90 protein-coding genes, 5 tRNA genes and 1 pseudogene are annotated in these 96,291 nt (G+C 66.2%); 50 read left to right on the top strand and 46 right to left on the bottom strand.

Annotation, left to right across the window (positions count from 1 at the left end; translation table 11 throughout):
• Positions 1–355: 355 nt before the first annotated feature.
• Together ACVOMC_RS14400 and ACVOMC_RS14405 are read left to right on the top strand one after the other, a co-directional pair.
• Positions 356–431: transfer RNA gene (locus tag ACVOMC_RS14400), tRNA-Ala, on the top strand.
• A 221-nt stretch (positions 432–652) separates the two neighbouring features.
• Positions 653–728, top strand: a tRNA-Phe gene (locus ACVOMC_RS14405).
• A 95-nt stretch (positions 729–823) separates the two neighbouring features.
• Here the strand turns inward: ACVOMC_RS14405 and ACVOMC_RS14410 are convergent.
• Complete coding sequence (locus tag ACVOMC_RS14410; protein ID WP_481524492.1) at positions 824–1,078, bottom strand: helix-turn-helix transcriptional regulator; 255 nt, start codon at positions 1,076–1,078, stop codon at positions 824–826.
• Between the two features lie 2,040 nt (positions 1,079–3,118).
• Between ACVOMC_RS14410 and ACVOMC_RS14415 the strand changes: the two genes are divergently transcribed.
• The 3 genes from ACVOMC_RS14415 (at position 3,119) to ACVOMC_RS14425 (ending at position 4,591) form a co-directional block, all read left to right on the top strand.
• The gene (locus tag ACVOMC_RS14415; protein ID WP_481524493.1) at positions 3,119–3,508 is read left to right on the top strand and encodes a hypothetical protein; all 390 of its coding nucleotides are present in this window, start codon (positions 3,119–3,121) and stop codon (positions 3,506–3,508) included.
• A gap of 94 nt (positions 3,509–3,602) precedes the next feature.
• Positions 3,603–3,926, top strand: a complete 324-nt coding sequence (locus ACVOMC_RS14420; RefSeq protein WP_481524494.1) for a hypothetical protein — start codon at positions 3,603–3,605, stop codon at positions 3,924–3,926.
• Positions 3,927–4,063: 137 nt separating this feature from the next.
• Positions 4,064–4,591: a hypothetical protein gene (locus tag ACVOMC_RS14425; RefSeq protein ID WP_481524495.1), complete on the top strand. Its 528-nt coding sequence runs from the start codon at positions 4,064–4,066 to the stop codon at positions 4,589–4,591.
• Positions 4,592–4,696: 105 nt separating this feature from the next.
• Here the strand turns inward: ACVOMC_RS14425 and ACVOMC_RS14430 are convergent, their stop codons facing one another.
• The 6 genes from ACVOMC_RS14430 to ACVOMC_RS14455 all read right to left on the bottom strand — a co-directional run bounded on the left by ACVOMC_RS14430 (position 4,697) and on the right by ACVOMC_RS14455 (position 7,492).
• Positions 4,697–4,954, bottom strand: a complete 258-nt coding sequence (locus ACVOMC_RS14430; protein WP_481524496.1) for a KilA-N domain-containing protein — start codon at positions 4,952–4,954, stop codon at positions 4,697–4,699.
• 18 nt (positions 4,955–4,972) lie between these two features.
• Positions 4,973–5,101, bottom strand: a complete 129-nt coding sequence (locus tag ACVOMC_RS14435) for a hypothetical protein (RefSeq protein WP_481524497.1) — start codon at positions 5,099–5,101, stop codon at positions 4,973–4,975.
• A 72-nt stretch (positions 5,102–5,173) separates the two neighbouring features.
• A complete protein-coding gene (locus ACVOMC_RS14440) occupies positions 5,174–5,317 on the bottom strand; it encodes a hypothetical protein (protein ID WP_481524498.1) in 144 nt (47 codons plus the stop codon).
• Between the two features lie 38 nt (positions 5,318–5,355).
• The gene (locus tag ACVOMC_RS14445) at positions 5,356–5,529 is read right to left on the bottom strand and encodes a hypothetical protein (RefSeq protein ID WP_481524499.1); all 174 of its coding nucleotides are present in this window, start codon (positions 5,527–5,529) and stop codon (positions 5,356–5,358) included.
• 59 nt (positions 5,530–5,588) lie between these two features.
• Positions 5,589–5,744, bottom strand: a complete 156-nt coding sequence (locus ACVOMC_RS14450) for a hypothetical protein (protein WP_481524500.1) — start codon at positions 5,742–5,744, stop codon at positions 5,589–5,591.
• Between the two features lie 395 nt (positions 5,745–6,139).
• Positions 6,140–7,492 carry a site-specific integrase gene (locus ACVOMC_RS14455; RefSeq protein WP_481524501.1) on the bottom strand — a complete coding sequence of 451 codons (1,353 nt, stop codon included), beginning with the start codon at positions 7,490–7,492 and terminating at the stop codon, positions 6,140–6,142.
• Between the two features lie 156 nt (positions 7,493–7,648).
• Here ACVOMC_RS14455 and ACVOMC_RS14460 point away from each other — a divergent pair.
• Positions 7,649–7,721: transfer RNA gene (locus ACVOMC_RS14460), tRNA-Ser, on the top strand.
• Positions 7,722–7,894: 173 nt separating this feature from the next.
• On the opposite strand, the gene ACVOMC_RS14465 is transcribed toward ACVOMC_RS14460, so the two are convergent.
• Together ACVOMC_RS14465 and rnd are read right to left on the bottom strand one after the other, a co-directional pair.
• The gene (locus ACVOMC_RS14465; protein WP_481524502.1) at positions 7,895–9,661 is read right to left on the bottom strand and encodes an SLC13 family permease; all 1,767 of its coding nucleotides are present in this window, start codon (positions 9,659–9,661) and stop codon (positions 7,895–7,897) included.
• A gap of 145 nt (positions 9,662–9,806) precedes the next feature.
• Entirely contained in the window at positions 9,807–10,889 is a 1,083-nt protein-coding gene (rnd, locus tag ACVOMC_RS14470; RefSeq protein ID WP_481524503.1) for a ribonuclease D, read from the bottom strand.
• A gap of 93 nt (positions 10,890–10,982) precedes the next feature.
• On the opposite strand from rnd, the gene ACVOMC_RS14475 reads away from it, so the two are divergent.
• Positions 10,983–12,869 carry an SUMF1/EgtB/PvdO family nonheme iron enzyme gene (locus ACVOMC_RS14475; RefSeq protein ID WP_481524504.1) on the top strand — a complete coding sequence of 629 codons (1,887 nt, stop codon included), beginning with the start codon at positions 10,983–10,985 and terminating at the stop codon, positions 12,867–12,869.
• A 66-nt stretch (positions 12,870–12,935) separates the two neighbouring features.
• On the top strand, positions 12,936–13,850 hold the full coding sequence (locus tag ACVOMC_RS14480) for a M48 family metallopeptidase (RefSeq protein WP_481524505.1): 915 nt from the start codon (positions 12,936–12,938) through the stop codon (positions 13,848–13,850).
• A gap of 77 nt (positions 13,851–13,927) precedes the next feature.
• Here the strand turns inward: ACVOMC_RS14480 and xseA are convergent, their stop codons facing one another.
• Both xseA and queG read right to left on the bottom strand, forming a co-directional pair.
• The gene (gene xseA, locus ACVOMC_RS14485; protein ID WP_481524506.1) at positions 13,928–15,274 is read right to left on the bottom strand and encodes an exodeoxyribonuclease VII large subunit; all 1,347 of its coding nucleotides are present in this window, start codon (positions 15,272–15,274) and stop codon (positions 13,928–13,930) included.
• Positions 15,275–15,333: 59 nt separating this feature from the next.
• Positions 15,334–16,422 (bottom strand): tRNA epoxyqueuosine(34) reductase QueG, encoded by a 1,089-nt coding sequence (queG, locus tag ACVOMC_RS14490; protein ID WP_481524507.1) that lies wholly within the window; start codon positions 16,420–16,422, stop codon positions 15,334–15,336.
• 23 nt (positions 16,423–16,445) lie between these two features.
• On the opposite strand from queG, the gene ACVOMC_RS14495 reads away from it, so the two are divergent.
• The 6 genes from ACVOMC_RS14495 (at position 16,446) to ACVOMC_RS14520 (ending at position 24,012) form a co-directional block, all read left to right on the top strand.
• The gene (locus ACVOMC_RS14495) at positions 16,446–17,918 is read left to right on the top strand and encodes an NAD(P)H-hydrate dehydratase (RefSeq protein WP_481524508.1); all 1,473 of its coding nucleotides are present in this window, start codon (positions 16,446–16,448) and stop codon (positions 17,916–17,918) included.
• An 8-nt stretch (positions 17,919–17,926) separates the two neighbouring features.
• The gene (gene tsaE / locus ACVOMC_RS14500) at positions 17,927–18,406 is read left to right on the top strand and encodes a tRNA (adenosine(37)-N6)-threonylcarbamoyltransferase complex ATPase subunit type 1 TsaE (RefSeq protein WP_481524509.1); all 480 of its coding nucleotides are present in this window, start codon (positions 17,927–17,929) and stop codon (positions 18,404–18,406) included.
• Positions 18,407–18,485: 79 nt separating this feature from the next.
• Positions 18,486–20,051, top strand: coding sequence for an N-acetylmuramoyl-L-alanine amidase (locus tag ACVOMC_RS14505; protein WP_481524510.1), 1,566 nt, complete (start codon positions 18,486–18,488; stop codon positions 20,049–20,051).
• A gap of 204 nt (positions 20,052–20,255) precedes the next feature.
• Complete coding sequence (gene mutL, locus ACVOMC_RS14510) at positions 20,256–22,118, top strand: DNA mismatch repair endonuclease MutL (protein WP_481524511.1); 1,863 nt, start codon at positions 20,256–20,258, stop codon at positions 22,116–22,118.
• 2 nt (positions 22,119–22,120) lie between these two features.
• Positions 22,121–23,062: a DUF1684 domain-containing protein gene (locus ACVOMC_RS14515; protein WP_481524512.1), complete on the top strand. Its 942-nt coding sequence runs from the start codon at positions 22,121–22,123 to the stop codon at positions 23,060–23,062.
• Positions 23,059–24,012 (top strand): TraB/GumN family protein, encoded by a 954-nt coding sequence (locus ACVOMC_RS14520; protein WP_481524513.1) that lies wholly within the window; start codon positions 23,059–23,061, stop codon positions 24,010–24,012. Before ACVOMC_RS14515 ends, ACVOMC_RS14520 begins: the two co-directional genes overlap by 4 nt.
• Before the next feature lie 58 nt (positions 24,013–24,070).
• On the opposite strand, the gene phaR is transcribed toward ACVOMC_RS14520, so the two are convergent.
• The 3 genes from phaR to gluQRS form a co-directional block, all read right to left on the bottom strand.
• Positions 24,071–24,589: a polyhydroxyalkanoate synthesis repressor PhaR gene (phaR, locus tag ACVOMC_RS14525; protein ID WP_481524514.1), complete on the bottom strand. Its 519-nt coding sequence runs from the start codon at positions 24,587–24,589 to the stop codon at positions 24,071–24,073.
• 146 nt (positions 24,590–24,735) lie between these two features.
• Positions 24,736–25,476: a beta-ketoacyl-ACP reductase gene (gene phbB / locus ACVOMC_RS14530; RefSeq protein WP_054658988.1), complete on the bottom strand. Its 741-nt coding sequence runs from the start codon at positions 25,474–25,476 to the stop codon at positions 24,736–24,738.
• Between the two features lie 56 nt (positions 25,477–25,532).
• Positions 25,533–26,420 (bottom strand): tRNA glutamyl-Q(34) synthetase GluQRS, encoded by an 888-nt coding sequence (gene gluQRS, locus ACVOMC_RS14535; RefSeq protein ID WP_481524515.1) that lies wholly within the window; start codon positions 26,418–26,420, stop codon positions 25,533–25,535.
• Positions 26,421–26,512: 92 nt separating this feature from the next.
• Between gluQRS and htpX the strand changes: the two genes are divergently transcribed.
• Positions 26,513–27,379 carry a protease HtpX gene (gene htpX, locus ACVOMC_RS14540; protein ID WP_481524516.1) on the top strand — a complete coding sequence of 289 codons (867 nt, stop codon included), beginning with the start codon at positions 26,513–26,515 and terminating at the stop codon, positions 27,377–27,379.
• A 209-nt stretch (positions 27,380–27,588) separates the two neighbouring features.
• On the opposite strand, the gene ACVOMC_RS14545 is transcribed toward htpX, so the two are convergent.
• Entirely contained in the window at positions 27,589–28,416 is an 828-nt protein-coding gene (locus ACVOMC_RS14545; protein WP_054658991.1) for an inositol monophosphatase family protein, read from the bottom strand.
• 118 nt (positions 28,417–28,534) lie between these two features.
• On the opposite strand from ACVOMC_RS14545, the gene ACVOMC_RS14550 reads away from it, so the two are divergent.
• The 3 genes from ACVOMC_RS14550 to ACVOMC_RS14560 are packed head-to-tail and all read left to right on the top strand — an operon-like array spanning position 28,535 to position 32,425.
• On the top strand, positions 28,535–29,305 hold the full coding sequence (locus ACVOMC_RS14550) for an RNA methyltransferase (RefSeq protein WP_481524517.1): 771 nt from the start codon (positions 28,535–28,537) through the stop codon (positions 29,303–29,305).
• 52 nt (positions 29,306–29,357) lie between these two features.
• Entirely contained in the window at positions 29,358–30,284 is a 927-nt protein-coding gene (locus tag ACVOMC_RS14555; RefSeq protein ID WP_481524518.1) for a phosphate/phosphite/phosphonate ABC transporter substrate-binding protein, read from the top strand.
• Positions 30,281–32,425 (top strand): putative bifunctional diguanylate cyclase/phosphodiesterase, encoded by a 2,145-nt coding sequence (locus ACVOMC_RS14560; RefSeq protein WP_481524519.1) that lies wholly within the window; start codon positions 30,281–30,283, stop codon positions 32,423–32,425. The genes ACVOMC_RS14555 and ACVOMC_RS14560 overlap by 4 nt, the downstream gene beginning before the upstream one ends.
• A 1-nt stretch (position 32,426) precedes the next feature.
• Here the strand turns inward: ACVOMC_RS14560 and epmB are convergent, their stop codons facing one another.
• On the bottom strand, positions 32,427–33,455 hold the full coding sequence (epmB, locus tag ACVOMC_RS14565; RefSeq protein ID WP_481524520.1) for an EF-P beta-lysylation protein EpmB: 1,029 nt from the start codon (positions 33,453–33,455) through the stop codon (positions 32,427–32,429).
• 100 nt (positions 33,456–33,555) lie between these two features.
• Between epmB and efp the strand changes: the two genes are divergently transcribed.
• The 5 genes from efp to ACVOMC_RS14590 all read left to right on the top strand — a co-directional run bounded on the left by efp (position 33,556) and on the right by ACVOMC_RS14590 (position 37,735).
• Complete coding sequence (gene efp, locus ACVOMC_RS14570) at positions 33,556–34,122, top strand: elongation factor P (protein WP_054658693.1); 567 nt, start codon at positions 33,556–33,558, stop codon at positions 34,120–34,122.
• A 112-nt stretch (positions 34,123–34,234) separates the two neighbouring features.
• Positions 34,235–35,578, top strand: a complete 1,344-nt coding sequence (locus ACVOMC_RS14575) for a TRZ/ATZ family hydrolase (protein ID WP_481524521.1) — start codon at positions 34,235–34,237, stop codon at positions 35,576–35,578.
• Positions 35,579–35,621: 43 nt separating this feature from the next.
• Positions 35,622–36,344: a bifunctional 2-polyprenyl-6-hydroxyphenol methylase/3-demethylubiquinol 3-O-methyltransferase UbiG gene (gene ubiG, locus ACVOMC_RS14580; RefSeq protein ID WP_481524522.1), complete on the top strand. Its 723-nt coding sequence runs from the start codon at positions 35,622–35,624 to the stop codon at positions 36,342–36,344.
• Positions 36,341–37,030 (top strand): phosphoglycolate phosphatase, encoded by a 690-nt coding sequence (locus ACVOMC_RS14585; RefSeq protein ID WP_481524523.1) that lies wholly within the window; start codon positions 36,341–36,343, stop codon positions 37,028–37,030. The genes ubiG and ACVOMC_RS14585 overlap by 4 nt, the downstream gene beginning before the upstream one ends.
• 21 nt (positions 37,031–37,051) lie before the next feature.
• Complete coding sequence (locus ACVOMC_RS14590) at positions 37,052–37,735, top strand: isoprenoid biosynthesis enzyme family protein (RefSeq protein ID WP_057505972.1); 684 nt, start codon at positions 37,052–37,054, stop codon at positions 37,733–37,735.
• A 108-nt stretch (positions 37,736–37,843) separates the two neighbouring features.
• Here ACVOMC_RS14590 and ACVOMC_RS14595 read toward each other — a convergent pair whose 3' ends face one another.
• From ACVOMC_RS14595 to yidD, 3 genes are read right to left on the bottom strand one after another with little or no spacing between them, the layout of a single operon-like run.
• On the bottom strand, positions 37,844–38,695 hold the full coding sequence (locus ACVOMC_RS14595) for a M23 family metallopeptidase (RefSeq protein WP_481524524.1): 852 nt from the start codon (positions 38,693–38,695) through the stop codon (positions 37,844–37,846).
• Positions 38,695–40,041, bottom strand: a complete 1,347-nt coding sequence (locus ACVOMC_RS14600; protein ID WP_481524525.1) for a dihydroorotase — start codon at positions 40,039–40,041, stop codon at positions 38,695–38,697. The genes ACVOMC_RS14595 and ACVOMC_RS14600 overlap by 1 nt, the downstream gene beginning before the upstream one ends.
• A gap of 1 nt (position 40,042) precedes the next feature.
• Positions 40,043–40,297, bottom strand: a complete 255-nt coding sequence (gene yidD, locus ACVOMC_RS14605; RefSeq protein ID WP_481524526.1) for a membrane protein insertion efficiency factor YidD — start codon at positions 40,295–40,297, stop codon at positions 40,043–40,045.
• A gap of 277 nt (positions 40,298–40,574) precedes the next feature.
• On the opposite strand from yidD, the gene dksA reads away from it, so the two are divergent.
• Together dksA and ACVOMC_RS14615 are read left to right on the top strand one after the other, a co-directional pair.
• A complete protein-coding gene (dksA, locus tag ACVOMC_RS14610; RefSeq protein WP_481524527.1) occupies positions 40,575–41,726 on the top strand; it encodes an RNA polymerase-binding protein DksA in 1,152 nt (383 codons plus the stop codon).
• Between the two features lie 69 nt (positions 41,727–41,795).
• Complete coding sequence (locus ACVOMC_RS14615; RefSeq protein ID WP_481524528.1) at positions 41,796–42,254, top strand: nucleoside deaminase; 459 nt, start codon at positions 41,796–41,798, stop codon at positions 42,252–42,254.
• 3 nt (positions 42,255–42,257) lie between these two features.
• Here ACVOMC_RS14615 and ACVOMC_RS14620 read toward each other — a convergent pair whose 3' ends face one another.
• The 3 genes from ACVOMC_RS14620 to cysS are packed head-to-tail and all read right to left on the bottom strand — an operon-like array spanning position 42,258 to position 45,343.
• Positions 42,258–43,499 (bottom strand): MFS transporter, encoded by a 1,242-nt coding sequence (locus ACVOMC_RS14620; protein WP_481524529.1) that lies wholly within the window; start codon positions 43,497–43,499, stop codon positions 42,258–42,260.
• A complete protein-coding gene (locus tag ACVOMC_RS14625) occupies positions 43,496–43,936 on the bottom strand; it encodes a SufE family protein (protein WP_481524530.1) in 441 nt (146 codons plus the stop codon). The genes ACVOMC_RS14620 and ACVOMC_RS14625 overlap by 4 nt, the downstream gene beginning before the upstream one ends.
• Positions 43,937–43,975: 39 nt before the next feature.
• On the bottom strand, positions 43,976–45,343 hold the full coding sequence (gene cysS, locus ACVOMC_RS14630) for a cysteine--tRNA ligase (RefSeq protein WP_481524531.1): 1,368 nt from the start codon (positions 45,341–45,343) through the stop codon (positions 43,976–43,978).
• Between the two features lie 163 nt (positions 45,344–45,506).
• Here cysS and ACVOMC_RS14635 point away from each other — a divergent pair, with 163 nt between their 5' ends.
• The 11 genes and pseudogenes from ACVOMC_RS14635 to ACVOMC_RS14685 all read left to right on the top strand — a co-directional run bounded on the left by ACVOMC_RS14635 (position 45,507) and on the right by ACVOMC_RS14685 (position 56,939).
• A complete protein-coding gene (locus ACVOMC_RS14635; RefSeq protein ID WP_481524532.1) occupies positions 45,507–46,073 on the top strand; it encodes a hypothetical protein in 567 nt (188 codons plus the stop codon).
• A 303-nt stretch (positions 46,074–46,376) separates the two neighbouring features.
• A complete protein-coding gene (locus ACVOMC_RS14640; protein WP_054657561.1) occupies positions 46,377–47,384 on the top strand; it encodes an N-acetylornithine carbamoyltransferase in 1,008 nt (335 codons plus the stop codon).
• A gap of 73 nt (positions 47,385–47,457) precedes the next feature.
• A pseudogene (locus ACVOMC_RS14645) lies at positions 47,458–48,651 on the top strand (argininosuccinate synthase); the annotation flags it as partial.
• Between the two features lie 96 nt (positions 48,652–48,747).
• Complete coding sequence (locus ACVOMC_RS14650; protein ID WP_481524533.1) at positions 48,748–49,845, top strand: acetylornithine deacetylase; 1,098 nt, start codon at positions 48,748–48,750, stop codon at positions 49,843–49,845.
• Positions 49,846–49,912: 67 nt separating this feature from the next.
• Positions 49,913–51,241, top strand: a complete 1,329-nt coding sequence (locus ACVOMC_RS14655) for an acetylglutamate kinase (protein WP_481524534.1) — start codon at positions 49,913–49,915, stop codon at positions 51,239–51,241.
• Positions 51,242–51,244: 3 nt separating this feature from the next.
• Positions 51,245–51,853 (top strand): GNAT family N-acetyltransferase, encoded by a 609-nt coding sequence (locus ACVOMC_RS14660; protein ID WP_481524535.1) that lies wholly within the window; start codon positions 51,245–51,247, stop codon positions 51,851–51,853.
• Positions 51,850–52,803: an N-acetyl-gamma-glutamyl-phosphate reductase gene (gene argC / locus ACVOMC_RS14665; RefSeq protein ID WP_481524536.1), complete on the top strand. Its 954-nt coding sequence runs from the start codon at positions 51,850–51,852 to the stop codon at positions 52,801–52,803. Before ACVOMC_RS14660 ends, argC begins: the two co-directional genes overlap by 4 nt.
• Positions 52,804–52,832: 29 nt before the next feature.
• Positions 52,833–54,131 (top strand): argininosuccinate lyase, encoded by a 1,299-nt coding sequence (locus ACVOMC_RS14670; RefSeq protein WP_481524537.1) that lies wholly within the window; start codon positions 52,833–52,835, stop codon positions 54,129–54,131.
• 101 nt (positions 54,132–54,232) lie between these two features.
• Complete coding sequence (locus ACVOMC_RS14675) at positions 54,233–54,496, top strand: YciI family protein (RefSeq protein WP_481524567.1); 264 nt, start codon at positions 54,233–54,235, stop codon at positions 54,494–54,496.
• A gap of 4 nt (positions 54,497–54,500) precedes the next feature.
• The gene (proB, locus tag ACVOMC_RS14680; RefSeq protein ID WP_481524538.1) at positions 54,501–55,649 is read left to right on the top strand and encodes a glutamate 5-kinase; all 1,149 of its coding nucleotides are present in this window, start codon (positions 54,501–54,503) and stop codon (positions 55,647–55,649) included.
• A gap of 33 nt (positions 55,650–55,682) precedes the next feature.
• Positions 55,683–56,939 (top strand): glutamate-5-semialdehyde dehydrogenase, encoded by a 1,257-nt coding sequence (locus ACVOMC_RS14685; RefSeq protein ID WP_481524539.1) that lies wholly within the window; start codon positions 55,683–55,685, stop codon positions 56,937–56,939.
• A gap of 54 nt (positions 56,940–56,993) precedes the next feature.
• On the opposite strand, the gene ACVOMC_RS14690 is transcribed toward ACVOMC_RS14685, so the two are convergent.
• From ACVOMC_RS14690 to ACVOMC_RS14715, 6 genes are all read right to left on the bottom strand, one after another.
• The gene (locus ACVOMC_RS14690; protein ID WP_481524540.1) at positions 56,994–58,202 is read right to left on the bottom strand and encodes a CynX/NimT family MFS transporter; all 1,209 of its coding nucleotides are present in this window, start codon (positions 58,200–58,202) and stop codon (positions 56,994–56,996) included.
• Positions 58,203–58,290: 88 nt separating this feature from the next.
• Positions 58,291–58,367, bottom strand: a tRNA-Pro gene (locus ACVOMC_RS14695).
• Between the two features lie 160 nt (positions 58,368–58,527).
• Positions 58,528–58,604 (bottom strand) — tRNA-Pro (locus tag ACVOMC_RS14700).
• Between the two features lie 60 nt (positions 58,605–58,664).
• Entirely contained in the window at positions 58,665–58,775 is a 111-nt protein-coding gene (cydX, locus tag ACVOMC_RS14705) for a cytochrome bd-I oxidase subunit CydX (RefSeq protein WP_054659029.1), read from the bottom strand.
• Between the two features lie 31 nt (positions 58,776–58,806).
• Positions 58,807–59,958 (bottom strand): cytochrome d ubiquinol oxidase subunit II, encoded by a 1,152-nt coding sequence (cydB, locus tag ACVOMC_RS14710; protein ID WP_481524541.1) that lies wholly within the window; start codon positions 59,956–59,958, stop codon positions 58,807–58,809.
• 15 nt (positions 59,959–59,973) lie between these two features.
• Positions 59,974–61,560, bottom strand: a complete 1,587-nt coding sequence (locus tag ACVOMC_RS14715) for a cytochrome ubiquinol oxidase subunit I (RefSeq protein WP_057505978.1) — start codon at positions 61,558–61,560, stop codon at positions 59,974–59,976.
• A 202-nt stretch (positions 61,561–61,762) separates the two neighbouring features.
• Here ACVOMC_RS14715 and cydD point away from each other — a divergent pair, with 202 nt between their 5' ends.
• Together cydD and cydC are read left to right on the top strand one after the other, a co-directional pair.
• On the top strand, positions 61,763–63,478 hold the full coding sequence (gene cydD, locus ACVOMC_RS14720; RefSeq protein WP_481524542.1) for a thiol reductant ABC exporter subunit CydD: 1,716 nt from the start codon (positions 61,763–61,765) through the stop codon (positions 63,476–63,478).
• Positions 63,475–65,163: a thiol reductant ABC exporter subunit CydC gene (gene cydC / locus ACVOMC_RS14725; RefSeq protein ID WP_481524543.1), complete on the top strand. Its 1,689-nt coding sequence runs from the start codon at positions 63,475–63,477 to the stop codon at positions 65,161–65,163. Before cydD ends, cydC begins: the two co-directional genes overlap by 4 nt.
• On the opposite strand, the gene ACVOMC_RS14730 is transcribed toward cydC, so the two are convergent.
• From ACVOMC_RS14730 to ccmA, 14 genes are all read right to left on the bottom strand, one after another.
• Positions 65,044–65,484, bottom strand: coding sequence for a hypothetical protein (locus ACVOMC_RS14730; protein WP_481524544.1), 441 nt, complete (start codon positions 65,482–65,484; stop codon positions 65,044–65,046). The genes cydC and ACVOMC_RS14730 overlap by 120 nt on opposite strands.
• A gap of 88 nt (positions 65,485–65,572) precedes the next feature.
• A complete protein-coding gene (locus ACVOMC_RS14735; protein ID WP_481524545.1) occupies positions 65,573–66,172 on the bottom strand; it encodes a DUF1294 domain-containing protein in 600 nt (199 codons plus the stop codon).
• Between the two features lie 63 nt (positions 66,173–66,235).
• Positions 66,236–67,093 (bottom strand): DNA ligase, encoded by an 858-nt coding sequence (locus ACVOMC_RS14740; RefSeq protein WP_481524546.1) that lies wholly within the window; start codon positions 67,091–67,093, stop codon positions 66,236–66,238.
• Positions 67,094–67,202: 109 nt separating this feature from the next.
• Entirely contained in the window at positions 67,203–68,333 is a 1,131-nt protein-coding gene (gene metX / locus ACVOMC_RS14745; protein ID WP_481524547.1) for a homoserine O-acetyltransferase MetX, read from the bottom strand.
• A gap of 56 nt (positions 68,334–68,389) precedes the next feature.
• Positions 68,390–69,433: a tetratricopeptide repeat protein gene (locus tag ACVOMC_RS14750; protein WP_481524548.1), complete on the bottom strand. Its 1,044-nt coding sequence runs from the start codon at positions 69,431–69,433 to the stop codon at positions 68,390–68,392.
• Positions 69,427–69,882 carry a cytochrome c-type biogenesis protein gene (locus ACVOMC_RS14755; protein ID WP_481524549.1) on the bottom strand — a complete coding sequence of 152 codons (456 nt, stop codon included), beginning with the start codon at positions 69,880–69,882 and terminating at the stop codon, positions 69,427–69,429. Before ACVOMC_RS14755 ends, ACVOMC_RS14750 begins: the two co-directional genes overlap by 7 nt.
• Positions 69,879–70,508 (bottom strand): DsbE family thiol:disulfide interchange protein, encoded by a 630-nt coding sequence (locus tag ACVOMC_RS14760; protein WP_481524550.1) that lies wholly within the window; start codon positions 70,506–70,508, stop codon positions 69,879–69,881. Before ACVOMC_RS14760 ends, ACVOMC_RS14755 begins: the two co-directional genes overlap by 4 nt.
• On the bottom strand, positions 70,508–72,442 hold the full coding sequence (locus ACVOMC_RS14765) for a heme lyase CcmF/NrfE family subunit (protein ID WP_481524551.1): 1,935 nt from the start codon (positions 72,440–72,442) through the stop codon (positions 70,508–70,510). The genes ACVOMC_RS14760 and ACVOMC_RS14765 overlap by 1 nt, the downstream gene beginning before the upstream one ends.
• Entirely contained in the window at positions 72,443–72,913 is a 471-nt protein-coding gene (gene ccmE / locus ACVOMC_RS14770) for a cytochrome c maturation protein CcmE (protein WP_481524552.1), read from the bottom strand.
• Complete coding sequence (ccmD, locus tag ACVOMC_RS14775; RefSeq protein ID WP_481524553.1) at positions 72,910–73,086, bottom strand: heme exporter protein CcmD; 177 nt, start codon at positions 73,084–73,086, stop codon at positions 72,910–72,912. The genes ccmE and ccmD overlap by 4 nt, the downstream gene beginning before the upstream one ends.
• Entirely contained in the window at positions 73,083–73,835 is a 753-nt protein-coding gene (ccmC, locus tag ACVOMC_RS14780) for a heme ABC transporter permease CcmC (protein ID WP_481524554.1), read from the bottom strand. Before ccmC ends, ccmD begins: the two co-directional genes overlap by 4 nt.
• Positions 73,836–74,000: 165 nt before the next feature.
• Entirely contained in the window at positions 74,001–74,597 is a 597-nt protein-coding gene (locus ACVOMC_RS14785; protein ID WP_481524555.1) for a TetR/AcrR family transcriptional regulator, read from the bottom strand.
• A gap of 145 nt (positions 74,598–74,742) precedes the next feature.
• The gene (ccmB, locus tag ACVOMC_RS14790) at positions 74,743–75,438 is read right to left on the bottom strand and encodes a heme exporter protein CcmB (protein ID WP_481524556.1); all 696 of its coding nucleotides are present in this window, start codon (positions 75,436–75,438) and stop codon (positions 74,743–74,745) included.
• Positions 75,435–76,091, bottom strand: a complete 657-nt coding sequence (gene ccmA, locus ACVOMC_RS14795; RefSeq protein WP_481524557.1) for a heme ABC exporter ATP-binding protein CcmA — start codon at positions 76,089–76,091, stop codon at positions 75,435–75,437. Before ccmA ends, ccmB begins: the two co-directional genes overlap by 4 nt.
• A gap of 176 nt (positions 76,092–76,267) precedes the next feature.
• Here ccmA and ACVOMC_RS14800 point away from each other — a divergent pair, with 176 nt between their 5' ends.
• The 3 genes from ACVOMC_RS14800 (at position 76,268) to ACVOMC_RS14810 (ending at position 78,774) form a co-directional block, all read left to right on the top strand.
• On the top strand, positions 76,268–77,416 hold the full coding sequence (locus ACVOMC_RS14800; protein ID WP_481524558.1) for a pyridoxal phosphate-dependent aminotransferase: 1,149 nt from the start codon (positions 76,268–76,270) through the stop codon (positions 77,414–77,416).
• A 17-nt stretch (positions 77,417–77,433) separates the two neighbouring features.
• Positions 77,434–78,249: an amidohydrolase gene (locus tag ACVOMC_RS14805; protein WP_481524559.1), complete on the top strand. Its 816-nt coding sequence runs from the start codon at positions 77,434–77,436 to the stop codon at positions 78,247–78,249.
• A gap of 90 nt (positions 78,250–78,339) precedes the next feature.
• Entirely contained in the window at positions 78,340–78,774 is a 435-nt protein-coding gene (locus ACVOMC_RS14810; protein WP_054660014.1) for a hypothetical protein, read from the top strand.
• Between the two features lie 95 nt (positions 78,775–78,869).
• On the opposite strand, the gene rluB is transcribed toward ACVOMC_RS14810, so the two are convergent.
• The 3 genes from rluB to ACVOMC_RS14825 are packed head-to-tail and all read right to left on the bottom strand — an operon-like array spanning position 78,870 to position 82,273.
• On the bottom strand, positions 78,870–80,510 hold the full coding sequence (gene rluB / locus ACVOMC_RS14815) for a 23S rRNA pseudouridine(2605) synthase RluB (RefSeq protein ID WP_057505986.1): 1,641 nt from the start codon (positions 80,508–80,510) through the stop codon (positions 78,870–78,872).
• Complete coding sequence (scpB, locus tag ACVOMC_RS14820; protein ID WP_054657607.1) at positions 80,503–81,354, bottom strand: SMC-Scp complex subunit ScpB; 852 nt, start codon at positions 81,352–81,354, stop codon at positions 80,503–80,505. The genes rluB and scpB overlap by 8 nt, the downstream gene beginning before the upstream one ends.
• Before the next feature lie 16 nt (positions 81,355–81,370).
• Positions 81,371–82,273 (bottom strand): segregation and condensation protein A, encoded by a 903-nt coding sequence (locus tag ACVOMC_RS14825; RefSeq protein ID WP_481524560.1) that lies wholly within the window; start codon positions 82,271–82,273, stop codon positions 81,371–81,373.
• Between the two features lie 350 nt (positions 82,274–82,623).
• Between ACVOMC_RS14825 and ACVOMC_RS14830 the strand changes: the two genes are divergently transcribed.
• The 9 genes from ACVOMC_RS14830 to ACVOMC_RS14870 all read left to right on the top strand — a co-directional run bounded on the left by ACVOMC_RS14830 (position 82,624) and on the right by ACVOMC_RS14870 (position 95,351).
• On the top strand, positions 82,624–82,923 hold the full coding sequence (locus ACVOMC_RS14830) for a YciI family protein (RefSeq protein WP_481524561.1): 300 nt from the start codon (positions 82,624–82,626) through the stop codon (positions 82,921–82,923).
• Positions 82,920–83,195: a BolA family protein gene (locus ACVOMC_RS14835; protein ID WP_481524562.1), complete on the top strand. Its 276-nt coding sequence runs from the start codon at positions 82,920–82,922 to the stop codon at positions 83,193–83,195. Before ACVOMC_RS14830 ends, ACVOMC_RS14835 begins: the two co-directional genes overlap by 4 nt.
• A 152-nt stretch (positions 83,196–83,347) precedes the next feature.
• Positions 83,348–84,400, top strand: coding sequence for a LacI family DNA-binding transcriptional regulator (locus ACVOMC_RS14840; protein ID WP_481524563.1), 1,053 nt, complete (start codon positions 83,348–83,350; stop codon positions 84,398–84,400).
• Between the two features lie 52 nt (positions 84,401–84,452).
• The gene (locus ACVOMC_RS14845; protein ID WP_481524564.1) at positions 84,453–87,437 is read left to right on the top strand and encodes a TonB-dependent receptor; all 2,985 of its coding nucleotides are present in this window, start codon (positions 84,453–84,455) and stop codon (positions 87,435–87,437) included.
• 112 nt (positions 87,438–87,549) lie between these two features.
• Positions 87,550–89,172, top strand: coding sequence for a glucoamylase family protein (locus ACVOMC_RS14850; RefSeq protein WP_481524568.1), 1,623 nt, complete (start codon positions 87,550–87,552; stop codon positions 89,170–89,172).
• A gap of 11 nt (positions 89,173–89,183) precedes the next feature.
• Complete coding sequence (locus tag ACVOMC_RS14855; protein WP_481524569.1) at positions 89,184–90,464, top strand: sugar ABC transporter substrate-binding protein; 1,281 nt, start codon at positions 89,184–89,186, stop codon at positions 90,462–90,464.
• On the top strand, positions 90,461–91,342 hold the full coding sequence (locus ACVOMC_RS14860; RefSeq protein WP_481524565.1) for a carbohydrate ABC transporter permease: 882 nt from the start codon (positions 90,461–90,463) through the stop codon (positions 91,340–91,342). Before ACVOMC_RS14855 ends, ACVOMC_RS14860 begins: the two co-directional genes overlap by 4 nt.
• On the top strand, positions 91,339–92,190 hold the full coding sequence (locus ACVOMC_RS14865) for a carbohydrate ABC transporter permease (protein WP_481524566.1): 852 nt from the start codon (positions 91,339–91,341) through the stop codon (positions 92,188–92,190). The genes ACVOMC_RS14860 and ACVOMC_RS14865 overlap by 4 nt, the downstream gene beginning before the upstream one ends.
• 20 nt (positions 92,191–92,210) lie before the next feature.
• Positions 92,211–95,351 (top strand): discoidin domain-containing protein, encoded by a 3,141-nt coding sequence (locus ACVOMC_RS14870; protein WP_481524570.1) that lies wholly within the window; start codon positions 92,211–92,213, stop codon positions 95,349–95,351.
• A 103-nt stretch (positions 95,352–95,454) separates the two neighbouring features.
• On the opposite strand, the gene eda is transcribed toward ACVOMC_RS14870, so the two are convergent.
• The gene (gene eda, locus ACVOMC_RS14875) at positions 95,455–96,123 is read right to left on the bottom strand and encodes a bifunctional 4-hydroxy-2-oxoglutarate aldolase/2-dehydro-3-deoxy-phosphogluconate aldolase (RefSeq protein WP_057505990.1); all 669 of its coding nucleotides are present in this window, start codon (positions 96,121–96,123) and stop codon (positions 95,455–95,457) included.
• Positions 96,124–96,291: the final 168 nt, after the last annotated feature.

Here is a 96,291-nt window from a genome sequence, read left to right on the forward strand (position 1 = left end):
AGAAGGCACTCGGCGGGCTCACACCGGAAGCCTATGCCAAAACCTTGGCCGCCTCGGATACCCTAACCGCGGACTCCAAAGCCGACCGCTACTGAAAGCGGGGGGACGTCGGACCGGCCTGTTGCCACCCCTGGGCATCTGGAAGGGAATCGGAATTGGATCGTGATCCTCGTACAGGCAATGGAGCGCCGCAACGCGTGCCGCGATGGCGAAGCACCCTGCGGCCGCGGATACCGGTTGCTCCGGGGGATCGCGTGGCCACTTTCTTGCGGTCGTTGAGGGGACGCCGGCACGCCCTGCGGGATGTGCCTCTTGGCGAATAAAAAAACCGGGCGTAGAATCGCCCTCACCGTTTGGGGCGGTAGCTCAGCTGGGAGAGCGTCGCGTTCGCAATGCGAAGGTCGGGAGTTCGATCCTCCTCCGCTCCACCAAACACCCGCAAAGCGCCGCATCAGAAGATGCGGCGCTTTGCGTTTGCGTGTCTGCGCACGCGGTGTGTGGGCCTCTGGATGGCGTGGATGCCTTTGCCGAATCGGTCGTTTGGAATGGATTCGCGCGGATGTGAAAATTTTTGTGAAATTCGCTTGCCCAAATCGAAATGCATCCGTAATATGCACGTCCTCGCCGGCGACAACGCCAACGAGAAAAAAGTGGCCGAGTAGCTCAGTTGGTAGAGCAGGGGATTGAAAATCCCCGTGTCGGCGGTTCGATTCCGTCCTCGGCCACCAAAGAATTCAAGGGCTTGCAGAAATGCAGGCCCTTTTCTTTTGTCTCCGCCTCGATCTGTTTGCCGTTCGTTTGCCGTTTGCCGTTTCCATGCGCATCAGGCCGCTATTGGCTTCGCATCAGTGGGCATCGCCAGCACGGCATGCACCCACGCGATCACTTCCACCTCAGACCACACCGCGATGGTGGGCGTGATCTTGCGCTGTCGTGGGAACTTGCCGGCTTCCATCATTGCGTAGATGGTGCTGCGGCTGAGGCCCGTGATGTGCGTGACCTCCGTGAGTCGCAGCAAGCGCGGCATGTTGGAGAGGTTGATGGCGGTGGTGGTGTCGGCGGTGTTCTGGTCGATCATCTTCTGTTCCTTTCGGGCACACCTTCGGCACCGCTCGCGTGGCTGCGGCGGTGGGTGGGTGCGTTTGAGTGGGGATTGGTGTTGATACCCGCTCGCTGTGGCTGCGGCGGGACGGAATGTGTGTTGCCGTGGTGGACGGGGGTTGCCTGCCCGCTGTGGGAACGGGGCGCGGCACCGGGGGGAAGTCCGCGAACGATCAGAAGTTAGATGCCGTCGCGGAAATTTCTGTTGTGGGATTTTTCCTACTCGCTGGTGCGGCTCTGTCCGTCAGGCTGGCGTGTCACTTCCTGACACTTGCGGGTGCTCTTTCCGCCGTCACCCGGTGCACTTACAGCGCCTCGCAGGGATCAGTGGCTACGCTGGTAGCTGGTGCCGTCTCCGTGGCGGGCTTTCGGCGCAAGGTGCCAGCACGGCGCTGAGACCGAATCCAGTACCCCTTTGGGTTCGTGGTGAAGCCCTTGGCGATCATCTGGGGCACTGTCAGGCACCGTCGGGGGTTCTTTGGATCGTCGTAGGTGCCGGCGCGGTGGCGATCAAAGGCGCTGTCCGAGTTGAAGCACTCGCGGCAGGTCGGGCATTCGGCGCGGTTGCCGGTGATGGGGAGATTCCTGGGCATGGTCTGTTCCTGAAAGACGCTCACGGCAAAGCACACCCCGGTGGTGGCCGGCGTGGTCTTGAAGTGGGCTTGAGTGGTCCGCCGTGGTGGCGGTGATGACCTGTCGCCGTGGCTGACGATCAGGGATAGAGGGGGTGCCGTCGTCGCGGTGGGCAGTGCGGCTGTGGATGCCCTCTTGCGCTGTCACGCAATGGCGAATCAGCGCAGCGCAGGGGCAATGGGGTATGACGGTGGCGAGGAGGCGTGGAAGGCGCCTTGTGGGCGATCAGTGCCAAGCACCTGCGAGGGCAGACCATCGGGGTGGGGGGGGGATCTTGAATGGCTGGGCCTGTCCTCTAAGAGAACTCTAAGAGAAACCCCCTACGGTTACTCCTAACTCAGCTCTTAAAAGGTTTCTCTTTAAGTATCTCTTTAAGAGCTCTTAAAGACGCGCGTGCCATTGCAATTCATGGTTGTCAACTATTTTTTGGCGGCCACGAGTGAGTGCGGGTCAGGAGGTGGTCGCGGGCAGTGATGACCTGTCGCCGTGGTCAGTGATCAGATGGGGAGAACGTTTGTTTTCGTCCATAGGCCGGCTTTTATTCCGCCGGGGGTGCTCGGGCTGACTTTGAATGCCTGATTCCGCCGTCCCCGCATGCTCAATCAGCCCTTCGCCGGGTGTCGGTGGGTGTCGGCAGCGGTGGTGATGTGTCGCAGTGGTCAATGATCAGGGAAAGAGCGGTTGCAGTCCTCGGGGTGGTCAGTGTGGCTGCGGATGCCGCCTTACGCTGTCACGCAATGGCGAATCAGCGCAGCGCAGGAGCAGGGTGGTACGACGGTGGCGGGAAGGTGTGGAGTACGCCCTGTGTGCGATCAGTGCCAAGCACCTGTGAGGGACGTCATCGCGGATGGGAGACCACAGGACAGTCCTGTCCGCTTCGGTGGTGATGGTCAGTCCGCAGGAGCAGAGTCGTAGGACGGCGCTGGCCTCACGCTGGGGATGCACTACAAGGGCTGGCGCGGTGGTTTGGTCTATAGCCACACATAATCGACTCGGTAGCGAATGCGTGGCCGTTGGAGCGATGCCTACATGCCGTTTCCCCTGTCGCCGTCGGTGCAATCAGGCGAGGGCATCGGGTGCCCTTGGGGTGTGGTGCTTGTGCGCTGTCGGTGGGGCTTAGGCGTCGATGGTGCCGAGCGGGGTGCTGCCGGAAAGGTGTGTTAGACCGCGATCAAGCCGGCGTAATCGTTAGCACCGCTGCTATGCGGCATGTGCAGTCTTCTCCGGGGTGTTCTCGTGGAGCTTTCGGTGGCGGCAAGTGCTTGATTCTTCGCTATGGTTCATAGGGTTGCCGTCCCTGCGGAAAGCAGCCAGACTCCGGGCAACACCGCAAGTAGGCGGTCCAATAAGCGTTAGGCCCCGTGGGGGGACTATGGGCAGTCAAATGAGTGAGCCATCGGCAAGCTTGGCAACTGAGTTAGCTAAAGCACTAATTTCGTCGCTCCAAGAGCACGTTCCAGAATGGCAACGGGCGTACATTCGCTTTGAGGCGTCAGGAGATCAGAGTCGGGTAAATGGTTCCTATGTCGCCGCTTCCGGCATCTCAATTTTCGATGTGTTTGAGTTCAAGGGACTATTTACTCAGGTCAGATCACTTGGCCTTGAGTTGAGAGATGCACTGGCCAAAGACGGAGAGATGTTCTGTGTTCTACTGTTGAGCGTCGATTCCGAATTCAATTTCAATATTGACTATGAGTGGAAAGACCAAACTCGCTGGCAGATCACCAAGCTAGGCGGCGCATCGGGCCTTCCAAAAGGCCTTGTCGGGGCCTAACCATTCATTCAAGCCGACGCCGCATCGCGGCGCGGCTTAACTCAGGCGTTAGGCCGTACTACAGTTCTTCGCAATCAACAAAAAGGGGGTTGAAGTGAGCGACATTTCTATGAATGCCAAGGACATTCTCAGCGATCCAAAGAGGCTAAACGAGTTTGCGGATTTGAGTAGACTCAATCCGGATGCAGCGAAAGCTCTGCTTGAGCGGATGATGAAAGAGCCGGAGATTTCTAAGGCAGCGGAAGACTTCATCGCCTCCGGAGATCGAACGGTGGAGTTCAAGGCTTTTTCCGCAGGTGAAGAGAAGGGTTACAGTCGTGGCCATGAATCTGGATTCGCTAAGGGGGCCGTTGTCGGGGCAATGGCTGTGATCGGCACCATGACCCTCGCCGGGCTTACCTACTTGGCCCGCAGGTGAGTACGGGTTAGTACGTACGCCCTAACAATGCGTTCAAGCCGACACCGCATCGGGGCGCAAACCACATGGCAGGAGGAGCTTGCCATGTGCTTCACGCCCCGCTGCGGCGCGGCTTAACTTAGGTGTTAGGCACCCCGATGCCCATTCCAGCCACTCGTGAAAACCTCACTGCCGCTCTTGCGCGGGCCGACGAATCGTCGCGGGTCGCTCGAGTGGAGCGCATCGAGTGGCTGGCTCAGCACTACTTTCATCCGGGCGCCGTGAAGGGTGGGCTGGCCGTGCTCCACATGCTGGAAGAGGCTCGGCTCTGTTTCATTTCCGGTCACTTCGTCGGCGCATTGCTCCTCGCCACGTGCTTCGTAGAGCAGACCCTCAGCGAAGAACTTGAAGACGCCGTGCCTGTACAAGAGCGCGGTAGATTCGAGCTCATGATTAAGGCTGGCCGGCAACACCTGTCTCTGCCTAGCGACCTGTTGGATCGCACTGAAAGGCTTCGCCTACTCCGCAACCCGTTCACTCACCGCAAGGCGCCTGATCACCCCGAGGCATTCGGCACGCGATTCCTGGCTACCAAAGCGCACCCCAATACAATTCTGGAAGCGGATGCGAAGCTGGCCATGGAGGTCATGTATGAGTGGTTCCGGCGTACGCTGCGGCGTGCCTAACAATTCATTCAGGCCGACGCGGTAGCTCCTTCGCTTTAGTGGACACCCTGACCTAACGATCAGGAGTATCCCAATGCCCCGTCCCGGCCCCAGAACCATCACGCGCTATACCGACCATTTCAAGGCCACCGCCGGACGTTTGAGCGAGCTACCCGGCGTGTCGGTAGTCGGTGCCGCAGCCCGTGCCCCGCCGTTGACCACCAGTGCGTCGTAGGCTTCGATCACGGCGATGTGGAAGTCAGCACTGACCCATGCGGCGTAGGCGTAGACCATCAATTTCACAACGTAGGTGCCGCCGTAGCGGCCCTTTACGGCGTTCACGGGGCAAAGGTGTGATTTCCCATCTTTAGAAAGTGCAACCACCAACTCGTCGGTTGAGACCTAGCGGAGCCACTGGACGGGCTTGTGCCGCTCCTCACCGCCCGACGCCCTATGCAGATCATTCAGGCAGAACCGCCCGTGTTCGTCCTGGCGGATGGAGATATTGGCGATGGTCAGGGAAGTGGTCATGGGGTGCTGCTTGGGACAGCAAAAAGCCGCCTCTGAGGGCGGCGTCGGGTGATCTTGCGGGGTGCGGCGCGGCTAGAGGAACAGTTTGGTCAGCGTAATGATCGCGGCCACAAAGGCGGTGGCGACCACCATCGGATACCACAGTGTCCCGAGCATCAACTTGTCGCTTTCGCGGTTGAGCTTGCGTATCTCGGCGGCGAGCTTGCGGAGCTTCATCGGCTTCTCCTGGGCAGTCATGCGGTGCCCTTAGGTTCTCACAGGATGGCGTGGCCGATCAGCGCAGGCACAAGCAGGATACCCCCTGCGATGAAGGCGAAGAACACCCCTTGCATGGCTCGGATGCCGATTTCTTGCAGGCAGCGGCCTATCCGGCTGTTGCTGCGAATCATCCGTCGATAGCCCCTGCGGTCTGTTGCTGTGCCTGCCATGCGGCGTGCCTTTCAGCCCAGCTTGGTCCAAGGTTCTCCATCCGCACTTCCCAGCGGGATCACAGGCTAATCAGACCATCCCGGTCGTCGATATCGATGCGAGTTCCTTTGGGGCATTGGTCGCGCTGGGACGGTTCAAGCCATGCGGTCCACTGAGTGAACGGAATGCGGACGGCACGGAAGTAGCAGGCCCAGCGAAGGAAGGAACGGATCATGGTGCGACTCTCTTGTGGTTGAAGTGTTGCTGTGGGGGGGGGGCGCATTGGGTGATGCCCGCTGCGGTCACGGTCGAAAAAGACAGATAGGGAGAAAGGGGAGGTGGTGGGTGCCCCTCCGTGCACTGCATGCCATTTCTACGTGCCCGCAATTAGCAAACAGGGGCACGCGGCAGTGGGGTGGCACGGTGGTAGCGGGTGGCCTATCAGTGGGCCTTGTTGGTCGGTGGTGCCATCGGCGTCTGTCGCTGGCGGCGGCATAGGTTTCGGCGGAGGCCGGAGCGGCACACATGGGAACAGTCATGCGGCGTTCTCGGCCTCCACCTAACCCGCTGCGGCTCACACGCCTGCCACGGGCGGAGCGCATACGGGATTCGGGAAAGTGATTATGGGTGTTAGGTGGTGGATGCCTTGCGGCGGAAGTTGACCACCTGGGCTCCGGTCTCGGTTATCAGGCGGAACAGGGCTTCCAAGGCTTCCCGCTTCTCTCCCAGATAGTCGTGGCGGTCGTAGTGGCGGGTCTGGACACCGCTTAGGCCGTGGGATTGCAGCTGTGCACGAACGTCAGAGTGGTTGCCCAGTGCTGCCAGCTGTGTTTCGACGGTGCGTCGTAGGTCGCTGATTGAGAACTCGCCACCCGGTAACTCGCCAGCTTCCAGCATGGCCTCCATGACTGCACGGCAGCGGTTATAGGCGGTGGAAGAGGCCATCCCGTGCTTGCCTGCCGTGACCGTGAACAGGAACTCACCGACGCGCTCGGGTGTCATTGCGTGCATTGCGGTGATCGCTTCGGGCAGCAGCGGGACGATGTGCATACGCGGGGTGGTGCGCCTGCCCTTGTCATCCCAGATGGTGACGGTAGCTAGGTCGGCGTCGTAGTCCTTCGTCGTGGCGCGGGCTAGCTGCTCAATGCGCTGGCCGCCTGTCAATAGATGGAAGCGCAGGCAAGCAGCGTCATGGTCTGGGAGCCCGGCGATGCGGCGCCAGTAGGCTCGCAGCTCGGACACGCTTAGGGCGCGGTCGCGCACATTCGATGCACCTTCGATGGTGCTGAGGTCGCGTGCGGGATTGGTTCGGATGCGGAGGGACCGAAGGGCAGGCGTGGCACTCGCGGCGGTGCGGGCCTTCATGCCAGCGTTATAGGCGGCTTGCAGATATGACCGCAGCTTGGCGGCTTCCCTGAGCTTGTCGTCGTCGGTCAGGCGGATCAGTACGTCCAGTAGATCGTCTGTGGTTAGGTCGTCGGCTGGGGTTTCCCACAGCCTCGGCCAAGGCTCTTTGATGTGCCGTTTAATCGCAGCCTGCACGGAGCCCGCGCTGGTTTTACCCTTGGCTTCCATCCAGCCCACGTAAGCATCCATCAGTGCGCCTAAGGTGGCCTGCTGGCGCTCCAGTTCGGATTCTGCGGCCCTCGCGGCTGCTTCGCGCTGCCGCCGTTCCTCGCGTTCCTCGGCTTCCAGAGCAGCGCGGAGGTCCCGAGCTCCTGCCGTATAGCGTGCGGAGAGTTCCCCGGCGCGGGCACGGGCAGCTTTGAGGGTGAGAGGACCGCCAGTGCCCTCCCATTCGCCCATCGGATACGAGTCGCGGTCGCCGTCTGGCTTCGTATAGCGGAAGTAGAACAGGACGCGGCCATCCCGACCGCTGCCGCTGCGATAGGCCACTAGCGTGCCTGCACCACGGGCGCCCATATCGGATGCCCATTTGCCAGCCTTGAGGCCGGTGAGCGCGTTGTGCGTGAGTGCTGCCAAAAGTCTGTCCCCGTTCGTTTGCCGGGGCGGACGATAGCACAGCTGTTTGCCGTTCGTTTGCCGTTCGTGGCTGGCGTGCGTCGGAATGCCTTGGACGGCTAAAGATGGATAAATCAATCTATATCATGCAGTTATGTCGTTTTCGTGGATGCCGCTGGATGGGTTCGGATGGTGAAAAAAGGGATTGAAAATCCCCGTGTCGGCGGTTCGATTCCGTCCTCGGCCACCATTCCATTAAAGCCTGCAGAAATGCGGGCTTTTTTGTTTTTCCATGTCGATGATGTCGCTGGCGTGGTACACCTGCCCCACGCTTGTGCCTGCGCAATCAGGGGATGCGCGCAGGTGCTTGTGTCGCAGTGGGGCAGTGCAGCCAGCGGCGGACAGCTGGCGACCGGGGATGGCTCAGAAGGGCCAGAAGCGCGGGATGAAGATCACGCCCAGAATCCAGAAGATCAGATTCAGCGGCAGGCCCACTTTGAGAAAGTCGGTGAAGCGGTAGCCGCCGGCGGTGTAGACCATGGTGTTGGTCTGGTAGCCGACCGGGGTGAGGAAGCTGGTCGATGCCGAAAAGGTCACCGCGATCAGGAAGGGCGTGGCATCCACGCCCAGCATCTGCGCGGTGGAGATGCCGATCGGGGTCAGCAGCACGGCCGCCGCGGAGTTGCTCATCAGCTCGGCCAGCAGCAGGGCGACCAGGTACATCACCGCCAGCACCACATGCGGGCCGAGGTCGCGTACCAGTCCGATGGTGTGCTCGACGATGAAAGCGGCCGCTCCGCTCTGGCTCATCGCCACGCCCAGCGGCAGCAGGCCTGCCATCAGCACCACGATGCGCCAGTCCACAGCCTCGTAGACCTCGTCGGCATGCAGGCAGCCTGCCAGGGTCATCGCCACCGCGCCGACCAGCGAGGTGATCGCGATCGGCATCCAGCCCATGGCCGAGATGCCGATCACCAGCGCCATCGTCACCAGCGCGAACGGGCCGCGCCAGCCTTTTGGCTTGACCGCTTCACGTTCGGACAGCACCACCACGTCCGGATCGCGGCGCAGCGCACCGACCTCCGCGCTGGCGGTGATCAGCAGCAGGATGTCGCCAACATCCAGCCGCACATCCTTGAGTTTCTCGCGCAGCACTCCGCCACGACGCTGGATGGCCAGCACTACCGCGTTGTGGTTCCAGCTGCGGTCCAGCGCTTCCAGGGTGCGGCCGGCCGCGCGCGAGTTGGGCGCGATCATCACTTCGGTAACCACCTGCTCCACATCATCGAGCAGGCGGGCTTTGAACTTGAATTGCGAATTGATCTCCAATCCGGCTTTGCGGGTGAATTCGACCAGTCTGGGCCAGTCGCCACGGGCGAGCAGGATGTCGTCTTCCTGCAGCGTCTGGGTCCGCGGTGACCACACTTTGTTCTTGCCGCGCAGCAGTTCCAGTACGAAAACGCCGTTGGCTTCGCCCAGCTTCATCTCTTCGATGGATTTTCCGATCAGGCGCGAGCCGGGCATCACCCGCAGTTCGGTGAGGAACTTGCCCAGCTCGTAGTGCTCCACGAACTCGGAGGTGCGGGTGTCGGGCAGCAGCCAGCGGCCGAAGATGAGCAGGTAGGTGCAGCCGGCGGCCAGGCAGATCAGGCCCAGCGGCGTGAATTCGAACATGCTGAAGCCGGGGTGCCCCAGATCCTTGGCGATGCCGTTGACCAGCAGGTTGGTCGAGGTGCCCACCAGCGTGCACACGCCGGCCATCTGCGAGACAAAGGACAGCGGAATCAGCGCTTTGGAAGCCGGCATGCCGATCCGGGCGGTGGCGGTGATCACCAGCGGCATGAATACCGCCACGACGGCGGTGTTGTTCACGAACGGCGCGATCAGCGCCAGCACCGCGAACAACAGCAGCAGGAACAGAAAGGGAGACCGGGTCCGACTGAACAGCCAGCCGATGCCGGAGAGCGCGCCGCTGTTCTGCAGGCCTGCGGCCAGGACGAACATGGCAGCGACGGTGATGGTTGCCGGGTTGCTGAAGCCACTGAGCGCCTGCTGCGGGCTGACCAGATCGAGCAGGGCCAGTGTGGCCAGCACCAGGACAGCCACCATGTCCATGCGCAGCTTTTCGGTGGCGAACAGATAGACGGCAACCACCGTGATGCCGATGACCATCAGGATCTGGAACGTCATACAGCCGGGTCTCCGTGAGTCATCCGGTTCCGATGAGGGGTGTTGCGAGTAAGCCGGTGAAGCCTGGGGGACTGCGTAGAGGTGGGCGCAGTCCGATCGTGGCGCATGACGCGGGCTGCGCGAGAGCCCGCGCCGGTAGAGGCGATCAACGCGCCGGCAACAGCGGGCGCAAGACCGGCTCCAGCTGTGTCTTGCGCCAGCCATCGAGCGCCGCCGGCCACTGGCCGCTTTCCAGCAGGGCCTCCAGGTGCTTGCGGGAGGCCAGCAGGCCATCAGGCAGGCCCAGTGCGGCCGCGTGGCTGGCGACGGCCTCCTGCAGCCGCTTCAGTGCGGCCTTGTTGCTCTCGCTTGGTGCCAGCGGCTGCGGTGCCAGGGCCTCGTCGTCCAGTGGCGTGTTCAGGGCCTGCCAGACAGCCTGGGCCAGTTTGCGCGGTGCTTTGGGAAAACGGTCGAACAGCCGCAGCATCGCCTCGTAATCGGCCGGCGGTGTGCGCGCCAGCGTGGTGGCGATTTCATTGTCGAGAATCCAGCTGCGCGGCTTGTCGCTTTGCCGGGCCTGCTGGTCACGCCAGCGCAGCAGCCGCAACAGGCGCAGCTGGGCGACAGGTTCGAGGAACTGCGCCGCGCGCATCGACAGGTGCGGCCATTGTTCGCTGTCATCGGCCTCGACGTTGGCGATCATCCGCTCACCGTCATCCTCCAGCCAGCTGCGCCGGTCCAGCGCCTGCAACTTGGCGTCGATGGCGTCGTGCAGCGCGAACAGGTATTCCACATCGTCCGCGGCGTATTCCAGCTGTGCCGGAGAGAGCGGGCGGCGCATCCAGTCCGAACGGGTTTCGCCCTTGGGCAGGGTGACGCCGGTGATCTCGGCCACCAGCTTCTGGTAGCCCATGCCGCCGCCGATGCCGGCCAGTGCCGCGCCGATCTGGGTGTCGAACAGTGGCCGCGGCATCGCATCACAGGCGCACTTGAAGGCGACCAGGTCTTCGCTGGCGCTGTGCATGATCTTGAGGATCGAAGTGTCGGTCAGCCACGGGCGCAGGGCCTCGGTCATACCGGGGATCAGCGGATCGATCAGCAGGATTTCCTCACCCACGGCCATCTGCACCAGCGCCAGTTGCGGCCAGTAGGTGCGCTCGCGGATGAACTCGGTATCCAGCCCGATCCGGCTGGGACGCTGGCGGTAACGTTCTTCAAGTTCCGTCGGGTGTTTGATCCAATAAGCCACGTGGTGTCCGTCAACTGCAGGGTTTGCTCAGGCAGGCGAGAATAGCCTAACGTCGAACCGCCCCGTGATCCGGGAGCAGGAAAGGGAGGAAGTTTGCGTACAACCGGCCAGCTGATCCGCGTGGCGCTGCTTGTGGCCCTGGCCTGCGGCGCCTGCTCGCCGGAAGTGCCCGGCACGGCGGCACCGGACCAGGAGCGCGACGGCAATGTGCCCCCAGCCCCGGAGCTGGGGGCTGGGACCGGATCACCGGCACGTACCGAGCCCGAGCGCGCGGCGGTGGAGGCTACCCCGCTTCCGGTATGGATGCCGTCGGTGCCGGAATTGGCGCCGGAAATGGTGGACAAGGCCCGTCGCCAGGCCGATGCGGCGCTGGCGCAGGGGCGCCTGTACGACAGTGCGGAGGCGGCAGTGCCGCTGTATCTGGCCGTGCTGGCGGTCAAGCCCAGGGATGTCAGGGCGCGGCGCGGACTGGACAGGGCGCGGCAGTTGCTCCGGGCGCAGGCGATCGAACTGATGGCACGCCCCAATGACCAGCGTCAGGCCCTGGCAGAGGCGGCCGAGCGGGTGAGCGTGGCGATTGCACTGGCGCCGGAAGGCAAGGCCGAGCTTGCGCTGCAAGCGCAGATCCAGCAGGCGCGGCGGGTGCTGGCACTCAACCGCGCCGGCGAAGCGGCCCTGCGCCGGAACCAGCTGGGGGAGGCCGGTGGCGGTGCGCTGGAATCCTTCCGCGCTGCGCTGGCACTGGTGCCGGATGACACTCGCGCGCTGCAGGGCATTGCCGCGGTGCAAAGTGGCCTGATCCGGCGGGCGGAGCTGGCCGCCACCATGGCCGATTTCGAGGGCGCGGCCGCGTGGCTGGACAGGGCCGCCAAGGTCCGTGGCGGGCCGACACTGGGCGACGCCCGGGCGCGCATCGAAGCGATGCGAACCGCGCAGCTGGTGGCGCTGCGTGACGGCGGGCTGCGTGATCTTTCCTCGCCGCAGGGACTGAAGGCGGCGCGGGAGAAGCTCGAGCGGGCATTGCGCATCGCCGCGCCGGGAGATCCGGCGGTGGCGCTGCTGCGGCAGCGGATCGATCTGGTAACCCATTACGGCAGCTTCCGGCCGGGCCAGGTGTTCTCCGACGCGCTGCGCAGCGGTGGTCGCGGGCCGCAGATGATCGTGGTGCCCCACGGCGGCTTCCAGATGGGCGCGGGCGATGCCGAACCGGGCGCCAGCGATGCCGAACGTCCGCAGCATTACGTGCGCTTCGACCGCGGCTTCGCCCTGTCGATCACCGAGGTCACCGTGGCCGAATTCGGCCGGTTCGTGGTCGCCGCCAAGTCACGGCCGCGCGCCACCCGGCGTGGTCATTCGGTGGTCTATGACGAGCGCAGCGGCAACTTTGTCCGCCGCAGCGGTGTGGACTGGCGCTCGGACTACAACGGCGCGGTGGCCAAACCCAACAGTCCGGTGATGCATGTCAGCGTGCGTGACGCCGAGGCCTATGCGGCGTGGCTGTCCGAGCAGACCGGGCGCTATTACCGGCTGCCCAGCGAGGCGGAGTTCGAATATGCGCTGCGTGCCGGCACCAGCGGGCGCTATCCGTGGGGAAATGCCGGGGTGCCGCCGCCGCTGTCGGGCAACTTCACCGGCAGCGAGGATGTCTCGCCCAGCGGACGCCACTGGAAAAATGCCTTCGTCGGCTACGGCGACGGCTTCTGGGGCACGGCGCCGGTGGCCAGCTTCCAGCCCAATGGCTGGGGCCTGCACGACATGGCCGGCAACCTCAGCGAATGGGTGGCCGATTGCTGGCACGCGAGTTACCGGCGCGCGCCCGCCGACGGTGCGGCCTGGTACAACCCGGGCTGCCGGCAGCGGGTGATCCGCGGCGGCAACTGGGCCAATGCGCCGGAACAGACGCGCGCGGCGTGGCGGCAGTCGCAGGATTCGGATGTGACGTCGGCACGGATCGGATTCCGCCTGGTGCGTGGCATTTGACGTTGCCGGTGCGGGGCGGCGCGGTACCATCGGCGCCGGCGAACCGCTTCTCATTGGAAATTCCGCATGCGACAGGATCCTTTCGGCAGTCGGGGCAACAGCAGGCAGCGTCGGGGCGGCGGCCTGTTCGGCAATATCCGCTGGGTGGTGCTGCTGGGTTTTGCCATCTACGGCGGCTGCTATTACCTGGGCAACCGCGCGGTGGACCCGTATACCGGCGAGAAGGTGCTGATCGACAGCTCGCTCGATGCCAGCCAGGAGAAGGCGCTGGGCCTGCAGGCCTACCAGGAGATTTTGTCGCAGGAGCGGCCGGTCGATCCGAACGCACAGATTTCGCAGCAGGTGCGGGAAATCGCCCGGCGCCTGATCGCCAAGGTGGATGTGGTGGAAACCGCGCTGGCGCAGGAGCACGGCCTGCAGCCGCAGCACTTCGCCCGTGATTTCGACTGGGAAGTGAACGTGCTGCAGTCCGACCAGGCCAATGCGTTCTGCCTGCCGGGTGGCAAGATGGCCGTATATACGGGGCTGATTCCGGTGGCGCAGAACAGCGACGCGCTGGCGGTGGTGATGGGCCACGAGATCGCGCATGCACTGCTGCGCCACGGTGCCCAGCGGATGGCCCAGCAGAAGTTGACCCAGATCGGCCAGATGGCCGGTGCGGCCAGTGGCATGGATGCGCAACAGCAGCAGATGATGATGTCGGCGATGGGCTACGGCTATCTGCTGCCGTACGCGCGTTCGCATGAAACCCAGGCCGATGAGGTCGGGCTGATGCTGGCGGCGGCGGCCTGCTTCAACCCCCAAGAGGCGGTGCCGTTGTGGGAGCGCATGGGCCAAGCCAGTGGCGGGCAGGCACCGCCGGAATTCTCCTCCACCCACCCCAATCCCGGCACCCGTATCCAGAACCTGGGCGCGCTGATGCCCAAGGCGATGGCCTATCGCCAGCAGTTCTGCAGCGAAGAGCGCGCGGTGCGGCAGTAAGCCCGGTTCGCCGCCGCGGAATGCAGAACGCCGGGCTGCAATGCCGGCGTTCCGTGTTTCGGCACCGCGCGGCGGGCTCAGTGGTTGCTGTTGCCGGGTTCCACGCGCAAGGTCACGTGGCCGTCGGCCAGGCGGGCGTGCACACGGTCCCCGGGCTGGAGCTGATCGACACTGCGCACCAGTGCGCCATCGTCGCTACGGGTGAGGATTGAATAGCCGCGGGCCACGGTAGCCAGTGGGCTGACCGCCTCCAGTGAGCGGGCGATGCCGCGCAGACGCAGCGCATCACGCTGCAGCTGGCGCGCCATTGCCGCCTGCGCGCGTGGCGCCAGTGCAGCCAGTCTTTCCGTGAGCGCGGCCAGCCGGCGTTGCGGCTGGGTGGCGCGCAGGATCGCGGCGCTGTTGGCAAGGCGGGCCTGGCGGCGCTCCTGCTGCTGTCGCCAGCCCGCATCCAGGCGGGCGAACGCAGCCTCCTGCCGGTGGCGCAGCAGGTCCAGTCGGGCCTGCGGGCTGTGCGTCTGCAGCCGCAGCGCGGCACGGTCGGCGCGCTGCATCGCCTGGCCCAGCGCATGCGTCTGCAGCTGGGTCAGACGCTGCGCCAGCCGGCGCAGGCGCACGGTGAGATCACGCTGGTCCGGCACCAGCAGCTCGGCGGCCACTGAAGGGGTGGGGGCCCGCAGGTCGGCGGCGAAATCCGTCAGGCTGAAATCCGTTTCATGGCCCACCGCCGAGACCACCGGCGTGTTGCTGGCGGCAATGGCGCGTGCCAGCTGTTCGTCGCTGAATGCCCACAGATCTTCCAGTGAGCCGCCGCCGCGGGTCAGCAGGATCACGTCGTAGCGGCCGCTGGCATCGGCCTTGCGCAGCAGCGAGGTGATCTGCGCGGCGGCGGTGTCGCCCTGCACCAGCGAGGGCAGCAGTTCCACCTCCAGCAGCGGAAAGCGTCGGGCCAGCACGCTCAGCACGTCGCGCACCGCCGCGCCACTGGGCGAGGTGATCACCGCCAGGCGTCGCACATGGGCCGGCAGCGGGCGCTTGCGTGCCGGATCAAACAGACCTTCGGCTTCCAGCCGCGCTTTCAGCTCGTCATAGGCGCGACGCAACGCGCCTTCGCCGGCTTCTTCCATGTGATCCAGGATCAGCTGGTAGTCGCCGCGTGCTTCATACAGAGTGAGCCGGCCGCGCACCAGCACGCGCAGGCCTTCGCGTGGCACAAATTTCAGCCACTGGCTCTTGGGCTTGAACATCGCCGCACGCACCTGCGCGCGGGCGTCCTTCAGGGTGAAATACAGGTGTCCGGAGGCTGGCCGGCTGACATTGCCCAGCTCGCCTTCCACCCATACCAGCGGAAACGCGCTTTCCAGCAGGTCGCGCGCCAGCGTGTTGAGCTGGTTGGGGGTCAGGATGTCGGCACTGCGTTCCATGGATCAGGTGTTGGAGCGTTGAAGCGGGCGGTCATGGTCGCATGGAAGCTGCTTGCGACTCACGGCGGTCCCATGCCGGCGCTTTCGATGTGATGCTGCAGTGCCCACTGCACGTGCTCGCGGACCAGGGCGGAGGCGTGCTCGCGACGTTGCTCCAATGCCTGCTTCGCGGCGGGTGAGGGCGCGGCATTGCCCAACGCCACGGCGATATTGCGCAGCCAGCGCTCATGGCCGCTGCGACGGATCGGGCTGCCTTCGGTGCGGCGCAGGAATTCGTCTTCCTCCCAGGCAAACAGCTCCGGCAAGGTGGCGGTGTCGAGGTTGTTGCGGGCGCGGAAATCCGGCTCGTCGGTGCGACGGGCGAACTTGTTCCACGGGCAGACCAGCTGGCAGTCATCGCAGCCGTAGATGCGGTTGCCCATCAGTGGACGCATTTCCAGCGGAATGGCGCCTTCGTGTTCGATGGTCAGGTAGGAGATGCAGCGGCGCGCGTCCAACCGGTGCGGGGCGATGATGGCGGCGGTCGGGCAGACGTCGATGCAGCGCGTGCAGGTGCCGCAATGCGCGCTGGCCGGCGCATCCACCGGCAACGGCAGGTCCACGTAGATCTCGCCGAGGAAGAACCACGAGCCGCCGTTGCGGTCGATCAGGCAGGTGTGTTTGCCGATCCAGCCCAGCCCGGCATTGCGCGCCAGAGCGCGTTCCAGCACCGGCGCCGAATCGACGAACACCCGGTAGCCGAACGGGCCGATCTCGCCGGCGATGCGTTCGGCCAGCTTCTGCAGGCGGTTGCGCATCAGCTTGTGGTAGTCGCGGCCCAGCGCATAGCGGGCGACATAGGCGCGTTCGGCATCATCGAGCGTGGCCCAGGCTGCGGTATCGTCCTTGTGGCCGTAATCCAGCCCCACCGAGATCACCCGCACCGTACCGGGCAGCAGCTCCTGTGGCCGGGCGCGCATCGTGCCATGGCGGGCCATCCATTCCATCGTTCCGTACAGCCCCTGGCCCAGCCAGTCGGCCAGGTGCGCCTCATCCTCGCCCAGCGCGATGCCGCTGATGCCACAGCGCTGGAAACCCGCCTCGCGGGCGAGCTGGCGGATGCGCAGCGACAGCTGCGCCGGATTGACGGTGAAAGCGGCTTCAGACATGTGGCAAGTATAGAATCCGGGGCATGGACGAGCCTGTCGAATTGTTCGATACCGTCGCCGCCCGGCGCATTGATGTCCAGGCCACCGCGCTGCTGGGCGGCGATGGCTATGTGTTGATGCAGCGTGCCGGACAGGCGGCCTGGCAGTGTGTGTTGCAGCATTGGCCGCAGGCGCGGCGGCTCGTGGTGGTGTGCGGCCCGGGCAACAACGGTGGCGATGGATACGTGCTGGCGCGTCTGGCGCGCCAGTCCGGGCGCGAAGTCAGCGTGTTGCATCCGCGCGGTGCCGCTCCACGTAGCGCGCTGGCCCAGCGTGCCTGTACCGATTATCTGGCTATCGGCGGTCACGTCGAGGTATCGCCCGATTGCCTGCGGCAGGCCGAGTTGATTGTCGATGCGCTGTACGGGATCGGCTTCAGCCGTGCGCCGGAGGCGGCGGATGCGGCGCTGATCGCGGCGATCAACGCCGCCGGCGTGCCGGTACTGGCGCTGGATGTGCCCAGTGGTGTGGATGCCGACAGTGGCAAGGTTCCGGGTGAAGCGGTCCGCGCCGGCCGGGTGCTGCAGTTCATCGTCGCGCACCGCGGTTTGTACACCGGAACGGCCCTGGAGTTTGCGGGCCAACGGCTGCTGGCGGATCTGGACTTGCCGCCGCCGGCGCTGGACGGTATCGCTGCCAGCGTGCAGCGCTGGTCGAAACCGGCGCTGTCGCAGTACCTGCCGCGGCGGCGGCTCAATACCCACAAGGGCGAGTCCGGGCATGTGCTGTGCGTGGGCGGCAACCACGGTGCAGGTGGCGCGGTGATGCTGGCGGCCGAGGCGGCCTTGCGCAGTGGTGCGGGCCTGACCAGCGTGGCGACCCGTGGCGTGCATGTGGCGCCGCTGCTGGCACGGTGCCCGGAGGCGATGGCACATGGCATAGAAAATATCGCCGGGCTGGATGCTCTGCTGGCGCGTGCGAGTGTGGTGGCATTGGGGCCCGGGCTGGGCCAGGACACGTGGGCGCAGGCGCTGTACGCGGCGGTGCTGGCCAGCGGCAAGCGGCTGGTGGTCGATGCCGATGCCTTGAATCTGCTCGCACTCGAGCCACGTCCGCTGCCGCAGGCCATCCTGACCCCGCATCCGGGCGAGGCTGCGCGTTTGCTGGGAACCGATACCGCCAGCGTGCAGCATGATCGTTTCGCCGCGGCGCAGGCGCTGGCCGGGCGCTACTCGGCGGTCGTGGTACTCAAGGGCGCCGGTACTGTGGTGGCGAGCCCCGGACAATTGCCGCGAGTGATCGCCGCCGGCAACCCGGGCATGGCGGTGGGGGGCATGGGGGATCTTTTGACCGGCGTCATTGCCGCGTTGTGCGCGCAGGGTCTGGCGCTGTTCGATGCCGCCAGCACCGGTGCCCTGCTGCATGCACTGGCCGGGGATGTGGCCGCACTGGACGGGGAGCGCGGGCTGCTACCGCGTGATCTGCTGCCGCACCTGCGGGCGCTGGCCAATCCATAATGGCGACCATGATCGAACTGATTCTTCCTGACAGCGAAAGCACCGACCGGCTCGGGCAGGCGTTGGCGCAGACCCGGCCGGCACAGGCGGTGGTCCATCTGCAAGGCGACCTGGGCGCGGGCAAATCCACCCTGGCGCGCGCGCTGTTGCGTGCCCTGGGGGTGCAGGGCGCGATCCGCAGCCCCACCTACACCCTGATCGAGCGCTATCCGCTTACCGTTGGTGAGGCGTGGCATCTGGACCTGTACCGGATCGGCAATGCGGGCGAGCTGGATTTTCTCGGGCTGGACGAAGGCAGCGCCGATCTGTGGCTGGTCGAATGGCCCGAGCGCGGGGCCGGCGGCCTGCCGCCGGTGGATCTGGTGATCGGGCTGGAAATCGCCGGCCACGGTCGCCACGCCCGGTTGCGGGCACACAGCCCGACCGGTGAATCGTGGCTGCAGCGGTTGAGTGAAATGGCCGACTTGCAGTCGCTTCCTGCCCTCTGACAACAGAAAGGTGCGGCAGGTGGCGGATTATTAAAGGAAAAGTATTGCAATTGCCGGAATGCGGTGATTGAATCCGGGCATGACTACGGGAAACCCGCTGTTCGCACTGTCGCTTGCTGTCGCCGGGCTCTGCCTGGCTGCGGTACCTGCGTGGGCGGGCGAGGTCCGTGGAGTAGGGCTGCACAGTGGTAGTACCGGCACCCGGGCTGAAATCCAGCTGGCCGGTGGTGGCAGCTACAAGACCCTGAGCCTGTCCGCACCGAACCGCCTGGTCGTCGATTTTCCGGATTCCAGCGCTGTACGTGACCTCAAGCTGCCCGCTGCGACCGGCGTGGTCACCGCGGTGCGTACCGGCACTCCGACTCCGGGCACGTTCCGGGTGGTGTTCGATCTGGCCGAGTCGGTCGCGCCGTTCAAGCCCCGGATGCAGGGGCAGGGCGCGGAGTCCACGTTGTTGATCGAATGGCCGGGCGAAGCGCCGGCGCGCGCTGTGGCCGCGACTTCTGCGCCAGTTGCGCCCGCGGCACCCGCCAGCACGCCAGTACAAAACAGTGTGGATGCCCGTGCCGAGGCGGCCCGGGCTACCGCCGCACTGACCGCCACGGTGCGCCAGCAGGCCACCCCGCCTGCGCCGGCCGTGGTTGTCAACGCAAGCCCGGCACCTGTCGCCGTCAGCGCGCCGCAGAGCCAACCCTCATCGCCGGCGGCGATTCTCAATGGTCAGGGCGCAGCCGTCCCCACCACCATTGCCACCGGCAAGCCGGGCCCCGTCCCGGCCGCCGCGCAAGCCGCTGCTGCGGCCGCACCGGAGGTGGCTACCGCAACGGCGCCGCGCCCCGTGATGCCCAGCGATGCCTCGCGTATCCGCATGCAGCCGGGTATGCGCACCCTGGTGGTGGCGATCGACCCTGGACATGGTGGTCAGGATCCCGGTGCGATCGGCCCGACCGGCAAGCGCGAGAAGGACGTGACCCTGGCCGTGGCGCGTGAACTGGCGCGGCAGGTCAATGCCACGCCTGGACTGCGCGCGTTCCTGACCCGCGATACCGACGTATTCATCCCGTTGCCGCACCGCGCCCAGCGGGCCCGCGCGGCCAAGGCCGACATCTTCATCTCGATCCACGCCGATGCGGCTGAAAACCGCTCGGCCACCGGGTCCTCGGTGTATGTGCTCTCCACCAAGGGCGCGTCCTCGCAGCGCGCCCGGTGGCTGGCGGACAAGGAAAACGCGGCCGATCTGATCGGTGGCGTCAGCCTCAACCGCACCGAAGGCACCCTGGCCAACGTGCTGCTGGATCTGGCCCAGAGCGGCAACATGAAGGCCTCCGAGGACGCGGGCAATCACGTGCTCAGTGGCCTCAAACGCATCGGCAAGAACCACAAGCCGAACATCGAGCGGGCCAACTTCGCCGTGCTGCGGACCTCGGATATGCCGGCGATGCTGGTGGAAACGGCCTTCATCTCCAATCCGGATGAGGAGCGCCGGCTGATCGATCCGGCCTACCAGCGCAGTATCGCCAGCGCGGTGCTGGATGGAGTACACACTTTCTTCAGTCGCCAACCGCCGCCGGGTACGCTGTTCGCCGCCCGCGCCCAGGCGGAAATGGATGCCTCCGCCGGCACCGTGGCCGGCGGCAGCAAGTAAGCCTTCGCCGGTGTCTGTTCAAACGGCTGCCCTTGGGCGGCCGTTTGCCGTTTAACGGCGCTGCCGACAGGGCTGCAAAGCCTGCTTGCGGCGCGGCGTGCTGGCCGGGCTCGGCTATCATCTGCGCATGCATGATGTCAGCCTGATTTCCTCCCGACTTCCCTCATCGACCTTGACCGTGGCGTGCGCTACCGGCGGTGCGGCATGAACTCGATCCGTCCGCTGCCGGAGATACTGATCAACCAGATCGCCGCCGGCGAAGTGGTCGAGCGGCCCGCATCGGTGGTCAAGGAACTGGTCGAAAACGCGCTCGATGCCGGCGCCACCCGCGTCGATATCGATCTGGAAGAAGGCGGGGTGCGCCTGATCCGCATCCGTGACAACGGCGGTGGCATTGCCGCCGAGCAGTTGCCGCTGGCGGTGTCGCGCCATGCCACCAGCAAGATCGCGAGCCTGGATGATCTCGAGTCGGTGGCGACACTGGGTTTCCGCGGGGAGGCGCTGCCATCGATCGCCTCGGTCAGCCGTTTCACCATGGCCTCGCGGCGCGCCGCTGATGAGCATGGCGCCGCCTTGCAGATCGAAGGCGGCAAGCTGGGTGAAGTGATGCCGCGTGCGCATGCGCCGGGCACCACCGTGGAGGTGCGCGAGCTGTTCTACAACGTGCCGGCACGGCGCAAGTTCCTGCGTGCCGAGCGCACCGAGCTGGGTCATATCGAGGAGTGGCTGCGTTCGCTGGCATTGGCGCGGCCGGATGTCGAGCTGCGGGTCTCGCACAACGGCAAGGCCTCGCGCCGCTACAAGCCCGGCGACCTGTATTCGGATGTCCGCCTCGCCGAGACACTGGGCGAGGATTTCGCCCGGCAGGCGTTGCGGGTGGACCACAGCGCCGCCGGCCTGCGCCTGCACGGCTGGATCGCGCAGCCGCAGTATTCGCGCGCCAGTGCCGACCAGCAGTACCTGTACGTCAACGGTCGCCCGGTGCGCGACCGCAGTGTCAGCCATGGGGTGAAGATGGCCTATGGCGACGTGCTCTATCACGGCCGGCAGCCGGCGTATGTGCTGTTTCTGGAACTGGACCCGGCGCGGGTGGATGTCAATGTGCACCCGGCCAAGCACGAAGTGCGCTTCCGCGATGCGCGGCTGATCCACGATTTCGTCTATCGCACGCTCAAGGAGGCGCTGGCTGAAACCCGCGCGGGCATGGAACCCGGTGCGATCGCGCCGTCGCATCCGGCCGATGCGGTCGGGCAGGGGGCCGCGCCGGCAGGTTATGGCGGCGGCTACGTGCTGGGCCGTCCACCGGGCAGCGCGGGTGCGGGAAGCAGTGGCAACTGGCAGGCACGTCAATCGCCGCTTGGCCTGCAGGTGGCCGAGGCGCCTTCGGCCTATGCGGCGCTCTACTCCTCGCCTGCAGCCGGCATTGTGCCGGCCGTCGGCGAGGCTGGTCCGGCTTTGCCGCCGACCGCCGGCGACAGTGGCGTGCCGCCGTTGGGCTATGCCATCGCCCAGCTGCACGGCATCTACATCCTGGCCGAGAACGCTGAAGGGCTGATCGTGGTGGACATGCATGCCGCGCACGAACGTATCGGCTACGAACGCCTGAAAGCCGCCCATGACGGTATCGGCCTGCACGCGCAGCCGTTGCTGGTGCCGATCACCCTGGCGGTGGGCGAGCGCGATGCCGATACCGCCGAGCGCGAAGCGGCCACGCTGGCCGAACTCGGCTTCGAGATCACCCGCTCCGGGCCGGGTTCGCTGCATGTGCGCAGCATTCCGGCGTTGCTGGCCAATGCCGAGCCGGAAGGACTGTTGCGCGACGTGCTCACCGATCTGCGCGAGCACGGCCAGAGCCGGCGTATCGCCAGTGCCCGCGACGAGCTGCTATCGACCATGGCCTGCCATGGCGCGGTACGCGCCAACCGGCGGCTGAGCTTGCCGGAAATGAACGCGCTGTTGCGCGATATGGAAATCACCGAGCGCTCCGGGCAATGCAATCACGGCCGCCCAACCTGGGCGCGCTTTTCTCTGGCTGAAATTGATCGCTGGTTCCTGCGGGGGCGTTGAAGATGAAACATTGGGGGGGCGCTGCACTGATCGCCGCGATGCTGTTGGCCGGTTGCGGCGGGAAGGACGAGGACCGCGGGCACACCGCGCCGAAGCCCGATGCCGGGTTCGTGCGTGACAACCAGTTGTGGCGGGAGCAGCGCCTTACCGAGCTGCTGGCGGTCGATGGCTGGACCAGCCTGGTCGGCCTGCATTGGCTGGAGCTCAAGGCACATTACATCGGCAGTGGCAGCACCAGCGGCATCCGCCTGGCGGTGGGGCCGCCGCGCATGGGCATGGTGTCCCGCGAAGGCGAGGCGCTGTGGTTCACTCCTGAGCCGGGCGTAAGCCTGCAGGTGGACGGGGCGCCGGTGAAAGGCCGCATCCGCTTCCACAGCGATGACGCCGCCGAGCCGACGTTGATTCAGTTCGATGACGGCAAAGGCACGTTGAGCCTGATCCATCGTGGCAGCCGCTATGCGCTGCGGGTCAAACATGCCGATGCGCCGGCGCGTGCGGGCTTTGGCCATCTGGACTATTGGGCGCAGGATCCGGGCTGGCGTATCACCGCCCGCTTCGTGCCGCACGAGGCCAACAAGAGCCTGCTGATCGTGGATATCACTGGAACGACGACCGAGCAGGCCAACGCCGGCGCGGTCGAGTTCGAACGGGATGGCCGCACCTGGCGGCTGGAAGCAATCGGCGAGCCCGGACGACCGCTGCAGATCATCTTCGCCGACCGCACCAGTGGCCGTGGCAGTTATGCCGCCGGCCGTTACATCGACCTGGAGGTGCCGGATGCGAACAGCCAGGTGGTGATCGACTTCAATCGCGCCTACAACCCGCCGTGTGCGTTCACGCTGTTTGCGACCTGTCCATTGCCGCCGCCGGAGAATCGCATGGACTTGCTGGTCGAGGCGGGCGAGAAAGCCTATGTGAAACCCAACCAGGAGACGGCAGGATGAAATGGATGACGCGCGCGGGGCTGCTGCTGGCAACCACGATGCTGCTGGTTGCGCCATTGGCTGCAATCGCCCGGCAGGCCGAGCCGGTTGCGAAGGCGGCGCAGGCACCACCGGTGCCGTTGCTGTGGAAGGTCAGTGGCGCGCAAGGCAGCGCGGTGTACCTGCTGGGTTCCTTCCACATGCTCAAACCCTCCGACTATCCCGTGTCGGCGGACGTGGACGCGGCGTTTTCCGCTTCCCGACGGCTGCTGTTCGAGCTCTCGCCCGAGGAGATGGGCTCGCCGCAGCTGGCAACGCAGATGCTGCAGGCGGCGCTGCGACGTGACGGGCGCCAGCTCAAGGATGATCTTGATGACGCCACCTGGCAGCAGCTGCAGGCCTGGGCGGCCGATAACAACATGCCCGTCGAGCGGCTGGCAGGCCTCAAGCCGTGGTTTGTGGGCCTGACCATTAGCATCGCGCAGATGGCCCGGCAGGGGCTGGATCCGCAATCAGGCCTGGACCGGCATCTGATGGAGCGCGCCGCGAAGGCCGGCAAGCCGGCCGATGGACTGGAGAGCGCCGCCGCGCAGATCAGCATGCTCGACGGCATGAGCGTCGAGGAGCAGCGCCAGTTGCTGCGCGAAGCGCTGGAGCAGGCCGATGAGGGGGATGCGCAAAGCCGGCGACTGCATGATGCCTGGCGTCGCGGCGATGACGGGGTGTTGTGGCGCGACATGGCCGCGCAGATGAAGCGGCAGTATCCGGAGCTGTACCGGCGGATCAATGTGGAGCGCAACGATGCCTGGCTGCCCTTGCTGCAGCCCTGGTTGCAGCAAGGGCAGGGCAACACACTGGTGGTGGTGGGCGCGTTGCACCTGCTCGGCAGTGATGGCGTGGTCGAGAAGCTGCGCGCACGCGGCTACAAGGTCGAGCGGATCTGTTCGGCGTGCAAGCCGGCCAAGCGCTGAATCATCTGCAGATCAGATACAAAAAGGCCGACGCTTGCGTCGGCCTTTTTGATGCGGGTCAGCGGCTGCTGCGCGATTTCTTGCCCGTGGCGCTTGGCGGTGGATCGGCCGGCTTGTTGGAGGTGGCCGGAGGGCGACCGAAACCGCCTCCCATGTTGCGCTGGAATTCCTGCCACAGCTCCAGGTTGCGCTCGGTGAGCTGGTTCATCATCGCCCACGGCGTCTGCCCGAGCAGGTTGCCCATCTGCTGGCGGAACTGCTGCTGCTGGTCCAGGAACACCTGCATGCTGCGCTCCAGATAGTTGCCCATGAAGCCCTGCAGCGAATCGCCGTAAAAACGGATCAACTGGCTCAACAGCTGCGTGGACAGCATCGGCTCGCCGTCCTGCTCCTTGTCGGCAATGATCTGCAACAGGACCGAGCGGGTCAGGTCTTCACCGCTCTTGGCGTCACGGACTTCAAAGGTCTCGCCATCCAGGATCAGCTGCCGCACATCTTCGATGGTGATGTAGCTGGAAATCTCGGTGTCGTAGAGCCGACGGTTGGGATACTTCTTGATGATGCGGGTCGCAGCCATTAAGCAGTCACTCGTCACGGTATGGGCGCAGCATGGCGCAGTGCAGCAGGGCTTGCAACCGCCAAACGTACGGGTTGCAAAGGCCGGCGAATTGTTATTTGTTGCGCAGCAAGGAATGCGGTCATCGTGCAGCACGGGGTGGAGGCTTACCAGCCCATGTGGTGGCCGCCGTTGATATCCAGGTTCGAGCCGGTGATCCAGGCTGCCTCTTCGGCCACCAGAAACGCCACCGCGTAGGCGATCTCCTCCGGCTTGCCCAGGCGCCCGGTGGGGATGTCGGCGATGATTTTGGCGCGGACCTCCTCGGGCACCGCCATCACCATGTCGGTGGCCACATAGCCGGGGGAAATGGTGTTGACGGTGATGCCGAAACCGGCGTTCTCGCGTGCCAGGGAAATGGTGAAGCCGTGCATGCCGGCCTTGGCTGCGGCGTAGTTGGCCTGGCCGTACTGGCCCTTCAGGCCGTTGATCGAGCTGATCTGGATCACCCGGCCCCAGCCGCGTTTGCGCATGCCTTCAATCACCGGGCGGGTGACGTTGAACACCGAGTTGAGGTTGGTGTTGATCACGTCGTGCCACTGCTCGGCACTCATGCGATGGAAGGTGGTGTCGCGGGTGATGCCGGCGTTGTTGATCAGGATCTCCACCGGACCCAGCGCCGCCTCCACCGAATCGATCAGCCTGCGACCGCTGGCGGGGTCGGCCACGTCGCCTTCGAACAGCGCGATGTCATATCCCTTGGCCTGCATCTTCTGCTGCCACTGCTGCGCCTTTTCGGCATTGCGGAAATTGCTGGCGACCCGGTGTCCCTGGTCGGCAAGACGCTGGCAGATGGCGGAACCGATGCCGCCGGTACCACCGGTGACCAGTGCAACGCGGGATGTCATGGGGTGTGCTCCAGGGCGGATTCGCAGGGGAGCGGGTGATTCTAATGAAACCGCGCTCACGCCGGGTGCGAATCGACGGCGATCAAGCCGTTCTTGCGCAGCTGTGCCGGTTCAAACCCCGCAACGGCCTGTTGCAGCAGTTCCGGCAGCGTGACCGCCGCCTCGATCCTGGCCGGCTGCTGGCCCAGTGCCGCCCACAGCCAGCGCAATACCGGCAACGGCTGATTGGCGTTCACCGGCAGCGCGGCCAGGGACTTTGACAGCTTGTGGCCGTCGGTGCCCATTACCAGCGGCAGGTGCAGGTAGGCGGGTGTCGGCAGGCCCAGCGCCCGTTGCAGCAGGATCTGCCGCGGCGTGGAGTCGATCAGGTCGGCGCCACGCACCACGTGGGTGATGCCCTGGTCGGCGTCGTCCACCACCACCGCCAGTTGGTACGCCCAGCAGCCATCGGCACGCAGCAGGACGAAGTCACCGACCTCCCTATCCACCTGCTGTTCAATCCGGCCTTGCAGGGCATCTTCGAAGGCGATGCGGCTGCCGTCCGGCACGCGCAGACGGATGGCCGGATGGGGGCGCATCTGGCTGGCCACACAATGGCGGTGGATGCCATGTTGCACGCCCAGATCGGCCCGGCTGCAGTGGCAGTAGAAGGCCTTGCGTTGTGCGAGCAGGGTGTTGGTCGCCGCGCGATAGAGGGGGTGCCGCCTGCTCTGGTACTGCACCGGCGCGTCGGGCACCAGGCCGAAAGCCGTGAGGGTGGCCAGTTGCAGGTCGGCCGCACCGGCAACCTCGCGGGGCGGGTCCACGTCCTCGATCCGCACCAGCCATTGGCCTGCCGCATGGCGGGCCAGCAGCCAGCTGCCAAAGGCGGCCAGCAGGGATCCCAGGTGGAGCGGGCCGGTCGGTGAGGGCGCGAAGCGGCCGCGGTAAACAGAGGAGGACATCGAAACTGAATCGTCCGTCACATTGGTGCTTGAATTCAAGCAGTACGCGCCGCAGATTTAACGCCATTCCCATCCTCACGGATATGTTTCCCATGTTTACCCGTATTGGGCTGTTTCTTCTGACTAACCTGGCCGTGCTGGTCCTGGCCAGTGTCGTCATGTCCGTTTCGGGCGTGAATCCCTCGCGGATGAGTGGCTTGCTGGTGATGGCGGCCATCTTCGGCTTCGGCGGCTCGATCATCTCGCTGCTGCTGTCCAAGTTCATGGCCAAACGCGGCACCGGCGCGGTGGTGATCACCGAGCCGCGCAACCCGACCGAGCGCTGGCTGCTGGATACGGTGGCCCGCCAGGCCAAGGCGGCCGGCATCGGCATGCCGGAGGTGGCGGTGTACGACGCGCCGGAAATCAACGCGTTCGCCACCGGTGCCAACCGCAACAACGCACTGGTGGCGGTCTCCACCGGCCTGCTGCACAACATGAGCGAGGACGAGGCCGAGGCCGTGCTGGGCCACGAAATCGCCCACGTCGCCAACGGCGACATGATCACCATGGCGCTGCTGCAGGGCGTGCTGAACACCTTTGTGATCGTGCTGGCCCGCGTGGTCGGCGGCGTCATCGACAGCGCGCTGTCGGGCAATCGCGAAGGCGGTGGCCGTGGCTTTGCCTACTACATCATCGTGTTCGTGCTGGAGATGGTGTTCGGCCTGGGGGCGACGGTGATTGCGATGTGGTTCTCGCGTCATCGCGAATTCCGCGCCGACCAGGGCGGGGCCTCGCTGGCCGGCCGGCAGAAGATGATCGCCGCGCTGGAGCGGCTCAAGCTCAATCACGGCCAGAGCACGCTGCCCACGCAGATCGCCGCGTTCGGCATCGCCGGCTCCACCGCCAAGAAGCTGTTCCTGAGCCATCCGCCGCTGGATGAGCGCATCGCCGCACTGCGGGCCTCGACGGTGGCCTGACCGGCTTCTGGCACCCTCTGGCGAGAACGCCCGGCAATGCCGGGCGTTTTTTCGTATTGGCGCCGCAGTGGCAATGGGATTGTCGCGACACGCGGCGCCGGCTTCGGGAGCGCGGTGTGGTTGGCTGCGCCCGCCGGAGGGATGCGTACACCCCAAGCAAAAACGGCACCCTTGCGGGTGCCGTTTCATCAACGCGCAAGCGGTCTCGATCAGAACTTCGGATCGAATTCAGCGGCGTAGCCGGTGTTGACGATCACCTTCTGCAGCGCCTCGCACACCTTGATGTTGCCTGCTACCACCTGTTGGGTTTCCGGGCCGCGTGAATCCATGCGGGCCAGCGTCGCGCCGCGGTAGTTGCAGACCTTGCCACCGGCTTCGCGGACCAGCAGGACGCCGGCGGCGATGTCCCAGGCTTTCACCCCGGCCTCGAAATAGGCATCGGCACGGCCACAGGCCACATAGGCCAGGTCCAATGCGGCCGAACCGGTGCGGCGTACGTCTTCGGCCTGCACCAGCAGGGTGTCGACGGTCTTGAGCTGGGTGCTGGCGCGGGCGCGCTCACGCGGCGCGAAACCGGTGTGGATCATCGTGCCTTCCAGATCCTTGCGCTCGGCCACGCGGATACGGCGGTCGTTGAGTACGGCGCCATTGCCGCGGCTGGCAGTGAACAGTTCGTTGCGCAGCGGGTCGAAAATCACCGCGTCGATCGGCTCGCCGTTTTCGACCAGGGCGATGGAGACGCAGTAGTGCGGGAAGCCGCGCAGGTAATTGCTGGTGCCGTCGAGCGGGTCGATCACCCACATGAAGCGGTTGACGCCCTGGATGCCGCCTTCCTCGCCGAAAATGCCGTATTCGGGGTAGGCGCGCTTGAGTTCCTTGACGATGACCTTTTCCGCATCGCCATCGACTTCGCTGGCGTAATCCATCCGACCCTTCTGTACCACGTTCAGGGCTTCAAGCTTGTTGATGTTGCGGAGCAGGACGTTGCCGGCGAGGCGTGCGGCCTTGACCATGACGGTTACGGCGGGTTTCTGCATGGCGAAAGGCTCCCGTGAAGGCAGAGATCGGATTGGTGGGGGAAAAGAGCAGGTCGGCGCAAAGGCCGTCGCGCAGTTTACCATCTACCGCTGTCCAGCTCCTGATTTTTTTACCGCCATGTCTGCTTCCGCTCATATTCGTTTTGTTCTTGTCGGTACCCAGCATCCGGGCAATATCGGTGCGGCGGCCCGTGCCATGAAGACCATGGGGCTGTCGAGGCTGGTGCTGGTGGCCCCGGAAAACCCGCTGGATGACGTCGCCTTCCGCCGTTCGGCCGGGGCCGAGGATGTCCTGGGGGATGCCCCTGTATTTGGCACCCTGGCCGAGGCCGTGGCCGATTGCCGCCTGGTGCTGGGCTGCACCGCGCGCGCGCGCCGGGTGCAGCTGGAAGAGCTGCTGCCGAAAGTCGCCGGGCAGCGGGCCGTCGCCAAGGCGGGGGAACCGGCGGAGGTGGCGTTCGTGTTCGGTCGCGAGCGCACGGGGCTGACCAATGACGAGCTGCAGCTGTGCCACGCCGCCGTGCATATTCCGTCGGATCCCGGGTTCAGCTCGCTGAATCTGGCGGCTGCAGTGCAGGTGCTGGCCTACGAGGTGCGTATGGCGGCGCTGGAAAGCCCTCGTGGCGCGCCGCTGGCAGCGGCCGATCAGCCCCCCGGTCAGGACGATACGCCGGCCAGCCATTCGCAGATCGAAGGCCTGTTCGGGCAGCTGGGCGATACCCTGGACCAGATCGATTTCCACAAGGGCCGTGCGCCGGAATCGGCGATGCGCAAGTTGCGGCGCCTGTTCATGAAGGCCGAGTTGAGCGAGCAGGAAGTGCGGCTGCTGCGCGGCATCCTGTCCGATGCGCAGCGCATGGCGCGGCTGGCCGCACAGCGACATGACTGAGAGGTGAATCACGCTTCGTGATTTCCGGTACGCTTGGACGGTCAACAGGGGAGTGGCCGTTTTGGGTGTGCTGCGATGGCTGTGGGGAGCCGCGCTGGCATTGGCTGCACTGCAGCCAATCGCGGCAGCGGCGATGGAGCGTTCGGTGCTGGTACTGGGGCGGATCAGCGATGATCCGAAGGCCCACTATGACCAGCTGAAGCCTCTGCTGGACTACGTCGTCCCGCGCATGCGTGATGTGGGGATCCGTGAGGGCCGGATACTGATGGCCAAGGATGCCCAGCAGATGGCCAGCTACCTGCGTCGTGGCCGGGTGGACTGGGTTACCGAGACCTCGGGTACCGGCATGGCACTGGAGCAGCGTGCCGGCGCGCGGCCGCTGCTGCTGACCGAGCGCAACGGCGTCAGCAGCTATCGGAGTGTGTTCTTCGTCCGCCGTGACAGCCCGGTCACCCGGCTGGAGGATCTGCGCGGTCGCACGCTGGCGATGCAGAGCGTGCTTTCCACCAGCGCCTACCTGGTGCCGGCGATGACCTTGCTCGATCACGGCGTGCAGCCGGAAATACTGCTCAGCCCCAAGGATGTGCCCGCCGCCGATTCGGTGGGCTATGTCTTTGCCCGCTCGGAATTGAACATCTCCACCTATGTGCACAAGCGTCTGGTCGATGCCGGCGTGATCAGCAACCTGGACTGGGAGGACGCGCGCAGCGTGCCGCCAGCTTTCCGTACGGACCTGCGGGTGATCCATCGCAGCGAACCGCTGCCGCGTGCGCTGGAAATGGTGCGGCCGGATCTGGACCCGGTGGTGCGCCGGCGGTTGCAAGAGGTGCTGCTGGAGGCCAGCCGGGATCCGCAGGCCAAGGTGGCGCTGCACAAGTTTTTCGGCACGACCGGCTTCCACGCCGTGGACCCTGCCAATCAGCGTGCACTGGCCCACCTGCGTGCCGGTCTGGTGCGCGTGCGGATGGAGGTGGAATGAAACAGATCCGCTTCGGATTGCAGGCGCGCTTCCTGCTCGCGATGGCCGGAGCCTTGCTGGTGGTCGCTGCGATTGTGGCGTTGATACTGGCGCGGCAGGCGGCGACGCAGCGCGAGGTGTTGCGGATCAGCGGCGAAGTGGTGGCACAGGTTCTGCAGCAGGGCGTTCGCAAGCAGGGCGTGGCGCTGGCCGAGTCGTTGGCGGAGGCGCTGGTGAATCCGCTGTACTACTCGGATCTGGATGCGATCGGCGCGGTGGTACGCAACACCGTCAGCCAGAAGGCGGTCAGCTATGTGCTGGTGCATGATCCGGAAGGGCGTTTGATCCACGACGGTTCGATGGATGTGGCCAGCTACGGGCGGCAGATGCAGGACCCGCTGGCACAGGGCGCGATCGCTGCCACGGCGTTGCGGGTGCAGGAATCGCCGTCGGTACTGGAGGTGGATCTGCCAATCCGCATTGGCGGGCAGCCGATTGGCGGGTTGCGGCTGGGGATGGGCCTGTCGCAGATGCAGACGCAAGAGGCCGAGGCCCTGCAGATGCTTGAACTGCGCATGCGTGAGAGCGGGCGCCGTCAGCTGGGGTGGGGGCTGTTGCTGATGGCGGCGCTGATCGGTTTTGCCTGCGTGATGGGCTTGTACGTGCAGCGCACGCTGGTGCGCCCGATCCGCTGGCTGGGCAGTGCGGCGCGACAGATCGAGGCCGGCGATTACCAGGTGCAGGCGCAGAGCACCCGGCTCGGCGGCGAGGTGGGAGAGCTGATCCGCACGTTCGGCCGCATGAGCCAGAGCATTGCCAAGCATGACCGGGAAGTGCGGCAGATGGCCTACACCGATGCGCTCACCGGGCTGACCAACCGGCTGGCGTTCCGCGAGGCGCTCGATCACCGGCTGCTGGGTGCGCGCACCTCCGGTGGTGCACTGGCCCTGCTGTTTGTCGATATCGATGAGTTCAAGCGGGTCAATGACACCCTGGGGCACGAGGCGGGCGATGAGGCGCTGTTGCAGTTCGCCCAGCGCATCGCCGGCGCGCTGGAGCAGGAGGGCGACGATGAGGCGCTGCTGGCGCGCTTTGGTGGCGATGAGTTCGTGATCCTGATCGGCGATGGCCGTGGCACGGCGGGCAGTACCGCCACGCGGCTGGCCGAGCGCCTGGTGTGTGATCTGGGACAGGCGCTGAATGTGCAGGGGCGCGAGATTTTCCTGGGCAGCTCCATTGGCATCACCTTGTTCCCGGAGGATGCCGGTGATGCCAGTGCGCTGCTCAAGAACGGCGACATCGCCATGTACCAGGCCAAGATGGCCGGCAAGAACTGTTTCCGCTACTACAACCGGGCGATGGATCACGCCGTGGAGCGGCGCCTGCATCTGGAGCAGGAGTTGCGTGGAGCATGGGATCGGGGCGAGCTGCGACTGGTCTATCAGCCGATATTCCGTACCCGCGACCGCATGCTGGTGGGCGCTGAAGTGCTGCTGCGCTGGCAGCATCCGGTGCTGGGGGCCATTCCACCGACGGTCTTCATCGATGTGGCCGAGCAAAGCGGGCTGATCCAGCAGCTCGGGCCCAAGGTGCTGGACGCGGCCTGCCACCAGGCACGGCAGTGGCCGCGCAATGCGTCCGGCGAGGAGCTGTTTGTCTCCGTCAACATTTCACCGCGACAGTTGCGCAATGGCGATCTGATCGGCGAGGTGGGGCGGTGTCTGCGCAGTTCCGGCTTGGCCGCTTCGCGCTTGCATCTGGAGCTGACCGAAACGGCGGTGATCGGCGATGAGATGCTGGCCGCCTCTTTGCTGGAAAAGCTGCATCGCACCGGCGTGAAGGTGTGGCTGGATGATTTCGGCACCGGCTTCTCCGGCTTGAGCCATCTGCGCCAGGTGCCGGTGGACGGGGTCAAGATCGACCGCAGTTTTGTCGCCGACCTGCAGCGCGATCCGGATGACCTGGCGCTGACCACGGCGATCATCGCCATGGCCCACGCGCTGGGCATCACCGTGGTGGCCGAGGGTATCGAGCAGCAGGGCCAGTTCGATCTGCTGGAGCAGCGTGGCTGCGATCTGGCCCAGGGCTACTGGCTGAGCCGCCCGCTGGAGACGGACGATCTGGTGCGCCTGATCGACGCGACCGTCATCGAGTCCTGCTGAATCAGAGTGGGCGTTTGCTGGTATCGCCGGGAAGTTCGCGCACCAGTTTCGGCACCAGGTAGCCTGACAGCCGGGCCATCAGCCCGGCATGCAGGGCGGTGGCGCGCTCGTCGCTGACTTCGAAATGGGCCACACCCTGCACCCGGTCCAGTTGATGCAGGTAATACGGCAATACCCCGGCGGCAAAGCTGCGTTCGCTCAATGCGGCCAGGGCATCCAGGTCGTCATTGACCCCGCGCAGCAGCACGGCCTGGTTCAGCAGCTGGGCGCCGGTGCCGCGCAGGCGGGCGAGCGCGGCATCCACCGCCGTGTCGAATTCCTGCGCATGGTTGGCGTGGATCACGAACGCCACCGGCCACGGGAGCTGGTCCAGCCACTGCACCAGCTCCTCATCCACCCGCTCGGGCATCACCACCGGCAGGCGGCTGTGGATGCGCAGCCGCCTGATGTGCGCGATGCCTGCCAGGGCGGTGGTCAGTTCGGCCAGTTTGGCGGTGGTCAGCGACAGCGGATCGCCGCCGGAGAGGATGATCTCGTCGATCGAGGGATCGGCGGCGATCGCGGCTACCGCGTCTTCCCAGCCGTTGCGGGCGGCGTTCTCCCCGGCATAGTCGAAATGGCGGCGGAAGCAGTAGCGGCAATGGATGGCGCAGCTGCCGGTGGCGACCAGCAGGGCGCGGCCACGGTACTTCTGGATCACGCCGGTGGCCTTCTTGGCGGCCCCATCGCCGACCGCATCGAAACTGAATCCGGGGACGACCTGCATTTCCGCGTCAATCGGCAGCACCTGCCGCAACAGCGGATCGGACGGGTCCGCGCGCCGCATCCGCGCCACAAAGCTGCGCGGTACCCGCAGCGGGAACTGCGCCAGTGCCTCGGCCGAAACTCCCAGGTCCCGGGGATCCAGCGCCAGCGCCGCCAGCAGCTGGGCCGGGTCGCGGATGGCCTGCCGCCAGTGCTCCTGCCAGCGGAGCGCGGGCAAGGAGATGACGGCTTTTTCTGGAGTGAGGGCGGGGGCTGCGGTTATCATTGGCGGTCAGAAAATAGATGCCCCACCTGACGGCGGGCGTTCCATTCTAATCCGGCCGGCCGCTCCCCGCGGCGGTTTCGTCTTTTCCAGGAGTTTCAGTATGGCCACTTACGGCATGAATGACGTCAAGAACGGGATGAAGATCCTGGTCAATAACGAACCAGCGGTCATCACCGATACCGAATACGTCAAGCCGGGCAAGGGCCAGGCGTTCACGCGCGTCAAGTACCGTCTGATCCGGTCCGGCCGCGTGCAGGAAATCACCATGAAGGCGACCGACGATCTGGAAGCCGCGGATGTGGTCGATACCGACATGCGCTTCCTGTACGCCGATGGCGAGTACTGGCACTTCATGGATCCGGAATCCTTCGAACAGGTGCAGGCCGACAAGGCCGGCATGGGCGGCGCCGAGAAGTGGCTCAAGGGTGAGGAGGACTGCGTGGTCACGCTGTTCAACGGCCAGCCGATCTTCGTGCAGCCGCCGAACTTCGTCGAACTGAAGATCACCGAGACCGATCCGGGCGTGCGGGGTGACACCTCCGGTGGCGGCGGCAAGCCGGCCACGCTGGAGACCGGGGCGGTGGTCCGCGTGCCGCTGTTCGTCAACCAGGATGAAATCATCAAGGTTGATACGCGTTCGGGCGAATACTCCGCGCGCGTCAAGTAAGCAACACGATGCAGGCGCCGCCACCCTTCACCCACAGCTCCGCGCTGCAGGTGTGGGGGATGCGGCGCCTGTTCGCATCCGGCGTCCGCCGGAACCTGTCCTGTAGGTGGTGATGACCGTGAGTGAAGTGCAACCCCAGCCATGTGATCTTCTGATCGAAGCCGGTTACGTGGTGCCGATCGAACCGCATGCGGTGGTGCTGGAAGACCACGCCGTGGCGGTGGCCGATGGCGCGATTGTGGCGGTGTTGCCGCGCGCCGAGGCGCGCCAGCGATTCAGGGCCAAAGAAGTGGTGTCGCGCCCGGAAGCGGCGCTGATCCCGGGCCTGGTCAATGCGCACACGCACAACCCGATGACGCTGCTGCGTGGTGTGGCCGACGACCTGCCGTTGATGACGTGGCTGCGCGAGCACATCTGGCCGGTGGAAGCGGCGGTGATCGGACCGGAGTTCGTCGCCGATGGCACCCGTCTGGCCATTGCCGAGATGCTGCGCGGTGGCACCACCTGCGCCAACGAGAACTACTTCTTCGCCGACGTGCAGGCTGCGGTGTACCGGCAGCATGGCTTCCGCGCGCTGGTAGGCTCGGTGATCATCGATTTCCCCAGCGCCTGGGCCAGGAGCGATGACGAATACTTCGCCCGTGCCGCCGAGCTGCACGATGCCTGGCGCGACGATGCGCTGATCGGCACCGCGTTTGCGCCACACGCGCCCTATACGGTGAACGATGCCAACTTCGAGCGGGTACGGATGCTGTCCGACCAGCTCGATATGCGGGTGCATCTGCATACGCATGAAACCGCGCAGGAAGTCAGCGACTCGATCAAGCTTCACGGCCAGCGCCCGCTGGCGCGGCTGGACCGGCTGGGGCTGGTCAACGAGCGCCTGATCGCGGTGCATATGACCCAGCTGACCGAGGCCGAGATCCACCTGTGCGCCGAACGCGGTGTCAGCGTGGTGCATTGTCCGGAATCGAATCTGAAGCTGGCCTCGGGCTTCTGCCCGGCCTGCGCGCTGGCAAAGGCCGGCGTGAACCTGGCCATCGGTACCGACGGCTGCGCCAGCAACAACGACCTGGACATGTTCAGCGAGAACCGCACCGCGGCGATCCTGGCCAAGGCCGTGGCCAACGATGCCACCGCGCTGGATGCGGCGACCACGTTGCGTGCGGCCACGCTGGGCGGCGCGCGCGCGCTGGGCTTTGACGACCGCATCGGCTCGATCGAGGTCGGCAAACAGGCCGATCTGGCCTGCGTGGACCTGTCGGCGCTGGAGACCCAACCCCTGCATCACGTGCTGTCGCAGCTGGTGTATGCCGCCGGTCGCCACCAGGTCAGCGATGTCTGGATTGCAGGCAGGCCCAAGCTGGTCCAGCGACAGCTGGTCGATATGGACATTGCCGCGATCACCGCCAATGCGCGCCAGTGGCGCGACCGCATCCGTACCATCCGCGCCTGACCGCGCAACCGGCCGCCACGCGCGGCCGCAAGAGGAAACCGATATGAGCGCAGCTTCCAGCTCCACCAATTTCGATCAGGCCGAACTGGACAAGTTCGCCGCGCTGGCCAACCGCTGGTGGGACGCGGATGGCCCGCAGAAGCCGCTGCATGCGCTCAACCCGGTGCGGCTGAAATACGTTTCCGATCGCGTCATGCTGCGCGGCGCCAAGGTGCTGGACATCGGCTGCGGCGGCGGCCTGCTCAGCGAGGCGCTGGCCAAAGAAGGCGCGAACGTCACCGCGATCGATCTGGCGCCGGAACTGGTCAAGGTCGCGCGCCTGCATGGTCTGGAGTCGGGCGTGCAGGTCGATTACCGGGTGCAGGCCGCCGAGGATCTGGCCGCCGAGCAGCCCGGTGCGTTCGACGTGGTCACCTGCATGGAAATGCTCGAGCACGTGCCGGACCCGGGCGCGATCATCGCCGCCTGCCAGCGCCTGCTGCGTCCGGGCGGCAAGCTGTTCCTGTCCACCATCAACCGCACAGCGGCGGCCTTTGCGGTGGCCATTGTCGGCGCCGAGTACATCGCCCGATTGCTGCCCAAGGGCACGCACCACTACCAGGAATTCATCAAGCCGGCCGAGCTGGGCGCATGGCTGCGCGAGGCCGACCTGTCGCTGCAGGACGTGTCCGGCATGGCCTACGAGCCGTGGCGCAACCGCGCCCGCCTGAGCAGCCGCACCGACATCAATTACCTGGCCTACGCGGTCAAGCCGGAACAGGCATGACTTCGGCGGCGTTTCCGGCGGCGGTGCTGTTCGATCTGGACGGCACCTTGCTGGACAGTGCACCGGATTTCGTCGCCACCGCCAACCGTATGCGCGAGGCGCGACAGATGCCGCCGGTGGCTGCGGAGCAGCTGCGGCCGGTAGTGTCCAAAGGCTCGCGGGCGATGCTGGAAGTGGCCTTCCCGCAGATGGCAGAGAGCGAGCGGCATGCGCTGATCCCGGAATTCCTAGACATCTACGAGTCGCTGATCGGCCAGCACGCGCGCCTGTTCGACGGTATCGAGCCGATGCTCGAGGCGTTGGAACAGGCCGGTGCCCGCTGGGGCATTGTCACCAACAAGCCGGAGTATCTGGCGCGGCTGATCGTGCCGCAGCTGGGCTGGGAGCAACGTTGCGCAGTACTGATCGGCGGTGACACGCTGGCCGAACGCAAGCCGCACCCGCTGCCATTGCAGGTGGCGGCGCAACGCATCGGTATGGCCGTGACGAGCTGTGTCTACGTGGGCGATGACGAGCGCGATATCGTCGCCGCCCGTGCAGCCGGGATGCCCTCGGTGGCGGCGTTGTGGGGGTACCGGCTGGACGACGATGACCCGGCCACCTGGGAGGCCAACCGCATCTGCACGCTGCCACATGAACTGTGCCAGCCGGCGGCGTGGCCGACCGTTTATCGGGCTTCGGTCTGATCCAATTATTCGAGGTATGACGTGAGTAGTGCGCTGGACAGCTTCCTGGACAAATGGCGTGCGCGGTGGCCGGAATGGACCTTCGTGGAGCGTTTCGTCGATGAGGCCGATCGTGCCCGTGCGGTGGCGTGGTTCGCGCTGCTGCAGGAGTTCGATGACATGCTCAATACAACCGGTGATACCACGCCGGTCGATGCCAAGCTGGCCTGGTGGGGCGAGGAGCTGCGCAGCTGGAACACGCAGCGTTCGCGTCATCCGCTGGGGCGGGTGCTGGAACCGGTGCGTGCGCCCTGGGCGCAGTTGGCCGACGCCTTGCCTGGCCTGATCGCTGCCCGGGCACGTCCGGCTGACGCGGCGCAGGCGCGCAGCAGTCTGTCGGCCTATGCTGCGGCCGTTGCCGCGGTGGAAGCGGCCGTGTTCAACACGGCGTCGCTGCCGGCTGCCGCCGACGCGGTGCTGACGCAGACCCTGGCGCAACGTGTGCAGGAGTTGGGTGTGGCCGCCGCGCCGCAGGAGTTCAGTGGCGAAACGGCGTGGGAGAAGGTGCTGCAGGCCGGCTGGCCGGCCCGTGTGCCCGGTCCGCGGCCGCGCCGCATCTACGCGGCCCTGGCGCGTGGCCGCCTGCAGGCCCGCCTGCGCGGTGGCGAGTATCAGCCCAGCCCGGCGGGACTGCTGTGGCGCAGCTGGTGGGCTGCGCGCGGTTGAGCGTTGTGTGTCAAATCACCACGAACGCGCCGCCCCGCATCCGCGGGCGTTCAGTGGCGTGAGTGCGCGGGCGCGCTGCCGCATGCCCGTGTGGTGAATGCTCGGCGGTTACTTGCCGCGTTCCAGCACAAGCAGTGGATCGATGCGGGTGTCGAACCAGTTCATCCCCCAATGCAGGTGTGGTCCGGTCGCTCGTCCGGTGGCACCGACGGCGGCAACGGTCTGCCCCTGCGCGATGCGGTCGCCCACCTTCACGTCGATCCGCGACAGGTGCAGGAAGTTGGAGCTGATGCCGAAGCCATGATCCAGCACCAGGGTGCCGCCGGTCAGGTACAGGTCCGGGTTGGCGAAGGTGACGATGCCGGCCGCCGGGGCCTTCACCGGGGTACCGGTGGCGGCGGCGATATCCATGCCCGAATGGCCGGCGCCGGGTTGCCCGTTGTAAACGCGGGCGTTGCCGAAGCGGCCGCTGATGCGCCCCTGTACCGGCCAGAGGAAGGTCTGGGTGAAGTCGGTGCGGTTGTCATCACGCTTGCGTGATTCGGTCACCAGCGCCTGCTCGCGGGCAATGCGTTCGGCGATGGCCGGCGGCGGATTCACCGTCTTCGGCGGTACGCCATTGACGTGCTCGGTCGGCCAGTCACGCGCAGTCACCACGATTGAAATGGTCTCGCTGCCGCCCTCCGGGCGCTGCACCTGTACCTGCAACGGGCCCTTTTCATCGCGTCCGACACCGAGCACCACGCTGCCATAGCTGCTGACCCGCAGCTCGCGGCCCGCGTAGCGGACCGTGCTGCCGGCCGGCACCTTGCCGATGACCATCGCGCCCTGCGAAACGCTGGCCGGGAACACCGCGCGGCTGTCGAGCAGGTTGCCGATGTCATCCTGTGCCTGTGCCGCCGGTGCGGTGAACAGGGGCGTGGCCAGCAGCAGCGCCCCGAACAGAAATACCTTGCGCATCAACGATCGTAGGTCATGCGCTGGCCGGCCGGTGCACCGACCAGCTTGCTGCCATCCCACACCCGCTGGCCGTTGACCCAGGTGGAGGCGATGCGCGAGCGGAAGGTGGTGCCTTCAAACGGCGACCAGCCGCACTTGGACAGCACGTCCTCGCGCTTGACCGTGAACGGCACGTCCTCGACTAGCACCAGGTCGGCGAAATAACCCTCGCGCAGGAAGCCGCGTTCTTCGACATCGAACAGTTGGGCCGGGGCGTGGGCGAACTTCTGCACCACCTGTTCGCGGCTCAGCTTACCTTCGTGCACGCGTTCCAGCGCCGCGACCAGCGCGTACTGCACCAGCGGCAGGCCGGACGGTGCCTGTGCGTAGGGCTTCTGCTTCTCTTCCCAGGTATGCGGGGCGTGGTCGGTGGCCAGCACGTCCAGCACGTCGTCGGCCAGCGCAGCGGTGATCGCCTCGCGGTCGGACACGTCCTTGATCGCCGGGTTGCACTTGATCAGGTTGCCCTTGGTCGCGTAATCGGGGCGGGCGAAGTGCAGGAAGTGCACGCAGGTCTCGGCGGTGATCTGCTTGCGGCTGCCATCGGCACGGATCAGCGGACCCTTCTCGAACAGCGCCAGCTCATCGGCGGTGGAGATATGCAGCACGTGCAGGCGGGTGCCGTGCTTGCGCGCCAGCGACATGGCCAGTCGGGTCGACTTGATGCAGGCCTCACGCGAGCGGATATCCGGGTGCATCTCCGGGGTCAGCGCGTCGCCGTACTTTTCCTGGAAGGCCTTCAGGTTGGCGTCGATCATCGGCGTGTCTTCGCAATGCGTGATGATCGGGGTCGGGCATTCGCGGAAGATCGCTTCCAGGGTTTCCGGGTTGTCGACCAGCATGTTGCCGGTGGAGGCTCCCATGAACACCTTCACGCCTGGTGCCTTCTTCGGGTCCAGGGCGCGGATCGCATCGAGGTTGTCGTTGCTGGCGCCGTGATAGAAACCGTAATTGGCCCAGGCCCGGCCTTTGGCCAGTTCGTACTTGGCTTCGAGGATGGTCGAATCCAGGGTCGGCGGGTTGGTGTTGGGCATGTCCATGAAGCTGGTCAGGCCGCCGGCCACGGCCGCGGCCGATTCGCTGGCGATGTCGCCCTTGTGGGTCAGGCCCGGTTCGCGGAAGTGCACCTGGTCATCGATCATGCCCGGCAGCAGCCAGCGCCCGGCCGCATCCACCACCTGCTCGCCGTCACGCGGGGTCAGGCCGCTCCCGATCTGCGCGATGCGGTCGTTCTCGATGCGCAGGTCGCCGTCGAAGGTGCGGCCTTCGTTGACCATGCGGGCATTGCGGATGAGCGTGGAGGGCATGTCAGTGTTTTCCTGTGCAGCGGCAAGAGGGGGCGTCGGCGCGCTTGGGGACGGGGTCGAGGCCGCCCGGATGGAACGGGTGGCAACGCCCCAGCCGCCGCAGCGTCAACCAGCAGCCACGCAACGGGCCATGGACGGAGATGGCTTCCATCCCGTATTCGGAGCAACTGGGGACAAAACGGCAGCGCGGCCCGAGCAGGGGGCTGATGAGGCGCTTGTACAAGCGCAGTACGGCAATGAGAAGGCGGCCGATCACCCGTTAATGATATGCCAGTTGGCATTGCCGCAGGATTTGTCGCAGGATGCGCGAGGGTTGCCGATGCGGCGTTGCTGCTTCAGCGGCCCGCCGGGCGCGCTGATGCGCTTGGTCAGGTTCCGAACTGCGCGAACGGTCCGGTGACACCATCGAACCGATTCTGCACGTGTCGAGCATCCGTTCAGATTGAACGGGCTGGCGCGGTTGCCGCTGCTGGTCGGGTAGGCTATAAAGGCCCGCTTTCCCGGGCCCCGGGGGAAACAAGGAAGAGCGTTTCGTGGCTGCTAAAAAAACTGCAAAGAAGGCCGTCAAGGCCGCCAAGAAAACCGCCAAGCCTGCAGTAACGAAGGCGGTGTCCAAGCCAGTTGCGAAGAAGCCGGTCACCAAGGCCGCCAAGCCGGCAGCCAAGAAGGCGTCCGCCAAAAAAGTGGTAGCAAAGAAGGTGGTAGCCAAGAAGGCGCCGGTCAAGAAGGCTCCCGCCAAGAAGACCGTAGCCAAGGCGGCTCCGGTCAAGAAGGTGGTAGCCAAGAAGGCGGCACCGGCAGCCAAGAAGGCCGTCAAGAAGGTGGCCAAGCCGGTCGCCGCGCCGGTCAAAAAGGTCGCCAGCAAGCCCGCTCCAGCTCCTGTTGCCAAGAAAGTGCCTGCCAAGCCCGCCGTGGCCAAGGCAGTCAAAACCCCCGTCGCCAAGCCCGCGGCCAAGTCCGTACCGAAGCCGGCTCCCAAGCCGGTGACGGCCAAGTCTGTCCCGGTCAACGTCGCCAAGACGGCCGCAGCTCCGGTTATCCAACCGGTTGCCGCCAAGCCATCGCCTGCGACCAAGACCCCGCAATCCAAGAATCCCGTGTCTGCACCGAAATCCCACGTAAAAAATTCCGTCAAGGCCCCCGTCAAGTCCGCTGCGCCTGTTGCCGTCCGTCCGGTCGGCAAGGTCGCCGTGGCCGTCACCGCACGCTCGGCCGCTCCGGCTCCGCGCAGCAAATACAAGGTGGTGGAATACAAAGTCGATGACGCCACCGGTCGTCCGATCCTGCCGGAGGGCTACAAGCCGTCGGCGGATGAGGAATACATGAGCGCGCTGCAGCAGGAATACTTCCGCCAGCGTCTGCAGGACTGGCGCGCTGATCTGGTCGAGGAATCGAAGCAGACCATCGAGAACCTGCGCGAAGAAGTGCGTGATATCGGTGACGAGGCCGAGCGTGCCACGCGCGAGACCGAGAACTCGCTCGAGCTGCGTACCCGTGACCGCTACCGCAAACTGATCGGCAAGATCGACAGCACGCTCAAGCGTCTGGAAGCCGGTGATTACGGCTACTGCGTGGATACGGGCGAGGAAATCGGCCTGGACCGCCTGGAAGCCCGTCTCACCGCCGAGCGCACGATCGATGCGCAGGAGCGCTGGGAGCATCTGCAGAAGCAGCAGGGCGAATAAGTCCCGCCGCACCGCTGATGCCATCTGGAACCCCGCCACGGCGGGGTTTCCTTGTTGAGGAGAGACGCAATGTCTGATGCCGAAGTTTTCATGCGTCGCGCAGTGGCGCTGGCCCGCGACAACATCGCCGCGGGCGGGCGCCCGTTTGGCGCGGTACTGGTCAAGGACGGGCAGGTGCTGGCCGAGGCGGCCAACAGCATCCACGCCAGTCACGATCCCACCGATCACGCCGAGATGCGGGCGATCCGCCACGCCAGTACGCGCCTGCAAAGCCCGCGGCTGGAGGGGTGTGTGATCTACGCCAGCGGCCATCCGTGCCCGATGTGTCTGGCGGCGATGTACCTGTGCGGCATCGAGCGGGCATGGTTCGCCTACTCCAACGAGGACGCGCAGCCGTTCGGATTGTCGACCGCTGCGGTCTACGCGCGTCTGGCGGCGGGCCCGGCCGCAGTGGACTCGGGGCTGCAATCGTTGCCGCTGGCGGGGGAGGAGGGGCTCTATGCCGAATGGGCCCGGGCGCAGGCCTGAGGCTTATTGCAGGTCACGCAGGTCCAGGCGCCGCAATTGCGGCGCTTTCCATGCGGTGATGCCGGCCACGCCCAGTACCGCGCAGCCGCCGATCACCGCGGCAGGCACCAGCCCGAGCAGGCGCGCCATGCTGCCGGCATAGAACGCGCCCAGTTCATTGGATGAGCTGATGAACAGGCCGTTGATCGAGGAGACGCGACCGCGCATCTCGTCGGGAGTGGCCAGCTGCAGGATGGTCGAACGCACCACCACCGAGACGCCGTCGAAGGCACCGTAGAACAGCAGGATGGCCGCGGACAGCCAGAAGTGTTGTGACAGCCCGAAGCCGATCACGCACAGGCCAAAGCCGGCCACGGCCAACAGCAGGACCCGTCCGGCATGGCGTTGCAACGGGCGGCGGGCAAGCCATAGTCCGACGCAGATCGAGCCCAGCGCCGGCGCCGCGCGCAGGATGCCCAGGCCTTCCGGACCGTGATGCAGGATTTCCCGGATGAAGGCCGGCAGCATCGCGACGACACCGCCGAGCAGTACCGAGAACATGTCCAGCGCCATCGCGCCGAGCATGATCTGGTTGCCCAGCACGAAGCGCGCGCCCTCGGCGATGCTGGCGAAGATCGGTGCGCGCGACTGCGGCGGCGCCGGTTCGCTGACGCGCAGCGATGCCAGTGCGAGCAGCGCCAGTGTCGCCATCACCACGGCCACGCCGTAGGACAGGCTCTTGCCGCCCCAGGCCACCAGAATGCCGCCCAGTGCGGGGCCAAGCACCATGCCGGCCTGGAACACCACGCTGCCGAAGCCGGCGCCGCGTGCGAACTGCCCACGCGCGAGCACCCGGGCGAACAGGGCGTTGTAGACCGGCGAGAGGAAGGCGCGCACCATGCCGGTCAGGGCGATGGCCAGGTAGATCGGCCAGGTGCCTTTGAACGGAAGCCAGCCGTTGGTCACCATCACCAGCACCGCAGCGGTGGCGATCAGGCCGAGGCTGGCGGCCATGCCCAGCTTGCGCCGCGGCAGATGGTCGACCAGGTGGCCGGCAAACGGCGCCACGCAGAAGTAGGGCAGCACTTCGGCCAGACCGATCAGCCCCAGTGAAAATGGATTGCGGGTGATCTCGTAGATGTGCCAGCCGACCGTGATCGCGACGATCTGGTAGGACAGCATCGCCGTGATGCGGTAGGCCAGCAGCTGGGCGAAGCCGGGCTGGCGCAGGATCGCGCCAGGGCTGCTGTCCGTTACAGCGCTCACTGCTGCTGCGCTTGGGCGGTATCCCGGATGAAGGCCAGCATGGCGGCCAGGCCGTTGCTGCGGGTGGGTGACAGGTGTTTGGCCAGGCCGATAGCGGCGACGTAGTCCGGGGCGGTGGCCAGGATTTCCGCGGCCGAGCGGCCGGAGTAGACGCGCAGTGCCAGGTAGATCAGGCCCGAGACGATGGCCGAATCACTGACCGCATGGAAGACCAGCTTCTCGGCGTTGCCTTCCGGAACGATCCACACCATTGACTGGCAGCCGTGCAGGCGATGCTCCTCACTCTTCCATTCCTCCGGGAAGGTGGGCAGCTTGCGGCCCAGATCGATCAGGTACTGGTAGCGTTCGGACCAGTCCCCGAAGAAGGAGAACTCTTCGGCGATCGTGGCCTGGGCATCGGCGGCGGTGGGTTCGAGCGGAAACGGGGTATCAATCACTTCAGTATCCGGTTGTCGGTCAGGGCAGGGGGCGGCGACTCAGCCGCGCTTCCAGCGCACGCCCTGCGGGGTGTCTTCCAGCACGATGTTCTCGGCGGCCAGCTGGTCGCGGATGGCATCGGCGCGGGCGAAGTCGCGAGCCTGCTTGGCGGCGATGCGTTCATCGATCAGGGCCTGGATGCGGGCATCATCGCCGGCATCGGTGCCGCGGCTGAACCAGTCGGCCGGTGCCTGCTGCAGCAGACCCAGCGCCAGACCGGCGCCGAGCAGCTCGGCCTTCAGGCGAGCCTTTTCCCCGGCGGATTCGGCCCTGCGCGCGTCGCTGGCGATGCGGGCCACTTCGGCCAAGGCCAGCGGCGTGTTGAGGTCATCGTCCAGCGCGGCTTCGACGCTGGATGGGATGGTGGCCATGGCGTCCACATCGGCCAGATCGCGCAGCGTGCCGTACAGACGGTCCAACGTCCGTACCGACTGCTCGATCAGTGCGTCCGACCAGTCCAGCGGCTGCCGGTAGTGGGCCGACAGTAGCGCATAGCGCAGCGCTTCCGGCGGATGCTGCTGCACCAGATCGTGCACGCGTTCAATGTTGCCCAGCGACTTGCTCATCTTGGCGCCGCCGAAGTTGAGCATGCCGTTGTGCAGCCAGAAGCGGGCGAAGGTCTTTCCGCCATGCGCGCATTCGCTTTGCGCGATCTCGTTTTCGTGGTGCGGAAACTGCAGATCCACGCCGCCGGCGTGGATATCGATGGTCGGGCCCAGATGGGCGGCGGCCATCGCCGAACACTCGATGTGCCAGCCCGGGCGGCCACGGCCCCACGGCGATTCCCAGCCGGGCAGGTCGTCGGTGGACGGTTTCCACAGCACGAAGTCCCCCGGATCGCGCTTGTAGGGCGCCACATCGACGCGGGCGCCGGCCAGCATTTCGTCAGGATCGCGGCGCGAGAGCTTGCCGTAGTCCTTGAAACTGCCCACCGAGAACAGCACGTGACCCTCGGCGGCGTAGGCGTGGCCGCTGCCGATCAGGCCTTCGATCATCGTGATGATGTGCGGGATGTGCGCAGTGGCCTCGGGCTCGATATCCGGCGGCACCACGCCCAGCGCGGCCATGTCCTCGCGGTAGGCGGCCGCGAAACGGTCGGTGATGGCCGAGATCGGCACACCCTGTTCCTTGGCGGCGGCATTGATCTTGTCGTCCACGTCGGTGATGTTGCGCGCGTAACGCAGATGCCCGTAGCGGCGGCGCAGCAGGTCGGCCAGTACGCCAAAGACCACCGGGCCGCGGGCGTTGCCGATGTGCACGTAGTTGTAGACCGTGGGGCCACACACATACAGGGTCGGGGCGGTGGGGTCGAGCGGAGCGAAGGGCTCCAGCTGCCGCGTCAGGTTGTTGTGCAGGCGCAGGGTCATGGGTATCCGGGGGAGAAACGAACCGCGCAATTCTAGCGGTCCCGGCACGGTGGGGCACGTCCGGGCTGGGCAATCGGGTCGTGGACGGGTTATGTTCAGGCCAGCGTCGGCTTGGCTGCCTACACTATCGATCGTGACCCGACTCTTCCCGCTGCGAGTGTTGATGAATCCCGCGCCGTTTTTGTCCGCCCTCTGCCTGCTGGCTTTTTTTGTCGCCTCGGCACGGGCGCAGGAAGCTTCCGAGGCCGATGGTCGCAACCGCGTCGTGGTGGTTGAGAATGTGCGCTACGACTACGCCCAGGTGCTCAACGTCGAACCGGTGTTCCAGACCCTGCGCGCAACCCGCACCGAAGAGCATTGCGAACCTGTCGCCACGCGCACGCTTGCACCGGTGCAGGTGAAGGGGGAGGAGAACAAGGGCGGTTTTCGCCGTTTCTGGGACTCGGTACGGGGTATTTTCGTCAATCGTGAAGAAAGCGCGGAAGACACCGCCGAGGCGCCGCGCATCCATGACACCAGCCGGCATGCCGCGATGCTGACCCCGGAGTGCAAGATCGTCGAGGTGGGCCGTGAATTCCGCCGGCCCATCGCCTATGACGTGGACTATGTCTACAAGGGCGTCAAATTCCGCTCGCGCCTGCCGGAGGATCCGGGAAACCGCTTGAAACTGCGGGTCTCCATCACCCCGGATATCGGCTCGATGGTTGAACAGGCTGCAGGCAATCCCTGATGTTGCGTTGCGACACTTGCGCCCCCCCGGCGTGCGTGCGACCATGCGCGCCGATGAAATCGAACGACGCCCAGCTTGGTATCAGCGCCGCCCGGATGGCCTCCGGTATGACGTCGCGTGCCCGCCGACCGGAACCCCACAATTTCGCTGGGTAACCGGAGCTTCGTGCTGTCTGTTCGGAAAACCCAGCCCAGGCTGGGTTTTTTCGTTTCCGATCCATGAAAAGTTTCAAGCGTAATGAATTGCGCGTCCGCGCACCTTCCGCCGGTAACGACGGATTTCCCCGCAGCGAAGGAAAGATCGATGTCTCTGAAGCACTTCTTGAACACCCAGGACTGGAGCCGCGCCGAACTGGACGCACTGCTCACCCAGGCGGCGTTGTTCAAACAACACAAGCTGGGTGATGACCTGAAGGGCAAATCGATCGCCCTGGTGTTCTTCAATCCGTCCATGCGCACCCGTACCAGCTTCGAGCTGGGCGCGTTCCAGCTGGGTGGGCATGCGGTGGTGCTGCAGCCGGGCAAGGACGCTTGGCCGATCGAGTTCAACCTCGGTACCGTCATGGACGGGGATACCGAAGAGCACATCGCCGAAGTGGCCAAGGTGCTGGGCCGTTATGTGGACCTGATCGGCGTGCGCGCGTTCCCGAAATTCGTGGACTGGAGCAAGGACCGCGAGGACCAGGTGCTCAAGAGCTTTGCCAGGTATTCGCCGGTGCCGGTCATCAACATGGAGACCATCACCCATCCGTGCCAGGAACTGGCCCACATCCTGGCGCTGCAGGAACATTTCGGCACCACCGACCTGCGCGGCAAGAAGTATGTGCTGACCTGGACCTACCATCCCAAGCCGCTCAACACCGCGGTGGCCAATTCGGCGCTGACCATTGCCACGCGCATGGGCATGGACGTGACCCTGCTGTGCCCGACCCCGGACTACATCCTGGATGAGCGCTACATGGGCTGGGCCGAGCAGAACGTGGCCGAGAGCGGTGGTTCGCTGCAGGTCAGCCACGACATCGCCAGCGCCTATGCCGGCGCCGATGTGGTCTATGCCAAGAGCTGGGGCGCCCTGCCGTTCTTCGGCAACTGGGCCCCGGAGCAGCCGATCCGCGACCAGTACAAGCACTTCATCGTCGATGAGGCCAAGATGGCGCTGACCAACAATGGCGTGTTCAGCCACTGCCTGCCGCTGCGCCGCAACGTCAAGGCCACCGACGGTGTGATGGACTCGCCGCAGTGCATCGCCATCAACGAAGCCGAAAACCGCCTGCACGTGCAGAAGGCCATCATGTCGGCGCTGGTGCGCTGAATCCGGACCTCCTGCAACCTTTCCGCTTTCCTCCCCCATGGCGGGCCGCCGGTCCGCTTCACGAGCAACTGACATGACCTCCAAGAAAGACATCGTCCTCGCCTTCTCCGGCGGCCTCGACACCAGCTTCTGCGTGCCGTATCTGCAGGAGCGTGGCTACAACGTGCACACCGTGTTCGCCGACACCGGCGGCGTGGACGACGAAGAGCGCGACTTCATCGAGAAGCGTGCCGCCGAGCTGGGCGTCAGCAGCCATGTCACCGTCGACGGTGGCCCGGCAATCTGGGAGGGCTTCGTCAAGCCGTTCGTGTGGGCCGGCGAGGGCTACCAGGGCCAGTACCCGCTGCTGGTGTCGGACCGTTACCTGATCGTGGACGCCGCGCTCAAGCGCGCCGCCGAGCTGGGCACCAACATCATCGCCCACGGCTGCACCGGCATGGGCAACGACCAGGTCCGCTTCGATCTGGCAGTGAAGGCGCTGGGTGATTACGTGATCGTCGCGCCCATCCGCGAAATCCAGAAAGAACATACCCAGACCCGTGCCTACGAGCAGAAGTACCTGGAAGAGCGTGGCTTCGGCGTGCGTGCCAAACAGCAGGCCTACACCATCAACGAGAACCTGCTGGGCCTGACCATGTCCGGCGGCGAGATCGACCGTTGGGAAGCGCCGGGCGAAGGCGCCCGCGGCTGGTGCGCGCCGCGCAGCGCCTGGCCGATCGAACCGCTGACCGTGACCCTGAAGTTCGTCGAGGGCGAGGCCGTCGCGCTGGACGGCAAGGCACTGCCGGGTGAGCAGATCCTGGCCCGCCTCAACAAGATGTTCGCCCCGTACGGCGTGGGCCGTGGCGTGTACACCGGCGACACCGTGATCGGCCTGAAGGGCCGCATCGTGTTCGAAGCGCCGGGCCTGGTCTCGCTGCTGGCCGCGCACCGCGCGCTGGAAGACGCCGTGCTGACCAAGCAGCAGAACCGTTTCAAGCCGGACGTGGCGCGCAAGTGGGTGGAGCTGGTGTATGAAGGCTTCTACCACGACCCGCTCAAGACCGACATCGAGGCGTTCCTGAAGTCCTCGCAGGCCAAGGTCAATGGCGAGGTGGTGCTGGAAACCCGCGGCGGCCGCGTCGATGCGGTGGCGGTGAAGTCCGAGCACCTGCTCAACGCCAAGGGCGCGACCTACGCGCAGTCGGCCGATTGGGGCGTGGAAGAAGCCGAAGGCTTCATCAAGCTGTTTGGCATGAGCTCCTGGTTGTACGCGCTGGTCAATCGCTTAGCCGCGCGGGGCGCGGGTGGGGGGTGCCGGGTGTTTTTTCCGCCCGGCGCACTTGCGCGGGGCTTCCACTGCTTTCTTCCGGTTTGAATGCCCATGACGCAGTTGCTTGACACGACGCTGGACCACCTGCAGGCGCTGGTGTCGTTTGACACCCGCAATCCGCCGCGTGCCATCACCACCGGTGGCATCTTCGATTACCTGCGCGCCAACCTGCCGGGCTTCAATGTCGAGGTGATCGACCACGGTGCCGGTGCGGTCAGTTTCTACGCGGTGCGTGGCACGCCCAAGTACCTGTTCAATGTGCATCTGGACACGGTGCCGGATTCACCGCACTGGTCGGCCGATCCGCATGTGATGCGGCGCCTGGACGACCGCGTGGTCGGCCTGGGGGTATGCGACATCAAGGGCGCCGCCGCCGCGCTGGTGACCGCCGCCAACCTGACCGATGGCGATGCGGCGTTCCTGTTCTCCAGCGACGAGGAAGCCAATGATCCGCGTTGTATCGCCGCCTTCCTGGCCCGTGGCATCCCCTATGAAGCGGTGATCGTCGCCGAGCCGACCATGAGCGAAGCGGTGCTGGCCCATCGGGGGATCAGCTCCGTGCTCATGAAATTTGCCGGTCGTGCGGGCCATGCTTCGGGCAAGCAGGATCCGTCGGCCAGCGCGCTGCACCAGGCCATGCGCTGGGGCGGAAAAGCGCTGGAACATGTCGAGTCGCTGGCGCATGCACGCTTCGGTGGCCTGACCGGCCTGCGCTTCAACATCGGCCGCGTCGAAGGAGGGATCAAGGCCAACATGATCGCGCCCGAGGCCGAGCTACGTTTCGGCTTCCGTCCGTTGCCGTCGATGGACATCGACGGATTGCTGGCCACCTTTGCCGGCTTTGCCGAGCCGTCGGCGGCGCACTTCGAGGAAACGTTCCGCGGCCCGAGCCTGCCGTCCGGTGATATCGCCCGTGCCGAGGAACGCCGCCTGGCCGCCCGCGACGTCGCCGACGAGCTGGGCCTGCCGATCGGCAATGCGGTGGATTTCTGGACCGAGGCCTCGCTGTTCTCGGCCGGTGGCTACACCACGATGGTGTATGGCCCGGGCGATATCGCCCAGGCCCATACCGCCGATGAATTCGTCACGCTGGAGCAACTGCAGCGTTATGCGGAGTCGGTGCTGCGGATCCTGCAGCGCGGCGCCTGAAGCACGTGACCCGGCGCGGCGCGCCGGATTCTCCCCTGCGACCGCGGTCGCCCCGATGAAGCAAGACATGTCCCCTGCCATGCAACCCCACCGCCAAACCCGCCAGACCATCGTGCGCCTGCTCTCGAGCATGGCCAGCGCCAAGGAGATCAGCCAGTACCTGAAACGGTTCTCGCAGCTCGATGCCAAGCGCTTTGCCGTGGTCAAGGTCGGTGGCGCGGTATTACGCGACGATCTGGAAGCGCTGACCTCGTCGCTATCCTTCCTGCAGGAGGTCGGCCTGACCCCGATCGTGCTGCACGGCGCCGGCCCGCAGCTGGATGCCGAGTTGTCGGCGGCCGGAATCGAGAAGCACACCATTGACGGCTTGCGGGTGACCTCGCCCGAAGCGCTGGCGATCGTGCGCAAGGTGTTCCAGAGCTCCAACCTGAAGCTGGTGGAAGCCCTGCAGCAGAATGGTGCACGTGCGACCTCGATCACCGGTGGTGTGTTCGAGGCCGAATACCTCGACCGCGATACCTACGGTCTGGTCGGCGAGGTCAAGGCGGTGAACCTGGCGCCGATCGAGGCGAGCCTGAAGGCCGGTTCGATCCCGGTGATCACCTCGCTGGGCGAAACCCCGAGCGGGCAGATCCTCAACATCAACGCGGATTTTGCCGCCAATGAACTGGTGCAGGAGCTGCAGCCGTACAAGATCATCTTCCTGACCGGTACCGGTGGCCTGCTCGATGCCGAAGGTAGGGTGATCGATTCGATCAACCTGTCCACCGAGTACGACCAACTGATGGCGCAGCCGTGGATCCACGGTGGCATGCGGGTCAAGATCGAGCAGATCAAGGACCTGCTGGACCGCTTGCCGGAGGAGTCCTCGGTGTCGATCACGCGTCCGGCCGATCTGGCCAAGGAGCTGTTCACCCACAAGGGCTCGGGCACGCTGGTGCGTCGCGGCGAGAAGGTGCTCAAGGCGACATCGTGGGATCAGCTCGATACCGCGCGGCTGAAGACGCTGATCGAATCCAGCTTCGGCCGTACGCTGGTGCCGGACTACTTCGAGAAGACCAGGCTGCTGCGCGCCTATGTCAGCGAGCACTACCGCACCGCGGTGATCCTCACTGATGAGGCCGAGGGCGTGTACCTGGACAAGTTCGCCGTGCTGGACGACGCACAGGGTGAGGGGCTCGGGCGTGCGGTCTGGAACGTGATGCTGGAGGAAACCCCGCAGCTGTTCTGGCGCTCGCGTAACGGCAACCCGGTCAACCATTTCTACTATTCCGAATCCGATGGCTGCTACAAGCTCGATCACTGGAAGGTGTTCTGGTTTGGCGCCGACGATTTCGACAGCATCAAGGGCTATGTGAAGCACTGCGCCGAACGCAAACCGAGCCTCCAAGGCTGAGTGATGCTGTCGCACTCAGCCACTGCGTGGAGCACCGTGCCGACCCTGCGGGGCCGGCACGTAACGCTGGAGCCGTTGCAGATGGCGCACGTGCCGGCGTTGCAGCGGGCGCTGGGTGAGGGCGAGCTGTCGCGCTGCTGGTACACCAATGTGCCCGCGCCGGAGGATGCCGCACGTTATGTCACTGCGGCACTCGAGGCGCAGGTGCAGGGCAGGGCGCTGGCCTTTGCGGTCGGCAACGCCCGCGGTGAGATTGTGGGCAGCACGCGCTTATACGCGCTGGACGCGGATGTGCCTCGGCTGAATATCGGCTACACCTGGTATCACCCCAGCGTCCAGCGCACCGGGCTGAATACCGAGGCCAAGCTGCTGTTGCTGCGGCACGCCTTCGAAACCCTGGGCTGTATCAGCGTCGGCTTCGAGACCAGCTGGTTCAACCAGGCCTCGCGCAATGCAATTGCCCGGCTCGGTGCCAAGCAAGATGGTGTGCTGCGCAACCACAAGCGTCACGCTGACGGGTCGCGCCGCGACACCGTGGTGTTTTCCATCATCGACTCGGAATGGCCGGCGGTGAAAGCCCACCTGCAGTTCCTTCTGGATTCGCACTCATGACTGACAAGAAATTCTCCCTGGGCATCGTTGGCGCCCGCGGCTACACCGGCACCGAGCTGATCAAGCTGGTGGCCGCGCATCCGCGGATCGAGCTGGCGTTCGTGTCTTCGCGCGAGCTGGCTGGCCAGCGCGTGGCCGACCATAACGCCGCCTGTTGTGGCGAGCTGCGCTACGAAAACCTGGATGCCGATGCGGTGGCCGCCAAGGGCGTGGACGCGGTGGTGCTGGCGCTGCCCAACGGCAAAGCCGAGCCGTTTGTGACCGCGCTGGACGCGGCCCGGCCAGACACGGTGATCGTCGATCTTTCCGCCGATTACCGCTTCGACAACAGCTGGTACTACGGCCTGCCGGAGCTGACCCGTGGGCGCTATGCCGGGCACAAGCGCATCAGCAATCCGGGCTGCTACGCCACCGCTATGCAGCTGGCGATCACGCCGCTGCTGTCACAGCTGGCCGGCCCGCCGACCTGCTTCGGCGTGTCCGGCTGGTCCGGTGCCGGTACCACGCCCTCGGACAAGAACAATCCCGAACTGCTGCGCGACAACCTGATGCCGTATGCGTTGACCAACCACGTGCACGAGCGCGAGGTGTCGACCCAGCTCGGTGTGCCGGTGGAATTCATGCCGCATGTGGCCCAGCACTTCCGCGGCATCACCATGACCGTGAATCTGTGGCTGCAGCAGCCGCGCAGCCGCGAAGAGATCGTCGCGCTGTATCAGCAGCGCTATGCCAACGAGCCGCTGGTGGAGGTGGTCGATGAGGCGCCGTGGGTCAGCCGCATTGCCGGCACGCACGGCGTGCAGATCGGTGGCTTCACCCTGGCGCCGGGCAACAAGCGGGTGGTGGTGGTGGCGACCATCGACAACCTGCTCAAGGGCGCGGCCACCCAGGCCTTGCAGAACCTCAACCGGGCTTTGGGGCTGGATGAGCTGACCGCCATTCCGCACTGAACCTCTCGCACAACTGACGGGATATCCCCATGACCAACCTGCTCTGGCAGAAACCCGGTGTCGCGGTTGACGCCAAGATCCAGACCTTCCTCGCCGGCGACGACGTGATCCTCGATCGCGAGTTCTTCCTGCACGACATCCAGGCCAGCACCGCCCATGCTGAAGGGCTGCAGCACATCGGTATTCTCAGTGCCGATGAACTGGCGGCGCTCAAGCGCGAACTGGTGGTGCTGGCTGAGGATTTCCGCAGCGGCGCCTTCGTGCTGGACGAGCAGTACGAGGATTGCCACTCGGCCATCGAGGCACGCCTGACCGAGCGTCTGGGTGATGCCGGCCGCAAGATCCACACCGGCCGCAGCCGCAACGACCAGATCCTGGTGGCCACGCGTCTGTGGCTGAAGGAGAAGCTCGAACGCGTGGCGCAGATCAGCGTCGAGGTCGCCAAGGTGGCCCTGGACCGCGCCGCCGCCGAACAGCGGCAGCCGTTGCCGGGCTATACCCATATCCAGCGCGCCGTCGTGTCCTCGGCGGGCATGTGGTGGGCCGGCTGGGGCGAGGCCTTCATCGACAACGCCATCCGCGCCCGCGACACCCGCGCGTTGATCGATACCAACCCGCTGGGCACGGCCGCCGGCTACGGCGTCAACCTGCCACTGGACCGCGAACACACCACCGCCGCGCTGGAATTCTCGCGGATGCAGATCAGTCCGATCTACGCGCAGCTGTCGCGTGGCAAGTTCGAACTGGCCGCGCTGGAAGCGCTGGGGGGCGCCACCCTGGATCTGCGCCGCATCGCCTGGGATCTGTCGCTGTTCACCACCGGTGAGTTCGCTTTTGTCGCGCTGCCGGCGCAGTACACCACCGGCAGCTCGATCATGCCGAACAAACGCAATCCCGACGTGATCGAGCTGATGCGGGCCACCCATGCCAGCGTCGCCGCCGCGCGTACCGAGATCGAGCAGCTGCTGTCGCTGCCGTCCGGTTACCAGCGCGACCTGCAGAACTCCAAGGGTGCCATCGTGCACGGCTTCGGTCGTGGACTGGCGGCATTGGAGCTGCTGCCGGCGCTGCTGTCCAATCTGGATTGGCGCGATGACAACATCCGCGCCGCCATCGATTCGGGCATGTATGCCACCGATGTGGCGGTGGAAGCCGCGGTGGCCGGTGTGCCGTTCCGCGACGCCTACAAGGCCGCCGCCGAGGCGGCCGACACGGCGGGGCAGGGGCGCACTCCGGAAGGAAGTCTGGCCGCCCGTGTGTCACCCGGTGCCGCGGCGGATCTGCGCTTGGACGAACTGGGTGCACGCTGGCAGGCGCTGCGAGGCTGAGTCGACACGATACGGGCGCCGAACAGGCGCCCGTATTGGTTCTAAAAGAAAGCAAACGCGACGACGGCACCGGTGGCGTGCTGTCATAGGCGGCAAAGGAGATCGGGATGAAGCTGTATCTGGTGATGGCGATGCGCAGGCCGTCGTTCGACAACGCGGTGATCGGGCCGCACAAGGCATTCCTGGACGATTTGAAGGCACGCGGCCAGCTGCATCTCACCGGCGGCTTCAGTGACGGCAGCGGCGGTGCCTACGTGCTGCAGAACGTGGCCGATCTGCAGCAGGCCACCGCCCTCGCTGCCAGCGATCCACTGGCGCTGCACGGCAGTTCCCAACTGACCGTCCACGAATGGAACACACGCTGATCCCATGAGCCTGACCTTGCCACCGGCGTTTCTCGAACAGCCGCTGCCGCCGTGGCGGCGTGCGGTGCTCAAGATCGGCAGCAGCCTGCTGGCCGCGGACGGGGGCGGTCTGACGCCGCGTTTCGCGCTTGGTCTGGCGCAGTTCGTGTCTGCCAATGTGCTGGCCGGGCGTGAGGTGGTGATCGTGTCCTCCGGTGCGGTGGCCGCCGGCCGCGCGATCCTGCCCAAGGCGGCCGAAGCCGGTGCGGCGATGGCCGCCCGCCAGGCGCTGGCGGCGCTGGGGCAGGCGCAGCTGATCGCGCTGTGGCAGCGTTTCTTCGAGCGGCCGGTGGCGCAGGTGTTGCTCACCCACGATGACCTGCGCAACCGTCGCCGCTACCTCAACGCACGTGCCACGCTGAACGAGCTGTTGGCGTTGGGCGCGCTGCCGGTGGTCAACGAAAATGACACCGTGTCGGTGGATGAGCTCAAACTCGGTGACAACGACAACCTGGCCGCGATCGTTGCCGCGCTGGTGGACGCCGATGCGCTGTTCATCGCCACCGATATTGATGGCCTGTACAGCGCCGATCCGCGCAGCGATCCGCGGGCGGAACCGATCAACGAGGTGCATGAGCTGACGCCGGGGATCCTGGCCATGGCCGGTGGCAGCGGCAGCGCGGTCGGCACTGGTGGTATGCACACCAAACTGCAGGCCGCGGCCAAGGCCGGCGCTGCCGGTATCGACACCTTCCTGTTCAATGGCCGCGATGGCGATGTGGTGCGTGGACTGGCCCAGGGCCGCCTGCGTGGTACGCGCCTGCATGCCGGTCAATCGCGGATCGCCGCGCGCAAGTACTGGCTGCGGCATGCGCCGGTCGAGCCGGGCGCGATCCTGGTCGATGCTGGCGCCGCGCGCGCGCTGCGCGAGAAGGGGGCCTCGCTGCTGCCTGGCGGTGTGAGTGGGGCCGAGGGCGAGTTCCGCCGCGGCGATATGGTCGAAGTGCGACTGCAAGATAACGAGGGTGGGCATTGCATCGCGCGTGGGGTCAGCCAGTATTCGGCGACCGACATCCGCCGTATCAGCCATCACCATACGCGCGAGATTGAAAGCATCCTCGGCTACAACTACGGCGACAACGTGATCCACCGTGACGACATGGTGTTGCTGTGATCCTCCGGCTTCGAAACCGCTTCGGGAATGACCATGAGTGATATCCGCACCCTGGCGCTGCAATGTCGCGCCGCCGCCCAACACCTGGGGCAGCTGTCCACGCAGGCGCGCAGCGCGCTGCTGCTGGCCATGGCCGATGCGCTGGAGGCCGATGCGGCGGTGATTCTTGCTGCGAACGGGAAAGACCTGGCCGCCGCGCGCGCCAAGGGCGTGGGCAGCGCGATGCTGGACCGGCTGGCACTCACTCCTGCGCGTCTGGCAGGGGTCGCCGATGCGCTGCGCGAAGTGGCCGCATTGCCGGATCCAGTCGGCGAGGTCACGCGGGACTACGTACGCCCCAATGGCATCCGCGTGCAGAAGGTGCGGGTGCCGCTGGGAGTGATCGCGATGATCTACGAAGCGCGCCCGAATGTGACCGCCGATGCCGCGGCGCTATGCATCAAGGCCGGCAATGGCGTGATCCTGCGCGGCGGTTCGGAGGCGATCCACTCCAATACCGCGATCGCCGCCAGCCTCCGGCGTGCGTTGCGTGAAGCCGGTGTTGCCGAGGCGGCGCTGACCCTGGTCGAGGATCTGCGCCGCGAAACCATGTTGGAGCTGTTGCAGCTCAACGACATCATCGATCTGGCGATTCCGCGTGGCGGCGAGGGGCTGATCCGCTTTGTCGCCGAACACGCGCGCGTGCCGGTGATCAAGCACTACAAGGGCGTATGCCACCTGTTTGTCGATGACAGTGCCGACCTGCAGCTGGCGCTGGATCTGCTGATCGACGGCAAGGTGTCGCGTCCGGCCGCCTGCAACTCGCTGGAGACCTTGCTGGTGCATGCGGATATCGCACCGCGCTTCCTGCCGTTGGCCGCGGCCGCATTGCGTGCACGCGGCGTCGAGTTGCGCGGCGATATGGCCACGCAGGCGCTGTTGCCGGAGGTGTTGCCGGCCACGGAGGAGGACTACGCCGCCGAGTACCTGGATCTGGTTCTGGCCATTCGCGTCGTGCCCGATATGGCGGCGGCGATTGCGCATATCCAGCGCTATACCTCCGATCACACCGAAGTCATCGCTACCGCGGACCCTGCCCATGGCGAGGCGTTCATGCATGCCCTGCGCTCGGCGGTGGTGATGGTCAATGCCTCGTCGCGCTTTTCCGACGGCGGGGAACTGGGGCTGGGAGCGGAAATCGGCATTTCCACCACGCGCCTGCATTCCTATGGCCCGATGGGCCTGGAGGCGCTGACGGTGGAGCGATTTGTGGTGCGCGGCGAAGGCCAGGTGCGACACCCGCTGGTCTGAGACCCGTCCGGGAGCTCTGCCGGCAGTTCCGGTGCGGCACAGCCGGCGCCGGATTTACCAGTGGTCTTCCAGCTGCTGCGGCTTGCAGGCGAACCATGCGGCGACCAGTAGCACGGTCGAACACAGTGCCAGGAAGGCGAATGACCACGCCCAGCCGTCACTGATGCCGTGCAGCCAGCCGAACAGCAGCGGCCCAAGGCTGGCCAGGCTGTAACCCACGCCTTGCATGAAGCCGGACAGTGCCGCCGAGCCGGCCTGGGTGCGGGTGCGCAGGTTGATCAGGGTCAGCCCCAGCGGGAAGGTGGACGGCCCGAGTCCGGCGATGATCGCCCATAGCCAGGGGGCGCGCATCGGCGCCAGCAGCAGGCCGGCGAAGGCGATCATGTTCAGCACGAACACCATCACCGCGATCGGGAAGGGGTTGCGCATGCGCACCGCCAGGGCCGGGACCAGCAGCGATGGGGCAAGGCCGATTGCCGAGTAGACCGCGACCATCACGCCGCCGAGCGATTCGCTGGCACCGGCTTCGACCATCACCTTCGGCAGCCAGGTGAACAACGAATAGGTGCCCAGCGAGGTCATGCCGAACATCAGCGCCATGCCCCAGCCAAGTGAGGTTTTCCAGACCTCGCCGGTGGCGTGTGCGGGACCGCTGGTAGTGGTCTCGATATGTGGTGCGGTGCGCGCCAGCAGAAGCCAGGGCAGTACCGCGGCCGCGGACAGCAGCGACCACATGCCCAGCGAGATGCGCCAGTCGAACTGGTTGGCGACCGGTACGGCCAGCAGCGCCGGCACCATCGTGCCGGCCTGCAGGACGGTGATGTAGATCGTGCTCAGTGTGCCGACCCGATCGGCGAAGTAGCGCTTGACCAGGGGCGGTACCACGACATTGCCCATGCCCATGCCGGCCAGCGCGATGGCCGAGCCGAGCATCAGCACGCCGACGTTGTCGGCGAAGGCGCGTACCAGCAGGCCGGCGGTGGCCAACACCATGGCCAGTATCGCGGTGCGCTCCAGGCCGATGGTGCGGGTGATACGCGGTGTGGCCAGACCGAATACGGCGAAGGCCGCGGTCGGCATCATGCCCAGCACGCCGGTCATGGTGCTGCCGAAATCAAAAACGTGGCCCAGGCGGTCCAGCAGCGGGGTCAGCGAGGTGACCGCGCTGCGCAGGTTCGCGGCGACCAGCACGATGGCGGCGAAGGCCAGCAGTCGCCCCTTGAACAGGGATGTGGACGTTTGTGGAAGGTTGGATGCGGACACGGGCTGACTCCAGCGCGGGCGGGAAGCGGTGTATTGCTTCGGAAACCGCCAAAAACAAAAGCCGGCCTAGGGCCGGCTTTTGTCGAATTGGTCGGGGAGACAGGATTCGAACCTGCGACCTCTACGTCCCGAACGTAGCGCTCTACCAGACTGAGCTACACCCCGAAGGAGCCGCTCATGATAGCGGTGACCCTCATGTCTTGCAAGTTTTTTTGTTCAGTTCACGCATCTGCATGACGTGGCGCGTGACTGCCGGGACAGGACAATCCCGGTGACAAAAAAGCCTGGTAAACGTTGCCGTTTTCCAAGCCTTCTTGCGACCTTCTGGTCGGGGAGACAGGATTCGAACCTGCGACCTCTACGTCCCGAACGTAGCGCTCTACCAGACTGAGCTACACCCCGTGAAGGAGCCCGGAAAGATACGCTCAGTCCGGGCTTATGGCAATAGCAAAACGCTATTTTTTAACGGTTCTCTGCCTTGCGGCGATCTTCGCGGGCTTCAAACCACATGCCATTGAGGATGGCGACGGTCGATGCCAGGCCCGCACCGAGAATCCAGGCGAAATACCACATGAGTTGACTCCTTGATTGTTGTCGTTGCGGATCAGTAGGCGTTCGGGTTTTCACCCATCTCTTCCAGCGTCGTCTTGCCCTTGAGCACGCGGTACACCCAGGTGGTGTAGCCGATGATGATGGGCAGGAAGATCACCGTGGCCAGCAGCATGATCCACAGCGTCAGGTGGCTGGAGGAGGCATCCCACACCGTCAGGCTGGAGCCGGGCTGGGTGGAGGAGGGCAGCAGGAACGGGAAGATCGCAAAGCCGACGGTGAAGATGATGCCGGCGATGGAGGCGCCCGAGGCGATGAATGCCAGGCCGCCGCGATGCTTGCGCAGCAGTACCGCGCTGGCCAGTGCACCCAGCAGGCCCACGACCGGAGCCAGGATGGTGGCCGGCATGGTGCGGTAGTTGTGCAGCCAGCCGCCGGCCGCGGAGAACTCGGCCGTCTTCAGCAGCGGATTGCTGGCGCCATCGCTGACCATCTGCGAGGTGACCTGGTAGCCCGGCAGGCCGAATGCGACCCAGGCACCGGCCAGGGCGAACAGCACGAACGAGGCGATGGCGGCGATGCTGCCGATGCGGGCCGAGCGATCCGCGACCGGGCCGCTGGTCTTGAGTACCAGCATGGCCGCACCGTGCGAAACCAGCATCGCCACACTGACCAGGCCGGCCAGCAGTGCGAACGGGGTCAGCAGGCCCAGCAGGTTGCCCGTGTAGAACACGCGCTGGGTGTCGTCGAAATGGAACGGCACGCCCAGCAACACATTGCCGACTGCCACGCCCATGATCAGTGCCGGGATGAAGCCACCGACAAACAGCGCCCTGTCCCAGTTGTCGCGCCAGCGCTGGCTGGGCATCTTGCCGCGGTACTTGAAGCCGACCGGACGCAAGATCAGGGCGAACAGGATCAGGAACATCGCCAGATAGAACCCGGAGAAACTGACCGCATACAGTGGCGGCCAGGCGGCGAAGATCGCACCGCCACCGAGCACCAGCCATACCTGGTTGCCTTCCCATACCGGTCCGATGGTATTGATCACCAGGCGGCGCTCCTCATCGGTCTTGGCCACGAACGGCAGCAAGGTGCCAACGCCAAGATCGAAGCCGTCCATCACCGCGAAGCCGATCAGCAGCACGCCCAGCAGCAGCCACCAGATCACGCGCAGTGTCGTGTAGTCCAGAAGAATGAATTCCATGAGTGTTCTCCTGCCTTATGCCTGGCCGTTGCCGGAGGCGCGGGCGTGATGGGGGACGGCGGCCGGTTCCTGCAGCGACGGCAGGATGTCGTCCGGACCCTTGCGGATGGCCTTGAGCATCAGCTTGACTTCGATGACCAGCAGCACCGTGTACAGCGCGGTGAAGCCGATCAGCGTGGCCAGGATCTCGTAGACCGCCAGTCCGGAGGCCGCATAGAACGTCGGCAGTACGCCATCCACCGCCCACGGCTGACGGCCGTACTCGGCGATGAACCAGCCACATTCAATGGCGATCCACGGGGCTGGCAACGACAGCAGGGCGACCTTGAGGAAGGTGCGCTTGTCTTCGAAGTTGTTGCGGCACGAGAAATAGAACGCCAGGGCGAAGAAGCCGATCATGTACACGCCCAGGCCAACCATGATGCGGAAGGTCCAGAACAGCGGCGCGACGGTGGGCACGGTGTCCAGTGCCGCCTGCGAGATCTCCTCCGGCGTGGCGTTGGCGATATCGTCGCGATAGCGTTTGAGCAGCAAGCCGTGACCCAGATCCTGCCAGTGACGGTCGAACACTTCGCGTGCTTCAACATCGTTCTTGTCGGCGCGGATGCGATTGAGCGCGGCATAGGCGATCTGCCCGCCTTTGACCCGCTCCTCGGCCTGCTTGACCAGGTCCAGGATGCCCGGGATTTCCTGATCCAGCGAACGCGTTGCGATCAGGCCCATCACATAGGGAATCTTGACCTCGAAGTCGTTGCGCTGCTCCTGCTGGTTCGGAATGCCGAATGCGGTGAACGGCGCCGGTGCAGGATAGGTGTGCCACATGCCTTCAATGGCGGCCAGCTTCATCTTCTGGTTTTCCGCGGTGGCGTAACCGGATTCGTCACCCAGCACGGCGACCGAGATCGAGGCCAGCAGGCCGAAGGCGGCAGCGACGGCAAACGAGCGGCGGGCCAGGTCACGGTGCTTGCCGCGCAGCATGAAGAATGCCGAGATCGACATCACGAACATCGCGCCGGTGACGTAACCGGCCGACACGGTGTGCACGAACTTGGCCTGCGCCACCGGGTTGAGCAGCACGGCGGCAAAATCCACCACCTCCATGCGCATCGTTTCCGGGTTGAACACCGCGCCCACCGGGTACTGCATCCAGCCGTTGGCGATCAGGATCCACAGTGCCGACAGGTTGGTGCCCAGCGCCATCAGCCAAGTCACCGCCAGGTGCTGCACCTTGGTCAGCCGGTTCCAGCCGAAGAAGAACAGGCCGATGAAGGTGGCTTCGAGGAAGAAGGCCATCAATCCTTCGATCGCCAGCGGCGCACCGAAGATGTCACCCACGTAGTGGCTGTAATAGGACCAGTTCATGCCGAACTGGAACTCCATCACGATGCCGGTACCGACACCCATGGCGAAGTTGATGCCGAACAGCACGCCCCAGAACAGGGTCATGCGCCGCCAGACCTCCTTGCCGGTCATGACGTACACGCTTTCCATGATCGCGATCATGAAGGAAAGACCCAGCGTGAGTGGGACGAACAGGAAGTGGTACATCGCGGTCAGCGCAAATTGCAGCCGCGACAGCTCTACGACGGTCGAGTCGATCATGGCCGTTCTACCTCGTGGGATATGGGCATCATGTTATGTCAGGAGGGGGGTTCTACGATGTGTGATACTCCCTGTTCATACTGTCGCCTGCCTTGATCTGAATCAATGTGGCGCGGTGATGCAGCGGCGAAGGTAGGCCTCCGGCAGTGGGTGCAAGGCGTGTCTACAATCGGACAGGTTTTTTTCAGGCAGGTTGCCGGTCTTGAATGAGAGTACACATCCTGCTGAGGCGCAGCGTCAGCAGCGTCGTCAGCAACAGCAGTGGCTGGCCGGACTGGCCCAGGGCGCCCTTTCGCGGCAGCGGCTGGCCGCGTTCGCGATCTGTGCCTCCGGTGCCCTGCTGATCGGACAGGCGGCGGCCATCGCCTGGCTGATCCAGAGCATCGTGGTGGAGCATCGTCCGCTGGCGCAGACTGCCGCGGTGTTCGGCCTGCTGGCGCTGGTCCTGCTGTTCCGCAGTCTGCTCGGGGGGCTGGCCCAGAGCGCGGCCGGCGATGTGGCGGACGCGGCCAGGCTGGCGCTTCGGGAAAAAGTGTACCGGCGCCTGATGGAACGGGGTCCCTTGTGGTTGCGCCGGCAGCGCACCGGTGAGCTGAGTGAGCTGTTGCTCAGTCACGGCGATGCCATCGAAGGCTACTACGCCGGTTTCCAACCGGTCCGTACGGAAGTGGTGGTGGTGCCGCTGCTGATCGTGCTGGCCGTGGGCTGGGTGGACTGGGTGGTGGCGGTGATCCTGGTGTGTACCGCGCCGCTGGTTCCGTTTTTCATGATGCTGGTGGGCTGGGGCGCCGAGGCGGCCGGTCGCGCGCAACTGGGAGAACTGGCGCGGATGAGTGGCCACTTCGCCGACCGCATCAAGGGGCTGGGCCTGCTGCGCCTGTATGGGCGTGGCGACGCCGAGCTCGGCGGCATCGCCGCGGCGGCCGAGGGCGTGCGCGAGCGCACCATGAAAGTGCTGCGGATCGCGTTTCTGTCTTCCACCGTGCTGGAATTTTTCGCCTCCGTCAGTGTGGCGATGGTGGCGCTGTATCTGGGGCTCAGTTATCTGGGCCTGATGTCGTTGCACGCCACGGTGCCGACGCTGGGAACCGGCATGTTCTGCCTGCTGCTGGCCCCGGAGTTCTACGCCCCCTTGCGGCGCCTGGCCGCCCATTACCACGACCGTGCCAACGCGCTGGCGGCCGCGGCCGAGGTGGAGCGGCTGTTGCAGGACGACTTGCCGGTTGCCCCGGTGCCCTCGGAACCTGCGCTTCCGCCCGAGCCGGTCCAGTTGCACGCCCCGTTGCTGACGCTGCAGAACCTGACGCTGCGACCGCAAGGTGCGCGCCACGACGTGATGTCCGGGTTCTCGCTGAGCATCGACCAGGGCCAGCATCTGGCTCTGGTGGGCCCCTCCGGCTGCGGCAAAAGCACCTTGCTCGAAGCGCTGGCGGGCTGGCTGCCACCGCGCGAAGGGCGCATCCTGCGCCGCGGCCAGATGCGGGTGGGCTATGCGGGGCAGCGTCCGTACCTGTTCCATGGCTCTATTGGAGACAACCTGCGGCTGGCCGACCCGACCGCCAGCGATGCCCGTCTGCAGGCGGCGGCCGAAGCGGCGCAGGTCATGCGTTTTGCCCGGGAGCTGCCACACGGGCTGGACACGGTGATCGGTGAGCGCGGCTTCGGCCTGTCCGGGGGGGAGGCCCGACGCATCGGTCTGGCGCGCCTGTTGTTGCGCGATCCGGATCTGCTGCTGCTTGATGAGCCCACCGCATTTCTTGATCCTGAAACCGAAGCCGCCCTGTTGCAGGCGTTGGCCATCCATGCCCGTGGACGCACCGTGGTGATGGCGACCCACAGCGCGGCGGCGATGCGCTGGGCCGATGCGGTGGTGCGTTTGCACCTCGATCGTGCCGTACCCGCGCAGGTGCAGGCATGAACGACAGCATGCGTGAGGTGTTCGCCCGGCATCGCTGGCGTTTGCTGCTGGCGGTAGTGCTGCTGCTGACCACGATGCTGGCCGGCGTCGGCCTGCTCGGGTTGTCCGGTGGGTTCCTCACCGGTGCGGCGCTGGCCGGTGCGGCGGGGATGGGCGCCACCTTCAACTTTTTCTCGCCCTCGGCGGGGATCCGCGGGCTGACGATGGCGCGGATCGTGTCGCGCTATTTCGAAAAACTGGTCGGCCACGATGTGACGCTGCGCATCGCCCGCGACCTGCGTGTGTGGTTCTTCCGTCGCGCCTTGCCGCTGGCGCCGGCGCGGCTGGGCGGCAGCCGTACCGGCGAACTGCTGGCCCGGCTGGTTTCAGACATCAGCGAAGTGGATGGAGTGATGGTGCGGGCTGCTGGACCGCTGCTGGCGCTGCTCGGCATCGTGCTGGCCAGCGTCGTCGCGGCAGCGCTGATCTACTGGCCGGCGGCGCTGTTGCTGTTCGCCATCGCGGGGGCGATCGGGATCGGTGTCCCGGTGCTGGCCGTGCGCCACGGTGAGCATGGCGAAATGGAACGCGCGCAGACGCGGGCGTCGTTGCGCACGCTGGCGTACGAAGGGCTGGAAGGTGTGGCGGATCTGACCGCGCTGCAGGCGCAGGGGGATTGGATCGCACGTGTGGATGCCGCCGCACTGCAGGTTGCCGCTCGCGACCGGCGTCGTCGTCGTCGCTTGATCGCTGGCAATGTGCTGCATTCGGCCTGCGCCGGAGTGGGGCTGCTGGCGATGCTGTGGCTGGCGCTGCACGCATTCCAGGGCGGTCAGGTGAGCGGGCCGCTGGCTGCGGCGCTGGTGTTCCTCACCGTGGCCTTGCTGGAAGTGGCCGCGGGCAGCGGTCTGGCCTGGCAGTCGCTGCAGTCGGCACGCGTGGCCGGCCAGCGCTTGCGTCAGATCGTGGACCAGGCCCCGGCGGTGGAAGATCCCGCCCAGCCGCGGGCCTTGCCGGACACGCCGGCCGAGGTGTCCTTCGAACAGGTGGTTTTCCATTGGCCCGGGGAGTCCCGGCAGTTGCTCGACGGGGTGGAGTTGCGACTGCGGCCGGGTGAGCGTGTGGCCATACGCGGCGACAGTGGGTGTGGCAAGACCACGTTGTCGGCGTTGCTGCTGCGCCTGTGGGACCCTCGCCAAGGGGCCGTGCGCTACGGCGGCGTGGATCTGCGCGATGTCGCCCAGGAGGCGTGGCATCGAAAGGTGGCCTGGTTGCCGCAGGGCGCGCCGGTATTTGCCGGCTCCATCAGCGAGAACCTGCGATTGGGCGATCCACAGGCCGATGACGCGGCAATGTGGTCGGTGCTGGAACAGGTACGGCTGAGCGCCTGGGCGCAGCAGCAGGGGGGGCTGTCGGCGTGGGTCGGCGAAAACGGTGCGACCATGTCGGCCGGTCAGGCGCGCCGTCTGGCGCTGGCACGCGCGCTGCTGCGCGATACGCCGCTGATGGTGCTCGATGAGCCCACCGAAGGATTGGACGTGGACACCGCGCACGCGTTGTTGCTTGATCTGGCCGCCGCGCTGGGCTCACGCAGCTTGCTGATGATCACCCATGATCCGTTGCCCCATGGCGTGGTGCACCGGGAATACCGTCTTCAGCACGGACAACTGCAGCCGCTGACCAACGCCGAAGTCCCCGCGCGCTGAGTACGGCGGGGCGCTGCGGAAAGCCGATTCGAAAACCGTGAGGGCTTGGGCCCTCGGGCATTGCGGTGGGGTTTGCTGGCAGAGCAGGTTGTCGCGCAATGCGGCCTGTTTGCCCAGTGCGTAGCCGATGCCACCCAAAAGCAGCAGCGCGCCGCAGCCAATGGAAATGGCAGCCAGCGTTTCGTTGCGGCGCAGGTCCATGATGCCGAAGGCGATGAGCGCCAGTGGCAGCAGTGACCAGTGGAGGGTCAATGCCAGCACCATGCCCAGCAGCACGATGGTGTCGGTCCGATGCTTGAGTACGTTCGTTGCGTCCTGCATATACCTCTGTCTCCACGGAAGAGGGGATGTAGAACCGGGTGTTGCCTGGGTGAGGCCGGTGAACGATAGCAGGGCGCTGCGCCGTGGCTCAAACGAGGCTGGGCAGCCAGCCGCTGAATACTGCAGCCAGCGCGGTCAGATGGAGCCCCACCGTTACCCAGAACACCTGCTGGAAACTGCGCTTGCTGGATTTGTGGCGGAACAGTCCCTGCGCCAGCAGCGCGCCGGGCCAGCCGCCGAACAGGGCGATCAGGTGCAAGGTGCTTTCCGGGGTGCGCTGGTCGCCGCGTTGCGCGGCACTTTTGTCGTAGGCATAGAACGCCAGCGCCAGCAGGCTCAGGCCCACGATGGTCCCGGCGATCCAACCGGGAAGCAGTCGGGTTACCCCGCCCAGCACCGGTATCGACAGGGCAATCAAGCCCAGGGCGGTGCGGGGCAGGCGCCGGGCTGACTGCTTCGGCGCTGCAGGGGGTCTACCGGTAGCGGCGAAGCGGATGGCGGTGGCCGCCAGACGCCCACGCTCGTCGCGCTTGGGCTGGTAACTGATCAGCTGGCCTTCCAGCGGGCGCGGTGTGCCGCGTTCGAAGGCCTTGATATGGACGAAGGCGCGTTCGCCGCCCCCGTTGGGGCTGACGAAACCAAAGCCCTTGTCGTCATTCCAGTCCTGCAGCCGTCCTTGATAGCGCATCCGTTGTATCGCACGAGTAGCAGTGCCGGTATTGGATCGCAGCGGCGAGGTGTTGTGAAGCGCTCAACGCCCCGGCTCGGGCGGTGGTGCCTCGTCGCGCACCCGCAGGAAGCGCGCGAAGCGCGGCAGGCCGGTGGCGGTGTAGCCGTTGTAACGGTAGGTCACCAGGGTGCCGATGCCGGGCGGATTGGCGCGCTGCGCATCCTTCAGCCCGCTGCCGATGCGGAAGCGGGCGCCGTCGCTGCGCTGTACCAGCAATGCGCCGAGCATGCCGCTGTACTTGCCCTTGCCGGGCACATGCCCGACCACCCAGGCTTCGGCGTCCTGCCATGGCTTGAGCTTGAGCAGGCCTTCGCTGCGGCCGGGCAGGTAGCGGTTGTTCTGGTGGTGGAGCATCAGACCCTCGCCGTCGGCGGCAACCACCGATTGCAGCAGGCGCTGCAGGTGGGCGGTGTTGGCCATCCTCTGCTGCGGGATCAATGCGAGGCCGGGTCTGTCTGTGGCCCGAACCAGCACCTGCAGCGCCGCCAGCCGTTGCGAGAACGTACCCGGGTGCGCGGGCAGGTCGAAGGCCATGAAGCGGATCGCACGCCACTCCTGTGGACGGGCCGGGGTGGTGCGGATGATGGCGCTGACCTCGTCGAAACGGCCGCGGGCGATCCACAGTTCGCCATCCAGTGGCTGTTGCGGCCAGCCGCGGGTGAATCCGGGCGGAGCGCTGATGCGGTTGCCGGCACGCGTCCACAAGGCCTTGCCATCCCAGCGGGCGCGCACGCCGTCGAGCTTTTCACTGATCCAGTATGGCGCCGGATCGGTGCCGTCGCGCCACTGCCCGGCCAGCATCAAGGGCGGGGCAGTGCCGGCGCGGGCGTCAGCAGGCAGCAGACAGGCGCATAACAGCAGAAGGAGCAGTCGAGCCATGGCGGTCCCGGGGGAAGGGCGAGGACTGCCACAGTGGAGCGTGATCAAGGCGGTGGCTATCGGCGCCAGGCCGACGCGTGTGTAGGAATCGCCGGCTCAGTGCTGTCGGTCAGGCGGCCGGCAGCGTATCCAGGAAACCGCGTACGGCCGGGCCGAAGCGGTCGTAGTCGACCAGGAACGCATCGTGGCCCTGCGGCGATTCCATCCCGATGAACTGTGCCTGTGCCCCACCGGCCCGCAGGCCGTCGGCGATCTGCTGCTGCTGTTGCACCGGGAACAGGATGTCGGTGTTGGCGCCGATGGCCAGGGCGCACGGCACCTGGATCTTCGCCAGCCCGGCCAGCACGTCGCCGTCGGCGTACTCGGCCAGGTCGAACCAGTCCATCGACCGGCCCAGATAGAGGTAGCAGTTCGGGTCGAAATGGCGGACGAAGCGGCGCGCGTGCCCCTCCAGGTAGCTTTCCACCTGGAACTCCAGCCCGAACGGGTCATCGTCGTTGTGGCCCGGATCCTCCGAGTCCAGCCTTACCCGACCAAAGCGGCCGTCCCACTCCAGCGCAGAGCGGTAGGTGATCACGCCCAGCTTGCGGGCCATGCGCATACCCGACTCCGGGTAGTGCGCCTCATCGTAATCGCCGCCATTCCAGGCCGGATCCAGGCGGATGGCTTCGCGCTGCAGCGAGCGGATCGCGATGGAGAACGGCAGGGCCTGCGCGCTGCCGGAAATGTTGATGTGCGAACGGGCGATGCCCGGGTGCAGCAGCAGCAGGGCCAGCGCGGTCATGCCCCCCATGGAGTTGCCGATCAGGCAGGCCAGCCGGGTGATGCCGAGGGATTTGACCACCTCCGCCGCGGCATTGGCGATGTCTTCGATCGACAGCTCGGGAAAGGACAAACCATAGCGCTGGCCGGTGGCGGGATTGAGCGAGGCCGGGCCGGTGGAGCCCTTGCAGCTGCCCAGCGAGTTGACGCAGATCACGTACCAGCGGTCGGTGTCGATCGGCTTGCCCGGGCCTAGCATCGGCTCCCACCAGCCGGTGGCGGGATTGCCCGGGTTGCTGGCGGCGTGGGCATCGGGAGACAGGCCGGTGACGATCAGTACGGCGTTGCCGGCATCGGCGGCCAGCGTGCCCCAGGTTTCAAAGGCGATCCGGGCGCCGTGCAGCTGGCCACCGCGCTTCATCGGAAAGGGCGAGGGCAGCGGATGGAAGCGGCTGCCGGGCGGAATGAATTCGGTCATCGGCTGATTTTACCGGGCTTGGCGTCCGTGTCTTGGATGCGCGACATGACCCCGGGTTATCTGCCTATGCCCGCTCCGTGGGAGGGGAGGTCGAGCAGCAGGTCCACCGGGGCGTCGGCCGGCAACGTGACGATCACCGGTGCCGATTCGATATCGCCGTTTTGGCGGATTGCGGTGCCGCTTTGTGACAGCCGCGCGAATACCTCCACTTCCGTCAGCGACGACAGCTTTGCAGTCGGCATCGGGCTGTCGGTGTCGTCCAGGACCACGGTCAGCGGTTGTTGCGGGGCCGGGTGGCGCTCCACCGCCACCGGCATCGGTGGGCCACCGGGCACGCGGGCGATGACGAACAGCGTGTCGTTGCGGGAGGTCGCGCGCGTGGCCAGCGCCGGTGTCAGGGTCACCCGCACCTGCAGGCCCGCGCCGCTGGCGGCCGGCGCGGCTCCTGCCGGGCCTCCGGAAGCTGAGCCGGCCGCCGTGCGGGCGGCGGCAATCTGCTCCTGCAAGGCGGCGGCAGCGGCCGGCTGCAGGCGCGGCAGCAGCGATTCCCAGGTACGGGCGGCCTGTTCGGCCTGGCCGCGCTGGCGCTGGACGATGCCGATCAGCCAGATCGCGCGTTCGTTGTCCGGTGCCAGGGTGCGTGCATGTTGCAGCCAGCGCAGGCCGATCTCGTCGAACAGGAAGGACGGCTCGGCCTGCGCCCGGATCTGTGCGGCTTCGACGAGCAGGGCGGGTTCGTCGGGCATCAGCTTGACCGCGCGCTCATAGGCGGCCGCCGCCTCGGCGATGCGACCGAGTTCGAGCTGGGAGCGGGCCAGCAGCGTCCAGCCATCGGCGCGCTCGGGGTTTTTCTCCAGCGCGGCCTGCAACTGGGTGATGCCCTCTTCCAGGGTTTGCGGCGCCGCCGCGGCGCGGGTCTGCGGTTGCAGTGCGGCCGGGGTTCCCAGCCACTGGTACAGGCCGATCGTGGCCACCACCATCGCCGCCACCAGCGTGCCCCAGATGCCGCGCTTGCCGGCGCGCAACAGCGGCCACAGCATCCAGCCGCCAGCGACGGCTGCCAGCAGTCCGGTCAGCGCGAGGAACAGGCCGCTCACCATTCGCGTTCTTCCTGACTGGATTCGTCCAGCACCCTGGGCGGCAAGGCCCGGGCGCGGCGCCGTACATGGATGACCAGCATTCCCGCGCCGATCAGCAGCAACAGCCCCGGACCGAACCACAGCACTGCGGTGCCGGTATCCACCTGTGGCCGGTACAGCACGAACTGGCCGTAGCGCTCGACCAGGAACTGCTCGATCTGGGCGTCGCTGCGGCCTTCGTGCATCAACGTGAGCACTTCGCGGCGCAGGTCATGGGCGATCTGCGCGTTGGAGTCGGCCAGCGACTGGTTCTGGCACTGCACGCAGCGCAGCTCGGCGGTCAGGGCGTGGAAACGCGCCTCCTCGGCCGGGTCGCGGAACTGCAGCGGCGTGGGGTCGCCCATCGGCTGGGCCTGGATCGCGCCGGCAGTGCCGAGCAGCAGAACCAGCAGCAGTGCCCAACGCCTCATCGCGCGCTGCTCGTGGCCGGCAGCGTACCGGGATCGCCGGCGGCGGCTTCCACTTTCTCCAGCGCCGGGATCAGCTGCGTGTCGAGCACGTGCTGGGTGATCGCGCCGCTGTATTTCCAGCGGACGATGCCGCTGCCATCAACCAGGAAGGTTTCCGGCGCGGCGGCGATGCCCCAGTCCAGCGCGGTGCGGCCGTCCTGGTCGGCGAGCACCACCATGTACGGATTGCCCAGTTGCTCCAGCCAGCGCAGCGCGTCGGCGGGCTCGTCCTTCCAGTTGTAACCGACCATGCGCAGGCGCTTGGTTTCGGCAAAACGGGTCAGCACCGGATGCTCGTCGCGGCAGGCCGGGCACCAGCTGCCCCAGACATTGAGCAGGTAGGGCGCACCGCGCAGATCCTGGCTGCCGATCAGGACGCTGGGGTCGTGCAGCACCGGCAGCGAGAACTCCGGCGCCGGCTTGTCCTGCAACGCCGAGGGCAGGCTGTCGCGGTCCGGATTTCCCGAGCGGCTGACGCCATAGAGCATCAGCCCCATCAGACCGATGAAAAACAGCACGCCGAGGACGATCGCCACCGGCGGCAGGCGCTGCGGGCGGACGAGCGGTTGCGGGGACGGGTTGGACATCAGGCTTTCCTCTGCGGAATGCGGCGGAAGCGGCGGTCGACGGCGGTGATGAAGCCACCCAGCGCCATCAGCGCCGCTCCCAGCCAGATCCAGCGGACAAAGGGTTTGATCTGCACGCGCACCGCCCAGGCACCATCGCCCAGCGATTCGCCCAGGGCGACATAGATATCACCGCCGAGCGCCGGGTGGATGCCGGCTTCGGTCATGGCCTGGCCGCCACTGGCATACATGCGTTTTTCCGGGTGCAGCAGGGCGACCGCGTCACCGTTGCGGGAAACCTGCACGTGGCCGCGGTCGGAGTGATAGTTGGGACCATCGACGGCATCGACGCCCTCCAGCGTGAGCTGGTAGCCGCCAGCATCCACCGACCTGCCCGGTGCCAGCGCCACTTCATGCTGGACGTGCAGCGCTTCCACCAGCAGCGCGCCGACCAGAAACACGGCGATACCCAAATGCGCCAGCAGCATGCCCACGGCTTCGGCGTTGAGCCGGCCACTGTTGCGCAGGCGTTGCCACAGGTAATAGAGCGTGCCCACGCCAACCCACGCGGCGGCGGCGATACCCGCGGCGGCTTTGAGCTTGCCCTGCGGCGCCATGAACCAGGTCACGGTGCCCAGCAGCAGGGTCAGTCCGGCCCACGGCGCGAGCAGGGCCAGCGGGCGCAAGCCCTGTTCGCGCTGCCAGCGGGTCAGCGGGCCGAATGGCAGCAGCAGCACCAGCGGGGTCATCAGCAGTACGAACAAGGTGCCGAAGTAGGGCGGGCCGACCGACACCTTGCCCAAGTCCAGCGCGTCGGCGATCAGCGGATACAGCGTGCCCAACAGCACCATTGCGCAGGCGCAGCTGAGCAGCAGGTTGTTGGCCAGCAGCAGGCTTTCGCGCGAATTGAGGCTGAAGGCGCGGCGGGAACTGTCGCTGTTTCCTTCCAGTCCGGGGGCACGCAGTGCGTACAGCAGCAGCGAGCCGCCGATCACCAGCGCCAGGAACACCAGGATGAACAGGCCGCGCGAAGGATCGGCGGCGAACGAATGCACGCTGGTCAGCACACCGGAACGGACCAGGAAGGTGCCCAGCAGCGACAGCGCGAAGGCGGCGATGGCCAGCAGCAGGGTCCAGCCGACGAACACGCCGCGCTTTTCGGTCGCCGCCTGTGAATGCAGCAGCGCCGCGCCGATCAGCCAGGGCATGAAACTGGCGTTCTCCACCGGGTCCCAGAACCACCAGCCGCCCCAGCCCAGCTCGTAGTACGCCCACCAGCTGCCCAGCGCGATGCCCAGGGTCAGAAAGCCCCAGGCCACGTTGGTCCACGGCCGGGTCCAGCGCAGCCAGCGCACGTCGATGTGGCCATCGAGCAGGGCGGCGATGGCGAAGGCGAACGGCACCGCGAAGCCCACGTAGCCGAAGTACAGCATCGGCGGGTGGATGATCAGGCCCGGGTCCTGCAGCAGCGGGTTAAGGTCGTGGCCTTCGGCGGCGGCCGGCAGCAGGCGCACGAAGGGATTGGAGGTGAACAGCAGGAAGGCGAGAAAGCCGACGCTGATCAGCCCCATCACCGCCAGCACGCGCGCCACCACCTCGGCCGGCAGCTGGCGCGAGCAGATCGCCACCGCGGCGGTCCACAGCGCCAGCACCAGCGCCCACAGCAGCAGCGAGCCCTCGTGCGCGCCCCACACCGCCGAATAGCGGTAGATCATCGGCAGCAGCGAGTTGGAGTTCTCGGCGACGTAACGCAGCGAAAAATCCTGCTGGACGAAGGCGATGGTCAGCACCCCGAAGGCACCGGCCACGGTGGCCAGTTGCAGCAGCGCGGCCGGGCGGGCGGTGGCGATCAGCGCGTCGTTGCGGCGGTGTGCGCCAATCATCGGAAGCACGCTCTGCAGAACGGCTGCCAGCAACGCGAGGATCAGCAGGACCTGTCCGATTTCAGGCAGCACTCAGGGCGTTTCCGTGGTGGCGGGTGCATCGGCGGGCACCTGGTGCTTGGTGTGCGCCATGCCCATCTTGTCGGCCAGTTCCTTGGGCATGTAGGTCTCGTCATGTTTGGCCAGCACGTCCTCGGCGACGAACACGCCATCGACCATGCGGCCGGTGGCGACCACCGCCTGGCCCTCGCGGAACAAGTCCGGCAGGATGCGGTCATAGGTGACGGGCAGCTGCGCATCGCCGTCGGTCACCTCGAAACGGGCCAGCAGGGCGCCGGCTTCGCGCTTGAACGAGCCCTTGGCGACCATGCCGCCGAGGCGGAAGCGCGCGTCGGGCGCGACCTTGCCGGCCATCACTTCAGCCGGGGTGTACAGGTAGGCGATGTTGCGCTGGAGCGCGGTGGCCACCAGGGCCGCGGCGATGCCGGCGGCGGCGAGGATCGCACCCACCAGCAGCAGGCGTCGGCGCTGGACAGGACTCATCGGCTCAACTCCCCCTGGTCGGCTTGCGGGGGGGCGCTGCGGCTGGCACGGGCCAGCCGGCTGCGGGCCTCACGCAGCTGCTGGCGCAACTGCAGCCGGGGGATGATGAAGTCCCACGCCAGTACCGCGAAGAAAATGCCATAGGCCAGCGCCACATACTTGAAGTAGCTCATTGTGCTTTTTCCAGACGTTCGCGCACCCAGCCCTTGCCGGTCTCGCGGCGCAGGTTGTCGGCGCGGGCGCGCGCCAGCAGCGAGCCGGCGAACCAGAACTTGGTGGCCAGCACCATCAGCCACAGCGGCAGGGTCATGCTGCTGTCCATGCTCGATTCGCCGAACACACGGATGGTCTGGCCCTGGTGCAGCGAATTCCACCACACCACCGAATAGCGGATCACCGGCAGCAGCACCACGCCGACGATGGCCAGCAGGCCGGCGGCGCGGGCGGCGGCGCGGCGGTCGTCGATGGCGCCGTACAGGCCGATCACGCCCAGATACAGGAACAGCAGGATCAGCTCGGTGGTCAGGCGCGGGTCCCAGTCCCACCAGGTGCCCCACATCGGCTTGCCCCAGATGCTGCCCGTGAGCAGGGTGATCACGGTGAAGGCGGCGCCGATCGGCGCGCAGGCCATGGCCAGGATCTCGCACAACTTGATCCGCCAGACCAGGGCGATGGCGGCGTAGAACGCCATCAGCGCGAACACGAACAGGCTCATCCAGGCTGCAGGCACGTGGATATAGAGAATGCGGAAGCTGTCACCCTGCTGGTAGTCGGCCGGCACCACCGCCAGCGCCTGCCACAGGCCGAAGGCGAACAGCGGCAGGGCGGCGAGATAGCACCAGGGTGACCAGCGTGCGGCAAAGGCATCGAAGTAGGCGGGAGAACCCAGCTTGTGGAACCAACCGATCAAACCTTTGAACATCCGCTCGCTCGCTGAGGAAGACGAAGGCAGTGCCATCACGGGGCCCCGCCGCCAAGCCCCGCCAAGCGCAGGCGCCTTTGCTGCCGCAAGATTAGCTCAAGACGGCGCGATTGGTGTGGCCAGCAATCAATGACAAAGCGCCTTCGTGCGTGATAGCGGCGCGGGTCAGGGGCTGGCACGGTTTCGGGGCAGCGTGCCCTGCAAAAACCGGTATACGGATGCGCGCGCATGCTGCTGCGCCTGCGGGATGTCGCTGGCGTCGATGCGGCCATTGATCGAGCGCAGGATCAGGCCGCCAAGGATCAGCGTGTAGAAGTCCTTGGCCGCGGCCGCGTTGTCGTCAATGTGCAGCCGGCCGGCCAGCGCCTCGCGGGCGAAATACTGGCTGAGCAGTCTCTCCATCGGTTCCACCCCATGGGCCAGGAACCAGTCCCGCAGTTCGGGATGGGCCGGGCCCTCGGAAACGACGATGCGATGGCAGGCGATACGGACCGGGCTGAGGATTTCCTCGACCATCCGGCAGGCCGCGTTTTCCAGGGCCTGTTCCGGCGGCAGCGTGGATTGCAGCAGCTCCTCCACGCTTTGCCCGAAGTCGTGGATACTCTGCTCCATCAACGCGTGCGCCAGCCCTTCCTTGTCGCCGAAGGCCCGGTAAAGGGTGGCCATGGAGCCGCCGGCGCGCTTGACGATGTCCGACAGCCGCGCGCCCTGGTAGCCCTTTTCGTTGAGGACCTCGGTGGCCGCTTCGAGGAACTTTCCCATCCGCTGCTCGCCGCGGCGTTGCATGCCGACGACAGGCCGCGGTCGAAACGGGGACTTCACGCTGTCGGGAGAGCCGGGGGAGTCGGGGCTGGACATCGGGCGACCGCAGGCAGGAAGCAGACGCCAAGAGTAGCGCGTCACCGGCTCAGGAGTTGGCGATGCGGATGGCCGCGGCCGCCGTCAGCGGGGCGAGCACGGCACTGGCCACAAGGCCGGCGGCCAGCATGAGCAGGGCGCCGGTCGCATCCAGACCCTGCGCCGAGGCGGCTACGGCCCCGGCACCGAACACCAGGACCGGCACGTACAGCGGCAACACCAGCAGGGCAAGCAGGATGCCGGCGCGGCGCATGCCCACCGTCAGGGCCGCCACCACCGCGCCTAGCAGGCTCAGCAGTGGCGTCCCCAGGGCCAGCGAGGCCACCAGTACTGGCAGCTGGTCGCGCGGCAGCTGCATCAGTTCGGCCAGCAGCGGGCTCACCAGCACCAGCGGGAAGGCGGTGGTCAGCCAGTGCGAGAACACCCGCACCGCCACCAGCCAGGCCAGCGGTACCGGCGAGAGCAGCCATTGTTCGAGCGAACCGTCTTCGGCATCGCTGCGGAACAGGGTGTCCAGCGACAGCAGCCCCGCCAGCAGCCCCGACAGCCACAGCACCGCCGAAGCGACGCTTTGCAGCAGCCGGGGCTCGCCACCGAGCGCCAGCGCGAACAGGGCGACCACCAGCACCGCGAACAGCACCGGCTGGGCCGCATCGCCCCGCCGTCGCCACAGCAGTTTCAGGTCGCGCGCCAGCAGCGCCCTGGCCGCACCGAGCAGGGTGGGTTGCGGACCGGCCAGGCTCATGCGGCCTGCTCCTGTGACGGGTTTGCCAGTGTCAGCGTGCGGTTGCGTACCGGGGGCGCCGCATAGGCGCCGTGGGTGGTGACCAGCGCCGCGCCGCCGCTGCGCAGGTGGGCGGAAATCATCCGGTTCACCAGGTTGATACCTTCCAGATCGAGGTTGGCGTAGGGCTCGTCCAGCAGCCATACCGGAGCGGGCGAGAGCCACACGCGGGCCATGGACAGGCGCTTTTTCTGCCCGGCCGACAACTGCCTTACCAGCGTGTCCTCATAGCCGGCCAGGCCGGCAATGGCCAGCGCGTTGCCCGGCATCTGCCGTGCCCGCCGGCCGTGCAGGCCACACAGCAGGTGCAGGTTCTCCAGCGTGCCCAGATCCTGCTTGAGGGCGGTGAGATGGCTCAGATAGGCGATATAGCGCGAACGGTCGGCAGCGGCGGCCGGGCGCCCGTCGATTTCGATCTGGCCTTCATCGGCCCGCAGCAAGCCGGCCAGCACGCGCAGCAAAGTGGTCTTGCCCGCGCCGTTGCCGCCCTGGACCAGCAGCGCCTCACCGGCATCGACATGCAGATCGAGGGGGCCGAACACCGGGTCGTCGTCACGGCTGAAACGCAGGCCGCGCGCGGACAACAGCGGCGGGATGTTCGAAGTCTGGGTCATCGGGTCGGGCGCTTCCGTCCTTGGGTGGGAGCGCAGATATCGCTGGCGCATCGGGGCGCCGCCATTATAGCCGCGGGTGTGCGGCCGATCAGTGCGCTGCCCGGCGCTCTGCCCGCGGGCCCTTGTCGCCGCTTTTGCTTACACTCGCTGCTTTCTCCCCCGGCGCGTACGTACCGATGCAACCGCAGACCAAGCTGCCCAAGGTGGGCACCACCATTTTCACCGTGATGTCCCAGCTCGCTGCCGAACATGGCGCGGTCAATCTGGGCCAGGGGTTTCCCGATTTCCCGGCGCCGCAGCGGCTGATCGACGAAACCGCCAAAGCGATGCGCGAGGGCTTGAACCAGTACGCGCCGATGACCGGTGTGGCGCCGCTGCGCCAGGCCATCGCGCAGAAGGCGCTGGACTGCTATGGCGCGCAGGTCGATCCTGACAGCGAGATCACCGTGACCTCCGGCGGCACCGAGGCGATCTTCAACGCCATCCACGCGGTGGTGCGTGCCGGCGACGAGGTGATCGTGCTCGATCCGGCCTATGACTGCTACGAGCCGGCGATCGATCTGGCCGGCGCGCGCGCGGTGCATGTCGCGCTGGACCCGCAGACCTTCGCGGTGGACTGGGACAGGGTGCGCGCGGCGATCACGCCCAAAACCCGCATGCTGATGGTCAACACCCCGCACAACCCGTCCGGGGCGATGCTGTCGGCGGCCGACATGCAGGCGCTGATCGATGTGCTGCGTGGCACCGCCATCTACCTGATCTCCGACGAGGTCTACGAACACATCATCTATGACGGCGCCCGCCATGAATCGGCGCTGCGTTACCCGGAGCTGCGCGAGCGCGCGTTTGTGATCTCCAGCTTCGGCAAGACCTACCACTGCACCGGCTGGAAGATCGGCTACGCCATCGCGCCGCCGGCGCTGAGCGCCGAGTTCCGCAAGGTCCACCAGTACAACACCTTCACCACCTACAGCCCGGCGCAATATGGCTTTGCCGCGATGATCCGCGATGAGCCCGAACACCATCTGGAACTGGGTGCGTTCTACCAAGTCAAGCGCGACCGCTTCCGCGAGCAGCTGCTGACCACGCGGCTGACGCCGCTGCCGGTGCCGGGCGGCTACTTCCAGCTGGTGGACTACTCGGCGGTCAGCGATCTGCCGGACCATGAATTCGTGAAATGGCTGACCATCGAGAAGGGCGTCACCGCCATTCCGCTGTCGCCGTTCTATGAAACCCCGCCGGCTGGCCAGCGTCTGGTGCGGCTGTGCTTTGCCAAGAACGATGCGACGCTGGATGCCGCCATCGCACGGCTGCAGCAGCTGTGACGCCGGAGGTATCGGGCATGCAGGATCTGCGCATCTCGCTGGTACAGGGCGACACCCGCTGGCACGACCCGGCTGCCAACCGCGAGCACTATGCCGCGCTGCTGGCGCCGCTGGCCGGCAACACGGACCTGGTGATCCTGCCGGAGACCTTCACCAGCGGTTTTTCCAATGACGCCATCGACCAGGCCGAGGACATGGTCGGCCCGACCGTGGCCTGGATCCGTGCGCAGGCGCGCGCGCTGCGCGCGGTGGTCACCGGCAGCGTGCAGCTGCGGGTGGGCGAGGGCGTCTACAACCGGCTGTTGTGGGCCACGCCCGAGGGCGGGCTGCACTGGTACGACAAGCGCCATCTGTTCCGCTACGGCGGCGAGCACAAACGCTATGCGGCCGGCAATGCGCGGTTGTGTGTCGAGCTGAAGGGTTGGCGGATCAATCCGCAGATCTGCTACGACCTGCGCTTTCCAGTGTTCTGCCGCAACCGGTTTGATGTGGAACGGCCCGGACAGATGGACTTCGACCTGCAGATTTTCGTCGCCAACTGGCCGTCGGCGCGCGCCTATGCATGGCAGACGCTGGCGCGGGCGCGGGCGATCGAGAACCTGTGCTACGTGGCCATCGTCAATCGCGTGGGGGTGGATGGCAACGGTCTGCATTATTCCGGCGACAGCGCGGTGATCGACTTCCTGGGCCAGCCGCAACTGGAAATCCGCGAACGCGAACAGGTGGTCACCACCGCCATCTCGGCCGCGGCCCTGGCTGCGCACCGCGAGCGCTTCCCGGCGATGCTCGATGCCGATGATTTCATCCTGGCCGGCCCGGTGGTGGCTCGCTGAACGCAAACCGGCCGCGGCAGGCGCGGGCGGTCTGCATCGCATGGATGGGCTGCTACGCTCGCGGGCAGTCAATGACGAGGGCCGAACAGCATGAAACCGATTCTGGGCACGATGGCGCTGCTGGCGCTGACCGCCATGGCACCGGCCGCGCAGGCCGCCGGCAATATTGATTGTGAGCTGCGCTACAACCTGTCCGGCTGGTCGGCGTTCTACAAGACCGCCGAGGGCACGGGCACGATCCGCTGCGACAACGGCGCCAGCTTTCCGGTCAAGATCACCGCCAAGGGCGGCGGGCTGACCGTCGGGAAGACCTCCATCACCGACGGCCGGGGCAAGTTCACCGGTGCCTATTCGGTGAATGATCTGCTCGGTACCTACGCCGCTGCCGAGGTGCACGCCAGCGCCTCCAAGGCGACCGATGCCCAGGTGATGACCAAGGGCGATGTGTCGTTGGCGCTGGCCGGAACCGGGCAGGGCTGGAGTCTGGGGATCGGTTTTGGCAAGTTCGTGATCGAGCGCCGCTGAGCTTTGGCTCCCTCATCAGGAGCAAGCCCCGCCGCGCGGCGATGGCCATAAAAAACGCCCCGTTACCGGGGCGTTTTTCTTTTGCCGATCAGCGATCAGGCGCCGCGCGGACCGCGATTGCCACCGCCGCCGGGACGTCCACCGCCCCCCGGGCGACCGGCGCCACCGGGACGGTTGCCGCCCGGACGCGGGCCACCGGCAGGGCGACCGCCCGGACCACCGGGGCCGCGGCCCGGGCCACCGGGACGACCATTGCCGCTGGGACGGCCGCCGGCCGGGCGCGCGCTGCCATACGGACTGAACCCCGGATTGGCGTGGTCGGACGGGAAGCTGGGTGCATTGCCCGGATGACCGTACGGATGCGCCTTGCGCGGCTGGCCCTGGCCGGCCCCTGCGCCGCCTTGCGGTCGGCCCTGGCCCGGACCGCCGCGGCCGGGGCCACCGGCGTTCGCGCCGGGGCGCGGCTTGCCATACGGGCGGGCCTGGCCTTCACCGGCCGGGCCGCGGCCGGGGCCGCGATTGCCGCCCGGACCGGCATTGCGGTGGCCGCTCGGGCCGGTGCTGACGCCGTCCGGCACGTACCAGCTGCGGAACGCCGCCGGATTGCCTTCCGGCAGTGCGCGGTTGCCCTTGTCGGGGCGGGCCTTGAACGGACGCTGCGACTGCTTGGCCGCGGCTTCACCGCTGACGGTCAGGCCGCCCTTGTAGGCGCCGCCGGGCTTGCCGCCGCGACCACGGCCACGTTCTTCGCGCACGTTATCGAAGCGACGCAGTTCGCGGCCTTCATCGGCACTGTTGTGGCCGTTGACGTAGGCGTTGCCCCGGCCGCCATCGCGCGACACGCGCACGGTGGTCTTGGCCGCGCGGCGCTGCCCGATCACCGGCTGCAGGGTCAGGGCCGACGGGGTGCCTTCTTCCAGCTGCAGGTGGTTGCGCAGTGTGTTGACCTGGGCCGTGGCCAGTTCCACCGACTGGCCGCGCAGCAGTTCGCGCGGCAGCTCGATCTTGCCGTAGCGGGTGCGCTTGAGGCGGCTGACCTGGCAGCCCTGCGATTCCCACAGGCGGCGCACTTCGCGGTTGCGGCCTTCCTTGACCACCACGCGGAACCAGTCGTGCGAGTCGGTGCCGCCGATGCGCTCGATCTCGTCGAACTTGGCCGGGCCGTCTTCCAGGGCCACGCCACGGGCGAGGCGGTCGACGATGTTGTCCGGCACCTTCTCTTCGCCTTCCGGGGCGCGCACGCGCACCACGTACTCGCGCTCGACCTCGAAGGACGGGTGCATCATCGCGTTGGCCAGCTCACCGTCGGTGGTCAGCAGCAACAGGCCGGTGGTGTTGATGTCCAGGCGGCCGATGGCGATCCAGCGGGCGCCCTTGAGCGGCGGCAGCGCTTCGAAAACGGTCGGACGGCCTTCCGGGTCCTCGCGTGTGGTCACTTCACCTTCGGGCTTGTTGTAGATCAGCACGCGCGAGGGATCGGTCAGGGCGCTGGCGACAAAGCCGCGGCCATCGAGCTCGATCTTGTCGCCGCTCTTGATCGACATGCCGGTCTGCGCGGTTTCGCCATTGACCTTGACCAGACCGTCGGCGATGCGCTGCTCCAGTGCCCGGCGCGAGCCGAGGCCGGCCTGGGCCAGCACCTTGTGCAGGCGCTCTTCAAGTTTGGGCTGCTCGGCAGTGGCGTCGCGCTTGAGCGAGAGCTTGTTCAGTGCCGGTTTGCGGGGGGTGTCACTCATCTACTTGGCTCCGGCCGGCGTTTTCCGCGTCGGCCTGTTGTTCGGGATCGGCTTCGTCAACAGCCACGGTCGTCTTCGCGACGGCGTTGTTTTCGGTGTCTTCCACTTCCGCCGCGCGCTCTCCCGGCGCGGCGTCGGGTTCGCCCGTGAGGGCGGTATCGGATGCGGTCGCCGGCGAATCGGAAGATCCAGCGGCGACGGCGGTGTCTGTGTTGCTGCCTTGGCCTGCGCCCGCGTCATCGTTGGCCGCCGCGCCTGCGGTCAGCGGGGCGGCCGGTTGGCCGTCCTCGCCCAGTGGCAGTTGCGGCTCCAGCTCGCCCAGCTCGCGCAGTTCGGACAGCGGCGGCAGTTCGTCCAGGCGCTTGAGTCCGAAATAGTCCAGAAAGGCCTTGGTGGTGCCAAACAGCGCCGGCTTGCCGGGCACGTCGCGATGGCCGATCACGCGGATCCACTCGCGCTCTTCCAGGGCCTGGATGATGTTGCTGCTGACCGCCACGCCGCGCACCTGCTCGATTTCGCCGCGGGTGATCGGCTGGCGGTAGGCGATCAGTGCCAGCGTTTCCAGAGTGGCACGGGTGTAGCGGGTCTTGCGGTCGGTCCACAGCCGCGAGACCCAGCCGTGGACTTCGCCGGTGATCTGGTAGCGGAAGCCGGAGGCGACCTCCACCAGCTCCACGCCGCGCCCGCTGCAGGCCTCGGCCAGCAGCTCCAGGGCTCGCTCCACGCTGCCCGGCGGGGCCGGCTCGTCTTCCGGGAACAGGCTCTGCAGCTGCGACAGCGTCACCGGCTGGTGGGAGGCCAGCAACGCGGCTTCGACGATGCGGTTGATCAGCGGTTGATCCATGCGGCGGGTCGGTTGCTCAGGCGGGGTCGGGGGTGTCGGCGTCATCGAACTCGCTGGAGAATTGCAGCGGTGCGTTGGTGTTGCCGGCGGCCAGGGATTTGACGTAGATCGGCGCCAGTGGCGCTTCCTGCACGATGTCCAGCAGCTGTTCCTTGGCCAGTTCCAGCAACGCCAGGAAGGTGACCAGTACGCCGAGCTTGCCTTCATCGGCGGTGAACAGGGTCTCAAAACGGTAGAACTTGCCGTCTTCCAGGTAGCTGAGCACATCGCCCATGCGCTGCCGCACGCTCAATGCCTCGCGCTTGATGGCATGACCGCTGAACAGCTCGGCGCGCTTGAGTACGTCGTGCAGCGCCATCAGCATTTCTTTCAGCTCCACCGGTGGCGGCAGTTTCACCGCGGCGCGCTCCGGTACGAAGGCATGGCCGACGGCGGTGTCGCGGTCCTGGCGGGGCAGGGCGTCGATATCTTCGGCGGCCTGCTTGAAACGTTCGTACTCCTGCAGCCGGCGTACCAGTTCGGCACGTGGATCGGCCTCCTCGCCTTCCTCGGCCGGCGGACGCGGCAGCAGCATCCGCGACTTCACTTCGGCCAGGATCGCGGCCATCACCAGATACTCGGCCGCCAGCTCGAAGCGCAGCTCCTGCATCACGTTGATGTATTCCACGTACTGCTTGGTGATCTCGGCGACCGGGATATCCAGGATGTCCAGGTTCTGCCGGCGGATCAGGTACAGCAGCAGGTCCAGCGGGCCTTCAAACGCATCCAGGATGACTTCCAGCGCGTCCGGCGGGATATACAGGTCCTGCGGGATCTGCAGCACCGGCTGCCCATGCACCATCGCCAGCGGCATTTCCTGCTGCTGCGGAAAGTGAGGCGGCGTTGGCGGGTTCGCGTCGTGCGCGAGTTCGGCAGTCATCAGGTCGACATCGGGTGTTGCAGTGGCCGCACACATTCCCGGTTCCTGCCGGAAAGGATGCCGCCCTCAATATTGCAAGCCATGCGCGCCAGTCAGGCGTGCGTACACATATCAACAACTGGGCGCGCCGCAGGTCTGCGGCAACGTCATCACGAGGAGGTCGTCTACGCGGTCCGGGATGCGCTGTGGATCGGCGGTTCGACAGGAGGGCGGGGCCTGCTGCCGTACCGAGCCGCGACAGGCCGGCTGCGTGCAATGGTGCAAAGAGTAATGGCCGGGACCGGCCGATGTCCAGCGCCGTGACGCTAGACTGGTCGGGAATCCATTCAGCGGACAAAGCGAGGCAGCCCGTGTGGTACGTGATTGAAGGCTATGACGGTGAGCAGGTGCTGGAGGCCCGGATGGGCGCCCGCGCCGCCCATCTGGCGCGTTTGCAGGCGCTGTTGGCGCAGGGCAGGCTGTTGTTGGCCGGCCCCTGTCCTGCCATTGACGCTGAGGACCCCGGGGCGGCTGGCTTCAGCGGCAGCGTGGTCATCGCCGAATTCACCGACCTGCAGGCCGCGCGGGAATGGGCCGATGCCGATCCCTATGTCTCTGCCGGGGTCTATGCGCGGGTGGAAGTGCGTCCGTTCAGGAAGGTGCTGCCATGAACGCGGTCCGGGTGGAACGGATCCGTGAGGCGCTGCAGGCGGCATTCGCCCCGCAACTGCTGGAGGTCGAGGACGACAGCCATCGCCATGCCGGGCACGCCGGTGCGCGTGACGGGCGCGGGCATTTCAATGTGCATATCGTCAGTGCCGCCTTTGCGGGCAAGGCGCCGCTGGCACGGCACCGCGCGGTCTACGCCGCGCTGGGTGGGATGATGGAGACCGACATCCATGCGCTGTCGATCAAGGCGCACAGTCCCGACGAGGCGCCCTGACGCGATCAGGGCGGCACCAGGGGGTGGGGCGTCGCTGTCCTGTGGCGGTCATACGTTGTCCTGTTCATTTTCGGCGGCGATAACGGACGGTTTACAGTCCGGTCTGGAAACGCTTACATTCCGCCCAACCCGGGTCGACGGAGGGTGGGGCGGTGGCGCAGTCGGCAATCACCATCAAGGATGTTGCCCGCGAGGCGGATGTCTCGGTCGCCACCGTGTCACGGGCACTCAATGGCCATGCCAACGTCGCCGCGCCGGTCCGCCAGCGGGTGCTGGAGGCCGCCCGACGGCTGCGCTACGCACCCCATGCGGCGGCACGCAGTCTGAGCAGCCGTAGTACCCAGACCCTGGGCGTGGTGTTGCCCGACCTGCACGGCGAGTTCTTTTCCGAACTGATGCGCGGTATCGACGGTGCGGCGCGTGCGCGCAACCGCCATCTGCTGGTGTCCAGCTACCACGGCGACCAACAGCAGCAGGCGGCGGCATTGCAGGCCATGCGTGGCCGGGTCGATGGCCTTGTGGTGCTGTCCCCGTACGCGGTGGATTCGGATTTCCTGGTCGACAACCTGCCGCCGGCGCTGCCGACCGTACTGATCAACACCCCGCTGCCGGAAGGCGGATATCCCGCTTTCACCATCGACAACCACGCCGGGGCGCTGGCCATGACCGGCTACCTGCTGGGAGCCGGATACCGCCGCATCGCGTTCATTGCCGGGCCGCAGAACAACCACGATGCGCGCGAGCGTCTGCGCGGATTTCGCGAGGCGATGGCCGCGTTCGGTGCCGGCGCCGAGGCCATCGAGTTGCCGGGCAACTTTGACGAAGCGTCCGGACATCGCGCGGGCCTGGAGCTGTTGCGTGGCGCGCGGCTGCCCGATGCGATCTTTGCCGCCAACGACATGATGGCGCTGGGGTGCCTGTATGCGCTTGCACAGGCGGGTATCCGTGTGCCGGATCAGGTGGCGCTGGCCGGGTTTGACGACATCCCGCTGGCGCGTTTTGTTCACCCTTCATTGACCACGATGCAGGTGAGTATTGCTGAATTGGGCGAGCGGGCGATGTTGCACCTGTTGCAATTGATCGACAGCGATGGCGCGTTGGACACAACGCCCGGCGTGACGCTGGTTCCAAGCCTGGTCGTGCGTGATTCCACCGCTGCACGAAGTCCTTCAAGCCCGGCGCCTGGCGCAGGGATATCCGATTAACGAATCGCGCGGATAGCACTGCCTGCCCGCCGTCCACGGAGAAACCCCCCTCATGACAAGCCACCCCCCTCGCACCTCGCATCCCCCACGCGGATTGCTCAGCTGCGCCCTGGTCAGCTGCCTGCTGCTGGGCGCCGCGCCGGCCTTCGCGCAAAGCACCAGCGCCACGATCCGCGGCCAGGTGATGGCGGACTCCGCCCCGGCCGCACAGGCGCAGATCACCGCCACAAACCTTGCGACCGGCCTGAGCCGCACTGTGCAGAGCACTGCCAGTGGGGGCTATTCGCTGGCCGGCCTGCCGCCGGGCACCTACCGGCTGGATGTCGAGGCCGGCGGCAAGCGCAGCAGCCAGAACATCACCGTGCAGGTGGGACAGACGGCCACGCTGGATCTGGGCGTGGGCGGCGTCGCAGAAACCGCCGCCGGCGGGACGGCGACCACGCTGGATACTGTGCAGGTGGTGGCCAGTCCGGTTGAAACCCGCACCTCGGAAGTGGCCACTTACATCACCCGCAAGCAGATCGAAGCGCTGCCACAGGGCACCCGCAACTTCCTGGCCTTTGCCGATACCGTGCCGGGCATGCAGTTCACCCAGGATGCGGCCGGCAACACCAAGTTGCGTTCCGGCGCGCAGGGCAGCAGCGGCATCAATGTGTATATCGATGGCGTCGGCCAGAAGGGCTACACCCTGCCCGGTGGCGTGGGTGGACAGGACTCGACCCGCGGCAATCCGTTCCCGCAGTCGGCCATCGGCGAGTACAAGGTCATCACCTCCAACTACAAGGCCGAGTTCGACCAGATCAGCAGCGCCGCGGTGGTGGCGGCCACGCGCTCGGGCAGCAACGAGTTCGAGGGCAGCTTCTTCTGGGACCGCACCTCCACCGACTGGCGCACCGCGACCCCGGCCGAAGAGAAAGCCGGCGGCAAGAAAGTGCCCTCGAAGGAGGAGCAGTACGGTGTCTCCTTCGGTGGCCCGATCGTCCAGGATCGCCTGAACTTCTTTGTCGCCTATGAGGCCAAGGAGTACAGCACGCCCAAGACGGTAAGTCTGGGCGCGCAGGGGCGCTATGACCTGGCCGATATCCCGGCCGATATCCGCGACCAGATCGGTCCGGCCGCCTCGCCGTTCACCCAGGACATGTACTTCGGCAAGCTGACCTGGACGCCGGATGACCGCAACCTGGTCGAACTGTCCGCGCAGGTACGCAAAGAAGACGAGCGCATCGGTGTGGGTGACCAGAACACCGCGCAGCGGGCCACGATCAACCACAACGAGGTCAACCGCTACGACCTGCGCTGGCAATACAGTGCCGACACCTGGCTCAACGATGCGCATCTGACCTACGAGGACCTGTCGTGGGCACCGCAGCCGACCTTCGACGGCAACGGCTACATCCTCAACATCTCCCAGCCGACTGCCACTGACCGGCTCAACCTGGGCACGATCATCAACACCGGCGCCAGCCCCAACAACCAGGACAAGGGGCAGAAGGGCTGGTCGATCCAGAACGATTTCACCTTCACCGGCTGGCAGAACCACACCGTGAAGATGGGCGTGAAGTACAAGGCGGTCGACGTCAACGCGGTGGAGCGCAACTACTCCAATCCGCAGTTCTACTATGACCTGGCGACCGGCCTCCAGCAGCCGTACCGGGTCGAATTCGCCACCGGCGATCCCGGCACCTCGGGTGGTTTCACCACCTCGGCCAACAAGCAGTTCGGCGTCTATATCCAGGACGACTGGGAGGTCAACGAGCACCTGACCGTGAACTACGGCGTGCGCTGGGACTATGAGACCACGCCGAACTATGAGGATTTCGTCACGCCGGCGGCGCTGGCGAACGACATCCGCAACTATCCCAATTTCCAGAATGCCGACTGGAACCCGGATGACTACCTCTCCACCGGCAAGAACCGTGATGCGTTCAAGGGCGCCTGGCAGCCCCGTCTGGGCTTCTCCTACGACCTCAATGCCGACCAGCGCCACGTGATCTTTGGCGGTGCCGGCCGTGCCTATGACCGCAACCTGTTCGACTACCTGCAGATCGAGACCAACCGCACCTCGTTTGGCCGCTACAACTTCTATTTCACCGATGCCGATGGCCTCTGCCGCCGCCCGGGCAACGACTGCGTGGCCTGGGATCCGGGCTACCTGAATCCCGGCGCGCTGGACCAGCTGGCCGCAACCGTCGACCTGCCACGCGAGTGGTGGTTGAACAACAACGACCTGAAGGTGCCGTACTCGGACCAGTTCAGCCTGGGCATGCGCAATGCGTTCGAGCTGGGTGCGCAGACCTGGTACAGCGAGGTGACGCTGTCCTACGTCCGCAGTCACGATGGCATCACCGCGCGCCTGGGCAATCGCCGGCCGGACGGCTCGTTCCTGCCACCCGGCGGGACCTGGGGCACGCCGTGGGGCTTCGATCCGCCGTTTGGCCGCATCGTCCTGCTGGACAACATGTACGAGACCAAGACCAAGTCGGTGCTGCTGAAGCTGGACAAGCCGTTCAATGCCGCCTCGCGCTGGGGCGCGACGGTGGCCTACACCTATACCCGTGGCCGCCAGAACACCAATGCCGATGGCTGGATCGACATGTTCGAGTACCCCAATACCGGTTACTACGGCTGGTTGCCGGCGCGCGGCGTGCCCGAGCACCGGCTGGTGAGCACCGGCATCTGGGATGCGGGCTGGGGCGTCACCCTGTCGGGCAAGCTGACGCTGGAGTCCACCAAATACCGCAATGCCACCAACTGCCTGCCAGGCTGGGACGATTGCTTCATCGATCCCTACCAGCCCAATGGCAGCATCGGCTACAAGCGCTTCGATCTGGCCGCCAGCAAGGAATGGGATACGGGTACTTCGCTGAAGCTGCGGGTAAGGGCAGACCTGCTCAATGTGTTCGACTGGACCAACTGGGATGGCTATGACGACTGGTACGGCGGTCCGAACGAGCCCAATGTGAACTTTGGCCGCCATCAGGACGGCATCGTCGGCGGTACCCGCACCTTCAAGCTGTCTTTCGGACTGGACTGGTAAGTGCGGATCCCGGCCGCTGTCACGGCGGCCGGGACCTTTCGCACATGCGTCACCTGTTCCGTCGCGGGATCGTGGCGGCCTGACTCATCTTCATCTGGATGTTGCCTTGAGCATGCCGCGCCTCGTCTCGTTGCTGTGTAGCGTTGTCGCCGGTTTCGGACTGGTGCTGCTGGCTGGATGTGGCAAAGCGCCGGAGCCGCCGATGCCCAAGGTGTTGCCGCAGGTGATCCTGATCGAGGCCGACCTGCCGCCGCGGCCGATGAAGCCCGAGCTGCCGCCGCTGTTCGACGATATCGAGCGGCGCACGTTCCAGTATTTCTGGGACACCACCAACGAGCAGAACGGGCTGACACCGGACCGCTACCCGTCGCGGCCGTTCGCCTCCATCGCCTCGGTCGGTTTCGCGCTGACCGCCTATCCGATCGGTATCGAGAACGGCTGGATCAGCCGCAACCAGGCGATCGACCGCACCTTGCTCACGTTGAAGTTCTTCCGTGATCTGCCTTCGGGCCCGCAGCGCACCGGCAAAGGCGCCTACAAGGGCTTCTACTACCACTTCCTGGACATGCAGGAAGGCCGCCGCTACGACAGCTGGGTGGAGCTTTCCAGCGTCGACACCGCGCTGCTGCTGATGGGCGTGCTGTTCGCGCAGTCCTATTACGACGGCGACGATGCACGCGAGAAGGAGATCCGGCAGATCGCCGACACGATCTACCGGCGTACCGACTGGCAGTGGCTGCAACGCAACAAGCCGCTGGTGTCGATGGGCTGGTTTCCCGAGAGCGGCTTCATCGAGCACGACTGGATGGGCTACAACGAGGCGATGATGCTGTACGTGCTGGCGCTGGGTTCGCCGACCCATCCGGTCGGGCCGGATGCCTGGACGGTATGGGCGCGCACCTACGACAACGACTGGGGCGTGTTCCAGGGCCAGGAGTATCTGTCCTTCGGCCCGTTGTTCGGGCACCAGTACAGCCACGTCTGGATCGATTTCCGCGACATCCAGGATGCCTACATGCGCGAGCGCGGCATCGACTACTTCCTCAACAGCCGCCGGGCGACACTGGCCCAGCGCGAGTACGCCATCGCCAACCCGATGCAATGGAAGGACTACGGCGAGAACGTGTGGGGGCTGACCGCGGGCGACGGCCCGCAGAACACCACCCAGGAATACCGCGGCGAGCAGCGCCAGTTCCGCCACTATTCGGCCCGTGGCGCCGGTCTGCGCGAGAATTTCGACGATGGCACCATCGTGCCGTCGGCGGCGATTTCCTCGCTGCCGTTCGCGCCGGAGGTGGTGATTCCGGCAACGGTGGCGATGCACCAGCGTTATGGGGATTATCTGTATTCCAGCTATGGCTTTCTGGATTCGTTCAACCCCAGCTTCAACTACGATATCCCGCTCAAAACCGGGCGCCTGATTCCGGGTCGTGGCTGGGTCGCCAGCGATTACATCGCCATCGACCAGGGACCGATCCTGACGGGTATCGCCAACTACCGTGACGAGTTCGTCTGGAACGTGATGAAGAAGAACCCCTACATCCGCAAAGGACTGGAACGTGCCGGTTTCAGTGGGGGCTGGCTGGCGCCGGAAGGCGATAGCCAGCCGCTGCAGAAGGACGAACAGGCCGCCTCGGCACGCGCCTCCGGGATTGCCGAATCGCGTGCGGCGGCCGCCGAAGCGCAGAAGGCCGCCGCCGATCAGCCGGCGGCGTCCAAGCCGCACCAGCCTTAAGCAGCGCGATGATCCGCTGGCTGGCCGCCGTGATGCTGTTGCTGGTGATGGCCGGCTGCGCGCGGCCCGAGCAGGACACCACGCTGCGCTTCTGGGCGATGGGGCGCGAGGCCGAAGTGGTCGGCGAGCTGGTCCGCGAGTTCGAGGCGGAAAATCCCGGCCTCCGGGTCGAGGTGCAGAACATCCCGTGGACCGCGGCGCACGAGAAGCTGCTCACCGCCTATGCCGCCGAGGGTCTGCCGGATGTCTGCCAGCTGGGCAATACCTGGATTGCCGAATTCGCCACACTGCAGGCGCTGACCCCGCTGCAGTCCTACGTGGAGGCGTCAACGGTGGTGGAGCCTGCGGACTACTTCGCCGGTATCTGGGACACCAATGTCATCGACGGCCAACTGGCCGGTATCCCGTGGTACGTGGATACGCGGCTGCTGTTCTACCGCAAGGATCTGCTGCGGCAAGCCGGTTATGACCATCCGCCGCGGACCTGGGCCGAGTGGGAGCAGGTCAATGCCGCGCTGAAGAAGCGCATGGGCGATCGCGGCTATCCGGTATTGATGCCGTTGAACGAGTTCGAGCCCCAGTTGTCGTTTGCCCTGCAGCAGCACGATCCACTGCTGCGTGAGGGCGATACCCGCGGCAATTTCCGCAGCCCCGGGTTCCGGCGCACGCTGGCCTTCTACGAAAACATGTTCGCGCAGGGATGGGCGCCGAAGATGTCCGAGACGCAGATCTCCAACGTCTGGGACGAGTTCTTCCGCGGCTTCACCGCGTTCTATCTGTCCGGTCCCTGGAACATCCGTGAATTCCGCCAGCGCCAGCCTCCCGGGCTGGAGGGCGAATGGGGCACCGCGCCATTGCCCGGACCGCATGGCCCGGGTGCCGGCATCGCTGGCGGCACCAGCCTGGTGGTGTTCCGTTCCTCACAGAAAAAGGAGGCGGCATGGAAGCTCATCGAGTTCCTGTCGCGGCCGGAGATCCAGCAGCGCTTCTACACGATCATCGGCGACCTGCCGCCGCGTCGCAGCGCGTGGCAATCGCCGGAGCTGGTCAACGACCCGCTGACTGCCGCGTTCGCCGACCAGCTGGAACGCGTCAAACCCACGCCCAAGGTATTGGAATGGGAGCGCATCGCCCAGCAGATGCGGGTGGTGACCGAGCAGGTGGTGCGGGGCGGGTTGCCGCAGGACCGGGCGGTGGAGCAGCTGGACCAACAAGTCGATGAGATCCTGGCCAAGCGCCGCTGGATACAGGAGCGGCATGCCGACCAGGCGGCTGCCGGAGCGGGGCAATGAAGCGCCGTTCACTGGCGGGCTGGATCTTCGCCGCGCCGGCGCTGATCGTCATCGGGGTGTTCTTCGGCCTGCCGGTGCTGTCGGCGCTGGCGTTGAGCCTGACCGACTTCGACCTGTATGCGCTGGCCGATCCCCGCAACCTGCGTTTCGCCGGCCTGGACAACTACATCGACCTGCTGCGGACGCCGATCTTCTGGAAGTCGCTTGGCAATACCGCCTACTTCGTGCTGCTGGGCGTGCCGCTGTCGATCGCACTGTCGCTGGGCGCGGCGCTGCTGCTCAACGCGCCCGCCGCACGGTTCAAGGCGCTGTTCCGCACCGCGCTGTTCGCACCCGTGGTGACCACGCTGGTGGCGGTGGCGGTGATCTGGCGCTACCTGTTCCATACCCGCTACGGGCTGGTGAACTGGGGGCTGGAGCAGATCGGTCTCCATCCGGTGGACTGGCTGGGCGACCCGCGCTGGGCCATGCCGACCATCATCGGTTTCGCGGTGTGGAAGAACTTCGGCTACAACATGGTGATCTTTCTGGCCGGCCTGCAGGCGATTCCCAAGGACCTGTACGAGGCCGCGCGCATCGATGGTGCCTCGCGCTGGCAGCAGTTCCTGCATATCACCCTGCCGATGCTGGGGCCGGTGCTGCTGGTGGTGGGCGTAATCACCGTGTCCGGCTACTTCCAGCTGTTCGCCGAGCCGTACGTGATGACCCGCGGTGATCCGCTGCAGAGCACGGTGAGCGTGCTGTATTTCATGTTCGAGGAAGGCTTCAAATGGTGGAACCTGGGGCGCGCCTCGGCGGTGGCGTTCCTGCTGTTCCTGATCATTCTGGCGCTGACCACCCTGATGCTGCGCTTTGGCAAGCGCCGGGAGCTGGTATGAGTCACACCGGGAGCGGACGCGAGATTGGGCAGTCGCGTTGGCATGTGCTGTGGATCAATGGCGGACTGGCGGTGCTGGCGGTGGTGAGCCTGGCGCCGCTGGCGTGGATGCTGTCGGTGTCATTCATGCCCAGCGGTCAGGCCTCGCAGTTTCCGCCGCCGCTGCTGCCCGTGCAGACCACGCTGGACAACTACCGGACGCTGTTCGCGCGTACCGGCATGGGCGGCAACTTCCTCAACAGTCTGCTGGTATCGGTTGCGATCACGTTGGGCTCGCTGCTGTTCAACACGCTGGCCGGATATGCGTTCGCCAAGCTGCGGTTCGCCGGCCGGGAGCGGATCTTCCGGCTGCTGCTGGCCGCTTTGGTGATCCCCGCGCAGGTGGCGATGCTGCCGCTGTTCCTGCTGATGAAGCAGCTGGGCCTGGTCAATACGTTTGCCGGCGTGGTGATTCCGGCACTGGCCAGCGTGTTCGGAATTTTCCTCGTGCGCCAGTACGCACGCTCGATTCCCGATGAGCTGCTGGAAGCGGCGCGGATCGATGGGGCCAGCGAGGCGCGGATCTTCTTCCAGATCGTGCTGCCGATGCTCAAACCGGTACTGGTGACGCTGGCGATATTCACGTTCATGGGCACATGGAACGATTTCATGTGGCCGTTGATCGTATTGACCGACCAGGAACACTACACGCTGCCGGTGGCCTTGGCGTCGCTGTCGCGTGAGCACATCATGGACGTGGAAATGATGATGGCAGGGGCGGTGGTGACCGTGCTGCCGGTGCTGCTGCTGTTCCTGCTGCTGCAGCGTTATTACATACAAGGGCTGTTGCTCGGGAGTGTCAAAGGGTGAAGTGGTCGGCAATCATCGCAATGGTGGGGGGGCTGGGTCTGGCGATCGCGGCGCAGGCGCAAAGTGGTGCGCGGGTGCTGGCCAAGTTCGATGACGTCAATGCATGGCAGTTGATCACCTCCAACCAGGTCAGTGGCGCGTTGCGGCCGGTGATGGCCGGCAGCGGTCGCGCGCTGTGCCTGGACTACGACTTCCACGATGTCTCCGGCTATGTGGGCATCCGCCGGCCACTGGAAATGACCTGGCCGGAGAACTACCAGATGTCGTTCATGCTGCGCGGCGATTCGCCGGCCAACGACCTGCAGTTCAAGCTGATCGATGCCAGCGGCGACAACGTGTGGTGGGTCAACCGTCCCGGCTATGTGTTTCCGAAAGACTGGACCCAGGTGAGCTATCGCAAACGGCATATCGAAAAAGCCTGGGGCCCGGGCCAGGACAAGACCCTGCGGCGCACCACGGCGGTGGAGTTCACCCTCTACAGCAAGGTCGGTGGCAAGGGTACGGTGTGTTTCGACCGGCTGACGATGCAGGTGCTGCCCAAGGAAGACACCTCGGCGCTGACCACGAGCGTGATCGCCGATACCGCCACCGCGCTGCAGCAGCGGATCGCCGATGGCAAGCCCGATACGGTGTGGATCAGTGGCGGCGTGAAACAGCAGACCATCAGCCTGGATCTGGGCAAGGTGCGCGAGTTTGGCGGCGCGGTGATCCAGTGGGTCCCCGGGCTGGAGGCATCGCGCTACGTGGTGCAGGCCTCGCGCGATGGACGCGACTGGCAGAAGATCCGCGAAGTGGTGGCCGGAGGCGGCGGACGCGACTGGCTGGCCTTGCCGGAGACGGAGGCGCGCTATCTGCGTTTCGACCTGGTCGATGGTCCCAGTTGGCGCTACGGCATCCGCGATATCAGCCTCAAGCCGCTGGCGTTCGCGGCCACGCCCAACGATTTCATCCGCTCGCTGGCGCAGGAGCTGCCGCGAGGGGCGCTGCCGCGCGGTTTCAGTGGCGAGCAGCCATACTGGACCCTGCTGGGCCTGGACGGGGGCCACGAGCAGGCGCTGATGGGCGAGGACGGCGCGCTGGAGGCGGTCAAATCCGGCTTCAGCATCGAGCCGTTCGTGGTGCTCGATGGCAAGGTGCTGGGCTGGGCCGACGTGAAAGCCAGTCAGCAACTGCAGGATGGCTATCTGCCCATTCCCTCGGTGCAGTGGCAGCATGACCAGCTTGGTCTGACGGTCACCGGGTTCGTGCAAGGCCGCCCCGAGCAGGCGCAGCTGGTGGCCCGCTACCGGCTGCACAATCCGGACAGGGTCGCCCACGACTACACCTTGGCGTTGGCCGTGCGTCCGTTCCAGGTCAACCCACCCGGCCAGTTCCTCAACACCGTGGGGGGCGTCAGCCGGATCGAGCGATTGGCGATCCAGGATGGCAAGGTCAGCGTCAATGGCACGCTGCAGGCATTTGCCACGCTCAAGCCCGATGCCGAGTTTGCCAGCGCCTTCGACAGCAAGCTGGAGGTCACCCACTTGGCCGGCAAGAGTCTGCCGCCGACCCGCGAGGTGCGTGACGGCACCGGCCTGGCGTCCGGCGCGATGCTCTACACGTGGAAGCTGGAGCCGGGGCAGAGCCGCGAAGTGGCACTGGTGCTGCCGCAGCGGGGCGCCTGGCAGATGCCGGCGGCGTTCGATGCGGACAAGGCGCAAAAGCAGGTCGCCACGATGTGGCGGCAGAAACTGGACCAGGTGCGGCTGCAGCTGCCTGCCGCAGGCCAACCGCTGGCCGACACCTTGCGCACGGCGCTGGCGCACATGCTGATCTCCCGCGTCGGTTCAAGCCTGCAGCCGGGCACGCGCTCGTACGCGCGCAGCTGGATCCGCGATGGCGCGATGATTTCCGAAGGCCTGTTGCGCATGGGCCGAAGTGATGCGGTACGCAGCTATGTGGACTGGTATGCGCCCTACCAGTTCGACAACGGCATGGTGCCGTGTTGTGTGGATGCGCGCGGCAGTGATCCGGTGCCGGAGAACGACAGCCATGGCGAGCTGATCTACACCATCGCCGAGTACTGGCGGCATACCGGCGACCGCGCTTTCCTCGAGCGCATGTGGCCGCATGTGCTGGCTGCTTGGGGGTATATGGAAGACCTTCGCCTGGGCGAGCGGACCGAGGAGAACCGCGCGCGGCATCCGGGCTTCTACGGCATGATGCCGGCCTCGATCAGCCACGAAGGCTATTCGGCCAAGCCGGTGCATTCGTACTGGGACGGTTTCTGGGCGCTGCGCGGTTACAAGGACGCGGCGGCGATGGCGGTGGCGCTGGGACTGGAGACCGAGGCGCTGGCGATGGCCGAGTCGCGCGACCAGTTCCAGCAGGACCTGCAGCAGTCGCTGCTGGAAACCATGAAGGCCCATCGCATCGACTATCTGCCCGGTTCGGTGGAACTGGGCGACTTCGATCCGACTTCGACCACGATCGCGCTGGCGCCGGGCGGCGAGCAGGGGCGGCTGCCGCAACCGGCGCTGGACAACACTTTCGAGCGCTACTGGCAGCAATTCCTCGCCCGCCGTGACGGCAAGCGCGACTGGAAGGACTACACGCCCTACGAATGGCGCAATGTCGGGGCGTTCGTGCGCCTGGGTTGGCGCGAGCGGGCCCAGCAGGCCAGCGAATACTTCTTCAAGGATCGCGCGCCGGCCGGCTGGAACCAGTGGGCCGAAGTGGTGTCACGCACCCCGCGCGAACCGTTCTTTGTCGGCGACCTGCCGCATGCCTGGGTGGCGTCGGACTTCGTGCGTTCGGCGCTGGACATGTTCGCCTACGAGCGTGAATTGGACGAGTCGATCGTGCTGGCCGCCGGGGTGCCGGTGGCCTGGTTGTCCGGCAAGGGCATTGCCATTGAGGGCCTGCATACCGCGCATGGCCCCTTGAAATTCAGCCTGGTCCGCAGCGAGCGTCGCTTGACCTTGCAGGTGGCCGACGGCCTGCAGCTTCCGCCCGGCGGGCTGGTGTTGCCGTGGCCCTACGAGGGTGAGCCGGGGGCGGCCACGATCAATGGCGAGCCGGTACCGTGGTCGGGCAGGGAGCTGCGGATCGGCGGCGTGCCGGCCAAGGTCGAGATCGACATGCCGGCGCAGGTGCGGCGCGATGAGCGCTCACGCCGCTGAGGTAGGCGGGACCGATCTGCGCAAATAAAAACTGCGCCTCGCAGGCGAGGCGCATTAAGCCGGCGGGAAAGGAGAGGGGGATTCCCGCGGTACTTTCAGAAAATCAGCCGGCGCGGGCAGCGCGCGCGGTACGGACGATTTCCGCCGCGGCAGCGGCCGAGCGCTTGACCTCATCCCACTGGCCGGCGCGGATCCAGCTGTCCTGGACCATCCACGATCCGCCGATGCAGACCACGTTCTTCTGCGACAGGTAGTCGCCGGCGGTGGCTTCGGTGATGCCGCCGGTGGGGCACAGCTTCAGTTCCGGGATCGGCCCGGCCACGCCCTTGATCATCGCCAGCCCGCCCACGGCGGTGGCCGGGAACAGCTTGCAGATGCGGAAACCGCGCGCGACCAGCGTCAGCAGTTCGGTCGGGGAGGCCGCGCCGGGCACGACCGGCAGCGGCGCGGCGGCCAGCGCCTCGGCCATGTGCGCCGGGGTGCCCGGTGTCACCAGGAAATCGGCACCGGCATCGATGGCGCGCTGCATCTGTTCGACCGTCAGCACGGTACCGGCGCCGACCACGACGTCGGGCAGCTCGCGCTTGAGCATGGCCAGCGCCTCCATCGCCACCGGTGTGCGCAGCGTCAGTTCGATGGCCGGCAGGCCACCTTCAAGCAGCGCGGCGCTGACCGCCCGTGCCTGGTCCAGGGTATGGACGGTGACCACGGGCAGAATGCCGGCTGCGGTGAGCAGCTGTTCGGCGCGATCCTGGAGCTGGGCGATACTCATGGGGTTCCTCTTGAAGCGGTGGGGGGGCGCCCCCGAGGCGGGGGGCGGGGGGGGGGGGGGCGTGGGGGGGTGGGGGGGGGCGGGGGCGCGGGCGGGGGGGGCGGGGCCGGCGGGGGCCCCGGGGGGGGGGGGGGGGCCGGGGCGGGGGGGGGGGGGGGGGGGGGGGGG

This window comes from Stenotrophomonas sp. STEN014, from assembly GCF_056760315.1.

Excerpts from the sequence above, each read along its gene's own strand:
- ACVOMC_RS14730 (WP_481524544.1), bottom strand. The coding sequence starts at position 65,484 with ATGCAGGACGCAACGAACGTACTCAAGCATCGGACCGACACCATCGTG.
- ACVOMC_RS14410 (WP_481524492.1), bottom strand. The coding sequence starts at position 1,078 with ATGATCGACCAGAACACCGCCGACACCACCACCGCCATCAACCTCTCC.
- ACVOMC_RS14760 (WP_481524550.1), bottom strand. The coding sequence starts at position 70,508 with ATGTCCAACCCGTCCCCGCAACCGCTCGTCCGCCCGCAGCGCCTGCCG.
- ACVOMC_RS14715 (WP_057505978.1), bottom strand. The coding sequence starts at position 61,560 with ATGATCGACTCGACCGTCGTAGAGCTGTCGCGGCTGCAATTTGCGCTG.
- ACVOMC_RS14785 (WP_481524555.1), bottom strand. The coding sequence starts at position 74,597 with ATGGGAAAGTTCCTCGAAGCGGCCACCGAGGTCCTCAACGAAAAGGGC.
- ACVOMC_RS14450 (WP_481524500.1), bottom strand. The coding sequence starts at position 5,744 with ATGATCCGTTCCTTCCTTCGCTGGGCCTGCTACTTCCGTGCCGTCCGC.
- ccmD (WP_481524553.1), bottom strand. The coding sequence starts at position 73,086 with ATGAGCTACTTCAAGTATGTGGCGCTGGCCTATGGCATTTTCTTCGCG.
- ACVOMC_RS14655 (WP_481524534.1), top strand. The coding sequence starts at position 49,913 with ATGTCCCCTGCCATGCAACCCCACCGCCAAACCCGCCAGACCATCGTG.
- ACVOMC_RS14515 (WP_481524512.1), top strand. The coding sequence starts at position 22,121 with ATGAAACATTGGGGGGGCGCTGCACTGATCGCCGCGATGCTGTTGGCC.
- ACVOMC_RS14835 (WP_481524562.1), top strand. The coding sequence starts at position 82,920 with ATGAACGCGGTCCGGGTGGAACGGATCCGTGAGGCGCTGCAGGCGGCA.
- ACVOMC_RS14825 (WP_481524560.1), bottom strand. The coding sequence starts at position 82,273 with ATGACTGCCGAACTCGCGCACGACGCGAACCCGCCAACGCCGCCTCAC.
- ccmA (WP_481524557.1), bottom strand. The coding sequence starts at position 76,091 with ATGACCCAGACTTCGAACATCCCGCCGCTGTTGTCCGCGCGCGGCCTG.
- scpB (WP_054657607.1), bottom strand. The coding sequence starts at position 81,354 with ATGGATCAACCGCTGATCAACCGCATCGTCGAAGCCGCGTTGCTGGCC.
- ACVOMC_RS14640 (WP_054657561.1), top strand. The coding sequence starts at position 46,377 with ATGTCTCTGAAGCACTTCTTGAACACCCAGGACTGGAGCCGCGCCGAA.
- ACVOMC_RS14800 (WP_481524558.1), top strand. The coding sequence starts at position 76,268 with ATGCAACCGCAGACCAAGCTGCCCAAGGTGGGCACCACCATTTTCACC.
- ccmB (WP_481524556.1), bottom strand. The coding sequence starts at position 75,438 with ATGAGCCTGGCCGGTCCGCAACCCACCCTGCTCGGTGCGGCCAGGGCG.
- ACVOMC_RS14415 (WP_481524493.1), top strand. The coding sequence starts at position 3,119 with ATGAGTGAGCCATCGGCAAGCTTGGCAACTGAGTTAGCTAAAGCACTA.
- ACVOMC_RS14735 (WP_481524545.1), bottom strand. The coding sequence starts at position 66,172 with ATGCGCTATCAAGGACGGCTGCAGGACTGGAATGACGACAAGGGCTTT.
- eda (WP_057505990.1), bottom strand. The coding sequence starts at position 96,123 with ATGAGTATCGCCCAGCTCCAGGATCGCGCCGAACAGCTGCTCACCGCA.
- ACVOMC_RS14845 (WP_481524564.1), top strand. The coding sequence starts at position 84,453 with ATGACAAGCCACCCCCCTCGCACCTCGCATCCCCCACGCGGATTGCTC.
- cydC (WP_481524543.1), top strand. The coding sequence starts at position 63,475 with ATGAACGACAGCATGCGTGAGGTGTTCGCCCGGCATCGCTGGCGTTTG.
- ACVOMC_RS14520 (WP_481524513.1), top strand. The coding sequence starts at position 23,059 with ATGAAATGGATGACGCGCGCGGGGCTGCTGCTGGCAACCACGATGCTG.
- proB (WP_481524538.1), top strand. The coding sequence starts at position 54,501 with ATGAGCCTGACCTTGCCACCGGCGTTTCTCGAACAGCCGCTGCCGCCG.
- ACVOMC_RS14685 (WP_481524539.1), top strand. The coding sequence starts at position 55,683 with ATGAGTGATATCCGCACCCTGGCGCTGCAATGTCGCGCCGCCGCCCAA.
- gluQRS (WP_481524515.1), bottom strand. The coding sequence starts at position 26,420 with ATGTCCTCCTCTGTTTACCGCGGCCGCTTCGCGCCCTCACCGACCGGC.
- ccmC (WP_481524554.1), bottom strand. The coding sequence starts at position 73,835 with ATGTTCAAAGGTTTGATCGGTTGGTTCCACAAGCTGGGTTCTCCCGCC.
- ACVOMC_RS14545 (WP_054658991.1), bottom strand. The coding sequence starts at position 28,416 with ATGCAGAAACCCGCCGTAACCGTCATGGTCAAGGCCGCACGCCTCGCC.
- ACVOMC_RS14495 (WP_481524508.1), top strand. The coding sequence starts at position 16,446 with ATGGACGAGCCTGTCGAATTGTTCGATACCGTCGCCGCCCGGCGCATT.
- htpX (WP_481524516.1), top strand. The coding sequence starts at position 26,513 with ATGTTTACCCGTATTGGGCTGTTTCTTCTGACTAACCTGGCCGTGCTG.
- ACVOMC_RS14550 (WP_481524517.1), top strand. The coding sequence starts at position 28,535 with ATGTCTGCTTCCGCTCATATTCGTTTTGTTCTTGTCGGTACCCAGCAT.
- ACVOMC_RS14755 (WP_481524549.1), bottom strand. The coding sequence starts at position 69,882 with ATGAGGCGTTGGGCACTGCTGCTGGTTCTGCTGCTCGGCACTGCCGGC.
- rluB (WP_057505986.1), bottom strand. The coding sequence starts at position 80,510 with ATGAGTGACACCCCCCGCAAACCGGCACTGAACAAGCTCTCGCTCAAG.
- ACVOMC_RS14425 (WP_481524495.1), top strand. The coding sequence starts at position 4,064 with ATGCCCATTCCAGCCACTCGTGAAAACCTCACTGCCGCTCTTGCGCGG.
- ACVOMC_RS14650 (WP_481524533.1), top strand. The coding sequence starts at position 48,748 with ATGACGCAGTTGCTTGACACGACGCTGGACCACCTGCAGGCGCTGGTG.
- xseA (WP_481524506.1), bottom strand. The coding sequence starts at position 15,274 with ATGGAACGCAGTGCCGACATCCTGACCCCCAACCAGCTCAACACGCTG.
- ACVOMC_RS14670 (WP_481524537.1), top strand. The coding sequence starts at position 52,833 with ATGACCAACCTGCTCTGGCAGAAACCCGGTGTCGCGGTTGACGCCAAG.
- ACVOMC_RS14750 (WP_481524548.1), bottom strand. The coding sequence starts at position 69,433 with ATGGTGAGCGGCCTGTTCCTCGCGCTGACCGGACTGCTGGCAGCCGTC.
- ACVOMC_RS14465 (WP_481524502.1), bottom strand. The coding sequence starts at position 9,661 with ATGACGTTCCAGATCCTGATGGTCATCGGCATCACGGTGGTTGCCGTC.
- cydX (WP_054659029.1), bottom strand. The coding sequence starts at position 58,775 with ATGTGGTATTTCGCCTGGATTCTCGGTGCGGGCCTGGCATCGACCGTC.
- queG (WP_481524507.1), bottom strand. The coding sequence starts at position 16,422 with ATGTCTGAAGCCGCTTTCACCGTCAATCCGGCGCAGCTGTCGCTGCGC.
- ACVOMC_RS14660 (WP_481524535.1), top strand. The coding sequence starts at position 51,245 with ATGCTGTCGCACTCAGCCACTGCGTGGAGCACCGTGCCGACCCTGCGG.
- ACVOMC_RS14585 (WP_481524523.1), top strand. The coding sequence starts at position 36,341 with ATGACTTCGGCGGCGTTTCCGGCGGCGGTGCTGTTCGATCTGGACGGC.
- epmB (WP_481524520.1), bottom strand. The coding sequence starts at position 33,455 with ATGATAACCGCAGCCCCCGCCCTCACTCCAGAAAAAGCCGTCATCTCC.
- metX (WP_481524547.1), bottom strand. The coding sequence starts at position 68,333 with ATGACCGAATTCATTCCGCCCGGCAGCCGCTTCCATCCGCTGCCCTCG.
- ACVOMC_RS14805 (WP_481524559.1), top strand. The coding sequence starts at position 77,434 with ATGCAGGATCTGCGCATCTCGCTGGTACAGGGCGACACCCGCTGGCAC.
- ubiG (WP_481524522.1), top strand. The coding sequence starts at position 35,622 with ATGAGCGCAGCTTCCAGCTCCACCAATTTCGATCAGGCCGAACTGGAC.
- ACVOMC_RS14810 (WP_054660014.1), top strand. The coding sequence starts at position 78,340 with ATGAAACCGATTCTGGGCACGATGGCGCTGCTGGCGCTGACCGCCATG.
- ACVOMC_RS14870 (WP_481524570.1), top strand. The coding sequence starts at position 92,211 with ATGGTGGGGGGGCTGGGTCTGGCGATCGCGGCGCAGGCGCAAAGTGGT.
- ACVOMC_RS14865 (WP_481524566.1), top strand. The coding sequence starts at position 91,339 with ATGAGTCACACCGGGAGCGGACGCGAGATTGGGCAGTCGCGTTGGCAT.
- ccmE (WP_481524552.1), bottom strand. The coding sequence starts at position 72,913 with ATGAGTCCTGTCCAGCGCCGACGCCTGCTGCTGGTGGGTGCGATCCTC.
- ACVOMC_RS14445 (WP_481524499.1), bottom strand. The coding sequence starts at position 5,529 with ATGGCAGGCACAGCAACAGACCGCAGGGGCTATCGACGGATGATTCGC.
- efp (WP_054658693.1), top strand. The coding sequence starts at position 33,556 with ATGGCCACTTACGGCATGAATGACGTCAAGAACGGGATGAAGATCCTG.
- tsaE (WP_481524509.1), top strand. The coding sequence starts at position 17,927 with ATGATCGAACTGATTCTTCCTGACAGCGAAAGCACCGACCGGCTCGGG.
- ACVOMC_RS14600 (WP_481524525.1), bottom strand. The coding sequence starts at position 40,041 with ATGCCCTCCACGCTCATCCGCAATGCCCGCATGGTCAACGAAGGCCGC.
- ACVOMC_RS14850 (WP_481524568.1), top strand. The coding sequence starts at position 87,550 with ATGCCGCGCCTCGTCTCGTTGCTGTGTAGCGTTGTCGCCGGTTTCGGA.
- ACVOMC_RS14595 (WP_481524524.1), bottom strand. The coding sequence starts at position 38,695 with ATGCGCAAGGTATTTCTGTTCGGGGCGCTGCTGCTGGCCACGCCCCTG.
- ACVOMC_RS14740 (WP_481524546.1), bottom strand. The coding sequence starts at position 67,093 with ATGGCTCGACTGCTCCTTCTGCTGTTATGCGCCTGTCTGCTGCCTGCT.
- mutL (WP_481524511.1), top strand. The coding sequence starts at position 20,256 with ATGAACTCGATCCGTCCGCTGCCGGAGATACTGATCAACCAGATCGCC.
- ACVOMC_RS14560 (WP_481524519.1), top strand. The coding sequence starts at position 30,281 with ATGAAACAGATCCGCTTCGGATTGCAGGCGCGCTTCCTGCTCGCGATG.
- ACVOMC_RS14480 (WP_481524505.1), top strand. The coding sequence starts at position 12,936 with ATGCGACAGGATCCTTTCGGCAGTCGGGGCAACAGCAGGCAGCGTCGG.
- ACVOMC_RS14440 (WP_481524498.1), bottom strand. The coding sequence starts at position 5,317 with ATGAAGCTCCGCAAGCTCGCCGCCGAGATACGCAAGCTCAACCGCGAA.
- ACVOMC_RS14435 (WP_481524497.1), bottom strand. The coding sequence starts at position 5,101 with ATGACCACTTCCCTGACCATCGCCAATATCTCCATCCGCCAGGACGAA.
- ACVOMC_RS14615 (WP_481524528.1), top strand. The coding sequence starts at position 41,796 with ATGTCTGATGCCGAAGTTTTCATGCGTCGCGCAGTGGCGCTGGCCCGC.
- ACVOMC_RS14575 (WP_481524521.1), top strand. The coding sequence starts at position 34,235 with ATGACCGTGAGTGAAGTGCAACCCCAGCCATGTGATCTTCTGATCGAA.
- argC (WP_481524536.1), top strand. The coding sequence starts at position 51,850 with ATGACTGACAAGAAATTCTCCCTGGGCATCGTTGGCGCCCGCGGCTAC.
- phaR (WP_481524514.1), bottom strand. The coding sequence starts at position 24,589 with ATGGCTGCGACCCGCATCATCAAGAAGTATCCCAACCGTCGGCTCTAC.
- phbB (WP_054658988.1), bottom strand. The coding sequence starts at position 25,476 with ATGACATCCCGCGTTGCACTGGTCACCGGTGGTACCGGCGGCATCGGT.
- ACVOMC_RS14860 (WP_481524565.1), top strand. The coding sequence starts at position 90,461 with ATGAAGCGCCGTTCACTGGCGGGCTGGATCTTCGCCGCGCCGGCGCTG.
- ACVOMC_RS14505 (WP_481524510.1), top strand. The coding sequence starts at position 18,486 with ATGACTACGGGAAACCCGCTGTTCGCACTGTCGCTTGCTGTCGCCGGG.
- ACVOMC_RS14635 (WP_481524532.1), top strand. The coding sequence starts at position 45,507 with ATGAATCCCGCGCCGTTTTTGTCCGCCCTCTGCCTGCTGGCTTTTTTT.
- cydB (WP_481524541.1), bottom strand. The coding sequence starts at position 59,958 with ATGGAATTCATTCTTCTGGACTACACGACACTGCGCGTGATCTGGTGG.
- cysS (WP_481524531.1), bottom strand. The coding sequence starts at position 45,343 with ATGACCCTGCGCCTGCACAACAACCTGACGCGGCAGCTGGAGCCCTTC.